The sequence below is a fragment of the Streptomyces blastmyceticus genome, from assembly GCF_039521185.1.
GTDB classification, from domain to species: Bacteria; Actinomycetota; Actinomycetes; order Streptomycetales; family Streptomycetaceae; genus Streptomyces; species Streptomyces blastmyceticus.
The window spans coordinates 1-97,861 of sequence record NZ_BAAABW010000001.1; the positions used below are offsets into that span (position 1 = coordinate 1).

The window sequence follows — 97,861 nt, forward strand, 5'->3', positions numbered from 1 at the left end:
GCCCGTCCGGCGTTTGAGGACCGGGGTCTGGGGCGGAGCCCCAGTTCGGGAAGGGGCGGGGTGGGGAAAAGGCCCGCCGCAGGCGCCACGGACCCGCACCCAGAGCCGCGCCCGCCTACGCGGCATACAGCTCGCGCAAGAGGTCCAGCCGGCCCCGTGACTCCTCATCGGCCGGTGTGTAAGTGAGAAGCTTCGCGCCCGCGTTCGGCCCCAGCCACAAGCTCGTGTAGTCGAGGCGCAGCAGCCCCACCCGCGACTGGCGAAACGCCCTCGTCCGTTCGGCGAAGCGGAGGACCTCGTGCCGGTCCCAGATCTCGCGGAACTCCGGTGATTCGTCCTGGAGCCGCTTGAGCAGGCACTTCCAGGCCGGATCCGCGAGGTTTTCGGCCATCGACGCGCGGAACTTGGCGGCCATGACCCGGACCGACTCGTCGCGGTCGACGAGGCTCGCGCGCCACTCGGGGTTCATGAAGGCGAGCCACATGCAGTTGCGCTCCTCCCGGGGGAGGGTGTCGAGGTCGCACATCAGGTGCCCGTAGGGGCGGTTGTACGCGAGGATGTCGTACCGCGCGTTCTGCACGCAGGCGGGGAACGGCTCCAGCTGATCCAGCATCAGGCGGACCGAGGACGGCACCCCGGCGCACTCCGTGTCCGGCAGGGGGTCGGTCGAGTTCGCGAGGGCGAAGAGGTGGCTGCGCTCGCCCCGGTCGAGCATGAGCGCGCGGGCGATGGCGTCGAGCACCTGCGCGGAGACCTTGATGTCGCGCGCCTGCTCCAGCCACGTGTACCAGGTGACGCCGACGGCGGCGAGGTGGGCGACCTCCTCGCGGCGCAGGCCCGGGGTGCGGCGGCGGGGTCCGCGCGGCAGGCCCGCCTGTTCGGGGGTGATGCGCTCGCGGCGGCTGCGCAGGAAGGCGGCGAGTTCGCATCGCCGTACGTCGTCCGCCGTACGCGCCGGGGCGGCGGGTCCCCGCTCGTGCACCATCGTGGTCATGGCTCCAGGATGCCGGACTCCCCAGCCGGTTGGCAGGTAGTTCTTGTACCAGGATAAGGACACTCTGGTACCCGGCTGAGCGAGTGGGCATCGTCTCCTGTGTGAGCGAAACCCGAATACCCCCGATTGCCCCGGCGGCCGTCGCCGCCACCACGGAACCGAGCCCTGCCCTCAGTCCCCTGGGACTCTTCACGGTGCTCATCGGCGCGGCCCTGCCGATGGTCGACTTCTTCATCGTCAATGTCGCCCTCCCCACCATCGACCACGATCTGCACGCGGGCCCGGCGCTGCTGGAGATGGTGGTGGGCGGCTACGGCGTCGCGTACGCCGTCCTGTTGGTGCTCGGCGGCCGGCTGGGCGACATGGTCGGCCGCAGGCGGCTGTTCCTGTGGGGTACGGCCGCCTTCGGGGTGACGTCCGTGGCGTGCGGGCTGTCCCCGGACGCCTGGACGCTGGTCGCGGCCCGGGTCGCGCAGGGCGCCGCGTCCGCGCTGATGCTGCCCCAGGTGCTGGCCACGATCCAGGCGACGACGCGCGGCGCGCGCCGTACCAAGGCGCTGAGCCTGTACAGCGGCACGGCCGGGATCGCCAGCGCGGTCGGCCAGGTGCTCGGCGGCGTGCTGGTCTCCGTCGACATCGCGGGCACCGGCTGGCGGTCGATCTTCCTGGTGAACGCGCCGGTCGCGGTGGCCGCGCTGCTGCTGGCGGTGCGTACGGTGCCGGAGACGCGCTCGGAGCACCCGACGCGGGTGGACGGGTGGGGCACCGTCCTGCTGTCGCTGACGCTGGTGTCGCTGCTGCTGCCGCTGACGGAGGGCCGGGCGGCGGGCTGGCCGGTGTGGTCGTGGGCGCTGCTGGCCGTCTTCCCGGTGGCGGCGGTGGCGTTCCTGCTGGTGGAGCGGGGTGAGGAGCGGGCCGGGCGGACACCGCTGGTACCGCCGTCGCTGCTGCGGATCCGCTCGGTGCACAGCGGGCTCGCGCTGCTCGTGCCGTTCTCGCTCGGCTGGGGCGGCTTCATGTTCGTCCTCGCGGTGGCGCTCCAGGAGGGGCTGCGGCTGGGTCCGATGGCCGCGGGGCTGGCGCTGGTGCCGATGTGCGTGACGTTCTTCGCCGGTTCGCTGCTCGGTCCGCGGCTGGCGGCGCGGTACGGGCGGCGCGCGGTGACGGCCGGGACGCTGATCCAGGCCGTGGGGCTGCTGGGCGTGGCCGCGACCTTCTACTGGGGCTGGGACGGCCTGGGCGCATGGGGCCCGGGGCCCGCGCTGGCCGTGCAGGGGCTGGGCCAGGGGCTGCTGCTGCCGCTCACGCTGCGGGTCGTGCTGAGCGAGGTGCCGGTGGCGCAGGCGGGGGTCGGCGGCGGGGTGATGGTGACCACGCAGCAGTCGTTCATGGCGCTGGGAGTGGCCACGCTGGGGTCGCTGTTCCTCTCGCTGTCCCCCTCGATGGGGATGCGGGACGCGCTGGCGGTGACGTTGGCGGTGCAACTGGTGGCGGTGGCCGTGTCGGTCCTGCTGAGCCTGCGACTGCCGCGCACGATGGCCTGAAATCGCCCCTAGGGGTCTCCAAAGCCGGGGATCGAGGGGCGGAGCCGACACATGGACTGACAGATATTGAAATCTGTCAGTCCATGTGCCACTCTTCTGGTGTCCCCCCGTACCTCCGTAAAAGGAGTCCCCCGTGCAGCACCGCACCCTCGGCACCACCGGCCCCCAGGTATCCGCTCTCGGCCTCGGCGCGATGGGCATGTCCGCCCTTTACGGCGACGCCGACCGCGCCGAGTCGATCGCCACGATCCACGCCGCCCTCGACGCGGGCGTCACCCTGATCGACACCGGCGACTTCTACGGCATGGGCCACAACGAACTGCTCATCAACGAGGCGCTGCGCACCGCCCCCGCGGGCGCCCGCGAGCGGGCCCTCACCAGCGTCAAGTTCGGTGCCCTGCGCACCGTCGAGGGCGGCTTCACCGGAGTCGACGGCAGCCCCAACGCCGTGAAGAACTTCGCCGCCTACTCGCTCCAGCGCCTCGGCACCGACCACATCGACGTCTACCGCCTCGCCCGCCTCGACCCGAACGTCCCGATCGAGGAGACCGTCGGCGCCATCGCGGAGCTGGTCGAGGCCGGGCACGTCCGGCACATCGGCCTCTCCGAGGTGAACTCCGAGACCATCCGCCGGGCCGCCGCCGTCGCCCCGATCTCCGACCTCCAGATCGAGTACTCCCTGATCTCGCGCGGCATCGAGGACGACATCCTGCCCACCGTGCGCGAACTGGGCATCGGCGTCACCGCGTACGGCGTGCTCTCGCGCGGCCTGATCAGCGGCCACTTCACCCGCGACCGGCAGCTCGCCGCGAACGACTTCCGCGGCATGAGCCCGCGCTTCCAGGGCGAGAACCTCCAGCACAACCTGGACCTCGTCGACGCGCTCCGCGCGGTCGCCGAGGCGAAGGGCGCGACCGTCGCCCAGACCGCCATCGCCTGGGTCCTCTCGCGCGGCGAGGACATCGTCCCCCTGGTCGGCGCCCGCCGCCGCGACCGCCTCACGGAGGCGCTGGGCGCGCTCGACCTCAAGCTGGAGGCGGCCGACCTCGCCGCCATCGAGCGGGCCGTCCCGGCCGGCGCGGCGGCGGGCGACCGCTACCCGACGGACCAGATGGCACACCTCGACAGCGAGAAGTGAGCGGGTACGGTCACTACGGGGGCTCCCCGCGCCCCCGTCCCTCACCGAAAGGCCGTACGCCCCGATGCCGCCCGAGACCCTGACCCCCGCCCGCATCCTCGAAACCACCGAGGACGTGCTGCGCCGCTACGGCCCGGCCAAGGCCACCGTGGTCGACGTGGCGCGGGCCCTGGGGGTCAGTCACGGCAGCGTCTACCGCCACTTCGGCAGCAAGGCCGCCCTCCGCGAGGCGGTGACCCAGCGCTGGCTCGACCAGTCGCACACCGCGCTGTCCGCCTTCGCCGACGCGGAGGGCCCCGCCGAGCCGCGCCTGCGCGAGTGGCTCGCCGGGCTCTTCGCCGCGAAGCGGCACAAGGCGGGCGACGACCCCGAGCTCTTCGCCACCTACATGGTCCTCGTCGGCGAGAACAGCTCCGTCGTCGACCGGCACATCGAGACGATGATCGAGCAGCTCGCCCGGATCGTCTCCGGCGGAGTGCGCGACGGCGACTTCCTCGCCGTCGACCCCGCGCCCACGGCCCGCGCGATCTGGGACGCGACGAATCGCTTCCACGACCCGGCGTATGCGGCGGAGTGGTTCCGCCCTGGGATCGACGCGGCGTTCGAGGCGGTCTGCGATCTGGTGCTGCGGGGGTTGCGGTCGGCTTGAACCTGCGGGCTCGTCCTCAAACGCCGGACGGGCTGAGTTCAGCCCGTGGGGGCACCTCCCAGCGGTAGCTGGGGGAGATTGAGGACAGCGCGCGAAGCGTGCTCCGGGGTCTGGGGCGGAGCCCCAGGAGTGTCACCGATGCGCACCCGCCGACGTATAGCCGCACTTCACCGCCGTGCCGAGCAACTGCCCGAGAAGCCCCGGATAGAGCGCCTCCAGATCCTCCAGGCGCAATGAGTTGAAGCAGCGGGTGCCCTCCGACCGGACGCGAAGCACCCCCGCTTCCCTGAGGATCTTCAAGTGGTGGGTCATCGTCGACTTGGCGATGTCACCGCCCAGTTCCCCCGCCGTGCGTTCGCCACCGTCCGACAGCGCCACGGCGATGCCGAGCCGAGTGGCGTCGCTCAGCGCGAACAGCACCTCGGGCAGGTGGATGTTCTCGGGCTCTGGGTGGAAGTAGCGGCGCACCCCTCCAGGATGGCACGGCCGGTCGTACGCGGATCGGCCGGATTTCCTCCCCGGGCTTGCCATGGAGACGCATTTACTGATCATGTACCTATGTACCGCGACCATCGTACATAGGAGAGCAAGTGAAACTCGTCTACCTCCTCGGGCTCGGCGCCTTCGCGCTCGGGCTCGACGCCTATGTGACGGCCGGTCTGTTGCCGGTGATCGCCGACGACTTCGGCTCGTCCGTCTCCGCGACGGGCCAGATGGTCACCACGTTCACCCTGGCCTACGCCATCGCATCCCCGGTCTTCGCCACCCTGCTCTCCGCGTCCCGCGTGCGCGTCGGGCTCCTGGGCTCCCTCGCTGTCTTCGCCCTCGCCAACGCCGGCAGCGCGCTCGCCGGGTCGCTCCCGGTGCTGCTCGTCACCCGCGCCTTCGCGGGCGTCGGCGCCGGTCTCTATCTGGCGCTCGCCGCGGCGGCCGCCGCCTCACTGGTGGACAAGGAGCGGCGGGGCCGCGCCCTCGCCGTGATCATGGGCGGCATGAGCTCGGGCACGGTCCTCGGCGTGCCCGCCGGTGTCTTCATCGCCGACCACAGCGGCTGGCGCACCACCCTGTGGCTGGTGACCGCCATCGGCCTCGTCTCCTTCGCCGGACTGGCCCTGCGGCTGCCGGCCCTGCCCGCCGCGGCGTCGGTGTCGCTGAAGCAGCGCGCCCAGGTCGTCACGGACCCGAGGGTCGCCTCCATCGTCGGCGTCTCCTTCTTCGCCGCGGTCGCGAGCCTCGGCCTGTACACCTATTTCGCACCGGTCATGGAGTCCGAGAGCATGGGCGGGGTGGAGGGCATCACCCCGTACCTGTGGGCCTGGGGCATCGGCGGCGTGGTGGGCAGCGTCCTCATCGGCACCCTCGTGGACCGGGTCCGCCGCCCCTACACCCTCGTCGTCGGCATCCTGACCCTGCTGGTCCTGGCCCTGCTCGCCGTCCGCTTCACGGCGTCGATCCACCCGCTCGTCGCGCTCGCCCCGATCGCCGTCTGGGGCGCGGTGGGCTGGGCCCTCCAAGTGCCGCAGCAGAACGACCTGTTGGAGGCCCGCGGGGAGAAGGGCGGCCCGGTGGCCGTCGCCCTCAACGAATCCGCCCTCTACCTGGGCAGCGCGGTCGGCTCCGGCCTGGGCGGCGTGGCCTTCTCCCTCGGCTGGGACGGCTCGGTGCTCCCCCTGTGGGCGGCGGGCGCGGCACTGATCGCCTTGCTGCTCCAACTGACCGCGGTCCGCGCTTCGGTGACCCGCCGCGAGAAGACGACACCTGCCATGGCCCTCACGGGCGCGAGCGACTGAGCCGCCCTGCCCCACCGGCAGGCACCACGGAAGCGCGCTCACCCGCGGTGGTCGAGCAGGGCCCGGCAGATGTGGGCGAGGCTGTCCACATGCTCGGCAGCTGACCGCAGCCCGGCGCCGGGCCCGTCGAGGAGCACGGCGCGGGCACGGGCGAGCGTGAAGCGTCGCATGGCCCAGTCCTTGGTCGTAGGACTCATGGCGGCGGTCTGCGCGTCGACGACGGGCATCAGATCGCGGATGTGCTGCCGAAGCTCCGCTTCGAGCGCTTTGAGGTCTGCGTGCGTCGGCAGTACGTCAGTTGTGACGGCTCGGTCGATGATGCGGTTGATGTGGCCGGCGTCGATGAGGTCGGGCATGGGGGTTCCTCGCCGTTGTGTGCGAACTGGTGCGACGAGGTTAGGGGCGCCGCCCCTGACGGACCCGGACTGTCAGACCGGGTTGCCCAGGAGGCCGGGCGGCAGGTCGACGCCGAGCCGCTCGGCGAGCGCATCGGTCTGTCTGCGGTAGGTAGGGCGAGCCCGACGACGAAGGTCCATCGCCATCTGGCGGGCGAGCGGGCTGTGAGTGATGTCTTCCGGTGCCAGATGCTCCAGGTCGAGCAAGTGCACGAGGACAGCAGCATCCTCCCGCCTCAAGTCGTGACAGCGCGCCAGCTCGAGCGTGAATGTGAACTGGCGCTCGATGGACGGGACTCGGGTGATGTCGACCCGGTCGGCGCACCGGAGCCCCTCTGTGGCCTCACCGGCCAGCATCTCGACGGTCATGGCGTGCAGTTCGACATTTGTGGGACCGAATACGGTCCATGCGACGTTTCCCTCACCGGCCTCCTTCGCTCGGGGAAGAGCTTTGCTTTCAAGCCGCCTGCGAGCTGCCCACCAGTCGCGGCGCCGGGCGACGGCAGTGGCAGCCACCAGTTCGAGAGCCCCCGCCAGGGCGTTCCTGGCCCGGTTCCCCGGGGTGCCGAGAAGATCTTCGGCAGCTTGAGTCGCCACCTGTTCGGCTCCCTCGGGGTCGCCGGACGCAAGGAGGACATGCCCCAGGTTCCAGTGGGCCGCAGCGATACGCAGCGGGTCATCGGCTTCTTCGGCCGCACGGAGGGCCCGGTCGGCGACCAGAAGGGAAAGGTCGACGCGTCCAGTGCGGTGGCAGTACGAGCGGAGCAGCCCGTAGAGGTCGGCCGCAATCCGAAGGATCTCCCGGCGTGCCTGCGGATCCGCACCTGCCCTATGAGCGCGGACGGCATGCTCGGCATCGGCGAGGAGGACGGGCAGGATCTGTGCCGCATCCGTGAAGCGAGTCTTGGAAGACTGCCACATGCGCCACGCGGCCTCGACGCGCTCACGGAGAACCGCTGCGGCGACGACGGGATCCCCACCGTGCACAGTGCCATAGCCCAAGAGGATGCGGGCGCTGCCGGGGGCAGTGCGGCGTGGGTGCTCCGGCTCAGCCGACGGCTGCTGATCGACAAGGGCGGCGACAGGGACACCGATCTCGCGGGCCAGAGCGACGAGAACCTCCAAGGAGGGCGCCTTGCGGCCGCGTTCGATCTGAGAGAGGTAGTCCTCGGTGATGCCGCAGAGGCCGGCGACAGCGGCTTGTGACCGGTTGCCGTTGCGGCGTCGCCAGTAGCGCACGCGCCCACCGACGGACAGTTCACCGGCCATGCCTGCTCCCTGACAACTCGTCCTTCCCACCGCGGATTTCACCGTAGCGCCGCTCATCGCCGAGTACCGGGTTCTCGGCTCCTTCGTGTGACAGCCTTGTCGGACCAACCCGCTACGGGAGGAGCCATATGGGGCCCAGCCGAATCGTGTTGTGGGACATCGACCACACGCTGATCGACACACGCGGCGTGGGCCGCGAGCTCTCCGCGATGGCGTTCGAGCGGGTCACGGGGCGGCCCATGGAGCGGCAGGCCGCGATCGACGGCATCACCGAGGCCGTCATCTTCCGCGAGACGGCGAAGCTTCACGGCCTGCGCACGGACCGCCGGGACTTCGAACGGTTCGCCCACGCCCTGACGGAGGCACACGTGCAGCGAGTGGCGGAACTCCGGGAGCGCGGGCACGCCCTGCCGGGTGCGGCGGCGGCCCTCGACGCGGTGGCTTCGCTGCCGGGTACGGAACAGACCGTCGTCAGCGGCAACGTACGAGCAGTGGCGGAGGTGAAACTCAGGACCTTCGGCCTCGACCGGCACATCCGGTGGGAGTGCGGTGGCTACGGGGAGGACGCGGACGAACGCCCGGCACTCGTACGCCTCGCCCTGGAGCGATCGGGCGTCACCGCCGCGGACGCGGTCCTTCTCGACGACACCCCGGCGGGGGTCCGGGCCGGAGTGGCCAACGGCGTACGGGTGATCGCCGTGGCGACGGGCCGCAGTAACGAGGCGGCTCTACGCGACGCCGGGGCCGGTGCGGTCCTCCCGGACCTCGTGGACACCGACCTGCTGCTGAAGCACCTGGCAGACGTGAAGGGCTGAGGGCCCGGCTCCAGTCAGTTACTGGTCACCGCCGCGCGCGCTTCGTTATGGACAGCCAGGGCCTCGTCCATCGCGGCGCGCCACAAGGGCTGGTCCCGGTCGAGGGTCTGAATGCGCTGCCACGCCCGGCGCATGCGGGCGGCGAGATCCGGGCGGCGTTCGATCTCGATAGCCGTCGCCCACTTCAGCTGGAAGCCCCTGATGGGCCCGAAAGCGCCGGTCTCGGTGGCCATCGTGAACACCGTGTCGCGGTCGGCGTGGAATTCGGGAAGGCGGTCGGGGGCGACGCGGGCGAGAGCCGCCCGCAGGGCGGGGTAGGTGAGGGCGGGTCTCGGGATGCGATCCATGTCGGCGGAGCGGGCACTCATACAGCTTTCCCTCCTACGGTCACAGAAGAAGCCCCCTACCCCACCCCCAGGAACCGCAGAACGGCCAGCACCCGCCGGTGGTCCGCGTCCGCCTTCGGGAGGTCCAGTTTTGCCAGGATCGAGTTGATGTGTTTCGCGACAGCGGACTCGCTCACGAAGAGCGCCGCCGCGATGCCCGCGTTGGAGCGGCCGCCGGCCATGAGTTCCAGGACCTCGCGTTCGCGTGGGGTGAGGCGGTCGAGGGGGTCGCTGTGGCGGCGGAGGAGGAGCTGGGAGACCACCTGGGGGTCGAGTGCCGTGCCGCCGGAGGCGACGCGGTGCAGGGCGTCGATGAACTCCTCGACGTCGGCGACGCGTTCCTTCAGGAGGTAGCCGACGCCTCGTGTATCGCCGGAGAGCAGGTCGGCGGCGTACCGCTCCTCGACGTACTGGGAGAGCAGCAGCACCGCCGTGCCGGGCCACTGGCGGCGGATGACGAGGGCGGCGCGTACGCCCTCGTCCGTGAAGCCGGGTGGCATGCGGACGTCGAGGACGACGAGGCCGGGGCGGTGCTCCTCGACGGCCGTCAACACCGCTTCCGCGTCGCCGACTTCCGCGACCACGTCGAATCCGGCCGTCTCCAGGACCCGCACCAGGCCGATCCTGAGCAGGACGGAATCCTCGGCGATCACGGCGCGCACGGCAGCTCCACAGTCACAACGGTCGGGCCCCCCGTGGGGCTGCTGATCGAGAACGTGCCGTCGACCGAGGCGACGCGCTTGGCGAGCCCGGCCAGCCCGGTGCCACCGGAAGGATCGGCTCCGCCCACGCCGTCGTCGGAGACGACCACGAGCAGTATCCCCCCGAACCGTTCGACCGTGACATCGGCCCGGGACGCCTGCGCGTGCTTGACGACGTTGGCGAGCGCTTCGGAGACCACGAAGTAGGCGACGGCCTCGATGGTCGGGGCGGGCCGGGAGGCGAGGTCGACCTTCAGCCGTACGGGCAGGGGCGCGCGCTCGGCGATGCCGGAGAGGGCGGCGTCCAGGCCGCGGTCCTCCAGGACGGCCGGGTGCAGGCCGCGCACGAGGTCGGACAGCTCGGTGATGGCCTCCTTGGCCTCGCGGTGCGCCTCGTCGATGACCTTGCGGGCGTCCTCGGGGAGGTCCTTCATCGTGGCCTTGGCGAGGCCGAGGTTGACGGCCAGGGAGACGAGGCGCTGCTGGGCGCCGTCGTGCAGGTCGCGCTCGATGCGGCGGCGTTCGGCGTCCGCCGCGTCGACGACGCCCGCGCGGCTCTCGGTGACCTCGGCGACGCGGAGCCGCAGGAGTTCCTCGCGGCTGGGGCCGAGGCGGGTGAGGGCGGCGCGGGTGTCGAGCCGGGCGAGGGCGCGGGAGAGGTACGCCGCGCCGTACAGCCCGGCGACCCCGGCGACCGTGACGTACCCCGCCTGCGTGGCGTAGCCGATGTGCTCGACGCGCACCTCCACCGGCAGGACCCAGATCCAGGCGTAGACCGTGGCGGCGACGGCGGCCACCGCCCACGCCAGCAGGGTCAGCGTGCCGGCGAGGGCGATCAGCGGGCCGACGAACAGGTGGTACTGCACCTGGCGCCAGGCGGCGGGCGAGCGCAGCCACCGCTTGACGCGCTCCGCCCGCGTCGCGCCTCCCACCTCGACGGGCCGGGGGATGTCCACGCCGAGCCGGCCGCGGAAGCGCGCGCCCTGGACCACGGTCAGCACGGGCGAGGCGAGGGCCAGCACGGCGAGCGGGACGAACACGGCGGCCAGCACGCTGAAGATCTCCGTCGGCCCGCCGGGCAGCCACGGCACGGCGAGGACGAACAGGGCGACGGCCTGCACGAGGGCGCCGACGGCCAGGAAGGCGGCGGCCCGGCCCGCGCCGTCGAACGGCTTGAGGAGGATCCGGGGCACGAGGGGGTTTCGCATGCTCTGAACGGTAAGGCCGCAGGTCAGGGGCGGGCCATGGCACTGGTGTCCGACTTGGGGGTGGAGCCAGTACCACTATCGGACGGCTGTACGGAGAAGCGGGCGCGGCTGTCAGCGGACACCGCTACGTTGAGTGGCAACCCGCTCACTCAGGTAAGGAAGGGCATCATGGCAGTCATGGTCGAGATTCCACGCGGGACGGTTCGGGAGATAAGCCCCACCCCGGACCCAGGGGGGTTCGAGGGGCTGTGCCGCGTCCTGGAGAAAATCGAGATGCACCTCCCGGATGGCTATCGATCAGAGATCGTCAGGGGGAGAATCACCGTGTCGCCATGGTCCAAGGGCAAATACCGCCCCGTCCTGGTCAACCTCGTGCGCCAATTGGAGCCGCATACGCCCGAGGGACACCTGGCAGACCGCTCCCCGCTTCTTTTCAGGTTCCCTGACCACAGCAGAAGTTACGGCCCCGACGTCCACGTCTCGGACGAAGAGCTGACCAACATCGACAGCATCCACCTTCCCGGCGAGGCGCTCTCCCTGGTCGGCGAGCTGACGTCCTCATCCACCGCCGACTTCGATCGCCTCGACAAAGTCGAGGTCTACGGCAAGGCAGGGGTGCAGGTGTACGTCCTGGTGGACGTGCTCAACTCGACCGTGACCGTCTACTCCTCTCCGTCAGAGACGGGCTATCGGAGACACACTCAGGTCAAGTTCGGCGACAAGGTCCGGGTCCCCGCACCCTTCGACTTCGAACTCGACACCTCGGAGTGGAAGGCCTGACCCCCACTCGACGGCCTCGGCCCCGCCGCGGCGGGACCGAGGCCGTCCGCCTACCCGGAAAGTCTCAGTCGGCCGACCGGTACGGCGCCGCCGCGTGCTGCGCCGCGTACATCAGGGCGGGCTTGATCTTCGGCCAGAAGTAGCTGTCCTGGCAGGAGTACGCCGGGGTGAACCCGTCGCAGCCGCGCCCGTCGCTGTCCCCGATCTCGATGGTGAAGCTGGCAAGACCGAGCTTGTCGTACGTCCAGTCGTCGGTGCCGCCGGAGGCGTCGTAGAGGATCTCGCCCGCCTGTCCGGACTGGTAGCCGGTGATCGAGCCCATGCGGCCGGCCAGGGCGCGCAGCGCGGCGTCGTTGCCGCTGTGCACGCGGTGGTCGGACTCCCAGGGGAAGAGGACCATGCTGGCGTCGCTGTGGAGGCTGATCATCATGCCGCGGGCGTCGGCGGGTGCGGGGTCGCTGTCGCCGGTGCCGGTGCGGACGGCCGGGTAGAGCTGCCGGAAGAGGCCCTCCAGCGCGGAGTTCTCCGGCTCGGAGTCGGCGGCGGGGCCGAGGTAGACCTCGTTGCAGGGCTGGGTGGAGGTGCCGAGGCCGCCCCAGTGGGAGCCCGCGTTGCGGTTGAGGTCGACGCCTATCTGACCGGTCCAACCGCAGGACGCGCCATGGGAGTCGTCGGCGTTCTTGCGCTGCCATAAGGGGTTGTCGCCGCCGCTCGCGACGATGTCGACGCCGTCGGGGTTGGCGATGGGCACGACCCACATCTCGGTGGTGTCCATGAGCTTGGTGATGTCCGGGTCCTTGCCGTACTGCCCCGTCAGCTCGTCGGTCCAGCGCCAGGACATCTCGCCGGTGGTGAGCTCGCGCGCGTGGATCTGGCTCATCAGGAAGAAGCGGGGCTTGGCCGGGTTCGGGCTGAGCGAGCAGTCGCCGGGCTTCATCTTGGTGATGCAGACGGCCTTGAGGTCGTGGCCGCCCGAACCGGCCTGCTTCAGCCAGGACTTGCCGTACGTGACGACCGTGGCCAGGTCCGGGTGCTGGGCGGCGAGCTGGTCCAGGTGCGCGTAGTGGGCGCCGACGGTGCGGTAGCCGCCGTCGTACGTGTCACCCGCGTCGTCCTTCACCGACTTCTCGGGGACCGGTCTCGGCATCGTGCGGACGGCGGTGGAGGAGAAGCCGAGGCGGCGCAGGCCGTCGCCGGTCGCCGGGTCGCCGAGGACGAAGAGGTGGTCGCCCCGGCGGCGCTCCAGGAGGTCGTACCCGGCGGCGATCAGGGTCTGCGCGTCCTGCTTGTGGTGCGTGGGGACCTCGTAGAGGACCGCGGCGTCACGGCTCTGCGAGGCACCGGCGAGGGCCGTCGTGGCCTGCGGGAGCATGGCCGCCGCGGCCATGACCGTCACTCCGACCGCCAGCCCTGCCAGGCGTTTTCGGGACATGAGGTGGGCCTTTCCGTGTGGGGACGGAACGGGACCGCTGCCGATGCGGAGGCCGACAGGCGGCCGCAGGCGAATAATGCCGTGTTCATGTCACATCCGGAAGGGCGGCGCCGCCTTTTCCGGAAAGCCGAAGGCCCCGGCCCCGCCGAAGCGGGAACCGGGGCCTTCGTACGGAGAGAGGCGTCAGCAGCCCAGCAGACGCGAGCCCAGGTAGCTCTCGATCTGGTCGAGGGAGACGCGCTCCTGCTTCATCGTGTCGCGCTCGCGCACGGTCACGGCGTTGTCGTCGAGCGTGTCGAAGTCGACGGTGACGCAGAACGGCGTGCCGATCTCGTCCTGGCGGCGGTAGCGGCGGCCGATCGCGCCCGCGTCGTCGAACTCGATGTTCCAGTGCTTGCGCAGGTCCGCCGCGAGGCCCTTGGCCTTCGGGGAGAGCTGCGGGTTGCGGGAGAGCGGCAGGACCGCGACCTTGACCGGCGCGAGGCGCGGGTCGAGGCGCATCACGACGCGCTTCTCCATGACGCCCTTGGCGTTCGGGGCCTCGTCCTCGTTGTACGCGTCGAGCATGAAGGCGAGCATGGCGCGGTTGAGGCCGGCCGCCGGCTCGATGACGTACGGGAAGTAGCGCTCACCGGCCTCCTGGTCGAAGTACGACAGGTCCTGGCCGGAGCCCGCGGAGTGCGCCTTGAGGTCGAAGTCGGTGCGGTTGGCCACACCCTCCAGCTCGGAGAACTCGGAGCCGCCGAAGTTGAAGCGGTACTCGATGTCGACGGTGCGCTTGGAGTAGTGGGAGAGCTTCTCGGCGGCGTGCTCGTACCACCGCATGTTCTCCGTGCGCATGCCGAGGCCGGTGTACCAGTCCCAGCGCTGCTGCATCCAGTACTCGTGCCACTGCTCGTCCTCGCCCGGCTTGACGAAGAACTCCATCTCCATCTGCTCGAACTCGCGGGTGCGGAAGATGAAGTTGCCCGGCGTGATCTCGTTGCGGAAGGACTTGCCGGTCTGGGCGATGCCGAACGGGGGCTTCTTGCGCGAGGTCGTCTGCACCTGGGCGAAGTTGGTGAAGATGCCCTGGGCGGTCTCGGGCCGCAGGTAGGTCACCGAGCCGGTGTCCTGGGTCGGGCCGAGGTGGGTGGCGAGCAGGCCGGAGAACTGCTTGGGCTCGGTGAACTGGCCCTTGTTGCCGCAGTTCGGGCAGTTGATGTCGGCGAGGCCGTTCGCGGGCAGCTTGCCGTGCTTGGCCTCGTACGCCTCCTCCAGGTGGTCCGCGCGGTAGCGCTTGTGGCAGGAGGTGCACTCGGTCAGCGGGTCGGAGAAGGTGGCGACGTGGCCGGACGCCTCCCAGACCTCACGGGCGAGGATCACCGACGAGTCGAGACCGACCACGTCGTCGCGCGAGGTGACCATGGAGCGCCACCACTGACGCTTGATGTTCTCCTTGAGCTCCACACCGAGGGGTCCGTAGTCCCAGGCGGCACGCTGTCCGCCGTAGATCTCACTGCACGGATAGACAAAGCCACGGCGCTTGCTCAGGCTGACGATGGTGTCGATCTTGTCGGCGGCCACGGTGCTCTCTTCATTGCGACGACGAACAGCGAATGCTTCAGGTTACCGGCGGCGCCACCCCCCTAATCAAATCGGCTCTGGCCTTGGCTTGACCCGATCGGCCGGGGGACCCGGTTGCGCCCCCTTTGCGAACATGTTGTTGACAATCGTTTCCATTTTTGTTGAAAATGACTGTCATGAACGTAAGCCGCCTCCGCTCCCCCCGAATAACCACCGCCGCCGTCGCCACGGCCGCAGCCCTGGGGCTGCTCACGCTCTCCGCGTGCTCCTCATCCGACGCGGCGGGCAAGGCGGCGGACGGCAGGCTCAAGGTGATCGCGTCGTTCTACCCCATGGAGTTCCTGGCCAAGGAGATCGGCGGCGACCACGTCAGCGTGACCAACCTGACGAAGCCCGGTGTCGAGCCGCACGACCTGGAGCTCAAGCCCAAGGAGACCGGCTCCCTCTCCGACGCGGGCGCGATCGTCTACCTCAAGGGCCTCCAGCCCGCCGTGGACGCGGCGATCAAGCAGTCCGGCAACAAGCACGTCGCCGACGCGGCCTCCCTCACCGCCCTGGAAGAGCACGGCACCGAGGTCGACGGCCACCACCACTCCACCGGCGACAACCACTCCCACTCGGAGGGCGAGGCCGGCCAGGACCCCCACATCTGGCTGGACCCGGTGAAGTACGCCGAGGTCGCCAAGGGGGTCAGCAAGACCCTCGCCGAGGCCGACCCCGACCACCGGGCCGACTTCCAGAAGAACACGGACGCGCTGGTCGAGAAGCTGGACGGGCTGAACCAGAAGTTCACGGACGGCCTGAAGAACCGCGCCTCCGACACCTTCATCACCACCCACGCCGCCTTCGGCTACCTCGCCGAGCGCTACGGCCTCACCGAGGAGGCCATCAGCGGCGTGGACCCGGAGTCCGAGCCCAGCGCCGCCCGGATGAAGGACCTGCACCAGCTGGCCAAGGACCACCACGTCGGCACGGTCTTCTTCGAGACGATCGCCAACCCGGCCACGGCCAGGACGCTGGCCAAGGACCTCGGCGTGAAGACGGACGTCCTCGACCCGCTCGAAGGGATCACCGACAAGTCCAAGGGCGACGACTACTTCGCCGTGATGGAGTCCAACCTCGCCGCCCTCCAGAAGGCGCTCGGCACCAAGTGATGGAGGCAGGCAGCATGGACGGTCAGCCCGTCATATCCCTGCTCGGGGCGACGGCCACCCTGGGCTCGCGCCCGGTGCTGCGCGGCGTCGACCTGACCGTACGGCGCGGCGAGGTCGTGGCGCTGCTCGGCGCCAACGGCTCGGGCAAGTCCACGGCCGTCCGCGCGATCGTCGGCCAGGTGCCGCTCACCGGCGGCGAGCTGGAGCTCTTCGGCACCCCGCGGCGCCGCTTCCGCGACTGGGCCCGGCTCGGCTACGTACCGCAGCGCACCACCGCCGCGGGCGGGGTGCCCGCCACCGTCGGCGAGGTCGTCTCCGCGGGCCGCCTGGCCCGCACCAAGCTCGGCATCATGCGCAAGGCGGACCGTGAGGCCGTCGTGCGCGCCCTGGAGCTCGTCGGCATGGCCGACCGCATCAAGGACTCCGTGGACGCGCTCTCCGGCGGCCAGCACCAGCGCGTGCTGATCGCCCGCGCGCTGGCCGTGGAGCCCGAACTGCTGATCATGGACGAGCCGATGGCGGGCGTCGACCTGGCCAGCCAGGAGGTCCTCGCGACCGCCCTGCGCGCCCAGGTCGAGCGCGGCGCGACGGTCCTCCTCGTCCTGCACGAGCTCGGCCCGCTGGAGCCGCTCATCGACCGCGCGGTCGTGCTCCGCGACGGCTGCGTCGTCCACGACGGCCCGCCGCCGGAGGCCGTGGGCCAGCACGCGCTGCCCGGCCACGACCATGTACACCCGCACGCCGGCCCGGCAGCGGAACCGATACGGACGGGGCTCCTGAGCTGATGGACATCCTCGACTTCGCCTTCATGCAGCGGGCCCTGCTCGCCGCCCTCGTGGTCGGCATCACCGCGCCCGCGATCGGCACCTTCCTCGTCCAGCGCCGCCAGGCGCTGATGGGCGACGGCATCGGCCACGTGGCCCTCACCGGCGTCGGCCTCGGCTTCCTGCTCAACACCAGCCCGGTGTGGATGGCCACCGCCGTCTGCGTGGTCGGCGCCGTGGTGATGGAGCTGATCCGCTCCTACGGCAAGGCGCGCGGCGACATCGCGCTCGCCATGCTCTTCTACGGCGGCATGGCCGGCGGCGTGATGCTGATGAGCCTGTCCTCCAGCGGCTCCAACGCCAACCTCACGACGTACCTCTTCGGCTCGATCACCACCGTCTCGCAGCAGGACATCGTCGCGATCTGCATCCTGGCGGCGTTTGTGATCCTGGCCACCCTGGGCCTGCGCCGACAGCTTTTCGCCATCTGCCAGGACGAGGAGTTCGCCCGCGTCACGGGCCTGCCGGTGCGGCTGCTGAACCTGCTGATCGCGATCACCGCCGCGGTGACCGTCACCGTCGCCATGCGCGTCGTCGGGCTGCTGCTCGTCAGCGCCCTGATGGTGATCCCCGTGGCCGCCTCGCAGCAGATCGCGCGCAGCTTCGCGATGACCTTCGCACTGGCCATCGCCATCGGCGTGCTGGTGACCGTCTCCGGCACCACCCTGTCGTACTACGTGGACGTCCCGTCGGGCGCCTCCATCGTGCTGCTCGCCATCGGCGTCTTCGTCACCCTGACCGTCCTCGCGACCCCCCTGGCGAGGAAGCGCGCCCGGCAGGCCGCGGCGGCGGCCGAGGACGGCTGCACGCTCACGGTGCCCGACGCCCGGCGCCCCGCCGACGACGTACGCGTCTGACGCGGGCGGGCCCCGTGACGCCGCCCCGGACGCGTACAGGTCCGGGACGCGTCTCGGGGCTTACACACCCGGTCCCGCGGGCTGGCACAATTGGCCGTGCGACACGTGCGGATGGGTGTTCAGGCGAGCTTTTGGAGGCAACTGTGGCGACCGCGGGTCCCCCGGTACGCGGCCGGTCCACCAAGCAGCGGGCAGCGGTCTCGGCCGCGCTCGACGAGGTGGACGAGTTCCGTAGCGCTCAAGAGCTCCACGACATGCTCAGACACCGCGGCGCGTCCGTGGGGCTGACCACCGTCTACCGCACGCTGCAGTCCCTCGCCGACGCCGGCGAGGTCGACGTGCTGCGCACCAGCGAGGGCGAGTCGGTCTACCGCCGCTGCTCCAGCGGGCACCACCACCACCTGGTGTGCCGGGTCTGCGGCAAGGCGGTCGAGGTCGAGGGGCCCGCCGTGGAGAAGTGGGCGGACTCCATCGCCGCCGAGCACGGCTTCGTCGACGTCGCCCACACGGTGGAGATCTTCGGCACCTGCGGGGACTGCGCCAAGAAGCAGTGACCCCGCAGGCGGCCGCGGGCCGTCAGCCCTTGTTCAGCTGGTCCTCGTTGGGGATCGCGCCGCCGAAGCGGCGGTCCCGCTGGGCGAACTCCAGGCACGCGCGCCACAGGTCGCGGCGGTCGAAGTCGGGCCAGAGCACGTCCTGGAAGACCATCTCGGCGTAAGCGCTCTGCCAGATCAGGTAGTTGGACGTGCGCTGCTCGCCGGACGGGCGCACGAAGAGGTCGACGTCCGGCATGTCCGGGTAGTAGAGGTACTTCGCGAAGGTCTTCTCCGTGACCTTCGACGGGTCGAGCCGGCCCGCGGCGATGTCCCGTCCTATGGCCGCCGCCGCGTCGGCGATCTCCGCGCGGCCGCCGTAGTTGACGCAGAAGTACATCGTCATGGCGTCGTTGTCCTTGGTCTGCTCCTGGGCGACCTGGAGCTCCTCGACCACCGACTTCCACAGCTTCGGCATCCGCCCGGTCCAGCGGACCCGGATGCCCAGCTCGTCCATCTCGTCACGGCGGCGGCGGATGACATCGCGGTTGAAGTTCATCAGGAAGCGCACCTCTTCGGGCGAGCGCTTCCAGTTCTCGGTCGAGAAGGCGTACAGGGAGAGGTTCTTGACGCCCATCTCCAGGCAGCCCTTGAGGACGTCCATCACGACGCCCTCGCCGACCTTGTGGCCCTCGGTGCGCGGCAGCCCGCGCTCCTTCGCCCAGCGGCCGTTGCCGTCCATGACGATGGCCACGTGGTTGGGGACCAGTTCACCGGGGATCTTCGGCGGCCGCGCCCCGGACGGGTGCGGCTCAGGGGTGAGGTACTCGCGTCGGGAACGGCCCAGAATCCCGCGTCGTGCCATGCGTGCCACTTCTCCTCGATGCCAGGTTCTACTTCTCTGGGTTACTTCTCTGCGTTACTTCTCTACGTAACGGAGGGAGCGGAGCCCCCGCTCCAGATGCCAGTGCAGATACGCCGCCACCAGGCCGCTGCCCTCCCGGACGTGCCGTGCCTCGCACGCGTCCGCCGTCGCCCAGTCCCCGGTCAGCAGCGCGCCGAGGAGCCCGATCGACTCCGAGGAGGGTACGACGCTTCCGGGCACCCGGCACTCCCCGCATACGACGCCGCCCGCGGCCACCGAGAAGAATCGGTTCGGTCCGGGCATACCGCACTTGGCGCAGGCGTCGAAGCTGGGCGCGTAGCCGTTGACGGCGAGGGAGCGCAGCAGAAACGCGTCGAGGATGAGGTGCGGGGCGTGCTCGCCCGCGGCGAGCGTCCGCAGGCCGCCGACGAGCAGCAGATACTGCTGCACGGCGGGCTCGCCCTCGTGGTCGGTGAACCGCTCGGCGGTCTCCAGCATGGCGGTGCCCGCGGTGTAGCGGGCGTAGTCGGTGACGATGCCGCCACCGTACGGAGCGATGGTCTCGCTCTGCGTGCACAGGGGCAGTCCACGGCCTACGAGCTCGCCGCCGCGCGCGAAGAACTGCACGTCCACGTGCGAGAAGGGCTCCAGCCGCGCCCCGAACTTCGACTTCGTCCGCCGCACGCCCCTGGCCACGGCCCGCACGCGCCCGTGCCCCCGGGTGAGCAGGGTGATGATCCGGTCCGCTTCGCCCAGTTTCTGGGTGCGCAGCACGATGCCATCGTCGCGGAACAGACTCATGGAGCCATTGTCCCGTACGGCCGGGGTGCGCTTTCCCCTCGGGGAGGGGCTGCTGTTCCGGACGGGCCTGAAGTGGTTCAAGTCGTTGGAGAATGTCGCCATGTTGATCTTCCCGTCCCTCCGGAACCCCCTCTCGACGCTCTCCGCCGGATTGCTCGGGCTCGGGCTGGCCGTCGTCGCCGCCTATCTGCTGGGGGTCACGGTGCCCGGCAAGCGGGCCGACGCCTGGGCCTTCGCGACGGCGGCCGCCTGTCTGCCGGACGAGCCCTCCACGGAGTGCCGGAAGAGCGTGCCCGCCACCGTGGAGAAGGCCGAGACCGTCTCCGAGGGCAGGACGCGGCACCACTGGCTCACGCTGGCCGAGCGCGGCGGGGGCTCGTACCGCGTGGACATGAGCCGGTCGTCCTCGGTCTTCGGGGCCGTCTCGCCCGGTGACCGGGTGACGATGACGTCGTGGCGGGGCAAGGTCCGCTATGTCGACTTCCGGAACATGCGGCAGGACGCGGCCGACCGCCCCAAGGAGGCCTACCGCCTGCCGCTGGGCATCGGGCTGGCGCTGCTGCCGCTGAGCGGGATGCTGCTCTGGTTCGCCCACGGCCTGTTCCGCCGGACCTCCGGCGCCCCCGCGTTCTCCCTCTGGCGGATCAGCGTCGCGGTCGCGTCGGGGATCTGCCTCGCGCTCATCGCCTTCTTCGCGCCCCTGGCCACGGACACGGTGTCGACGGCCCTGTTGCTCAGCGCCGTCGCCGCGTTCCCCGTGGCCCTCGGCGGGCTGTGGCTGATCAAGCGGCAGCGCCGCCGGCCCACGGGCCGGCGGCGACGGACCGGGAGACCGAGCCCGTCCGGGGCCTGAAGGGCCGTCACGACGGCGTGCGGGCCGCCGCCAGCAGGCGGTCGGTGTCCTCGGGACACAGCAGCAGCGCCCGGCCCACCGTCGTGAGGACCTCGCGCTCCGCGGGCCGGTAGGGCCCGTCCGCGAGGGCGATGCGCGCGCCCTGGAGGAGGATCGACTCCCGGCCGGCCGGGGCGAGGTGCGGGGCCAGCGGCTCCAGCGCCTCGTGGAGCTCGATGGCCAGCGCCGTGCCGCGGGGGTCGAAGCCGTCGCGGCCGCAGCCCCCGTCGCCGAGGCCGCCGCCGCTCGCGTACGTCCCGGGGAGGCGGCCCGTGTCCGCGGCGAGCGCCTCGATCAGGGTGATCAGCTGTTCCTCGCTGCAGTCGACGAAGCCCGCGGCGCGCACCGCGCCGACCGCGGCCCTGCGGACCGTGCGCGCCTCCGTGCCGCCCGCCGCGAGGACGGCGAGGGCGACCGTGTGCACGGCGTCGCGGAGCATCGCGGAGAAACGGGTGGTGGTGGGGTGGTCCAGGATGTCCGTGCTGTAACGGGCGCGGCAGGCCGTGCACTCGACGATCGGCCCCACCGGTCCGCGCGGCAGCAGCGGCACGCCGAAGGCGACGAGCCGCCGGCGGCCCGTACGGCGGCGGTAGTTGCGGTCGCCGCCGCAGCCGGGGCAGTAGAACTCGCCGTCGCCTACGGTGCGCCACACGGTGCGTACGCCCACCACACACCGGTCCGGTCCGGATCGGCCTCGCGCGTGCATCACGGCGCACCTCCATAACGCCACGGCCTCGTCGCCGCGTTGACGTGATGTTAGCCACATCGATGATGTGGCGTCAGTACCCCGTGCGCAGACTTCGGGCGGCAGTGGGGCGAACACGCCACCGAGCCACCGGATACGGTGGTTTCGGTGGCGTCCCCTTGACCGCCGCGGTGGCTCAGCCGCGGTGGGCGCGATTGACCGCGGAGACCACGGCCTTGATCGAGGCGCGGGTGGTGTTGGGGTCGGTGCCGGTGCCCCACAGCACCTTGCCGTCGATCACGCACTCGATGTACGAGGCGGCGCGGGCGCTCGCGCCCTCGCTCATGGTGTGCTCGGAGTAGTCCAGCAGGCGCGCGTCGACCCCGACCGCGGCGAGCGCGTCGAAGAAGGCGGAGATCGGGCCGTTGCCGGTGCCGGTCAGCACCGTGTCCACGCCGTCCACGACCGCCTCGACGGTGAGCGCGTCGGTGCCCTCGCTGGTGGTCGACGTCTGGTGGGAGCGCAGCGCGATCCGGCCCCAGGGGTTGTCGTCGGTGGGCAGGTACTCGTCCTGGAAGACCGCCCAGATCTCCTGCGGGGTGACCTCGCCGCCCTCGGCGTCCGTCTTCGCCTGGATGATGCGGGAGAACTCGATCTGCATCCGGCGCGGCAGGTCCAGCTTGTGGTCGTTCTTCAGGACGTACGCGATACCGCCCTTGCCGGACTGCGAGTTGACGCGGATGACCGCCTCGTACGAGCGTCCGACGTCCTTGGGGTCGATCGGCAGGTAGGGGACGGCCCACTCGATGTCGTCCACGGTCTTCCCGGCGGCGGCAGCGGTGGCCTCCATCGCCTCGAAGCCCTTCTTGATGGCGTCCTGGTGGGAGCCGGAGAAGGAGGTGTAGACCAGGTCGCCCGCGTAGGGGTGGCGCGGGTGGACCTCCATCTGGTTGCAGTACTCGGCGGTCCTGCGGACCTCGTCGATCTGCGAGAAGTCGATCTGCGGGTCGACGCCCTGGGAGAAGAGGTTCATGCCCAGGGTGACCAGGTCGACGTTGCCGGTGCGCTCGCCCTGGCCGAAGAGGCAGCCCTCGATCCGGTCCGCGCCCGCCATGATCGCCAGCTCGGCGGCGGCGACGGCCGTGCCCCGGTCGTTGTGGGGGTGGACGGACAGACAGATGTGCTCGCGCCGGGACAGGTGCCGCGACATCCATTCGAAGCGGTCGGCGTGGGTGCTCGGGGTGGACCGCTCCACCGTGGCGGGCAGATTGAGGATGATCTCCCGCCCTGCCTCGGGCTGCCAGACGTCCATGACGCCCTCGCAGACCTCCAGGGCGAAGTCCAGCTCGGTGTCGGTGAAGATCTCCGGGCTGTACTGGTAGCCGAAGGCCGTCTCGGGGCCGAGGATCTTCTCGGCGTACTCCATGACCAGCCGGGTGCCGTCGACCGCGATCTGCTTGACCTGCTCGCGCGAGCCGCGGAAGACCACCCGGCGGAAGACGGGCGCGGTGGCGTTGTAGAGGTGGACGGTCGCGCGGTGGGCGCCGCGCAGCGACTCCACGGTCCGCTCGATCAGCTCCTCGCGCGCCTGGGTGAGGACGGAGATCGTCACGTCCTCGGGGATCGCGCCCTCCTCGATGATCGACCGCACGAAGTCGAAGTCGGTGGCGCCGGAGGAGGGGAAGCCGACCTCGATCTCCTTGTAGCCCATGCGGACCAGCAGGTCGAACATCTCCCGCTTGCGGGCCGGGGACATCGGGTCGATCAGTGCCTGGTTGCCGTCGCGCAGGTCGGTGGAGAGCCAGCGGGGGGCGGCGGTGACGCGCCGGTCGGGCCAGGTGCGGTCGGGGATGTCGACGGCTTCGTACGACCCGTATTTGTGCACCGGCATCCCCGAGGGGCGCTGGGTCACGGTCGCCGCGGTGACGGGCGTGGGGGGACGTACAGAGATCTCGGGCATCTGCGTGGGGCTCCTCGTGTGTCCGCTGGGCGGCCGACGGGGGCTGGTCACCGGCGAGTGACCGCAACACCGAACTCCGCGGGGAGGGAGTCGGCCTACTGCAGACCCTCGCCGCGGCAGCTAAGGAGAAGCAGCCCGAAACGCATGATGCTCAGCACGATAACCGAGCCGGACGCGCCATGGATCCCCCGTATCAGCATGCGGGACGCGATCACTCGCGGGTCACACGGTTTCCCGGGGGCGGAAGGGGCGGGAGAGGGAATGCGGAATTGCTGTCCCCCAAATGATAGCCAACCACTCGATTTCATTAATCGTGACGCCAAGCAGTGACAAGCCGGAGGCTCGGTGCCACATTGCCGCCATGAAACCGGTGTTCTGCACGATCGTGCCTCCCCACATTCTCGACCGCCTCGCCCAGTCGGAGGATCCGGAGCTCTCCGGCAACGCCCAGCGCACCCTCGAACACGACTCCCTCCACCGCACCCGCCGCCGCGTCACCGCCCTCCGGGGCGCCGTGGCACCGGCGGGCACCCCATCCGACCAGCCCCAGCGGACGATCTACGACGCCGGCCACCAGGAGACGACGCCCGGCACGAAAGTGCACTCCGAGGGCGACGGTCCGGCCAAGGACGCGACCGTGAACCGTGCGAATTCGGCCCTGGGGGCCACATTCGACTTCTATCTGAAGGCGTATGGACGGCACTCCATCGACGACGCCGGGCTCCCTCTGGATGCCACCGTCCATTACGGCACGAATTACGACAACGCCTTCTGGGACGGCTCGCAGATGGTGTTCGGGGACGGCGACGGACAGCTCTTCGTCGACTTCACCGTCTCGGTCGATGTCATCGGCCACGAGCTCACCCACGGCGTCACCCAGCACACGGCCAATCTGGAGTACTACGGCCAGTCGGGCGCGCTCAACGAGTCCCTGTCGGACGTCTTCGGCTCGCTGATCAAGCAGTACGCGCTCGGCCAGACCGCCGACCAGGCCGACTGGCTGATCGGCCAGGGGCTGCTGGGGCCGCACATCCACGGCGTGGCACTGCGCTCCATGAAGGCGCCGGGTACCGCCTACGACGACCCGCACCTGGGCAAGGACCCGCAGCCCGCCACCATGGACGACTACGTGCGGACCTCGCGCGACAACGGCGGCGTGCACACCAATTCGGGCATCCCCAACCACGCCTTCTACCTCGTGGCGAGCGCGCTCGGCGGGCACGCGTGGGAGCGGGCCGGGAAGATCTGGTACGCCACCCTCACCGGCGGTGAGCTGGCCTCCGACGCCGATTTCGCGGAGTTCGCGCGGCTGACGGCGGCGACGGCGCGGAGCCTGTACGGCGAGGGGGACGCGATTCAGGCCGTTCTCAAGGCGTGGTCGCAGGTGGGGGTCCCCACCTCGTAGGGACGGCCGCACGGGGTAAGGATGGCGGCATGCGGATTGCCATCACCCGAACCGGCGGTTTTACCGGCATCGAGCGGCGGGCCGAGCTGGATACGTCCGGCCGGCCCGACGCGACGCACATCGAGGCCCTGGCCCACCGGGCGCTGACCCCGGGCCACGGCGCCCCGGCACGGGGCGTGCCGGACGGCTTCCACTACGAGATCAAGGTGGACGGCCGCTCGGTCCACCTGGCGGACCCCCACCTCACACACGACCAGCGCGAACTGATCCAACTGGTCCTGAAGGAGGGCGCGTAGCGTCAGAACCCGAGCTTGCGCAGCTGCTTGGGATCGCGCTGCCAGTCCTTGGCGACCTTCACATGCAGGTCGAGGTAGACCGGGGTACCGAGGAGCGCCTCGATGTGCTTGCGGGACTTCATGCCGACCTCCTTCAGCCGGGAGCCCTTGGGGCCGATGATGATCCCCTTCTGGCTGGGGCGCTCGATGTAGACGTTGGCGTGGATGTCCAGCAGCGGCTTGTTCGCCGGGCGGTCCTCGCGCGGCAGCATCTCCTCGACCACGACGGCGATGGAGTGCGGCAGCTCGTCCCGCACGCCCTCCAGCGCGGCCTCGCGGATCAGCTCGGCGACCATGATCTGCTCGGGCTCGTCGGTGAGATCGCCCTCGGGGTAGAGCGGCGGGCTCTCCGGCAGCATCGGCACGAGCAGGTCGGCGAGCAGCGACACCTGCTTGTCGCCCACCGCCGAGACCGGGATGATCTCCGCCCACTCGATGCCGAGCTCCTCGCCCAGCTGATGGATGGCGATCAGCTGCTCCGCGAGGGCCTTGGAGTCCACCAGGTCCGTCTTGGTGACGATGGCGACCTTGGGCGTCTTCTTGATCCCGGCCAGCTCGGTGGCGATGTAGCGGTCGCCGGGGCCGAGCTTCTGGTCGGCGGGCAGGCAGAAGCCGATCACGTCGACCTCGGCCCACGTGGTGCGCACGACGTCGTTGAGGCGCTCGCCGAGCAGCGTGCGCGGCTTGTGCAGGCCGGGCGTGTCCACCAGCACGAGCTGGGCGTCGGGGCGGTGCACGATGCCGCGGACGGTGTGGCGGGTGGTCTGCGGCCGGTTGGAGGTGATCGCGACCTTCGTCCCCACCAGTGCGTTGGTCAGGGTCGACTTGCCCGCGTTGGGGCGGCCGACGAAGCACGCGAAGCCCGCGCGGTGAGGGGCCTGGGACGGGGAGGAGGCTCTATCCATACTCGATATTCTCCCCGATCCCCCGGCGACCGCCGACCAGTGGTCGCCGGGGGGCGCGGAGCCGCAGCCCGCTCAGCCGGCCAGGAGCCTCGTGTGCGGCGTGCCGTCCGGGCCCGCCAGCAGGACAGGCGTGTCCGGGCCGCCCAGGTCCCGTACGGCCGCGCGGTCCGCCTCGGGGACGGTGGCCGCCTCGGAGACCACGGCCGCGGCCTCCAGCGACTTCGCGCCGCTGGCGACGGCCATCGCGACGGCGGTCCGCAGGGCGCTGAGCTTCAGCGAGTCGAGCGCGACGGTCCCGGCGACATAGGTCCGGCCGGTCTCGTCGCGCACGGCGGCGCCCTCGGGGACGGCGTTGCGGGCGCGCGCCGAGCGGGCCAGCGTGATGATCTTGCGGTCTTCGGGGTCCAGCGTCTCCGTCATACGCGCGAGCATATGCAGCACCCCTGGAGGATCAAGACCCGGACCGTACGAGGACGGCTCAGCCCGCGACCGAGTACATCCCGCGGCGGCCCTCCGGCGAGGTGAGCCACTCGACCTTCGCCGCCGTGCCCGACTCCGGCACCGGGTTGTGCATCACGATCGTCAGGTCCGGGCGGGCCGGTACGCGCAGCTGGGTGCTCTCGAAGTGCAGCGCGCCGACCAGCGGGTGCTCCATCTCCTTGACCAGCTGACCGCCCTCGCAGACGTCACCGCGCGCCCACAGTGCCACGAACTCCTCGCTCTCCTCGGCGAGTTCCGCGACGACGGCCTGGAAGCCCTCGTCGTCGGGGCGCTCGGACCAGGCGGCGCGGAACTGGGCGACGACGCAGTGGGCGTTGTCCTCCCAGTTCGCGGCGCGCGAGCGGTAGACGGGGTCGGTGAAGAACGTGACCAGGCAGTTCTGCACGGTCTCCGGGCGGAAGCCCATGACCAGGGCGGCCGACTCGTTGTAGGAGACGATGTTCCAGTACGGGTCCATGATGTGCGCCGGGTAGGGCATCCAGCCTTCGATCAGCCGGTGCAGGCCCGCGCACAGATACTCCGCGCCGTACTCCGACTCCGGCGGCGGCGGGTTCAGCCCGGCCAGGGCGTAGAGGTGGCGGCGCTCCGGGCCTGCCAGCTTCAGCACGCGCGCGACGGCGTCGAGCACCTGCGGCGAGACGGTGATGTCACGCCCCTGCTCCAGCCACTGGTACCAGGACGCGCCGACCCCGGCGAGCACGGCCACCTCCTCGCGGCGCAGCCCCGGGGTGCGGCGCCGGGCGCCGCCGTCCGGGAGGCCGACGTCGGCCGGGCTCACCCGGGCCCGACGGCTCATCAGGAACTCGCGCAGCTCCTGGCGGCGGCGCGACCCGGTGGCCCGCGCGCCGCCGGATGCGGTGTGTACTTCGGTCGGACCGGCTGTCAACGGCTCCCCCTCGCCTGGTGGTACGGCCACCACCATAAGCAGTGTCTCCCCACGGGTATTCCGCGCGGCGGAAGGTGGTGCCCATGGCGATCGACAGTTCCCCGTCCCTGACCACCTCCGCGCCACCGGCGGCGCAGCGCATGACCACCCGCGCGAAGCTGATCCTGCTGGTGCTGTGCGCGGCGCAGTTCATCATCGCGCTCGACTTCTCCATCCTGAACGTGGCACTGCCCGTCCTCGGCGACGACCTGGGCATGGGGCAGGCCGACCTCCAGTGGGCGGTCACCGCGTTCGCACTGCCGTCGGGCGGCTTCCTGCTGCTCTTCGGCCGGATCGCCGATCTCTACGGACGGCGCAGGCTGTTCCTCGCCGGGCTCGCCCTCTTCACCGTGGCCTCCGTGCTCGCCACGCTCGCCTGGAACCCGGCGGCCTTCCTCGCCGGGCGCGCGCTCCAGGGGCTGGGCGCCGCCGTCATCGTGCCGACCGGCATGTCGCTGCTGACCACGACCTTCACCGAGGGGCCGCAGCGCGAACGGGCGCTCGGCATCAGCGGCACCCTGATGTCCCTCGGCTTCACCATCGGCATGGTGCTCGGCGGAGTGCTGACCGACTCGCTGGGCTGGCGCTCCACCATGGGTCTGCTGGCCGTGGCCGGCGTCGGCATCCTGGCCGTCGCCCCCGGTCTGCTCACCGAGTCCCGGCATCCGCAGCGGCCGCGCGTCGACATACCGGGCGCGGTGACGGTGACCGGCGGCCTGCTGGCGCTGATCTACGCCCTGTCGACAGCGGCGCAGCACGGGTTCGGCGGCGTGGACGTCCTCGTCACCCTGATCGCCGGGATCGTCCTGCTCGTCGCCTTCGTGGCCGTGGAGTCGCGGGCCGCGGAGCCGCTGGTGTCGCTGCCGATGCTGCGGCGGCGGACCGTCGCCTGGGGGAACCTGGGCGGGCTGACCACCTTCTCGATGATGACCACGGTCATCTTCCTGCTCACCCTCTACCTCCAGGAGGTCCTCGACCTCTCGGCCTTCCGCACGGGCCTGGTCTTCGGCGTGCAGGGCGTCTTCGCGGCGGCCGCCGGGGTGACCGCGCCGAAGATCATCGCCCGCTTCGGCGCCCGCAACACGCTGCTCACTGGCCTGATCGTCCAGGCCGTCTTCACCGCGACACTGCTCGGCCTGGGACTCGGCTCGGGCGGCGCGTGGCTGGCGCTGGCCGGGGCCTCGCTCGCCTGCATCGGCCATCTGTGGGCGATCGTGGCCTACGGCGTCACCGCGACGTCGGGCCTGCCGGATCGTGAGCAGGGGCTGGCGACGGGTCTGGTGACCAGCTCGCAGCAGGTGGGCATCACGATCGGGATCCCGCTGCTCAGCGCGCTCTCCTCGGCACGGATCGCTTCGCTGCGGGACGGCGGCTCGGACTTCGCGTCGGCGACGCTCGGGGGTATCCGGCTGGGGTTGGGAGCCGACGCGCTTCTGGTGGGCGTGGTGGCGGTACTCGTCGCCGTGGGCTTGCGCCGCCGCCGCTCCGCGGCCTGAGGGGGTACCCCGGTCCTCAAACGCCGGACGGGCTGATTTCAGCCCGTCCGGCGTTTGGCACAAGCTCAGGCCCGTTCGTCCTCGCGCACTGGATCCACCCGCACCGTCACGATGCGGTTCCGGCGGCCCGCCGCGGACTCCGCCGTCAGCCGCAGCGCCCGGATCCCCGAGCGTTCCGACAGGCCGTACGCGGCGAGGTCGACCTCCGCCTTCGCCCCGGCGATCGGGACGCGCCCCAAAGCCTTGGCCAGGAGCCCGCCGACCGTCTCGACGTCCTCGTCGTCCAGCTCCAGACCGTAGAGCTCGCCGAGGTCGCCGATGTCGAGGCGGGCGGTGACGCGGTAGCGGCCGTCACCGAGGTCCTCGACGGGCGGCAGTTCGCGGTCGTACTCGTCGGTGATCTCGCCGACGATCTCCTCCAGGATGTCCTCGATGGTGACGATCCCGGCCGTGCCGCCGTATTCGTCGATGACGACCGCGCAGTGGTTGCGCTGCTGCTGCATCTCGCGCAGCAGGTCGCCCGCGTTCTTGGTGTCGGGTACGAACACGGCGGGCCGCATCGCCGTCGAGACCAGTTCGGACTCGGCGTCCCGGCTGATGTGCGTCTTGCGGGCGAGGTCCTTGAGGTAGACGACGCCGACGATGTCGTCCTCGCTCTCGCCGGTCACCGGTATCCGGGAGAAGCCGGAGCGCAGCGCCAGCGTGAGCGCCTGACGGATCGTCTTGCCGCGCTCGATGACGACCAGGTCGGTGCGGGGCACCATCACCTCGCGGACGAGGGTGTCGCCGAGCTCGAAGACGGAGTGCACCATGCGGCGCTCGTCGTCCTCGATGAGCGACTCCTTCTCCGCGAGGTCGACCATCGCCCGCAGCTCCGCCTCGGAGGCGAAGGGGCCCTTGCGGAAGCCCTTGCCGGGGGTGAAGGCGTTGCCGAGGAGGATCAGCAGCTGCGGCACCGGGCCCATGATCCGGGCGAGCGGCAGCAGCACGTACGCGGCGGCGGTCGCGGTGTTCAGCGGGTGCTGGATGCCGATGGTGCGCGGGGAGACCCCGACGGCCACATAGCTGACGAGCACCATCACCGCGATGGCGACGGTCAGCGCCTGCCAGGTGGCGTCGAACTCCCGCAGGCAGACATAGGTGACGAGGACGCCCGCCGCCATCTCGCAGGCGACGCGCACCAGCAGCGCCACGTTGAGATAGCGGGTGGGGTCGGCGGCGACGGCCATCAGCCGGGCGCTGCCGCGCCGCCCGGACCGTACGGCCTCCTCGGCCCGGAACCGGGTGGTCCGGGCGAGTCCGGCCTCGGCGCAGGCGGCGAGCCAGGCGATGACGAGCAGCAGGACCGCGACCGCGATCAGCCGGCCGGTCACGTGATCGTCGGCGCCGGCGAGGGCCCCTCGATCCCGCGCTCGGCGCGCCAGCCGTCGACGATGGCCGCCTGCAGGCCGAACATCTCGGCCTTCTCCTCGGGCTCCTCGTGGTCGTAGCCGAGGAGGTGCAGGACGCCGTGGACGGTGAGCAGCTGGAGCTCCTCGTCCATGGAGTGGTTGGTCGGCGCGTCCTGGCCCTGCTTCTGCGCGACCTCGGGGCAGAGCACGATGTCACCGAGCAGGCCCTGCGGGGGCTCGTCGTCGTCCTTGGCGGGCGGCCGCAGCTCGTCCATCGGGAAGGACATCACATCGGTGGGCCCGGGGAGGTCCATCCACTGGATGTGGAGCTGCTCCATGGCTTCGGCGTCGACAACGATGACCGAGAGTTCGGAGAGCGGGTGGATGCGCATCCGGGCGAGTGCGTAGCGGGCGACATCGAGGACGGCCTGCTCGTCGATGTCGGTGCCGGATTCGTTGTTGACGTCGATTGCCATGGGCTTGCGTGACTTACTTTCCGTTGCGGCTGTCGTACTGCTCGTACGCGTCGACAATACGGCCGACCAGCTTGTGCCGGACCACGTCGTTGCTGGTGAGCCGGGAGAAGTGGACGTCGTCCACGCCTTCGAGGATCTCCTGGACCTGGCGCAGACCGCTCTTGGTGCCGCCCGGGAGGTCGACCTGGGTGATGTCACCGGTGATGACGATCTTCGAGTCGAAGCCGAGCCGGGTGAGGAACATCTTCATCTGTTCGGGGCTGGTGTTCTGTGCCTCGTCCAGGATGATGAAGGCGTCGTTGAGGGTGTTGTGCGTCAGCAGGTAGTCCTGGGTGACGTACAGCGAGTCCTCGGCCGCGACCTGGATGCAGACGGCCTCCTCGCGCCCCGCGGGCTCGATGCTGTCGATGAACCGCATCGGGCGGCCGCCGCCTCCGGCCGCGTGGTACTTGTCGCGCTTGCGGGCAAGACGGAAGGGCTCGATGCCTTCGGGGAGACGGATGTCGACGGTGTGGGCGTCATGACGGTGAACGACCTCGCGGCCGTTCGCCTTCCCGGGCTTCCGTCCTTCGGCCACCCGGCGTCGGGTGTACGCGACACCACCGAGCGACTGCACCAGCGAGATCACGTCATCCCGCAGAAGGATCGACGTGGTCGTGTACTGGATGCGACACGTGCGGTTCGCCTGCGTGACCGGACCGCCGTCGGAGTCGAGCAGCCCTTGGAGGACGGCCAGACGCACCTCGGCCGAGTTCTGGAGGTAGTCGTCCGGGATGAACTTCGTGTGTGACCGGCTGCCCAACAGGTCCAGGGTGCGCAGCATTCCGGTGACCGGGTTTTCCAGGGTGACCACGTCACCCTGCGCCTTCACACGGTTCAGGGTGTAGTCGGCCCGGCCCTTCCAGCGCGCCTCGACACCGGGCAGAGCGGCTTCCAGAGCGACGGCGAGCTCCGGGTCCTCGGTGGCGAACGCCGGGGTCGTACGCCCCGTGAGGCAGCCGTCGCCCAGCAGGAGGCCCAAGGCGTACGGGTCCATGGGGACCTCACGCTCGGGGAACTCGACCGGCGCCGTGAGCAGCGGCAGCTCGTAGCGGCGAGCCTGAGCCGCGCGCAGATTGCCGATCATCTCCTTGGTCTCCAGGACCCGCCACGGCTTGTCGCGACGCTTGTCCGAGGCCGTGCGGACCGTCCACAGGTGCTCGCCGCAGCACAGGGTCCAGGCGCCGTCTTGGGCCGTGACACGGTAGATGTCCTTCTCGCCCTGCGGATAGACGCCCAGGACCGGGGTCGGCTCACCGTTCGAACCGATGACCAGGTCACCGACCTGAAGGTCGCCGATAGGGCGCCAGCCATCAGGCGTCAGCACGTTCGTGAAGATCGGCTGGGCGCGGCCGCGCATGTACGCGAGCGGCGCGACCTCGATCGTCCCCGCGGCCATCAGGCGCGGGATCGAGTCGGGGTCGAGCATGTCGTGCAGGGCGTCGTAGAGCGGCCGCAGGTAGGGGTCGATCTTCTCGTAGAGCGTGCCGGGCAGGAAGCCGAGCCGCTCGCCCGCCTCGACGGCGGGCCGGGTCAGGATGATCCGGTTGACCTGCTTGGACTGCAGGGCCTGGACCGCCTTGGCCATGGCCAGATAGGTCTTTCCGGTGCCCGCGGGGCCGATGCCGAAGACGATCGTGTGCTTGTCGATGGCGTCGACGTAGAGCTTCTGGTTGAGCGTCTTGGGGCGGATGGTGCGGCCCCGGCTGGAGAGGATGTTCTGGGTGAGGACCTCGGCGGGGGTCGCCTCCTGCCCCTCTTCGTTCCGAAGCATGGCGATCGACCGTTCCACCGCGTCCTCCGTCATCGGCGCGCCCGTGCGGAGCACCAGCATCATCTCGTCGAACAGGCGCTGCACGAGGGCGACTTCCCGTGGGTCCCCGCTGGCGCTGACCTGATTGCCCCGTACGTGTATGTCCGTGCCGGGGAAGGCCTTCTCGATCACGCGCAGGAGCGAGTCCCCGGAGCCCAGGACCGTCACCATGGGGTGCTTGGCCGGGACGGTGAACCGGGCGGTCGCCTGCGGCTGTGTGGGTGTCTGAGTCATGGGCCGGCTCTGGGGCCTGCTCATCCCTCTTTCCGTGTCCGTCTGGGTCTGTCTCGTTGTGTCTTCAGGGTACGTCGGTGCACGGACAACCCTGAGGGGATTTACGGCTGGCGGAAGCCCAGGGTGGGGACGGCCCGGCGGAGTGGCCAGGGGCGGGCCGCCGTGGGGAGGATGCCGTCGAGGAAGGCGTAGCGGCGCAGGGCCGCCGGGGGCTGGTCGTCGAAGGACCGCGCGTGCTTCCACCAGGCGGCGATCTCCACCCAGCCGGGTGCGGACAGCGACCCTCCGAATTCCTGTACGGACAGGGCGGCGGTCAGGCCCGCGAAGGCCAGCCGGTCGGCGAGCGGCCAGCCGGCGAGGGTGCCGGTGACGAAGCCCGCGACGAAGACGTCGCCCGCGCCGGTCGGGTCGAGCGCCTCGACGGCGATGGCGGGCACCTCGGCGCTCTCGCCCGTGCCGCTGTCGACCGCGTAGGCGCCCTTCTCCCCCATGGTGACGACGGCGACCGGCACCTTCTCGGCCAGTGCGCGGGCGGCGGCGCGCGGGCAGTCGGTCCGGGTGTAGCGCATGGCCTCCTCGGCGTTGGGCAGGAAGGCCTCGCAGTGCTCCAGGTCGGCGAGGTCGGCCGGGTCCCAGCGGCCGGTCTCGTCCCAGCCGACGTCGGCGAAGACCCGGCTGCCCCGGCGGGCGGCGCTCGCGATCCACTCCTCCTGCCGGCCGGGCACCAGGAGGGCGACGGCCGCCCGGGCCGGGGGCGGGCACTCGGGGGCCGGCTCCTCCGGCGGCGGCGCCTCGTGCCCGTGGGAGACCATGGTCCGCTCGCCCTCGTAGGCCATGGAGACGGTGACCGGGGAGTGCCAGCCGGGGACCGTGCGGGAGAGGCCGAGGTCGATGCCCTCGCCCCGGGAGAGCGCCTCCCAGCAGTACTCGCCGTACATGTCGTCACCGAAGGCCGCGGCGAGCGAGGTGCGCAGCCCCAGCCGGGCGAGGGCGGTGGCCATGTTGGCGATGCCGCCTGGGCTGGAGCCCATGCCACGCGCCCAGGACTCGGTGCCGCGCACGGGGGCGGTGTCCAGGCCGGTGAAGATGATGTCGAGGAAGACGGTCCCGGTCAGATAGACGTCGGTGTCCGGGTCGCCTTCGGCGCGCACTTCCGCGAGCGGGTCGAGGACGGGCACCGCCGCCCCGGCGAAGTCTTCGGCACACCCACCCCCCTGCAAGCGCTCGCCGGGGAAAGCCGACTGCGGTGCCGCATGAGGCGAAATGATCGTCATGCTCGCTCGCTGCTCCTCTCACGGGGGTGCGGGTCCGGACAGTCTGCCCGATGCTGCGATACGTTCCGTTCCATGAGGCTGACGATTCTCGGCGGTGGCGGTTTCCGAGTGCCCTTGGTGCACCGGGCCCTGTTGGACGACGCGCGGCGCGGCACTCCCGGCCGCTGCACGGAACTCGTGCTCTACGACACCGACTCCATGCGGCTGCGGGTGATCGCGTCCGTGCTGGCCGCGCAGGCCACGGATGTGCCGGACGCCCCGGCGGTCCGCATCGCCCGCAGCCTCGACGAGGCGCTGAGCGGTGCGGACTTCGTCTTCTCGGCGATCCGGGTGGGCGGCACCGCGGGGCGCGTGCGGGACGAACGGATCGCCCTCGGCGAGGGCGTGCTGGGACAGGAGACGGTGGGCGCGGGCGGTGTGCTCTACGGTCTGCGGACGATCCCCGTGGCCCTGCACATCGCCGAGCGGGTGGCGGAGGTCGCCCCCGACGCGTGGGTCATCAACTTCACCAATCCGGCGGGCATGGTCACCCAGGCGATGGCATCCGTGCTGGGCGAACGGGTCATCGGGATCTGTGATTCACCCGTGGGGCTGGTGCGGCGCGCGGCGCGGGCCGCCGGGGTCGACCCCGACCGGGTGACGTTCGACTATGTGGGCCTCAACCACCTGGGCTGGCTGAGGTCGTTGAAGATGAACGACAGGGATCTGCTGCCCGAACTCCTGGCCAACGACCGTGCGCTCGGCTCCTTCGAGGAGGGCAAGCTGTTCGGCTCGGAGCTGCTCCAGGCGCTGGGCTGTCTGCCCAACGAATATCTGCACTACTACTACTTCCGCCGCGAGACCCTGCGTTCGGTCCTGGAGGCGGTCGAGACCCGCGGCGAGTTCCTCGACCAGCAGCAGGGCGGGTTCTTCAGCGAGGCGGCCGAGTCACCCGACCAGGCGTACCGGCTGTGGGAGCGGACCCGGCTGCACCGCGAGGAGACCTATATGGCCGAGAGCCGGGCCGCGAGCGGCGGCTGGCAGCGCGACTCGTGCGACCTGGAGGGCGGCGGCTACGACCAGGTGGCGCTCGCCCTGATGCGGGCGGTCTCCCGGGACGAGCGCACGCGCCTGATCCTCAATGTGCCCAACGGCACGACCGTTCCGGCGCTGGACCCGGACGCCATCATCGAGACGGTGTGCGAGGTGGGCGCGGGCGGCGCAAGACCGCTGCCGTGCGCCCCGCTGAGCGACGACCAGCTCGGGCTGATGCTCCAGCTCAAGGCCGTCGAACGGGCCGCGATCCAGGCGGCCGTGCAGCACGACCGCACGGCCGCGCTCCGCGCGCTGGTGCTGCATCCGCTCGTCGACTCCCCGGCGGCGGCGGCCCGCATCCTGGACCGCGCGGGGGCGAACGCCGAGTCCGGTGGCTGGGGTTCCGCGGCCCGGCGGCAGGAGCCCACGGCGGTGTGAGACGGCGGGCACCGGGGCTCCCCCGGGGCCCGTTGTCCGTGCCGCGGATCTCCGCGCGTAGAAAACGCACCCCGATACCCTTGACCGAGGACCGCCAAACCTCTAGTTTCGCGCTGCACCCACCTTGCTCACCTGGAGTCCTTCGTGCAGCCCTCCCTCGCGTCCAAGCGCAAGCGCACCCGCATCGCCGCCGTCACCGCGGCCGTCGCCCTCGGCACCGGCCTCTACGCGGCGGGCGCGGCCTCCGCCGACCACTCCGCTCCGCGTTCGGACAAGGAGATCCCGAACCTCACCAAGGTCACCGACAAGATCAAGGCGTACTACGGCGACACCGTGGACAAGAAGGGCCAGCACTACGCGTCGCCGGACAGCAACTACGCCAAGCAGCTCGCGGACATCCAGAAGAAGGCCAAGGCCCAGCTGGAGCGCACGGTCAAGAACAAGCCCGGCAAGAAGGGCGCCAAGCCCGCCATCGTGCTGGACGTCGACGACACCACCCTGCTGACCTACAACTACGAGCTCCAGCAGGGCTTCAACTTCACGCCCGCCTCCCAGGACGCGTACCTGAAGTCCACGGACATGGGCCCCGTCTTCGGCATGCCGCAGCTCGTCAACTGGGCGCAGTCCAAGGGCATCACGGTCTTCTACGTCACCGGCCGCGACGAGCACCAGCGCGACTGGAGCGTCCGCAACCTCAAGAACGCGGGCTACAAGCCGGCCGCCGACCCCGCGCACTTCTTCCTGAAGAACAAGAAGACTCCCCCGGCCTACCTGCCGTGCGGCGCGTCCTGCACGACGGTCGAGTACAAGTCGGGCACGCGCAAGCACATCGAGTCCGAGGGCTACGACATCGTCGCCAACTTCGGCGACCAGTACAGCGACCTGACGGGCGGCTACGCGAACCACACGTACAAGCTGCCGAACCCGATGTACTTCCTGCCGTAACCGGGATTCCGGACGACCGGACGGGCCGGGCTTTCCGGCCCGTCCGACGTTCGAGGGAAAAACTCACACCCGCCGCGGCACCGGCACCCGCGTCAGGTCCCGGGCCACCGTCAATTCACCGGAAAAGCCCGCCGCACGGGCGTCCCGCTCGAAGAGCGAAGGGTCGTCGTACCGCTGCGAGAAGTGCGTCAGCACCAGATGCCGCACCCCCGCGGACGCGGCGACGGCTCCCGCCTGGCCCGCCGTCAGATGCCCGTGATCGGCCGCCAGCGCGGCGTCCTCGTCCAGGAACGTCGACTCGATGACGAGCATGTCGCACCCCTCGGCCAGCGCGTGCACCCCGTCGCACAGCCGGGTGTCCATCACGAACGCGAACCGCTGCCCGCGCCGCACCTCGCTCACCGCGTCCAGGGTGACCCCGCCGAGCACGCCGTCCCGCTGGAGGCGGCCCACGTCGGGCCCGGCGATGCCGTGCGCCGCCAGCAGGTGGGGCAGCATGCGCCGGCCGTCGGGCTCGGTCAGGCGGTAGCCGTAGGACTCGACGGGGTGCGAGAGGCGGCGCGCCTCCAGGACGTACGAGGGGGTCTCGGCGAGCACCGCGCCCTCGCCCGACACCGGCTCCTGGACCAGCTTCACCGTCTCGCGGTAGGCCGTGGCGTACCGCAGCCGGTCGAAGAAGCGCTGCCCGCTCTTCGGGTAGTGCGCGGTGATCGGGTGCGGCACCTGGTCGAGGTTGATGCGCTGGATCACCCCGGCGAGCCCGAGCGAGTGGTCGCCGTGGAAGTGGGTGACGCAGATCCGGTTCAGGTCGTGCGCGGCCACCCCCGCCCGCAGCATCTGCCGCTGTGTCCCCTCGCCGGGGTCGAAGAGCAGCCCCTCGCCGTCCCAGCGCAGGACGTAGCCGTTGTGGTTCCGGTGCCGGGTGGGCACCTGGCTGGCGGTGCCCAGGACGACGAGTTCGCGTACGGACAAGGGAGTTGCTCCGTTTTAGCCGGGGGGCCAGTTGAGGGAACGGCCGCCGAGTACGTGGGCGTGCGCGTGGAAGACGGTCTGCCCGGCGCCCGCGCCGGTGTTGAAGACGATCCGGAAGCCCGTCTCCTTGATCCCGGTCATCGCGGCCACCTCCTCCGCCGCGCACAGCACGTCGGCGGCGATCTGCGGCTCCGCCGCGGCCAGGGAGGCGGCGTCGGGGTAGTGCGCCTTGGGGACCACCAGGACGTGCGTGGGCGCCTGGGGGTTGATGTCCTGGAACGCGACGGTCGTGTCGGTCTCCCGGACGACGGTCGCCGGCACCTTCCCCGAGGCAATCTTGCAGAACAGGCAGTCGGCCTGCGGTTCTCCCGCCACCAGTGGCTCCTGAAGGATCTCGTCGGCTGATACCCAGCGGATCTTACCGGCGGGCTTTCCCGCCCTTCGTTCTGGTCGCGAACGCCATGCAGGCCCCGAGGCCGCCCAGGGCGCTGATGTTGAAGGCGCCGAGCAGCCACTGCGGGTCCAGGCGGACCGTCAGCAGCAGGACCGAGAACAGCGTGCACCACGCCGCGCCGACGGCGATCGCGCGGACGGGGACGCTGCGCCGGGGCAGCTGTGTCACGAAGCCGCGCAGCGGCGCCGGGATCCTGTGCCGGGCCCACAGGAGGCAGCCGGTCCAGAGCGCGGCCATCGCCGCGATCCCGGCGAGCCGGGCGACAAGGGGGATGGACGGGGGCAGGTCGCGGCCGGGCTCGGACGTGTCGCTGACGACCATCGTGAAGATGGCGACGGCGAAGCACGCGAGAGCGGGCCAGCAGGCGCGGCGCATCAGCTTGCCGGTGATGAACCGCAGGTTGTGGTGGGCGTGCGGGGAGTTGGGGTCGGCGGCGAGGGCCGCCGAGACATCGCCCAGGGCGTCGTAGAGATCGGCGTGGGGCCGCTCGGCGGCCAGGGCCGCGAGGTTGTTGCGGGCGCTGCCGTTGCCGGGGTCGAAGGTGAGCACGTGCCGCATGGCCTGCTCGCAGATGTCCTTGCGGCCCATGTCGTAGGCCACGATGTAGAGCGCGAAGTGGGCCGAGGCCAGCTCCGGGCTCAGCCGGATCGCCTCCAGGGCCGTCGCGTACGCCTCGCCGAGCCCCTCGCCGCCCGGCAGCAGCCGCAGCGCCTTCGCCAGCACCACCCGCGGGATGGGCTCCTGCGGCAGCAGCCGCACGCCCTCGCGGGCGGCGTCCACGGCGTCGTACCACATGGTGTTGGCCCGAAAGGCCTCGCTCCGGCGCAGGTGGGCGTCCGCCTCGTCCGGGTTCACCCGCAGGGATTCCTCGGCGGCCCGCCGGGCGCCGACGTAGTCCCGGGCCTCGAAGCGGCAGACGGAGAGGCGCTCCCAGGCCCGGGAGTCGTCCGGTTCCAGCGCCAGGTGATCCCTCAGGATCTTCTCGGCCTGCTCGTAGCGCTCGATCTCGATGAGGGCCATGGCACGGGCCACGGCACCGGGGGTGGTGGTGCTCAAAGCATCTTCTTCCGCTTCAGATACGCGAGCAGCTCGTCGTAGGCACCGCCTTCGTTCGCGAACTGCGCCACGTTGCGCGCCGAGGTGAACCACGGCCCGGTCGACGGCCGTATGTGGTCGAGCGCGCCGAGCAGGTCGGACATCTCGATCATGCGGGCCCGGCCGGTCCGTACGGAGTCCAGCAGCGCCCGCTCCGCCCCCGACTCGCACAGGTGCTGGAGGTCCGCGCCCGAGAACCCGTCCGTCCGCTTGGCCAGCTTGGCCAGGTCGATGCCCGCGACCGGCCGGTCCTTGAGGTGGTGGTGCAGGATGCCCTCGCGGGCCGGCTGGTCGGGCGGCAGGACGAGCAGCATCCGGTCGAAGCGGCCCGGCCGGCGCAGCGCGGTGTCGACGTCCCACGGGTGGTTGGTGGCGGCGAGCACGAAGACGCCTTCGTTGGCGCTGCCGTTGACGCCGTCGAGCTCGGTGAGGAGCTGGTTGACGGTGTTGCGCATGCCGGTGTGGCGGATCTGGCTGCGCCTGGCGCCGAGGGCGTCGATCTCGTCGAGGAAGAGTACGCACGGGGAGTTGCGCCGGGCGGTCTCGAAGAGCTGGCGCAGGTTGCGCTCGGAGCTGCCGATCCACATGTCGAGGACGTCGCTGATGCTGACCGACATGAAGCGGGCGCCGAGCTCTCCCGCCACGGCGCGCGCGATGTACGTCTTGCCGCAGCCGGGCGGCCCGTACATCAGCAGTCCGCCGCGCAGGCTCTTGCCGTACAGCTTGCGCAGCTCGGGGTTGCGCATGGGGGCGAGGAAGGCCGCCTCCAGGCGCTCCTTGACCTCGTGCATCCCGCCGACGTCCGCGAGCTTGATACTGCCGGTCTCGACCTCCCAGAGGGAGCCGTCGTCGGAGTCACCGCCGTCGGCGGCGAGCGGCGGGTGCGCGTGCGGGTGCGGCGGCGCCGCGGCCTCTTCGGACTGGACAAAGGCGGGCGGTACGACTTCGGAGAGCTCGTTCTCGGCGAGCTTCCAGTCGTACGAGGCGGGGGCGGCGGGGGGCGCGACGGCGCGGCCCATCAGCGCCTGGGCGTCGGCGTTGCCGGGCTCGCGCTGCAACGCGGCGGCGACGTGGGCGATGGCGTCCTGACCGTGTCCCGCGTCGAGCAGAAGCTGGGCGAGGTGCAGCCGCAGGGGCACGTCGTCGGGCGCGGCTTCGACCGCTGTACGCAGGCTCGTGATGAGCGGTGACTCGGACATGGCCCCAGGGTATGTCCGAGTCAGGGAGCGCCCTTCACGGGCCGGGGGCCGACGGTTTCTTCCCCAGCCCCGCCCCTTCCCGAAACTGGGGCTCCGCCCCAGACCCCGAAGCACGCTTCGCGCGCTGTCCTCAAACGCCGGACGGGCTGATTTCAGCCCGTCCGGCGTTTGAGGACGCGCCCGCAGGGCGCTCCCGCCGCAGGCGGCAACGAACCCGCAGCCGGGGGTCTGGGGCACGCGCCCCAGTTTCGGGAAGGGGCGGGGCTGGGGAAAAAGCCCGCCGCAGGCGCTACTTGCCCGGCAACAGCGACGGCGTCGGCGGAGGCGGAGGCGGAGGCGGCGTCGACACCCCCCGCCCGGAGGGCGAGCAGCTCGGTGAGACCGAGTGACCCGCCGGAGGCGACTGAGGCCCGCCACCGGACGACGCACTCGCCCGCGAGCAATCCCCCAGCACCCTCACCACGAAGACCGTCCGCCCGTCCACCTTCGCCGTCACCCGCCCCTTCACACACGCGTCGCCCGAGATCCCCGTCACCCGCCCAAAGATGATGATCTTGCCACCGCCCCCGGTCCGGCCCTGGCAGTCGACGCCGATCGCCGGGACCGGCCGCGGTGAGCCCTTGTCCGTGACGCCGCCGTCCTCCGCCTTTCCGCTGCACGACACCCAGCGCACGTCGTAGCCTTCGTGCTTGAGCTCGTCGGTGGCCCGTTTGCCGGTGGTGACGGCGACGGTGATCGTGTCGAGGCCGTCGCCGGTCGGCTCGCAGCCGGTGAGGGCCAGCAGTGCCGGGCCCATGAGCGCCGCGGCCCCCGCCGCGCACAGCATCCGTCGCACCCGGCCCCGTATGCGCCTCAATGCACCCATAGAGGGCAGCTTCCCACTCCCGCGCCCCGTACGGAAGTGGGTCCCGCGGGAAGGTGGCGGATCGTCAACTTCCTTTCACCGCCCATCAGTTCGGGGGCGCCCGTTTCACCCGTTCCGCACCTCGGCGCCGCCCGCCGCCCGTAGCCTCTCGTGCGAAGGCGAGCCATACGCGGGGGGACTTCGTTGCTCACGTCCGTTGTCGTCTGTGCCGTGTCCCTGACGCTGTTCTGGATGGCCGCGTTCACGCTGTGGTGGCAGATGCACGCCTGGCGCACGCCCGAGACGCTCGCGGCGACCCGCTTCGAGCCGCCGAGCGGTGACACCGCCCTGAGCTTCTCGCTGCTGCTGCCCGCCCGGCACGAAGAGGCCGTGCTCGAACCGACCGTCAGGCGGCTGCTGGAGTCCACGCACACCCGCTTCGAGATCCTGGTGATCGTCGGCCACGACGACCCGGAGACCGCGGCGGTCGCCGAGCGCGTCGCCGCCGCGGCGCCCCGGCACGTGCGCGTGATCGTCGACACCCACGCGAAGAAGAACAAGCCCAAGGCCCTCAACACCGCGCTCCCCCACTGCCTCGGGCAGGTCGTCGGGGTCTTCGACGCCGAGGACCAGGTGCACCCGGCGCTGCTCGCGCACGTCGACCACGCCTTCCGCGCGACGGGCGCGGACGTGGTGCAGGGCGGCGTCCAGCTGATCAACTTCCACTCCAGCTGGTACAGCCTGCGCAACTGCCTGGAGTACTTCTTCTGGTTCCGCAGCCGCCTGCACCTGCACGCGCAGAAGGGCTTCATCCCGCTGGGCGGCAACACCGTCTTCGTCCGCACGGACGTGCTGCGCGAGGCGGGCGGCTGGGACCCCGACTGCCTGGCGGAGGACTGCGACCTGGGCGTACGGCTGTCGAGCAAGGGGCGGCGCGTCGTCGTCGCGTACGACTCCGAGATGGTCACCCGCGAGGAGACCCCGGACAGCCTGCTGAGCCTGCTCAAGCAGCGCACCCGCTGGAACCAGGGCTTCCTCCAGGTCTACCGCAAGCGGGACTGGCGGCGGCTGCCCACCTTCGGGCAGCGGATGCTGGCCCGCTACACCCTGATGACGCCGTTCATGCAGGCGTTCACCGGGGTCATCATCCCGCTCAACGTCGTGGTGACCTTCCTCCTGGACGTGCCCGTCCAGGTCGCCGTGCTGACCTTCCTGCCGGCGGTCACCGCCTTCGTCACGTTCGTCTTCGAGGTCGTCGGGCTGCACGACTTCGGCGTGCAGTACGGGCTCCACGTGCGCTTCCGGCACTACCTCAAGCTGATCGCGGGCGGCCCCTGGTACCAGCTGCTGCTCGCCGGGGCCGCGATCCGCGCGGTCTGGCGGGAGCAGCGCGGCCGCAACGAGTGGGAGCTGACCCAGCACGTAGGCGCGCATCTGATCCGAGAGGACGTCACTTCGTGACCCCGCTTGCCGTGTCCGGCCCGCCCGCCACCGCCTTCCGGCCGCCGCCCGTACCGCGGCGGCCGCAGGTGGTCGTCAGACCGGTACTGCGGCTGCGCCGGTCCGCGCCGGACCTCGCGCTGTGCGGGCTGTTGCTCGCCGTGGTCGTGCTCGTGCAGGGCTGGAACATCACGGGCTACCCCTCCCTCAGCGACGACGAGGGGACGTACCTCGCCCAGGCCTGGGCCGTCCAGCACGGCAAGGGGCTCGCGCCGTACACGTACTGGTACGACCATCCGCCCCTGGGCTGGCTCCAGTTGGCGCTGCTCACCTGGGTGCCCTCGGTCGTCGCGCCGGAGCTGATGTCGGTCGCCCCGATGCGCTGCGCGATGCTGCTGGTGTCGGCGGCGAGCGCGGTGCTGGTGTACGTGCTGGGGCGGCGGCTCGGGCTGCAGCACTGGGCGGCGGGGCTCGCCATGGCCCTCTTCGGGCTGTCGCCGCTGTCCGTCGTCTTCCAGCGGCAGGTCTTCCTCGACAACATCGCCGTGATGTGGATGCTGCTGGCCTTCTGCCTGGCGGCCTCCCCCCGGCGGCATCTGTGGCACCACTTCGGGGCGGGCCTGGCCGCGGCGGTCGCCGTGCTGTCGAAGGAGACCATCCTGGTCGTGCTGCCCGCGCTGCTGCTGACGATGTGGCGCCACAGCCACCGCGACACCCGGAAGTTCGCGGTGACGGGGGCGGTGCTGGGCTGCGCGCTGACGGGCCTGTCGTATCCGCTGTTCGCGCTGCTCAACCACGAGCTGCTCCCCGGGCCCGGCCATGTGTCGCTCGTCGGCGGCGTCACCTACCAGATGAGCCGGGCGGGTTCGGGCTTCCTGCTCTCCCCCGGCTCGGCCGCCCACCGGGTGCTGGACTCGTGGCTGTACTACGACCGGGCCCTGCCGCTGGGCGGGCTACTCGCCGCGGCCGGGCTGCTGGCGGGCGTGCGCCGCTCCGTGACAGGCCGGGCGCTCGCCGGGCCCGCGGTGGCCGTGCTGCTGCTTGCGGCCGTCGCGCTGCGGCCGTCCGGCTATCTCCCCGCGATGTACGTCATCCAGGCGCTGCCCTTCCTCTCCCTGACCCTCGCCGGGGTGGCCGCGGCGATCGCGTGCGCACTGCTGCGCACGCGCCCCGGGTTCTGCCGCCGCTGGTATCCGGCGCGCTGGACGGCGGTCGTGCTGCTGGTCGCGGCGGCGGGCTTCTGCGTCGGGCCGCGCTGGTACGACGGCACGCGCGTCGCCCTCACCGCGGACGTCAACCGCCCCTACCGGGCGGCGGTTTCGTGGCTGCGGGACCCGGACAAGGTCCCCGACCCGAACCGCACCCGCGTCCTCACCGACGACGCGGTCTGGCTCGACCTCGTGCACTCGGGCTTCGCGCCCCGCACCGGCGCCGTCTGGTTCTACAAGGCCGACCTCGACCCGGCGGTGGCGAAGACCCTGCCGCACGGCTGGCGGGACGTCGACTACGTCGTCACGACCCCCACGGTCCGCCGCGACGCCCCGTCGCTGCCCACGGTCGAGGCCGCCCTCCTGCACTCCGCCCCCGTGGCCGCCTTCGGCAAGGGCCCGTCCCGTGTGGAGATCCGCCGGGTGGACCGGGTGCGCGAGCGGGCCCGCTGAGCGGCAGGGCGGGCCCGCGAGAGGCGCGCCGACGCCGAATCCCCCGTGGTCCGGCGTCGGCGGCTGGCCTCTGTATCCGAGCTTGACGAGGGCGCCCGGGCCGGGCCATAGGGAGAACTTCCTACTCACACGACGAGCCCCGAGCGCCGCGCGAGCGATACCGTGGAGACGCGGTTGTTCGTGCCGAGCTTGCGGTAGATCTTCTCCAGGTGGCGGTTGACGGTGTGCGGCGAGATGGTCAGGCGCCGGCCGATGCCGTCGGCGGTGAGACCCTCGGCGAGCAGCCCGAGGACGGTGAGTTCGCGAGGGGTCAGCCCGTGGTCCTCGACCGGGCGCGCCGTCGCGTCCGCGGCCGCCAGCGCCTCGCGCAAGCGCGTCTGCTCGCGTATGTGCCGGTCCGCGCTGACCAGCAGTGGCTGGATCCTTTCGGCGAAGGCGAGCTCGTGCGCGCTGAAGTCCCCCAGGCGACCGAGAGAGACGGCCCGCAGGACACCCGGTTCGGCCGGTGGCAGCGGGAGGCCGAGCTGCTGCGTGGTGCCGTAGTCCCGGCGCGCCTCGGAGTAGATCTGCGAGTGGCGCCACCTCTCGCAGATGTCGCTGACGATCACCGGCCCCCGCAGGTCGGCGGCCATGTAGGAGATCAGCGGGTGGTTCTGCAGCACGCGCCGCCGGATGACCTCCTCGGCCGACGCCCCGAGCGACTCGGGCGCCCACCCCTCGGCCCGCCCGGTCCGCTGCACCGGGCGCAGCTCCGCGAAGATCACCGTGTTGCAGTCGAAGGCGGCACGCAGCTGCTCGGCGATCAGCTGCCCTGACGACGCGGGGTCGTCGTTCTCGAGGACGGCGACGAGGAGGTCGAGCATGCGCTCGTAATCCCGGCTGTGGAGCTGCGACATGCTCCGAGCATGTCGCTCCGCGCAGGGAGCGCGTGAGCGGGGGGTCGGATTCCGGTCATCGCCGGCACCGATGATGATCGCGCCGCCACCGCGACCGGCCCCCTGGCCTGGCCCGTCCGCCGCCGGACCTTGCTCCGGAAAATCCGTTCACCATCGGTGTGATGGCCGAACTGCCGCCCATCCGCCTGCCACACTCGCCGAGTGCCCCGCTGGGTCCGAGGTGAGCAGGAGGACTTCGACATGCCTGTGGCAGACACCGAGACGGAGGTGTTGATCGTCGGTGGCGGGCCGGTCGGGCTCACCGCCCGGGCGCTCCTGGAACGCTGGGGCGTGCGGGTGCTGCTGGTCGAGAAACACCGGGAGCTGTCGCCGTTTCCGCGGTCCCGGCTGGTCAACGTGCGCTCGATGGAGATCTTCCGCCGGCTCGGGCTGGCGGCCGGGATCACCGCCGCCGCGTTCGCGCCGGAGTACGGCCGCATCCGCTTCCGCGACACCCTGTCCGACCGCGACTTCGCCACCGCGGCGATGGTCGGGGTCAACGCGCCCGTACAAGAGAGCCCCGTGATCGGCACGGTCACCTCGCAGGACCGGCTGGAGCCCATCCTGCTCGCCGCGGCAGACGCACAGGTGCGGTTCGGATCCGAGCTGACCGGCCTGGCCGAGGAGACCGACGGCGTCGTCGCCCTGCTCGTCGACCGCCACAGCGGTGACGAGACCCGGGTCCGTACCCGTTATGTACTCGCCGCCGACGGCGCGAACTCCACCGTCCGGGAACTGCTGGGAATCGGCACCACGGGCCCCGGGGCGCTGGGGGACGTCACCACTGTCGTGTTCGACGCCGATCTCGACCGCTGGTGCGCCCGTCGGCCCGCCGGGGTCTACTTCACCGCGCACGGCTCGTTCCTCCCGCTCTACCCGGAAGGAGGCTGGGCCTGGTTCGCCCCCACACCCGAGGACCCCGCGCACGCCGACTGGCCCGGCCTCGTCTCGCGTGCCCTCGGCCCCGGCGCCGAGGTACGGGTCGAAGTGCTGCGGGTCCAGCACTGGGTGATGAACGCGTTCGTCGCCGAGCGCTTCCGTCATGGCCGGATCCTGCTGGCCGGCGATGCCGCGCACGCGATCCCCATCATCGGCGGCCTGGGCATGAACGCCGGCGTCGCCGATGTGCACAACCTGTGCTGGAAGCTGGCGGGCGTTCTCCACGGGTGGGCCGGGCCGGGCCTGTTGGAGACGTACGGGACGGAACGGCAACCGGTCGCCCACCGGACTCTCCGCCAAGCGGTGGCCAACACTCAGCTTCTGCTCCATGTGCAGGAGCGACGCCGCGACCGGCTCCGAACCGGCGAAGCGGCGTCGGCCCGGGTCGAACTGCCGTGGTCGGAGGCGTACTTCGCCCAGCTCGGCCTCGTGCTCGGCGTCGCCTACGACTCCGACGCCGTCCTCGCCACCGACGACACCGCACCCGAGCCGTCCGACAGCGGCACGGACTACGTGCCCACCACAGAGCCGGGCCATCGCATGCCACACCTCTGGCTCACACCCGACACTTCCACGCTCGACACCTTCGGCGAATGGTTCACCCTCCTGACCCCGGACCCCGCCCACTGGGAGCGACAAGCCGCCACCACATCCTGGCCGCTGCGCATCGAGACCCTTCCGTACGAGCACATCGCCTTCTGCGGCCTGAGCCCGCACGGAGCGCTGCTCATCCGGCCCGACGGCCACATCGGCGCCCGCTGGCGCGACCGCCCGCCGAGCGACGACACCCTGCGCCACGCCCTCGGCACAATCACCCGCTCGATGCCCGAATGACGCCGGCCGTTGCCGATTCCGGGTTGCGGTTTCCGTTGCGTCAACTTCTACGGTCTTGCTGTGGGCCGGAGAGACCGGCCCGGCGATGAGAGGCGGAGCCATGGCCTGGTCGATCGCGGACGTGGCCCGGATGTCCGGGGTGACGTCCCGGACGCTGCGGCACTACGACGAGATCGGTCTGCTGCCGCCCGCGGGGATCGGGAGCAACGGGCACCGCTACTACGAGGAAGCCGGGCTGCTGCGGTTGCAGCAGATCCTGCTGATGCGGGAGCTGGGCGTGGGGCTGCGCGAGATCCGGGCGGTCCTGGACAGCCAGGTCGACCAGGTGGCCGTGCTCCGCGAGCACCACCAGCGGCTGCTTGCGGAGCGGAACCGGCTGGAGACGCTCGCCCGCACGGTCGGCCGCACCATCGCCGAACTGGAGGAAGGCAAGGACAACACCGACATGAAGAAGATCAACAGGCCGGAGAACCTGTTCGAGGGCTTCGAGCACTCCGACGAGCACGAGGCCGAGGCACGGGAGCGCTGGCCGGAGCACTGGGAGCAGTCCCAGCGGGCCGTCGCGACGATGACCGCCGAGGACACCGAGCGCTGGCAGCGCGAGGCGACGGCGCAGATGATCCGCATGGCCGAGTTCATGGTGGCCGGCACCCCGGTCGCCGATCCCGCGGTACAGGCCGAGGTCGACGTCCACTACCGGGGCGTGTGCCGGTTCTGGACCCCGAACGCGGCCGCGTACAAGGGGCTGGCCCGGACCTACGTCGACGACCCACGGTTCCGCGCGAACTTCGACAAGATCGCCGAAGGGCTGGCCGCCTACCAGTGCGACGCGATGACCGTCTACGCCGAGGCCCGCCTGAGCTGAGCCGACGGCTCACCACCCTGCCGGGGGGCTGCAGACCCCCGGCGCTCAGCAGCCCCTCTCGGGAACGGTCAGCTGCGCCACCCTCGCGGTCGTCAGCTCGGTGGCGAGCACGCTGCGCTGCAACGGCAGCAGACGGTGCGCCTTGCAGTGCTGCGTCGGCAGCGCCGCGTACTCCTCCCCGACGACCCGCGTCCAGGACGGGTCGAACCGCACCCGGACGATGAGATCCCGCACCTTGTCGGAGACGATCGACGAACCCAGGAGCCACAGACCGGGCCCGCGCCCCGTGCCCGGGGGATCGAAGGCCAGGTGCAGCAGCCCCGCCGACCGTCCCTGCGGATCGCGCAGCCGGTGCCAGACGATCCGTCCGTTCTCGTCGATCCTGCCGAACGTGCCGGTGCCCGCCTCCGCCGTGCCGAGCAGCACCACCCAGACGCCGCCGGGCCCGCTGATCAGCCCCACCGGTGTGCTGCCCCGCTCCGCCGGGACCGGAATCTGCGACGTACGCCCGCTGCGCGGGTCGATCCGCAGCAACGAACTCGCGCTGTCCTGGCTGACGTAGAACTCCCCGCTGACCGGGTGCCGGGCGGCGAAGATGGGCTGCGCCCTCGCCTCGAAGAGCCGATAGCGCTCCGGACATGTGTGGTCCAGGGCCAGCACCTGGTGGCCCTCCTTCAACGTCACCCACAGCACGTCGCCGTACTCATTGACGTAGTGCGGCCCCCGGCCGCCGCCGGGGATGTCGATCTCCCGCTCCACGCAGGGCGCGGCATCGAGCGCGTCCGCCCTCGGGTCCACCAGGAGCAACCGGTTCCCGCCCTCGTGCGTGGCCCAGATCCTCCCGGGATACCGCGCCGAGACGGCCAGCCCGTGCAGCATCGCGTCCGACGGCCCGAGAGGGAACGCCCTGATGCCCGTCACCTGCTCGGTACGCGGGTCGAGCCGCAGCTTCACCAGATGGCTATTGGACATCTGCGACACCAACGCCATCGGCCTGCCCGGCATCTTGACGATCTCGTGCGTCTCCAGGGCGAACGGCAACTCGTACTCCACCACCGCCCCCGGCCCGGCCGCCACGCCCTCCGGCGCCCCGAACAACGCCCCGGCCACGGTCAGCCCGCCCAGGGCGAGCAACCGACTCTGAAATGTGCGGCGATCCAACCCGACTCCCCCTGGTGCGCGCAGCGTCTCAGTGACGGGTCCATGGAAGCGGCATGTCCCGACGGCCAGTTGACGAATCCGTCGCCCTCACCCTTGTGGGTGAGTGGATTGAAGCCACCGATCAGGCGGGCCCGCACCGAGCTCGACCGGGACCCTGCGGCGCGCGAGCCGTGCCATGTGGTGGGCGGCCTCGCGGTCCGCCGCGTGGCGGTCGCGTGGCTTCGGGGTGACCCACAGCGGCAGGCCCGGCGGGCGCAGCGCCGCATAGTCCGCGAAGCGGCGGGTTCCGCAGCCGCCGCAGCTCGCCGCGCTTCCGCTGCGCGTCCACCCCGACCGGTGCAGGCAGCCCCTCACCACATCACCCCGTCCGGGAGGTGGACCTCGCGGAAGTGCCTGCGTACGGCGATCGTCGCCACCTCGATCGTCCGCCGGGCGGCACCCAACGCGACCGCCTTCCTGCGCGCGCCCTCCAGTTCCACGCACTCGGCGCAGCCGACCGGTGAGGCACTCGCCGCGCGCTCCGCGCGGCTCAGCTCGAACCACAGCACCTTGCCGCCCACCCGCGCGTCGACCCCGTCGCTCCCCCACGCACTCGCCCACCGCCGCACGAGCAGCAGCCCCCGCCCACCGTCGGACTCCGGGCCGCCCGACGCGTCCCCCGCCGCCCCACCGAACAGCGCAGGAATCCTCGGACAGGTGTCCCACACGCTCACCCGCAGGTGATCCCCTTCCTCCCCCTCGACGCGCACGGAGGAGGGGCCTTCCGTGTGCACGTACGCGTTCGTGACCAGCTCGGACGTCAACAGCTCGGCGGTCTCTACGAGTTCCGGCATGCCGTGCCCGTCGAGGACGGAGCGGAGGGTGGCCCTGGCGATTCCGGGTGCACGGGGGTCGCGCGGCAGTTCGAGGGTGTATGTCCAGGGCTGCGGTTTGGCTACGGTGGCCATGGAAGTCTCCTGGCGGGAGGTGGAGTTGGATCACTTCGGCGGTATGCACTGCCGAGTGGTGTGGCTCACACGCTAGCGCGTCACGTATAAGTTATTTGCAGAGTTCGGCGAATAACTCACTTCACTACCCGTACGGGCGACCTACGCGCACTGTGTACGAACGAGGAGAGACCGTAGATGCCCGTCAGAAACACCGCGACAGCACGCCAACTCCGGCTGGGCGCCGAGCTGCGCAAGCTCCGCGAACAGGCGGGTGTGTCCTCGACGGAAGCGGGCCGCCTCCTCGGCACGAGCCAGGCTCAGATCAGCAACATCGAGGCGAGCCGCGTCGGCGTCAGCGGCGACCGGGTGCGGGCGATGGCGCGCAACTACGACTGCACGGACGCCGCCTTCATCGAAGCTCTGGCCGAGATGGCGGGAGAGCGGAAGCGGGGCTGGTGGGAGGAGTACCGGGAAACGCTGCCCACGAGCCTGCTCGACCTCGCAGAGACCGAGCACCACGCCGCAGCCCTGCGCGTCGCCCAAGTCATTACCGTCCCAGGGCTTCTGCAGACCCCTGAACACGCTCGCGCGATCTTTCGCGAATTCGTCCCGCCGTTCATGCCACACGAACTGGAATACCGGGTATCGCATCGGATCAAGAGGCAGGAGGTCCTGTTCCGTGACAAACACCTGCCGTACACGGCGATCATCCACGAAGCAGCATTGAGGATGCAGTTCGGAGGGCCGGAGACCGCTCAGGCACAGCTTGCGCACCTCTTGGCCATGAGCGAACGGGAGAACATCACGATCGCGGTGATCCCGTTCGACGGAACATCGTTCCCCATCGCGGGACATGGAGTCGACTACCTCTACGGCCCAGTCGCCCAATTGGACAGCGTGCAGGTCGACACCGCGCACGGTGGAGAAGCGATCCATACAGCGGCACGGGTGGAGCGATACCGCCTGGCGCTGGACCGCATGGAGGACGTCGCCCTGCCACCTGAGCAGTCACGCGATCTCATCCACCGCATCGCACAAGCAACCTGAGAGGTACCCGTGTCCACACTCGACTGGCAGAAGTCCTCCTACAGCGAGGCGGCCTCCTCCTGCATCTACCTCGCCGCTACCACCACCGGAACGATCCACCTCCGCGAGAGCGATTTCCCCGAGGCAATCATCACCACCACTCCCGACAGACTCCTCCCTCTCATATCCCACATAAAGAGTGGAACCCTCGCCCCCTGATCAGCAGCGAATCACGCCACCTGGAAGGTGACGAGCGTGCCCAGCCGCAACTGGCAGAAGTCCTCGTACAGCGAGTACGGATCCTCCTGCGTGCACCTTGCCATCGGCCGCGACGGCGCGATCCATCTCTACGAGAGCGACGCCCCCGACACAATCCTCACCACCACCCCCAACAAACTCCGCCCCCTCATATCCCGTATAAAAGCCCACACCCTCACCCGCTGAAGCCCAGAAAGCGGATAATTGGAAGCAGCGCGCCACCACGGTGGCGACCCGGGTGACGGGACGGGCACATGGGCGGCTCTCTACCACTGGGCAAGATCTTCGGCGTACCGCTGCGGATTCACTGGAGTGCGCCCGTACTGATCGTCTTCCTCGGCATGGGGCTCGCCGGCGGGACGCTGCCCGCGTGGGTGCCGGGGCGGTCCTCGGGCGTGTACGACGCGGCCGGGCTGGCCGGTGCCGTGCTGCTGACGGCGAGCTTGCTGCTGCACGAGTCGGCGCACGCGGTGACCGCCCGGCGGGCCGGGATCCAGGTCGAGGACATCACGGTGTGGGGCCTGGGCGGGGTCACCCGGCTGGGGCGCGCGGCCACGCCACGCGTGCAACTCGCCGTGTCGGCGGCCGGGCCGCTGACCAGCCTGGTCCTGGGCGGGATCGTGCTGGCCGCGGGCTACGGCGCCGGGCACGCCCTGCACTGGGCGCTGACCTCGGCCGTCCTCGTCTGGGCGGGCTGGGCCAATCTGCTGCTGGGGGCGTTCAACCTGCTCCCGGCGACGCCCCTGGACGGCGGGCGGATCCTGCAGGCGGCGCTGTGGTGGCGCGGCGGCGACCGGTCACGGGCACAGCTCATCGCCGGGCGCTGCGGCCAGGCCGCGGGGTTCCTGCTGGTCGTGGCCGGCTGGTTCGAGGTCGTGCACGGGACGGGCGCGGGACTGTGGCTGATGCTCGTCGGCGGCTTCGTGATCATCTCGGCCGGGGCGGAGATCAGGCAGGCCGTGATCGTGGCCGCGCTGGAGGGCGTACGGGTCGCCGACGTCATGACGGCGGAGCCGCTCGCCGGGCCGGACTGGCACACCGTGGAGCAGTTCCTCACGGAGGTCATGGCGAGGACGGACCGCCGTGCGGTCCCGGTGTTCGACTTCGAGGGCCGTCCGAGCGGCCTCGCCGAACGGCTGCGGCTCTCGATGGTCCCGGCGGCGCAGCGGGGCGAGGTCCGCGTACGGGACGTGGCCGTTCCGCTCGGGCAGTGCACGGTCGCGACACCGGGGGACGACCTGGTCGGGGTGCTGGAGCGGGCGACGCCGTCGGCGCGGCTGGCGATTCTCGTCGTGGACGGCGGGCGGCTGGTGGGAACCGTCACCGGTGACGACATCGCACGCGCCGCCCGCCGCCGGGCACCCGATCCGGGCGGCCCTCTGCGGCTGGGATGACCCGTTCGCCGCCGAGGGCGCGACCGGTCCCGGGATCGCGCCTAGGCTGCCACTGCCAGGTCCATCAGCGCGAGGGACAGGTGACGAGATGGTCGGTGAGCCCGCGGAGGCGTGCCGGATCGTGGTGGGCGTGGACGCCTCGCCGCCGTCGAGGCGGGCCCTGGACTGGGCGGTCCGCCAGGCCCGGCTCACGGGAGCCGTCGTCGAGGCCGTGCTGTGCTGGGCCCATCCGGCGGTGTACGGATGGGCCATGACGAAGGCGGACCCCATGCTCGACCACGCTGCCGAGAAAGCACTGACCCAGGCGGTCGCGGAGGTCGCGGGCGACGAGCCGAAGCCGGAGATCCGGCAGAGCGTGCTGCCCGGCAACGCCGCCGAGGTGCTGCTGGAACGGGCGCGCGGCGCCGAGCTGTTGGTCGTCGGCAACCGCGGCCACGGCGGATTCACCGGCGCGCTGCTGGGCTCGGTGAGTCAGCACTGTGTGCAGCACGCGCCGTGCACGGTGGTCGTGGTGCGCGAGACCGGGTGAGCGGCGGGCTGACGAACTCCCCCGCGTCCCTCAACAAGCACAGACCATGACCCTGTGAGGTGCTTCCCCCATGACGGACCCCATTGGTCCCACGATGGCCGGCGGAATTCAGACCATGACCGCCCAGGGCTACAGCGTCAGCTTCTACCCGGACGCCAACAACTACGACCTGATCAAGGAAGGCAAGAACCCGGTCTTCTACTGGGTGCCCAGCCAACTGACCATCGCACGGCGCGACGGCGAGACCGGGGACTTCAAGTTCAGCCTGCTGCGCTTCGTGGGCGGGGTGGCGAGCGACAAGGAGAAGAAGGAGGCGTCGAAGGAGAGCGTGGGCGGTCTGCTCAGTCTCACCACCACCGGAAAGATCCCCACGGCGGCGATGACCGAGGCCCAGCAGAAGGTCGTCGAGGCGACCAAGGGCCACTCCCACGGGCTCTGGGACCACAAGGGAATCGCGCCCTTCTTCACGCCCGTGCTCCTGATGTCCAACACCACCTCGATCTCCAACACCACGCTCACGGAGGAGGGTTACAAGTACTACGAGAAGGAGAAGAGCGGCGCCCTCAAGCTGCGCGCCTCCGGGTATCTGGGGAAGAAGAACCGCAGCAAAATGGTGAAGGGCACGCCCCAGCGGGACGGCGACATCGGCAACTGGTACTGGGTACTCCAGGGCGCCGGAGCGGGCTCGATCGACCCCTCCGCCGAGCACGCCTTCTCGGCGATGGTCGGCAGCTATCCCGCGCAGATCCTCCATCAGGGGTTCAAGGGGACGACGACGAGCCCGATCTTCGCCAGTTCCGTCATGGAGCTCCAGATGTGGACGCCCAAGGTCAAGCTGGAGATCTCGGGAGAGTGGAAGAGTATCTACAAGCACTTCTCCGGGCATGCCAATGTGCATGGCCTCTGGGCCTCGGCCGACATCAAACTGCGGTTCGACGAGCTCCGGAAGTCGGGCGCCATCGAGGTCAAGATCACTCCGGTCGGCAGCTTCCCGGGGTCGGACAAGATCGAGACCTATCTCCGGGAAAAATCCGACCTGTTGCTCGATAAATTCATGCAGGAGGCGCAGCGCGTCATCTTCGAGCCGGCCCCCGTGAAGGAGTCGGCCGCGGAAGCCTCGTCCTCCGGGTCGGGGGCCAGCGCCTGGGGATTCTCCCTGGCCCTCAAGGGCGGATACGAGGAGACCACGCTCGTGCTGAGCTATCGGGAGGAGATGCAGTTCTCCCACTTCCAGAAGCACGTGATCTCCAGCTCGCTGGACGGCATGCTCCAGGAGATGGCGACCGGGGGAGCCGAGGCGGAGAAGAAGTACTTCCCCATCGTCTATCTGGACGACTGGCCGAAGAAGCTGGCCCGGGTGTGCATCCCGATCGCCGCCTGGAGCACCGGCGTCTACAACAGCCTGTCCGTGCAGATCGGCTATCCGAACGTCAAAGGTGAACTCCTCTGGGATTCCCATGTGTTCACCCGTCCGGCCCCGAACGAGACGCTGGAGCACTGGGTCTACCGCACCGTCCAGAAGTCCAAGGACGATGTCGTCAACCCTCCCGTGGGCTGGGAGCCCGACCGGAGCTTCGTCAAGCGGGTGATCCACTTCGAGGAGCCCGACCCGAACAACCAGTTCGTCATCACCCAGCTGGACAGCGGGCAGTCGGAACTCAGGATCGACCCGGGCGAGAATGGCACCCCGCTCAACCAGGACATCGAGGTCAGGGCCGAGTCCAACAAGCTGATGTCGATCACTGTCCGGTTCATGGGCAGACTCACCGAAGACCAGTTCGCCGAACTCACCGTGGAGCCGGTGGACAAGGCGGACCAGCCCGTCGGCCGGGATCCCGTGACCTTCCTCTGCGAGCCGGCGAACATTCGCACCGTGCGCAGATGGGTGGTGTGCCCGGCTCCCGCCACCGGGAAGCGGTATCGCTACAAGATCAAGGTCACCGACGTCGAAGAGGGCTCGGAGTGGGAGACCGCCTACAAGTTCACCAATACGGCGTCGCTGTCGGCCGTCATCCCCAAGAAGAACGCCCAGGGTGTGACGTTCAGATTCAAGGACCGGAAGTAGGTGCCGGAGTGGCAGGGCGGGCCGACCGAGATCGACGGCTCGCGAACGGTCGAGGCCGACGGCTACCGCTTCATCTTCTACCCCGACGTACTGAATTCGACGCGGACCTCGGGCTGCCAGGTATCCACCTTCTACTGGATGCTCGACCGGCTGTACCTGGCCCGTAAGGAAGGCACCGGATCGCGCCCGTACGACTTCGCCTTCTCCCGCTACGCCCGGGTGGGCGGCAGAGCGCAGGAGGACGTCTGCGGGATGGTGCGGTTCACTCTCGCCGCCGACGTCCCGAAGGATGTCGTCAACAGAGCCACCCACAAGCTCTACATGGACTCCACGAAATCAGACCCCTATTGGGGAACGGCGTCCTGGTGGTCGGAGGCCTACATCCCGCTGACCTTCCACTTCACCCACACCACGCTCTCCGGCACCGGGGTGAAATCCGCGCATGTCGTCCGCCGTCTGACCGGTGCCGACCCCTGGTACTGCGAGAAGCAGGGCGCCGACACCGGGCCGATCAGCGTGCGGGACCGTCGTACGTACACCACGCTGATGGGAAAGCACTACACGGAGCTGTTCCACCGGGCGGTCGTGGAGAACGCGGAACCCCTCACGGTGAACCGCACCATGGGCATTGAATTCGTCGCCCCCACGAGCAGCTTCGCACTGCGCGGGAACTGGCCCGCAGTGCGCGCGGAACTCCTCAAGGAAACCAGGGGCGCCGACCGGGACATCACTCTCGACCGGATCAAAAGCGCCCTGGACCGACTGCGTACGGCGGGAGATCTCACGGTCGACTGCGTACCCGACCACACCGTGCCGGACGACGGCAGATTTGTTCAGAATCTGCTCCGGCACACCGGCTCCACGGACGGTCGGTTCCTCGAACTCGCCCGTGCCGCCGTACTGGAGGGGGCGGGTCACGCGCCCACGGCCCTGGCCACCGACGCGGACGGACCGCCGAACCCCTGGGGCGCCAGCTGGCGGGTCGCACCGGCCGATCCGCCCGACCCGGGGCTGAACGCCGTCGCCGAAGGCGCATTCCGCTATCTCCGGCCGATCAGCGTCTCGACCCGCTTTTCCACGGAGTTCGAAGAGATACGCGCCGACTCCTCGACGTACTTCTTCACCCATTATCCCGACGACACGGCCCACACCCTGCAACGGGTATTCCGGCCGGTCATCGCCCACGACAACCCGGCCGTCGCCTCCGTCTCGGTCTGCTGCGGCTATCCGGACATCACAGGAAAGATTCTCTGGGAGGGCCGGGTGTTCCCCCGCCCGTCGGGCGCCGGCGGAGAACCCGGGTCAGGGCCATGGGTCTATCGCACCACCCAGAAGTCCAAGGACGAGATCGCCGACCCACCGCCGGACTGGACCCCGGACCGGACCTTCGTCAAACGCCGGGTGCAACTGCGGCCCGGGGCGGAGGCGAGCAGCGAACTCTGCGTCGTACAGAACGACGCCGAAGAGATCGACATCGACCCGGGCCCGAATGGCGTGCTGTTCAACGACGTCGCGATCGATGTGTCGGTCAGCATGGTGCGGCATCTCGACGTCCACCCCATCCACCTACACCGGAAGGCCGGGAAGAACGAGACGGTGCGGGTGCGCCTCGAAGCACTGGATCCGTCGGGAAAACCCGACAGCACGCGCGCAGCCGAATTCCAGTGGCAGGGCGACGAGGATCACCGGGCCCGCCGCTGGATCGTCTTCCCCGACTCCCCCGATTTCCCGGCCCGGTTCCGCTACCGGGTCACCGTACAGAACGGAGACATCAGCCGGACCGGCCCCTGGATCGCTTCCTGTGGCAGTGGTCCGCTGCACATCTTTGCACCGCCCATGGCGATGAGCCGAAGGAGAAGAACGTGAACCGGCGCAAGAAGGAAAAGCACGACCTGTCCATAAAGAAAGACTCGCGGACTCCGCCCTATCAGCCCCTCGGCGAATACGACGGCGTGCAGCTGGTGTGGCATCACGTCGTTCCGTACAACAAGTTGGCCGCATTCTGGAACGATTTGATCAAAGACCCGGCTCGCATCGCCGAAGTCAAGCGGATGGCCGACCGCATGGCCACCAGGCTTCCCGACTACCGCACGACCCTGACTGCCCGAGACCGCGAGCACCTCGTCGCACTGCTCAGCAATCTCCCCACCTACGAACACGATGCGAAGGAGCTGATTCCCGGGGAAGGGGGTTCATGGGACAACTTCACCTTGATCTACGGGACGCCCCCGGGAAACGCATTCGTCGGCCCGGAAGCGACGCACCGGAGCGACGACCCCAAGGAGAACTTCGAATCCGGCTGCGAATTGATCATCACAAAGGATCGATTCAACCGGCTGAAGGCTCTCGACACGAACATCGACACCTATCTGAGAAGCCACAGCAAGAACGACGCGATCACCGTCCTCCGGGGCCTGGAGACCGACACGATCGACAAGTACGAGATCCCTCAGTTCAAGGCCAACCAGTGGGACAGGGTCGGCGGCAAGTTCTCCATCAAGAAAAAGAAGGACGACGGCAGACAACTCCCAGGACCGGAACGGAAGAAGATCAGGGTCCGAGGGAACATCGACCTCGAAATCGAGTTCTGAGCCGCACGAACCGCTCCCCCTCCTCGGCCGGAGAGGGAGCACGCCCGACCGACGGTTATCCGAGGCCGAGCTTCGACAGAGCCGTCGTCCAGTCCGTGGCGATCGCGCTGCGCGCCGCGTCGAGCGTGACCTCGCCGCCGCAGACCGCGGTCTTGAGCCGGTTCTCCACGGAGTCCTTGCTCTGCGCCGGCTCGTCACCGTAACGCGGCTCGGGCCAGAGGTTCTTGGGGTCCCTGGGAGCACCGCCGAGTTCGAGCGGAACCAGGTGGTCCTCCTCGTAGTCCGCGGTGTTCGTGTCGCTGTAGCCGTACTCACCGATCTGACGGATCTTCAGCGGCGTGGTGTACGAGACGGGCGGCCGCACGGTCTTCGTCCAGCCCGACACGCATATCGTCGAGCCGATCGTCGCCTGCGTGACGTCGGGGTTGTAGGCACCGGGCTGACAGGTGGGGTCGGGCAGCGGCAGCCGGGACAGGCTGCACGAGGTCCCGGCGAGGTGCGGGGCGGCGTGCGGGGCGGCGTGCGCGGTGCCGGTGGTCAGGAGTCCGGTGGCGCCGAGCGCCAGGGACGCCGCGGCGGCGGCGAGTCGGTACGAGGGTCGCATGGGGGGCTCCACGTTCAGGCCCGGCCGATCCGGGCTGTAGTGGGCATGACACCACTGCGCCCGTCTATGCGGGTAGAGCCGCGAGGTGAACATGTGGTGACCAGCGATTTTCCTTACTCGCTCATGGGAGCGGCTTGCCCAAGCGCGGGGAAAGTCTTGGGAGTTGCGAATCCATTCCGCCCGGGTGATTGCGAAGGGGGACAAAAGGTGTTGGCCGTCGATCCACGAGCCGGAATAATTCGCGTGTCCAAAGGGGGGAGGAAGTATGGCCGTGTTCGCGTGCGCGCGGTGCGACGCCGTGCTGACCGCCCCCGTGTCGCAGGTCGTGCTTCCTGATCACACCCACCAGACCTGGGGAAACGGGGTACTGCTCCCCGTCCTCATGGAAGCGGGGACGTACGCCGTCGACCCGGAGCCTTCCGGACAGCCATGGCGGCTGTGGAACGAGATCGGGGCGGACGAGGCGGAGGCCCGCGGCGTGTACGCGCCGGTTCACTCCCTGTCCTTCGGGGCGCCGGGAGCGATCGTCATCGCGCCGGGTGACGCCCACGGCACCGTCCTGATCCCGGAGCAATGCGCCGGCTACTGCTGTGGGCTGGACGGAGGGGACGGCCCGAACCTGGCGTGCGCGCGATGCGGGCAGGCGGTGGCGACCCGCGTCGACGACTGCTCCCTCTGGCAAGCGGTATGGCTCGCCCCGCAAGCCGTACGCCGCCTCCCCGCCGACGACTCCACTCACCGGACGGCCGACTGGGAGACGCTGACACAGGAGCGACGGAGCACGCCACCCATCGAGCCTTCCGGGAGATGGAGCATGCGGTGGGAGGCGGCCGTCGGGGCGGCGCTGGCCCACCTGCTGGCCGTCTCGGCGGGCACACCCGTGGCCGTCCCCGATGGCCTCATCGCGGACACCTTCGGCCACGCGCTCGACGCGCTGCTCCCAGCAGGGCCGCCGACGAAGCGAGTGGCTCTGGCCGGACCGGGCCTGCCCGCCCCCGCCTCTGACATCGTCCTGGTTCCGCGCCATCCGCAGACGGGGAAGGCGTGGCAGTCGTCCGGCACCGCGGACATCGTGCCGCTGGCCACCGATGTGTGGATGCATCTGGCCTTCCCCCACGAAGGGTTGCCGCTTCCCGCGACAGGACGAATGCCCGACGGCGTCCTCCGCGACGATCCGCTGCCACTCCGCCCGAGGGGGCTGTTCCGGCCTGACTCGGAGGTCTTCCTCGACACGCTGGCACGACTGCCCGCAGTCCGGGAGCCGTGGCTGCGCGGGATCTACGACCGGGTGAAGAAGTTTCCGCGCCCACGCCCGTTCTAGTTCCGACGCGGTCATGACGGGGCGGATCCCACCCCCGGTTCGACGTAATCGCTCATTGATCACCCTTCGAGATAACTGCCTCCGCCAACCGCCCCTTGGTCCACACCCCTCACATCGATTGACTGTGCGCAGGGCGGAAACGCCGCCCGGAATCGGTGAAGGAACGGGGAAACTCATGAGCAGCGTCGAGCCCAAGGACGTCGTGCAGCGGTACTTCGAGGCGCTGGCGGCTGGGGAGTCGGATGTGGTCCGGGAGTCGTGGGCGGAGGACGGGAGTTGCTGGTACGCCGGTGATCTGCCGATCTCGGGGACCTGGCAGGGGCGGGATCAAGTGATCGACGGGTTCCTGGCGACCGCGTTCGCCCATCTCGACCCGGAGCGGGAAATAGGCGTGCGGGTCACCAACGTCTTCGGCGAGGGCGAGCAGGTCTTCGCCGAGTGGGACTCCTGGGCGACCGGGAAGACCGGCAGGGCGTACGACCAGAAGAACAGCGCCGTCTTCGTCGTACGCGACGGGAAGATCGTGACCATGCGCGAGTACGCCGACACCCAGCACTGGGAGCGCGCCCTGGTGGCGGACCCGCGCTGAGTGGCCGGCCGTCGAAGACGCCGATCTTCAGTCCAGGGAGACCACTGTCGCGCGCCCCAAGGAACCTTCCGTGGGAATGGTGCGAGTGGTCTCCTTGCGAGTGCCCACCAGCTCCTTCAAAGCGGATGGTCCGGGTTGTAATCGGCCCCGCTCAAAGAGCACGAACTGCACTTTGACGTCGGCAGGCACCTCGGCTTCCCGGTACTCGGCGTAAGTGACGGCATCGCAGCCCGAGTACCAGCCCATCTCCGGCTCGTATCCACTGACGACCAGGCACGGGCCGGGTGCGCTCAACTCCCTTGCCACAGGGACGGTTGACTCGCTCAGCAGGTGGGGGCCCCGCATCGCCCCCTGACCGACCACCTGGGCGGTGCCCAGGACCGACAACGCGGCGAAAGCGGCAACGCCTGTCAGGACGGTCGCCGACCAGCGGCCGGAGTACTCGGCCAGAGCTTGTACGCCGAGCACGGTGAGGAGCACGACGGGTACGTACACGAACCTCGGCTCACCGTGCGAGGTAAGCCCCAGGGCAACGATGATCAATACGGAGGCGGTGCCGAGGAATGCCCGCCTACGGTCTTCCGGACCGCCATGGACCTTTGGCGACCGGATCCGGGACCTGCGCCTCATCGCAACGGCAGCCGCGATGATCCCTGCCGACATGACGACGGCTCCGAGGTCACCGGCAAGTCGATAAGGAAATATCGATAAGTAGTAGACCAATCCATCCCCGAAATATGCTCGATTGGCCTGCGACGTCGCCCAGGACACCACTCCCAGCGGTGAGCCGGTGGCCCGCACGGCATAGACGAAGTGGGGCACCAAGCCGAGTGCGATCAGTGCGCCCGCGATCGCGATGTTGCGCCACTGCATGCTCCAGGCCCGTGGCCCGTAGGCCAGGAGGGCGGCCACACAGATGGCCAATAAATTCCCGGCTATCCCGTACCGGAAGTAGAAGGCAGGGACGACGACAAAGGGAATCGCGAGCAAGGCCCTGGATTCTGCTCGCTCCTGTGCGCGAGTGATGAGGAAGACGACGAGCAGGAGCAGCCCGGTGCTGCCGATGTCGTTCAGGTACTCCGGCACCCGGCGCAGAAAGCCCAGCCCGCTGAGCAGCACCAGCACCACGACAACGGCTCGTCTCGGAGTGGTCCAGCGAGCGGCGATGAAGTAGGTGACGCCCAGGGTGAAGAGGACCAGGATCAGAGCCACTGCTCTCAGCGCACCGACACTGTTGTGTGCGGTCAGCGCGACGTAGCCGACAGCGGGCAGCCCCACGGGGCGGTACACGCCCCAGCCGGCATCAGGCGCGCCACTCACCCACGAGCGGGCCTTGTTCGCATAGACCGCCTCTTCGTGGCCGATGTACGGCTCCCGAGCCTGGAGCACAGCCCACACCGCGGTAGCGATGACCATCACTCCCGCGACGCCCATCCACACAGGAATACGCCTGACGCCGGCAACAACCCTCTGGCCGGGAAGCGAGCGATCGGTCGATGCCCAGCGTGGTCCGCCGAACAGGAAGGCGGGAACCGCGGCCAAGAGGTAGGGCCATGGCTGCCAGCCCGGTAACCAGCCGCCGAATCCCGCGATGACGAGGAGCTGTTGCACTACTGCTGCCGCCGCCAGTGCGGCCGCGACGATGAGGGAAGCACGGCGCACTGGCGTCGACATGTTCAGCATGCAAAGAGCCTCTCCACCACCAGGCCACCATCACCTTCGGGCGGGCCCTGTCGTTACCGTCCGTGGCTCTATGCTTCACGCGCGCAACACAGGCCACAAGGGCGTTAGTTGAAGCTGACCGGAAGCCACTCCGAGTCAGGAGCACCTCCTTGGCCATGGAAGCCGGCATCCGCGAAGCGAAGCGGAACCGAACCAACCGGAATATTGAACGTGTTCAGCACACGGAAACGCTCCACAGTGTGAACCTGCCACCACGGCAGAAAAGTTGGGATGTCGCCCATAGGAGTAGTTCGCCTGACTGTCCCGCAGACTGGCCGGTTTGCGTCAGGCGCACACCTCGCCGTGACGGGCGTCCCGCAAGTCCTCGCAAGCGCTCTCGCCCAGCACGGGCATCCTTCACCGACCCACAAAAAACGGCCCCCGGGTCACCCCGGAGGCCGTTCCGTCGGAGAAATCAGCCGTTGAAGATGCCGATGTCGGACGCGCGCGGCGCCAGGGCGGTGATGTTGAAGCTCTCGCCGCACAGGGTGACGCTCTGCTTCTTGCCCCCGCCCTCGGCGGAGAGGAAGGGGGTGGCGATGGACGTCGTCTGGTTGGGCGGGGTCACCAGCGCCGCGGTGGCCGTGGGACAACCCGTCGGCTGCGAGACGAAGTTCGCGCCCGCGAAGGCGGTCGTGCCGGGGCGCAGGGTGATGGTGGTGACGGGTACGTACGACGTGCGGTGGGCGGTGGCGTCGCGGTGCTTGCCCTGGGCGTCGACGTAGCCGAGGCCGATGAAGCCACGCACGTTGCAGGTGTGCTTCGAGTTGTTGGTGACCATGATCAGGGCGGCGCCGCGGGTCTCGGGCCGGTCGCCGACGTTGGGCTGGAGCTGGAAGTCGGCGCCGAGGTCGGCCGTGGCGCACTGCGGTATGGAAGCGGCGGACGTGGCAGGCGTGGCGGCGTGGGCGGTGGCGCCCATGCCGACACAGGCGACGGCGGCGAGGCCGGTGGAGGCGGCGACGGTGGCGATGCGGCGCGCGGTACGGGATGCGGTACGGGACATGAGTGTGGTTCCCCTCCTGGTGTGCACGCTCCGACGGAGCGTTGGCGCCCTTGAAGATCATGGAACGTGACCGGAGGTTCCGCTGTTACATGCCTGGTACAAAGATCGCCCAACCGCCCCTGAGGTGGGTGTGGTTGGCGACCGTTTCACGGCCGTGGGCCGCCGTCGGCGGGGCGGTCGCTAGAGTCAACCGGTGACAGCTACTCCCCGGCCGCGCGCGACGGCCTCGACCCGCGCCTGGCGGCCCGCCACAGAGATCGAGCGGGCCCTGCACGAGGCGGTCATGGACGATGACCGGATCGGCTATCTGCGTGCTCTCGCGACGGCGGACCTCTTCCATTACGTCCCGAAGGAGCACAAGGACGGCGGCGGCAACGCGTACGTCCCCGCCGACGACAGCCAGGGAATCTGGTGCCTCGTCATGCGGACCGCGGGCGAACGGCTCCCCCGGCGCCCGCGGTTCGTCGTCGCCCGCACCTCGCTCGCGGAGCTGGCGGACACCTGGCCCGGGCGTCGCTACTCCTTGCATGTAAACCCGGGCACGCCGGCCTTCATGCGCCTGACCACGGGCGCACTGGACCGGCGCCGGTGGAGAAGGATCGTGCGGGAGGAGACCGCGGAGCTCCCCACCGACACCCGCCCCACCCGCCTGCTCACCACCGCGGCGGGCCCGCGCACGGGTCCGCTCGCCCACGCGCTGGCCTGTGGGGCACACCTGTCCGTCGCCAACGGCGTGCTGTGGAACGAAGTGGGCGACGTCTACGACGACTACGGCCGGGAAGTGGGCCTCCTGCGGGAGTCGTGGGGCACCGCCACCGCCCAGGACTGGCAGGAGCAGATGGACGCGCTGCTGGCCGGGCGCAACAGCCCGGTGGAACCGGAGTTCGCGCTCGACATCCGCCAGGAGCTCGCCCAGGCGAACACCGGCGCGGTCGACGCCGACCTCTGGCGTCGCGCCTGCACCGCCGTACTCACCGACATGGAGGCACCGGCCGAGGCGGACGCGGTGGTCCAGGAGCTGATCGGCCGCGTCCTGCGCTACGAGTCCCGCTTCCGCGCCGACGGGCTCCTGCCCCCGGACGGCTTCGTCCGCAGCGCCGTCGGCTACGACTACGGCCGCGCGGTCAGCTTCGCCCGCTGGGGCCTGAGCGCCCGCCTCTGCCCCGCCGGGACGGCGGAGGCGTCGATCCTGCGCGCGGGCGAATTGTGCCGGAAGGCGTACGGGTCCTGGGAGGACTTCTCCGCGGGTTACGCGCTGGGGCGCGTCCTCCGTTTCGACACCGAGGAATTCGGCCAGTGGTATGCCAAGGTGCTCGAACCGCATCGCGTGCTGACGTCGGAGCCGGGGAGTCCTTGGCGGACGATTCCTTGGCGGATGCCTTCCACGGTCTGAGGATTTGGCCGGCGCGTCGCAAACACGTGTAATGCTCGCCGAATCCGCCGGAAATTCGACCCGCACGGGGGTCTCGCTTCCTCGCACAACTAAGCTCACGGCGGAGAACTCAGTTCAGAGCTGCCCTCCACCGCCAACAGACCGATCACCGGCGGGCCTTCCCGGTACGCCCAGGTCGACTGGCGGCGGAGCAGCACCTCAAGCGCTCCGCCGGTGACCCGTTCCCCGCCCTCGTGTGCCGGCCACTCGTCGCCTTCATAGACCTGGACATAGCCGGCCTCGTCCCAGCGCCGGATGATTTCGGCGAAGACCGGCGCGGAGGCCAACCAGAGCTCTTCGTCCTCGCTGCCGGTCCAGTCGGCAAGCACCGACCAGAGAGGCGACATCTCTCTGGCATTGACAAGTACGCACTCCTCCTCTTCGGAGAGCCAGTCCATGATTCCCTTCCTCACCGCAGTGTCATGGTGATGTTTCACCCAGAGCCGGGTTTCCTTCAAGCGGAATTCTGACCGGCTTCTTGCCGATCTGATACTTCAAGTATGGTCCCTGATGGTCGAGGCGACGCATCGCGGGATCTCCGTATTCAATAAGGATGGTCGGCTGCCCTTTTCGCAGGATGTAGCCGCCCCCTGTCGCGGATGGCGACACCTCACGGATCCATCCATCCCCCTTCGCCAATTCCATGACTTCGTCGATGGAAGCGCCTCGCATTGATTCCGGGTTGAGCATGTCACGAGCGGCCGGCGCGGCCGGTATATCGCCACGGCCTCCGCCTGCCTCATCAGCTCCCGGGCACGGAGCCAGGCCCAGGGAGTCAGCCATCGCATAAGGATTTACGACATACGCATGGTGATTGGGGGAAGGGGTGAGCCCCAGCGGGTCGGCGGACGCATACCGCCCGGCCTCCGGGTCGTAGTAGCGGAAATAGTTGTAGTTCAGGCCCGATTCCGGGTCGTGGTACTGGCCCGGGAAGCGGAGAGGGCAGGTGATTTTTTCGTAGGGAGGGGTGGGGAGGTCCGTGCCCCAGAGGGTCGTGCGGTGTTGCCAGGCCAGTTCTCCCGACGGTGTCACCAGTTCCGTCGGAGCGCCCACCGCGTCCGTCACCACCGCGTGGAAGCGGGTGGCCGGCGGCGCGTCCTCGAAGTCCTCGATCAGGGACTTGCCCGCAGCGCGGATCAGGGGGCGGTGGTCCGTCTGGGTCAGGGGGCGGTGCGTGCCCGGGGCGTAGTCCCAGGTGGTGATCGTGCCGTCGGGGGAGGTCTGTTCGGCCAGTCTCGTGCCGTCCCACGAGAAGAGAGTCTCCGAATCCGAATCCCGCTGCTTCGATATTCGGCGGCCCAGCGGGTCGTACGCGTAATGCCAGCGTTCCCCCTCCGGCGTCACCATCTCCGTCAGGCGGTCTTCCGCGTTCCAGGAATACGTCCACGTGCGCGTCCGGCCGTTCAGGAGCCGGCGCGATTTGCGGATCAGGCGGCCCTGCGCGTCGTGTTCGTACGTCGTGCGGCCCGCGCGCCGGATGAGGGTGCCCTCGAATTCGCGGGCGCCGGGCGCGGAATGGGCCGGGGCCTTGGCGTAGGTGAGGTTGCCCGCCGCGTCGTAGGCGTACGTCTCCCGCCAGCCGTGCGCGTTCACCGATGTGACGCGGCCGGTCCGGGAGACGTCGAAGCGCCGTGTGCCGGAGGTCAGTTCGCGGATCTCGGTGAGGTGGCCGTCCTCGCGGTAGGCGTAGGCGCGGTGCTGGAGGAGGCGGTCGGCCGCGCCGCTGACCACCTGTGTCGTCAGGCGGTCGGCCGTGTCCCATTCCTGGGCGAGCACCGCCGCCCCGCCCAGGCCGCGCTCCGTCTCGCGTCCCGCCGCGTCGTACGCGAAGGTCAGCGTCCCGGCGTCGCCCCGCAGTTCGACGGGCCGGCCGGTCGCGTCGTACGTCCACTCGGAGGCGAGGCCGGAGGGGGTCACCCGGCGGAGAAGGCGTCCGGCGGCGTCGTACACACGGCTCGTCGTGCGGCCGTTGACCGTCTCGGAGAGCACGCGGCCGAGCGCGTCCCGCTCGTAGACGATCTCCGCGTCCGCGTTCGCCGTGCGGAGCAGACGGCCCGAAGCGTCGTACGCGAAGACCGTGCCGCTCTGCTCGGTCGTCCGCCCCAGCAGGTCGCGGGTGAAGTGCAGGGTCTCACCGGCCCCGTTCGTGCGGGAGATCAGCTCGCCCGCCGCGTCGTGCCCATACGTCAGCGTCCGGCCGTTGAAGTCCGTCTCGGACGCCAGGCGGCCCGCCTGGTCGTAGGCGTACGACCAGGTCAGCCCCTGCGGGTCGGTCACTCCGGTCAGCCGCAGCTCCGTGTCGTACGCGAAGGCGTACGTCGTCCCGTCGGGGTCCGTGCGGGACGCCGGGAGGTCGAAGTGGGTGGAGGTGTGGGTGGTGGTGTTGCCCGCGGGATCCGTGTGGGTGACGAGGTTGCCCTCGCCGTCCCAGGTCCACGTCTCGTGCGTGCCGTCCGGGTGGTCGCGGCGGCTGGGCCTGCCCTCGGTCGTCCAGGCCGTACGGGTCGTGCGGCCGAGCGGGTCGGTGACCTCGGCGACACGGCCGAAGGTGTCGCGCACGGCGGTCGTGCGGTGGCCGAGGGGGTCGGACACGGCGACCGGGAGACCGGCCGCGTCGCAGGTGATCCGGTGCGTGTGGCCGAGCGCGTCGGTGACGGCCGTCAGATGGCCGAGATCGTCGTAGGCGTAGTGGGTCTCGGCGCCGGAGGGGTCCGTGGTGGTGAGGAGGTTGCCCCGCTCGTCGTAGGCGTGCCGCCAGGTCGCGCCGCCGGGTTCCCTGACCTCGGTCGGCCGGCACAGGGGGTCGTACGCGGCGGAGCCCGTCGTGCCGTCGGGCAGGGTGACGCGGGTGAGGTTGCCCGCGTCGTCGTAGGCGTAGCGGGTCGTGCGGCCGAGGGGGTCGGTGACGGTGCGGGGCTCCTCGCCGCGCGGCTCCCACTCCGTGCGGGTCGTGTGCCCCAGCGGGTCGGTCTCCTCGATCACCCGGAAGTCGGCGTTGTGGCGGTGGACGCTCACCTGGCCGAGCGAATCGGTGACCGTGGTCGTGCGGGCCTCGTCGTCGTAGGCGAGCGTGCCGGAGAGGAAGCCGTCGCTGCCCTCCGTGCGGACGACCCGGCCGCGGGCGTCGTAGACATAGCCGTACGACGTGCCGTTGCGGTCGGTCCAGGAGGTTATCCGGCCCTCGGCGTCGTAGGTGAAACGCAGCGGTCTGCCGCTGGAGTTGACGACCTCGGTGAGGTTGCCCACCGCGTCGTAGCCGTAGCGGACGAGGACCGTGCCGCCGCCGGTGGAGGGCCGGGGCTCGTACGGCGACGGGGCCTCGTCCAGCAGGCGCAGGGCCGTGACGCGCGCACCCTCGGTGTCGACGGCGACGTAGCGGCCGCCGGAGTGGCGGATGGCGGTGGGGAGGCCGCTCGCCGTGCGCTCGAAGTCGACGCGCGCGCCGTTGCGGTCGTGCACGCTGCTCAGGGGCAGCTGGACGGCACCGGGCACGTCGGTGGCGGTGGGGCCGCTGAAGGTCCGTACGAGACCGGTCGCCGGGTCCTCGACGGTGAAGATGCCGTCCGGTCTGCCGTCCCAGGTCAGGATCCGGCGCGGGCCCTTGGCGGGGAGGACCGGCTCGCCCGGCTTCGGCACCGGGTAGACCAGGCGCATCCCGTCGGCGGCGACGAACACGACGCCCTCGGCGTCGAGTTGGATCCGCTCGTCGAGCGTCGAGGCCCAGGTCGGGCCGAAACAGCCGCCCGCCCGGTACGAGGACAGGTGGGTGCGCCCGACGACCAGGGACAGCGCGCCGGGGAGGGTGACGTCCGTCTGCGGCAGCAGCATGGTGCCGGTCGCGACGTCGATCGGGTCGCGGACGCACTTGAGGTTCTCCGTGGCGCGGGCGGCGGCGGCCTCTTCGTCGATCAGATTGGGGCGGGCGCCCCGGAGGAGGAAGTTCCGGCCGGCGTTGCCGATCTCGACGCTGTTGTGTGCCAGACCGCCGAGGCCGCCGAAGAGACCGCCGTAGAGCATGCCGTCCTTGGCGGCGGCATTGACCTCGTCCAGGCTCACGCCGTGCTGCAGCCCGGCGCTGATCTTCATGGGCTGGGCGACGGCCAGGTCGACGGTCACGGACTCCACGCCCGCGAAGGCCGCGGCGACGAGGGTGGTCGCGGCGACCTCGGCGACCACGGTGGAGATGGTGATGCCGACGGCGGTGCCGAGCTCGATGACGGCCGTGGCCGCCGCGGCCGACGCCGCCGTCGAGAGCCCGGCGGTGAGCCAGGCCAGGCCGACACCGGCCAGGATGACCCCGGCCTCGATGTAGATCTTGTTCCACAGCTTGTCGACGGCGTCCTCGATGGCGTCCGCCACCTTCTCCAGCGCCGTGGCCATCTCGCGGGCGGCCTTGGGGATGTCGCTCAGCCAGCCCTTGTCGCCCTTGCCCGCGTAGCGCGACCAGAAGATCTCGAAGGCGTCGATCGCCTCGCCCTTGTTGTTGTGGATCAGGGCTTCGGCCGAGTGGTTCACGGGCGTGCGCACCTTCTCGACACTGTCGGCGAAGGTGTGCCATGCCTTGGCGGCCTGGCGCAGCTTGTGCGGGTCGCCGTCCGGCCAGTGGAGGCCCAGCTTTTCGAGGACGTGCTTGGCCTCTTCCGCGACGCTCACTTGGCACCCTTGCCGTGGCCGGCGCTGTCCGCGACGCCCTTCTTGGTGAACATCCCGGCGATCAGCTCGTCGTTGTCGACATGTCCGTCCGACATGTCGGCCAACGCCTCGTGGATGCTGACCAGTCCGAGGACGAGGGTGCCGGTCGCGCTCTCGATCGCCTTCTGCTGGGCGGTGTAGCCGGCCTCGAACTCCTTGACCCCGTCGTCCTGGCCCCACGGCTTGCCGAGCCCGTCCAGCGTCCTGACGAGCGTGGTGAGCGCCTCGCTCAGCTTCTGGCTCTGCTCGTGGAAGACGGGTGCCGACGACTTGAGGTCCGCCGTCTTGATGTCCAGGACCTTGTCGCCGCCCGGGCTGTCGCCCATCGCACGCCTCCCCCGCCGAAGTTCCGCAATACCGCAGTCAAAACTAGCGGTAATTCGATCACGGACCGGTCAGCGGGAGGCGTGCGGCAAAGGGAAGCGAAAGGGAAAGGCCGTGCTACGACCAGCGCCCCGTCCGGCCGAGCAGCAGCGCCGTGGCCGCCGTCCCCGCCGTGGACGTGCGCAGCACGCTCGCGCCCAGGCGGTACGGCTTCGCGCCCGCTTCCGCGAACGCGGCCAGCTCCTCGGGGGAGACGCCGCCCTCGGGGCCGACCACGAGGACGATATTGCCCGTGGGGGGCAGCTCGGCCGTGGCGAGCGGCGCGCTGTGGCCCTCCTCGTGCAGGACCGCGGCGAACGACGCGTCCGCCAGCAGCTTGCAGATCTGCTTGGTCGTCAGCAGCTCGGACACCGGCGGGAAGCGCAGACGGCGGGACTGCTTGCCCGCCTCGCGGGCCGTGGCACGCCACTTGCCCAGGGCCTTCACGCCCCGCTCGCCCTTCCACTGTGTGATGCAGCGCGCGGCCGCCCAGGGGACGACGGCGTCCACGCCCGTCTCGGTCATCGTCTCGACCGCGAGCTCGCCGCGGTCGCCCTTCGGCAGCGCCTGCACGACGGTGATGTGGGGCTCCGGCAGGGGCTCGGAGCGGATCGAGGTGACGGCGACGTCGAGGCGGTCCTTGCCCTCGACGGCGGCCACGGTGCCGAACGCGCCCGTGCCCTCGCCGTCCGTCAGCACGATCTCCTCGCCGACGCGCAGCCGCCGCACCGAGACCGCGTGCCGGCCCTCGGGGCCGCCGAGCGGGAAGACCGTACCGGGGAAGACGCCCGTGAGGGCCCCCTCCTCGACCAGGAAGACCGGCGCTGTCATGACTCGCTCCCTCGCAATTCGCTTTCCCCCGGTCTGCCCCCTGCTTCCCCGCGGCCCGCCAACACGGCACGCGCCACGTCAAGTTCGGCGGCCAGCACCTCGACCAGCCGCGCGGCCGGAAGCTCACGGGCCAGCCGGTGGCCCTGGCCCGCCCACAGGTTCATGCCCTGCGGGTCGCCCGCCGCGGCGGCCGCCTTGCGCAGACCCGCCGTCAGATAGTGCACCTGGGGGTAGGCGGCGGGGGCGTACGGGCCGTGCTCCCGGAGGAAACGGTTCACCAGGCCGCGGGCCGGGCGGCCGGAGAAGGCGCGGGTGAGCTCGGTCCCGACGAACAGCGGGTCGGTCAGTGCCTGCTTGTGCACGGCGTGCGCGCCCGACTCGGGGCACACCAGGAACGCGGTGCCGAGCTGCGCGGCACTGGCGCCCGCGGCGAGTACGGCCGCTATCTGGGCGCCGCGCATCAGGCCGCCCGCGGCGATCATGGGGATCCGTACGGCCTCGCGGACCTCGGCCAGCAGCGCCAGCAGGCCGACGCCGGCGCCCGCGCCGTCCAGATGCGGGTCGTCGCGGTGGGTGCCCTGGTGGCCGCCCGCCTCGACGCCCTGGACGCACACCGCGTCCGCGCCCGCCAGCTCGGCGGCCCGCGCCTCGGCGGCGGAGGTGACGGTGACGACGGTGACCGTACCGGCCTCGGCGAGCGCCTCGAGCGCCGCGGCGGACGGGCAGCCGAAGGTGAAGGAGACCAGCGGGACCGGGTCGTCGAGGAGGATCGCGAGCTTCGCGTCGTACGCGTCGTCGCTGCCCTGGCACCAGTCGCCGAGCGGCGTCTCGTACCAGGTGGCCTCGCCCGCGAGCTGCTCGGCGTACACCTCGACGGCGGCCGGGTCGGCGGCGGGGGGCTGCGGCATGAAGAGGTTCACGCCGAAGGGCTCGGCCGTGCGCGCGCGGAGCTGCTTGATCTCCTCGTACATCGCGGCCGGGGTCTTGTAACCCGCCGCCAGCGAACCGAGGGCGCCCGTCCCGGAGACGGCCGCCGCCAGGGCCGGGGTGGAGGCGCCGCCGGCCATGGGGGCTTGCACGATGGGAAGCCGGAGCAGTTGCGTCAGCACGGCGTCACCCCGGGTGTCGATGGCCATGAACACATCGTGTCACACGCGTCGGGGACTGACTGCGGGCCGGAATCGTCCGCGCCCGCAAACGACGGACGGGCCGGATCGCTCCGGCCCGTCCGTACGTACGTCACGCGGCCTACCGGCCGTTGAACGCATCCTTCAACCGCGAGAACAGCCCCTGCTGCCCCGGCTTGAACTCGCCCATGGGGCGCTCCTCGCCGCGCAGCTTCGCCAGCTGGCGGAGGAGCTCCTCCTGCTGGGGGTCGAGCTTGTTGGGCGTGATCACCTCGACGTGGACCACGAGGTCACCACGGCCGCCGCCCCGCAGGTGCGTCACACCGCGCTGGTGCAGCGGGATCGACTGGCCGGACTGCGTGCCCGGGCGGATGTCGATCTCCTCGACGCCGTCCAGGGTCTCCAGCGGCACCTTCGTGCCGAGGGCCGCGGCCGTCATCGGGATGGTGACCGTGCAGTGCAGGTCGTCGCCGCGCCGCTGGAAGGTCGCGTGCGGGGTCTCGTGGATCTCCACATAGAGGTCGCCCGCGGGGCCGCCGCCGGGGCCGACCTCGCCCTCGCCGGCCAGCTGGATGCGGGTGCCGTTGTCGACACCGGCCGGGATCTTGACCGTGAGCGTGCGGCGCGACCGGACGCGGCCGTCGCCGGCACACTCCGGGCACGGGGTCGGCACCACGGTGCCGAAGCCCTGGCACTGCGGGCAGGGCCGCGAGGTCATGACCTGGCCGAGGAAGGACCGGGTGACCTGCGAGACCTCACCGCGGCCGCGACACATGTCACAGGTCTGCGCGGAGGTGCCGGGGGCCGCGCCCTCGCCGCTGCACGTGGTGCAGACGACGGCGGTGTCGACCTGGATCTCCTTGGTGGTGCCGAACGCGGCCTCGCTGAGGCTGACTTCGAGCCGGATCATGGCGTCCTGGCCGCGGCGCGTGCGCGAGCGCGGACCGCGCTGCGAGGCCTGGCCGAAGAAGGCGTCCATGATGTCGGAGAAATTGCCGAAGCCCGCGCCGAAGCCACCGGCCCCGCCACCGCCGCCGTTCGCGGAGAGCGGGTCGCCGCCGAGGTCGTAGACCTGCTTCTTCTGCGGGTCCGAGAGCACCTCGTAAGCGGCGTTGATCTCCTTGAACCGCTCCTGCGTCTTCGGGTCCGGGTTCACATCCGGGTGCAGCTCACGGGCGAGGCGGCGGAAGGCCTTCTTGATCTCGTCCTGCGAGGCATCACGCCGTACGCCCAGGACCGCGTAGTAGTCCGTGGCCACTTACGACTCCGCCAGGATCTGTCCGACGTAACGTGCCACTGCGCGTACCGCTCCCATCGTTCCGGGGTAGTCCATGCGGGTCGGTCCGACCACGCCGAGTTTGGCGACTGCCTCGTCGCCCGAACCGTAGCCGACGGCGACGACCGATGTGGAGTTCAGGCCCTCATGAGCATTCTCATGACCGATTCGCACCGTCATGCCCGAATCCTTGGCCTCGCCGAGCAGCTTGAGCAGCACGACCTGCTCCTCCAACGCCTCCAGCACGGGCCGGATCATCAGCGGGAAGTCGTGCCCGAAGCGGGTGAGATTGGCGGTGCCGCCGATCATCAGCCGCTCCTCGGTCTCCTCCACCAGGGTCTCCAGCAGGGTCGCGAGGACCGTCGAAACGGTTCCTCGGTCCTCCTGCTCGAAGGACTCGGTGAGGTCCTGCACCAGCTGCGGCACATCCGCGAACCGGCGCCCCACGACCCGGCTGTTGAGCCGCGCGCGGAGATCCGCCAGCGAGGTCTCGCCGATCGGCGCCGGGCAGTCGACCATGCGCTGCTCCACCCGGCCGGTGTCCGTGATCAGCACCAGCATCACCCGTGCGGGGGCCAGCGAGAGCAGCTCCACGTGCCGCACGGTCGAGCGGGTCAGCGAGGGATACTGCACCACCGCGACCTGCCGGGTCAGCTGCGCGAGCAGCCGCACCGTGCGGCCCACGACGTCGTCGAGGTCGACGGCGCCGTCGAGGAAGTTGTGGATGGCCCGCCGCTCCGGCGTCGACAGGGGCTTGACGCCCGCGAGCTTGTCGACGAAGAGGCGGTAGCCCTTGTCCGTCGGGATGCGGCCGGCGCTGGTGTGCGGCTGGGCGATGAAACCCTCGTCCTCCAGGGCGGCCATGTCGTTGCGCACGGTCGCCGGGGACACGCCGAGGCGGTGCCGCTCGGTGAGGGCCTTGGAGCCGACGGGCTCCTCGGTGCCCACATAGTCCTGGACGATGGCGCGCAACACTTCGAGCCTGCGTTCGCTCAGCACCCGCGCACCTCCAGTCCAGCCGTCTCTCGGGGTCCTTCCCTGGCACTCCATGGTCACGAGTGCCAGATCCCTTCAGCCAGTGTACGGCCGTGCACCGCGGCGAGGGCAAGAGCCGTCGTGCCGTGCGCCCGCACACACCGCCGCCGCACGCCCGTCGAGCGGGCAACCGTACCGCGCTCCGGCTAGCGTCCGGGTATGGAGAACCATGAGGGGACAGCGCGTTGGGAAGTGCTCGCGCCGGGGGTCGCGCGCCGCAGAATGCCCGTGTGGGACGCCACGATCGGGGTGATCGCGGGGCCGGACGGCGTGCTGCTCGTCGACACCGGGGCGACGGTACGGGAGGGCGCCGAGGTCCGGCGGGAGGTGCGCGAGCTCCTCGGCCGCGACGTGACGCATATCGCTCTCACTCATCCGCACTTCGACCACGTCTTCGGCACGGCCGCGTTCTCGGGGGTGCAGGTGTACGGGGCGGTGGGGCTCGCCGACACCCTGCTGCGCGAGCGCGAGGAGCTGGCGCGGGACGCCGTGCGGCACGGCGCCGATCCGACGGCCGCGGCCGAGGCCGCGGACCTGCTCGTACTGCCCCACCACCCCGTCTCCGGCGAGCTCACGCTCGGCCTGGGCGACGGGCGGCAGGCGCTGCTGGCCAACGTCGGTCCGGGCCACACCGCGCACGATCTGACCGTGCTGGTGGCGGGGGCGGGCGGGGCGCCCGAGGTCGTCTTCTGCGGCGACCTGGTCGAGGAGTCGGGCGAGCCGCAGGCGGGCCCGGACGCGCTCCCCCGCCAGTGGCCCGCGGCGCTGGACCGGCTGCTGGCGCTGGGGGGTGAGGACGCGGTGTACGTACCGGGGCACGGGGCCGTGGTGGACGCGGCGTTCGTACGCGCGCAACGTGACGCGCTGGCGGCGCGGTTCGGCGTGTCGTGAGCGTCGCGCGATCTTGATCCACAATGGCGCGCATGCGCAGCAGAGAATACGGGCCCGACCTCACCCCTCCGTGGAAGCGTCAGCAGCCCGCTCCCGAAGTGGCCGCCGAGGCGGATCTCGTGGTCGAGGAGGTCACCACCGGCTTCTGCGGGGCGGTGATCCGCTGCGAGAAGACGGCGCAGGGGCCCACCGTCACCCTGGAGGACCGCTTCGGCAAGCACCGGGTCTTCCCGATGGAACCGCGCGGGTTCCTGCTGGAGGGGCGCGTCGTCACCCTCGTACGCCCCACGGGCCCGAGCGCGCCGCGGGGCCCGGTGCGTACGGCCTCCGGCTCGATCGCCGTCCCTGGGGCGCGGGCGCGTGTCGCACGCGCCGGACGCATCTACGTGGAGGGCCGCCACGACGCGGAGCTCGTGGAGCGGGTGTGGGGCGACGACCTGCGGATCGAGGGCGTGGTCGTGGAGTACCTGGAGGGCATCGACGACCTCCCGGCCATTGTGCGGTCGTTCGCACCGGGGCCGGACGCCCGGCTGGGGGTGCTGGTCGACCACCTGGTGCCGGGCTCGAAGGAGTCACGGATCGCGGCTGAGGTGACGGGCGCGGACGTCCTGGTGGTGGGGCACCCGTACATCGACGTGTGGGAGGCGGTGAAGCCGTCGTCGGTGGGTATCGCGGGGTGGCCGCGCGTGCCGCGTGGAGAGGACTGGAAGACGGGGGTGTGCCGGGCGCTGGGGTGGCCGGTGAACACGGGGGCCGCTTGGCAGCGGATTCTGGGGTCGGTGCGCACTTTCAGGGACTTGGAGCCGGAGCTCCTCGGCCGGGTCGAGGAGCTGATCGACTTTGTGACGGTGCCGGTTTAGCGCGCGGTGCCTGGCATGGTCTGGAACTCGGACGTATCCAGGGACACACCCAACGTGCCGAGTGGTACCGGCTCCCCGAACTTGCTGGTCTGCTCAGTCCTGTAGTCGGCTTCTTCCCCGACCCCGACTGGGTTCGTGAGCAGCAAACACTTGGCAGCGAACGGGTCGACGACCAGATAGGCGGGCACTCGCCCTGCCGCGTACATTGCGCGCTTGATCCTGTAGTCGGTGTGCGCACTGTACTTGGACACGACCTCCATCAGCAGTGTGGTGGCCGCGGCCGGGATCAGCCGCCCAGGACCCTCGAACGCCCCACGTTCGATCACCACAAGGTCCGGCTGTGGCTCACTGTCCTCACCCGGAATAGCGAGATCCTGGGTCTGCATTCGATGCCAGTGATCACGGGGAATCTGGTCAACAACCGATTCAACGATCATGTTGTGAACCCGGTCGGGCCCCGCCATCATCACGATGTTCCCCCGCAGCAGCTCGATCTTGAACCCCTCGAAGATTTCCGGGTGCTCAAGGAATACGGCGTTCATTCGTTCGTACACAGCGGTCATCTCCGTGGCCCTCCACATCCACCGCGTGCATTGCCCCTCAGCCTATGAAGAAGCTGGGCCAGCACACGCCTTGTGCGCGTCAGTTCACCCGAACAGGTAATCAGTCGACCAGATCCCGCACCACCGCATCCGCCAGCAACCGCCCCCGCAGCGTCAGCACCGCGCGCCCCGCCTCGTACGGCTCGGCCTGGAGCAGTCCGTCCGCCAGTGCCTTCGCCGCCGCCTTCGCGCCGGCGGGCTTGAGCAGATCGAGCGGGCAGCCCTCCAGCAGGCGGAGCTCCAGCAGGATGCGTTCGACCCGGCGGTCCTCGTCCGGCAGGATCTCGCGGCCCGCGCCCGGGGAGCGTCCCTCGCTGAGGGCCTGCGCGTAGGCGCCCGGGTGCTTGACGTTCCACCACCGCACGCCCCCTACGTGGGAGTGCGCGCCGGGGCCCGCGCCCCACCAGTCCGCGCCGCGCCAGTAGAGCTCGTTGTGCCGGCAGCGCCCGGCCTCGCTGGTGGCCCAGTTGGAGACCTCGTACCAGCTGAAGCCCGCGGACGTGAGCATGTCCTCGGCGATCAGATAGCGGTCGGCGTGGACGTCGTCGTCCGTCATGGGGACCTCGCCGCGGCGGATCCGGCGGGCCAGCTGGGTGCCCTCCTCGACGATCAGCGCATACGCCGAGACGTGGTCGGGGCCCGCGCCGATCGCGGCGTCGAGGGAGGCGCGCCAGTCGTCGTCGGACTCCCCCGGCGTGCCGTAGATCAGGTCCAGGTTGACGTGGTCGAACCCGGCGGCCCGCGCCTCCGCGACGCATGCCTCCGGGCGGCCCGGGGTGTGCGTGCGGTCGAGGATCTTCAGCACGTGCTGCCGGGCGCTCTGCATGCCGAAGGAGATCCGGTTGAAACCGCCCTCGCGCAGCTCCGCCAGATAGCGGGGGTCCACGGACTCCGGGTTGGCCTCGGTGGTGATCTCCGCGCCCTCCGCGAAGCCGAACTCGTCGCGGATCGCGCCCAGCATCCGCACGAGGTCGGCGGCGGGCAGCAGCGTGGGCGTGCCGCCGCCGACGAAGACGGTCTCCACGGGGCGCGGGTCGTCGCCGAGCACCTTCCGCGCGAGGCGGATCTCGTGGGCGAGCGTCTCGGCGTAGTTGTCCCGGGAGGCCAGGGCCCCGCCGGAGCCGCGCAGCTCACTCGCGGTGTAGGTGTTGAAGTCGCAGTATCCGCAGCGCGTCGCGCAGTACGGCACGTGCAGATAGAAGCCGAGCGGCCGCCGTCCGGCGCCCTCCAGGGCGTGGTGGGGCAGCGCCCCGTCCTCGGGCACGGTCTCGCCGTCAGGCAGTACGGAAGGCATGGGTCCATTGTCCGGCATCGGCCGGCGGATCCGGCACCTCCGCCCGGCTCAGGCCTCCCGGGCGCCCGCGTACATCTCCTCGATCAGGTCCTTGTACTGCCGCTCCACGACGGGCCGCTTGAGCTTGAGGCTCGGGGTGAGCTCGCCGTGCTCGACGTCGAGGTCGCGCGGCAGCAGCCGGAACTTCTTGATCGTCTGCCAGCGCTGGAGGCCCTCGTTGAGCCGCTTCACATAGCCCTCGATGAGCTCCTCGGTCTCCTTGGCGGCGGCCACCTCGGCATACGACTTGCCCGCCAGGCCGTGCTCCGCGGCCCAGACCATGAGGGTGGGCTCGTCCAGGGCGATGAGCGCGGTGCAGAAATTGCGGTCGGCGCCGTGCACCAGGATGTTGGAGACGAAGGGGCAGACGGCCTTGAACTGGCCCTCGACCTCGGCGGGGGCGACGTATTTGCCGCCCGACGTCTTGATCAGGTCCTTCTTGCGGTCGGTGATGCGCAGGAAGCCGTCCGGGGACAGCTCGCCGATGTCGCCGGTGTGGAACCAGCCGTCGGACTCCAGGACCTCGGCGGTCTTCTCGGGCTGGCCGTGGTAGCCGGCCATGACGCCGGGGCCGCGCAGCAGGACCTCGCCGTCGTCGGCGATGCGGACCTCGGTGCCGGGCAGCGGCTTGCCGACGGTGCCGGTGCGGTAGGACTCGCCCGGGTTGACGAAGCTGGCGGCGCTGGTCTCCGTGAGGCCGTAGCCCTCCAGGATGTGGACGCCCGCGCCGGAGAAGAAGTAGCCGATGTCGGGGGCGAGCGCGGACGCGCCGGAGACACAGGCGCGCAGCCGCCCGCCGAACGCCTCGCGGATCTTGGTGTAGACGAGCGCGTCGGCGACCTTGTGCTTGGCGGCGAGCCCGAAGGGGACGCTTCTGCTGCCGGTGCGGCGGAAGTTGTCCTGGGAGGCCTTGGCGTACTCGCGGGAGATGTCGGCGGCCCAGTGGAAGATCTTGTACTTGGCGCCGCCGCTCTCGCGCGCCTTGGCCGCGACGCCGTTGTAGACCTTCTCGAAGATGCGCGGCACGGCGGCCATGTAGGTGGGCCGGACGACCGCGAGGTTCTCCACTATGCGGTCCACGCGCCCGTCGACGGCGGTGACATGCCCGGTGCTGATGTGGCTGACGGTGAGCACCTTGCCGAAGACGTGCGCGAGCGGCAGCCACAAGTACTGCACGTCGTCGGAGCGCACGAGGCCGGTGACCTGGATGGAGCGCGCCATGTACGCCCAGGAGTCGTGGAGCAGCCGTACGCCCTTGGGGCGGCCGGTGGTGCCAGAGGTGTAGATCAGGGTCGCGAGCTGGTCGGCCCGCAGCGCCTTGATCCGGTCCCGCACGGCGTCGGGGTCGTCCTTCAGCAGCGCGGTGCCGCGCCGCTCCAGCTCGGCGAGGGAGAGCACGAAGCCCTCCGGGTCGCCCTCGGCGGGGACGGCGTCCGCGGCGTCGATCACCACGACGTGGACGAGTCCGGGCAGGTCGGCGCGGTGCTCGCGGACCTTGGCGAGCTGGGCGGCGTCCTCGGCGATCAGCACCCGGCTCTCGGAGTCGGAGAGGATGAAGGCCGTCTCCTCGGCGTTGGTGCTGGGGTAGACCGTGGTGGTGGCGGCGCCGGAACAGAGCACTCCGAGGTCCGCGAGGATCCACTCCACCCGGGTGGACGCGGCGAGCGCCACCCGCTCCTCGGGGTGCACCCCGAGGTCGATCAGCCCGGCCGCGATGGCGAAGATCCGGTCGGCGGCCTCCCGCCAGCTGAGCGAGGCCCAGGCATCGGGTCGGCTGCCGGAGGGGGAGGGCACCGGATAGCGATAGGCCTCCGCGTCGGGGGTCGCCTCTACGCGTTCGACGAGGATCGTCGCCACGGAGGGCGGACGGTTCTCGATCAAAGCCTGTGTCTCGGTCACGGCGTCCTCCGGGGCCCGATTCGTTGCTGGTGACTCGCGAGTAACCTTCCAAGCAGTGATCAGACTAGAGCCCGTACGGCCCCTGCGTAAGGGCCTGTAGTTGCCTTGTCGAAGCTGTGACCGGCGAAATGGCCGAAGGACGCCCGCACCTGGCCCGAGCTGCGCCTTCCGGGAGCGCGAAGCGCCCGCCCCCACACGGGGGACGGGCGCTTGCGGCCGTCGGGCGGTGACTTGTCGGTCTTGGTCCGGCGGCTACTTCTTGCTCTTGTCGGCGCCGTCGGTGTCCGAGGACAGCACCGCGATGAAGGCCTCCTGGGGGACCTCCACGTTGCCGACCATCTTCATCCGCTTCTTGCCTTCCTTCTGCTTCTCCAGCAGCTTGCGCTTGCGGGAGATGTCGCCGCCGTAGCACTTGGCGAGGACGTCCTTGCGGATCGCGCGGACCGTCTCACGGGCGATGACCCGCGAGCCGATGGCGGCCTGGATCGGCACCTCGAAGTTCTGCCGCGGGATGAGCTCGCGCAGCTTGGCGACGAGCCGCACGCCGTACGCGTACGCCTTGTCCTTGTGCGTGATCGCGGAGAACGCGTCGACCTTGTCGCCGTGCAGCAGGATGTCGACCTTGACCAGGCTGGCCTGCTGCTCGCCGGTGGGCTCGTAGTCCAGGGAGGCGTAGCCGCGGGTCTTGGACTTCAGCTGGTCGAAGAAGTCGAAGACGATCTCCGCGAGCGGGAGGGTGTAGCGCAGCTCGACGCGGTCCTCGGAGAGGTAGTCCATGCCCAGCAGCGAGCCGCGGCGGGACTGGCAGAGCTCCATGATCGCGCCGACGAACTCGTTCGGCGCGAGGATCGTCGACTTGACGACGGGCTCGTGCACCTCGGAGATCTTCCCCTCGGGGAACTCGCTCGGGTTGGTGACGATGTGCTCGGCGCCGTCCTCCATCTTGACCCGGTAGACCACGTTGGGCGCGGTGGCGATCAGGTCGAGACCGAACTCGCGCTCCAGGCGCTCGCGGATCACGTCCAGGTGGAGCAGGCCGAGGAAGCCGACGCGGAAGCCGAAGCCGAGGGCGGCGGAGGTCTCCGGCTCGTAGACCAGCGCGGCGTCGTTGAGCTGGAGCTTGTCGAGCGCCTCGCGCAGCTCGGGGTAGTCCGAGCCGTCCAGCGGATAGAGGCCGGAGAACACCATCGGCTTGGGGTCCTTGTAGCCGCCCAGGGCCTCGGTGGCGCCCTTGGCGAACGATGTGATCGTGTCACCGACCTTGGACTGCCGGACGTCCTTCACACCGGTGATGATGTAGCCCACCTCGCCGACGCCCAGGCCGTCGGAGGGCGTCATCTCGGGCGAGGAGACGCCGATCTCCAGCAGCTCGTGGGTGGCGCCGGTCGACATCATCTTGATGCGCTCGCGCTTCTTCAGCTCGCCGTCCACGACCCTGACGTAGGTGACCACGCCGCGGTAGGAGTCGTAGACCGAGTCGAAGATCATCGCGCGGGCGGGGGCGTCCTTGACGCCGACCGGGGCCGGAACCTCGGCGATGACCTTGTCGAGCAGCGCGTCGACGCCGACGCCGGTCTTCGCGGAGACCTTGAGCACGTCGGAGGGGTCGCAGCCGATGAGGTGCGCCAGCTCTGCGGCGAACTTCTCGGGCTGGGCGGCCGGCAGATCGATCTTGTTGAGGACCGGGATGATCGTGAGGTCGTTCTCCATCGCCAGGTAGAGGTTGGCGAGGGTCTGGGCCTCGATGCCCTGGGCGGCGTCCACCAGGAGGATGCAGCCCTCGCACGCGGCGAGGGAGCGCGAGACCTCATAGGTGAAGTCGACGTGACCGGGGGTGTCGATCATGTTGAGGATGTGGGTGTTGCCCTTGTCCTCGGTGGGCGCCCAGGGCAGCCGGACCGCCTGCGACTTGATCGTGATGCCGCGCTCGCGCTCGATGTCCATCCGGTCGAGGTACTGCGCGCGCATCTGCCGCTGGTCGACCACGCCGGTCAGCTGAAGCATCCGGTCGGCGAGCGTCGACTTGCCATGGTCGATGTGCGCGATGATGCAGAAGTTACGGATCAGAGCCGGGTCGGTACGGCTCGGCTCGGGCACGTTGGTAGGGGTCGCGGGCACGCAGGATCCATTCGGTGACTTCGGCGTTTGAACGCCAGTCTCGGCGGGAGTCGGGTATACGACCCCTCCATGGTCCCATGAGCGGCGGGTACGGTCCGGTTTGGGAGCCCGGAGCGCCTGCTGGTAACCTGGTCCACTGTGCCTCGTGCCCTCTCACGTACGGGTGCACAACATCGAAATCCAACGAACCTGAAAAGGCTCTATTCGTGGCGAACATCAAGTCCCAGATCAAGCGGAACAAGACCAACGAGAAGGCGCGCCTGCGTAACAAGGCCGTCAAGTCCTCGGTCAAGACCGTTGTCCGCGCGGCCCGCGAGGCGATCGCCGCCGGCGACGCCGCCAAGGCCACCGCTGCCGTCGCCCTGGCCAGCAAGAAGCTCGACAAGGCCGTCAGCAAGGGTGTTCTGCACAAGAACGCCGCCGCCAACAAGAAGTCGGCGCTGGCCAAGCAGGTCGCGGCCGTCAAGGCCTGAAGCCTTTCCGGGGCGTGAGCCCCGGTTTTCTCGCCGGCACGGACCCAGCGGACCCTCTCTACCGCTCCGGACCGGCACCCCGCCGCACTCGGTCGTTCGCCACGCGGGTGCGGCTCGAGCCTGACGGCTCGCTGAACGATCCGAAGGCCCCGCGCCTCCGCCCTTCCCCGGGCGGGGTGCGGGGCCTTCGAGTTTTGTGCGGGGTGTGCGTCCGAAGCCCTGGTGGGACGCGGACCGGCGGTCTTCCCCGGCCCTGCCCCTTCCCGTGACCGTGCTACGCGCGACCGCTGCGCGCCGCGCGGGCCACTGCGACGACCGCCTTCTCCAGGGCGTACTCGGGGTCGTCTCCGCCGCCCTTCACGCCCGCGTCCGCCGCGGCGACGGCCTTCAGCGCGACGGCCACCCCGTCCGCCGACCAGCCCCGCATCTGCTGGCGCACCCGGTCGATCTTCCACGGCGGCATGCCCAGATCCCGGGCCAGGTCACCCGGGCGGGCGCCCCGCGGCGCGGAGGCGAGCTTGCCGATCGCCCGGACGCCCTGCGCGAGCGCGCTGGTGATCAGCACCGGAGCCACCCCGGTCGACATCGCCCAGCGCAACGCCTCCAGGGCCTCGGCCGCCCGGCCCTCCACGGCCCGGTCGGCGACGGTGAAGCTCGACGCCTCGGCCCGGCCGGTGTAATAGCGGGCCACGACGGCCTCGTCGATCGTGCCCTCGATGTCGGCGACGAGCTGGGTGCAGGCGCTGGCCAGCTCACGGAGGTCGCTGCCGATCGCGTCCACCAGGGCCTGGCAGGCCTCCGGGGTCGCGGAGCGGCCGGTCGCGCGAAACTCCGAGCGCACGAACGCCAGGCGGTCGGCCGGCTTGGTCATCTTGGGACAGGCGACCTCGCGGGCCCCGGCCTTGCGGGCCGCGTCCAGCAGCCCCTTGCCCTTGGCGCCGCCCGCGTGCAGCAGGACGAGGGTGATCTCCTCGACGGGCGCGCCGATATAGCCCTTCACATCCTTCACCGAGTCCGCCGAGAGGTCCTGCGCGTTGCGCACGATCACGACCTTGCGCTCGGAGAACAGCGAAGGGCTGGTCAGCTCGGCCAGCGTGCCGGGCTGGAGCTGGTCGGAGGTGAGGTCGCGTACGTCGGTGTCCGCGTCGGCGGCGCGGGCGGCGGTCACCACCTCGCGCACGGCGCGGTCCAGGAGAAGATCCTCCTGGCCCACGGCGAGCGTGAGCGGGGCGAGCGGGTCGTCGGTTGCAGTCTTCCTGGCCATTGCGTCCAGCATCCCACGCAGCGCTGACACTCCGGCCCGCACGGCCGGACGGGCGTACCGCACAATGATCGGGTGAGCAGCGTTTCCCCTTCTTCTTCCTCTTCCCCTTCCTACCCGGCCTCCTCCCCGTCGCCCGCCCTCGACGCGGCCGACCCCGTACGGCACCTGCTGGTGCTCCCCGACCGCGATGCCGCCGACGAGGTGGCGGACGAGGTCGCCCGTCGCTTCCCCCTGGACGAGCAGCCCCAGGTGGTGCGCGAGGCCCTCGCGGGCGAGGACGACGCCGAGGACGCGCAGTGGCTGGTGGTCCTGGAGGACCCCCGCGGCGCCCTCGCCCCCGACGCCCTGCGCGAGCTCGCCGAGGAGTACGAGGGCTGGCTCGAGACGGAGTGACCCCGCCGCACCGTCCCACCCCTCACTTCGCGAGGACGGCCGTGGCATCGCCGGTCACCGCCACCGGGCCGTCCCGGTCGGTGCGCAGCACCGTCGCCCCCTGGGCCTGAAGGGCCTGGACCGTGCGGGGTGACGGGTGTCCGTAACGGTTGCCCGCGCCCACGGAGACGACCGCCAGACGCGGGCGGAGTATCCGTATCAGCCGGGGGTCCTGGTGGGCGGAGCCGTGGTGGGCGACCTTGAGGACGTCCACCGGGGGCAGGTCGGGGCGGGTCTCCACCAGGGCCTGCTGGGCGGGTGGTTCGAGGTCGCCGAGCAGGAGCAGGGTCAGCCCGGCGCTCCGGACGAGCAGGGTGACGCTCGCGTCGTTGGGCCCGTCCTCCGCGGCGACGGACACCCCCGCCGGTGGCGGCCACAGCACCTCCCAGGACAGCTCCCCGAGGTGCCGCCGCTCCCCCGGCACCGCCTCCACGACCGGGACCCGAGCCCGCTCCGCCTCCCGTCGCACGAACGCGGCCCGGCCCGGCGGTTCCGCGAACGACGTCGTCTCGATCCCCCCGACCGCCCGTCCGTGCAGCACGCCGGGCAGACCGTCGACGTGATCCGCATGGAAGTGGGTGAGCAGCAGAAGCGGGACCTGCTGCACGCCCAGGGCGCGCAGGCAGCGGTCGACGGCTCGCGGCTCGGGGCCCGCGTCCACGACGAGGGCGGTGCCCTCGCCCGCGGCCAGGACCAGGGCGTCACCCTGCCCCACGTCGCACGCCGCGAACCGCCAGTCGGGCGGCGGCCAGCCGGTGACGACCCGGGTCAGGGGCACCGGGCGGACGACCGCGACGAGCAGGAGCAGCGCGCAGGCCGCGCAGGCCCAGGGCCGGTGGAGCGTCCGGCGGGCGGCGAACACGGCGGCCCCGGTCACCGCCGCCAGCAGCAGCCCGCCGGGCCAGCCGCCCGGCCAGCCGAGCTCCGCGCCGGGCAGGCCGGCTCCCGTACGGGCCACGGCCGCGGCCCAGGAGGCGGGCCAGCCGGCCAGCCATGCGAGGCCCTCGGCGGCGGGCGGCACGAGCGGCGCGGCCACGAGCGCCGCGAAGCCGAGGACCGTCGCGGGGGCGACGGCCAGTTCCGCCAGGAGATTGCACGGAATCGCCACCAGGCTCACCCGCGCCGCCATGACCGCGATCACCGGCCCGCACATGGCCTGCGCGGCGGCGGCCGCGGCCAGGGCCTCCGCGGCGCGTGGTGGAATGCCGCGCCGCCGCAGCCCGTCGCCCCAGCGGGGGGCCAGCGTGAGGAGGGCGCCGGTGGCCAGGACCGACAGCAGGAAGCCGTAGCTCAGGGCCAGCCATGGGTCCCAGAGCACGAGCAGCAGCACGGACGCCGCGAGCGCGGGCAGCAGGCTGCGGCGCCGCCCCGTGCCGATGGCCAGCAGGGTGATCAGCCCGCATCCGGCCGCGCGCAGCACACTCGGCTCGGGGCGGCACACGACCACGAACCCCAGCGCCAGCAGCGCGCCCAGCACCGCCGTCAGCCGCAGCGGCAGCCCCAACCGGGCGGCCAGCCCCCGTCTTTCGGCGCGCGCCGCGAGGTGCGGCGGGCCGATGAGCACCGCGATCAGGATCGCGAGGTTGCTTCCGGAGACGGCCAGCAGATGTGTCAGATCCGTGGCCCGGAAGGCGTCTTCGAGGTCGGGCGGGATGCGTGACGTATCGCCGACCACCAGTCCCGGAAGGAGTGCCCGGGCGTCCGGGGTCAGCCCGTCCGTGGCGTCGCGGAGGCCCGCGCGGAGCCGGGCGGCCATCCGCTGGAGGGCGTTGGGCCGCTCGGTGATGTGCGGCGGGTCCGGGCCGGTGACGCGTACGACCGCGGCGATCCGGTCGCCCCGCCGGGCCGGAGGGGCCAGGCGTCCGGTGACCCGGATCCCGGTGGAGGGCAGCAGCCCGAGCCAGGAAGGGCGGGCGATCAGCAGGACGGGCGTGCGGACGTCCGTCCCGCGCTGCCCGGTGACCAGGCGGGTCGCTTCGCCTTCCAGCACGACGGTGGGGTCGGCGCCTGTCCCGGGGCGGGAGTGGGTGGCATGCGGGTCGCCGGTGACCGTGACGTCGAGGGTGGCCTCGCGGTAGTGGGCGGCGAGGGCGGGGACGGGCCCGCCGTGTGCTTCGGCGGTGGCCAGGGCGGCGGTGGTGGCCGCTGCGGTGGCGCACAGCAGCATGGCAGCGGCTGCGGTGGCTGTCGCCTTGGCTCCGCGCGGAGTTGGGCGGCGGGCTTCTTCCTCTTCCTCGAACGCTGGAGGGGGTGATGGGTGCGGGCGCTGGTTCCCGCCCGAGGCCGGTGGGCCCGTGGCCGGTGGTGGGTGGTCGGGTCGGTCGTGGGTGTCCTTCCGTCCGAGAGCAAGCAGCAGGGCGCACGCCGCGAGCGCGCCCAGTGCCGCCGCGGCGGCGACCACCGTCGCGTCCGTCGCCAGGGCGATGGCCGCGGCCGCCCACGCGGCGGCGGCCGGCAGGACCAGACGCAGATCGCTCGGGGGCACCTCGGGCGAGGTCACGGCTGGACCAGGGGGCGGAGGTCGGTGAAGCGGCGGGCGCCGATGCCGTTGACGTGGCGGAGCTCGTCCACCGAGCGGAAGCCGCCGTGCTCGGTGCGGTAGTCGACGATGTGCTGGGCGAGGACCGGGCCGACGCCCGGCAGTGCGTCGAGCTGTTCGGCCGTCGCGGAGTTGAGGCTGACGGGCCCGGCCGGTCTGCCGCTCGCGGCGCCGGGCGGTGGCGCGGCCGCGGGTCCCGGCGACGCACCCACCACGATCTGTTCGCCGTCCATGAGCACCCGGGCCCGGTTGAGCCCCGTGGTGTCCGTGCCCGGCCGCGCGCCCCCGGCCGCGTCGAGCGCGTCGACGACCCTCGACCCGGTCGGCAGGCGCTGGATGCCGGGCCGGAGCACCTTGCCCGTCACGTCCACCACCACGCTGCCGCCGGCACGGGGCGCGGGACCCGCGCGGTCGGCCGAAGGCACCACCGTCGGCGCGACGGCGCGGTCGGCCACCACGGACGACGTCTCCCGGTCCGGCGGGCGCACGGCCCGCGGGCGGCCCGCCCAGAAGTGGTACGCGGCGAACACGCACGCCGCGACCAGCACGACCGCCAGCGCGGCCAGCGTCTTCGGCTCGATCCCGCAGCGGAGTTGCACCCACATCGGGAGCCGCTCCGCCACGGCGGTCCGCCAACCTCCTTGCGCACGGGGGACCTTGGGCACGCCCCCACCCGGTGGATCGGGGCTGCCCCGGCCGGCTTGCCGTTCCGGGAACAGCGTCGCCGCCCGCTCCCCCGGCGAGCTGCCGGGCCGGGACTGCCCGGCAGCCGAGTTCAACGGATCAAGCGTCACGGTGTTCTGGCGATCAGTCATGACACGACCGTAGGCGCGTCCGCCCGATCCCGCCGAAGCGGCCCAAATTCCGTGGATAACCGGCTAGTTGTGGATATCCGCGTCACCCGAATGACGGCTTCCGCGGCCCGCCCAGCCCGCTCAGCGCGGCGCGACCACCACGCCCAGCAGACCCGGCCCCGTGTGCGCCCCGATCACCGCGCCCACCTCGCTGACGTGCAGGTCCACCAGCCCCGGCACCCGCTCCCGCAGGCGGTCCGCGAGGAGCGTCGCGCGGTCGGGGGCGGCGAGGTGGTGGACGGCGATGTCGACGGGCGCGGCGCCGGCCCGTTCGACGGCGATCTCCTCGAGGCGGGCGATGGCCTTGGACGCCGTGCGGACCTTCTCGCGCAGCTCGATGCGGCCCTCGTCCAGCTGGAGCAGGGGCTTGACCGCGAGCGCCGACCCCAGGAGCGCCTGTGCCGCGCCGATCCTGCCGCCGCGGCGGAGGTAGTCGAGGGTGTCGACGTAGAAGAACGCCACCGTGCCCTGCGCGCGCTTCTCGGCAGCGGCGACGGCCTCGTCGAGCGTCCCGCCCGCGTCCGCCGTCTCCGCCGCGGCCAGCGCGCAGAAGCCGAGCGCCATGGCGACCATGCCGGTGTCCACGACCCGCACCGGCACGGGTGCGGCCGCCGCCGCGAGGACCGCCGCGTCGTACGTGCCGGAGATCTCGGCGGAAAGGTGGAGGGAGACGATGCTCTCCGCGCCCGCCTCGGCCGCCGCGCGGTAGGCGGCCGCGAAGACCTCGGGGCCGGGCCGTGAGGTGGTCACCGGCCTGCGCTTCTGGAGCGCCTGGGCGACGGAGCGCGCGGAGATCTCGGTGCCCTCCTCCAGCGCCTCGTCGTCCAGGACGACCGTGAGCGGCACGGCGGTGATGTCGTACCGCTCCATCGCCCGCTGTGGCAGATAGGCCGTGGAATCGGTGACGACAGCGACGTGGCGGGGCATGTTCCGGAGATTACCCTTCGGGGCGCTTCCGCGGCAGTACGGACCCCGTACGCGTGATCGTTCCGCCGTAGGGCCGGACAGGAGGCCGTACGGTCAGGTAGTGCTCTCGGGGCGGCGGCTCTTCTGCCAGGAGTAGCCGGGCTGCTGCCAGGTCTTGCGCCCGTTGATCGCGGGCCGCTCCGGCGTCTGCCCGTCGGCCGCGCGCCCGCCGGCTCCGGGCGCTCCTTCGGCGGGTGCCGTGCTGCCCGCCGGGGCCGCTCCGGGGGCGCGGGACGCCTCCGGCTCGTCCGTCGTCCAGTGCCGCAGTGCTCCCGCCTCCATCTGGATCTGGCCGCTGAGGGTCTCCAGGTCGTCCTCGGCAAAGCGGCGGGCGCGGTCCTGCGCGGCCCAGCGGAGCGAGTCGGCGGAGCCCTTGACGCGCTCGGTGCGCTCCCGCAGCTCGGGCAGGCAGGCGGCGATCCTGGCCTTGTCGGGCTCGTTCTCCAGGCGCTTGAGGTCGTCGTCGAGCTCATGGCCGTGGGCGCTGAGCCGCTCGAACAGGGCCAGCGCCTCGGACAGCGAGGCGTCCTCGGTGGCGGCGAGCCGCAGGGCCTCCTGGGTGGCGCGCATCGACGTCCGCAGGGAGAGCCGCAGCTGCGCGACCTCGCCGGGCGCGCCCGGCTGTGCGTACTGCCTGGCCTTCAGCCGGGTGTCCTCGACGGTCCGGCGGGCCTGGGTGACCGTGCGGTCCACCCCTCGCTTGACCGCGCGCACGGTCTTGACCGTGGCGATCACCCCGAGCGTGACGAGGACCGCGAAGATCAGTGCGACGATCACGGCCACGGCTTCCATGAACGCTCCTCAGCGGGCTCGGCAGGCCCCGGGGGCGGGCCCACGGGGATCGAAAGTCACGGCGCGCGCCGCGGGTCCGACGGACCCGCGCCACCCCTCCACCGTAAACGCAAAGGGCAGGCCGGGGGTTCCTGTCGAACCCCCAACCTGCCCGTAGGGAGAAACCCCGAGGGCTCCCCTCGTCCGTTACGCCGGGACGATGTTCACCAGCTTCGGCGCCCGCACGATGACCTTGCGGATGCCGGCGCCGCCCAGGGCCGCGACGACGGCCGGGTCGGCCAGGGCGGCCTTCTCCAGCTCCTCCTCGGAGATCGACGGGGCGACCTCCAGGCGCGCCTTGACCTTGCCCTTGATCTGGACGACGCAGGTCACGGCCTCGTCGACCAGATACGCCGGGTCGGCGACGGGGAAGTCCGCGTGGACGACCGAGGTGGTGCGGCCGAGCTTGCGCCACAGCTCCTCGGCGATGTGCGGGGCCAGCGGGGCGACCAGCAGCACCAGCTGCTCGGCGACGGTCCGCGGGACCTCGCTCAGCTTGGTCACGAAGTTGTTCAGCTCGGTGACCTTGGCGATGGCGGTGTTGAAGCGCAGGTTCGCCATGTCCTGGGAGACGCCGTCGATGGCCTTGTGCAGGGCGCGCAGCGTCGCCTCGTCGGGCTCGGCGGAGACCACCGTGACCTCGCCGGTGGCCTCGTCCACCACGTTGCGCCACAGGCGCTGGAGCAGGCGGTACTGGCCGATGACGGCGCGGGTGTCCCAGGGGCGGGAGACGTCCAGGGGGCCCATCGCCATCTCGTACAGGCGCAGGGTGTCCGCGCCGTACTCTGCGCAGATCTCGTCCGGCGTGACGGCGTTCTTCAGGGACTTGCCCATCTTGCCGAGCAGTCGGCCGACCTTCTCGCCCTGGTAGTAGAAGGCGCCGTCGCGCTCCTCCACCTCGGCGGCCGGCACGGCGATGCCGCGGCTGTCGCGGTAGACGTACGCCTGAATCATGCCCTGGTTGTAGAGCTTGTGGAACGGCTCGTTCGAGGAGATGTGGCCGAGGTCGAAGAGGACCTTGGACCAGAAGCGGGCGTACAGCAGGTGCAGCACGGCGTGCTCGGCGCCGCCGACGTACAGGTCGACGCCGCCGTGCGGCTGGCCGTCGCGCGGGCCCATCCAGTACTGCTCGGCGTCGGCGGAGACCAGGCGCTCGCTGTTGTGCGGGTCCAGGTAGCGCAGTTCGTACCAGCAGGAACCGGCCCAGTTGGGCATGGTGTTGGTCTCGCGGCGGTAGCGCTTGGGGCCGTCGCCGAGGTCCAGGGTGACGTCGACCCAGTCCTCGTTGCGGGAGAGCGGGGTCTCCGGGGAGGTGTCGGCGTCGTCCGGCTCGAAGGTGCGCGGGGAGTAGTCCTCGACCTCGGGCAGCTCCAGCGGCAGCATCGACTCGGGCAGCGAGTGGGCGACGCCGTGCTCGTCGTAGACGATCGGGAAGGGCTCGCCCCAGTACCGCTGGCGGCTGAACAGCCAGTCGCGCAGGCGGAAGTTGACGGTGCCCTCGCCGATGCCCTGCTCGGTGACCCAGGCGATGGCGGTGCGCTTGGCCTCGTCGACGGCCATGCCGTTGAGGTCGAGCTTGTCGTTGGCGGAGTTGATGGCCGGGCCCTGGCCGGTGTAGGCCTCGCCCTCCCAGCCCTCCGGCGGCGCGACGGTGCGCACGACGGGCAGCTCGAAGGCGGTCGCGAACTCCCAGTCGCGCTCGTCCTGGCCGGGGACGGCCATGATCGCGCCAGTGCCGTAGCCCATCAGGACGTAGTCGGCGACGAAGACGGGGACGGGCTCGCCGGTCAGCGGGTTGCGGGCGTACGCGCCGGTGAAGACGCCGGTCTTGTCCTTGCCCTCGGTCTGACGCTCCACGTCGGTCTTGGACTGCGCCTGCTTGCGGTACGCGGCGACGGCGTCGGCCGGGGTGCGGGCGCCACCGGTCCACGCGTCCTTGGTGCCCTCGGGCCACTCGGCCGGGACGACGGAGTCGACCAGCTCGTGCTCGGGGGCGAGCACCATGTACGTGGCGCCGAAGAGGGTGTCCGGGCGGGTGGTGAAGACGGTGATCTTCTCGTCGTGGCCGACGACCTCGAAGGAGACGCGGGCGCCCTCGCTGCGGCCGATCCAGTTGCGCTGCTGGAGCTTGATGGCCTCGGGCCAGTCCAGCGCCTCCAGGTCGTCGATCAGGCGGTCCGCGTAGGCGGTGATCCGCATGTTCCACTGGCGCAGCTTGGACTTGAAGACGGGGAAGTTGCCGCGCTCGGAGCGGCCGTCGGCGGTGACCTCCTCGTTGGCGAGGACGGTGCCCAGGCCCGGGCACCAGTTGACGGGGGCGTCGGAGGCGTACGCCAGGCGGTACTCGCCCAGCACCTCGGCGCGCTCGACGGCCGAAAGCTCGCTCCACGCGCGCGTTCCCGGCACCTGGCGCTCGCCGCTCTCGAAGAGCCGCACCAGCTCAGCGATCGGACGGGCCTTCCGCGCGTCCTCGTCGTACCAGGAGTTGAAGATCTGCAGGAAGATCCACTGGGTCCACTTGTAGTACTCCGGGTCGATCGTCGCGAACGACCGGCGCTTGTCGTGGCCCAGGCCCAGCCGGCGCAGCTGGGCCTTCATGTTCTCCATGTTGGCCTCGGTGGAGACCCGCGGGTGGGTGCCGGTCTGCACGGCGTACTGCTCGGCGGGCAGGCCGAAGGCGTCGAAGCCGAGGGTGTGCAGGACGTTGTGGCCCGTCATGCGGTGGTAGCGCGCGTAGACGTCGGTGGCGATGTAGCCCAGCGGGTGGCCGACGTGGAGGCCCGCACCGGAGGGGTACGGGAACATGTCCATGATGAACTTCTTGGGCCGGGAGACGACCTCGGGGTCGCCCGCCAGGTCACCGCTGGGGTTGGGCGCGTCGTAGGTGCCATTCGCGTCCCAGAGGTCCTGCCAGCGCGCCTCGATGTCAGCGGCCAGCGCGGCCGTGTAGCGGTGCGGGGCAGCCACCTCGGCGGCGGTGTTGGTCTCGCTCATCGTCCTCAAAGCTCCATCGATCGTCGTCTCTACCTGCGGCACCTGCGGAAATGAAAAATCCCCTCGCACAGGAGGGGACGCCGCGCCGATGCCGACCGGTCTACCGGTCGGTACTGATCAGCGCGGCCCGCTAAGCAGAAGGCGTACGGCACGCATGTGGCCAGGTTACCGCAGGGGCCGAAGGGCCCGCACCGAGTATCCGGCGCGGTGCGGGCCCGGCCGGTCAGCGGCGGTGACCCGGCACGTACGAGGTCACGTAGTCGTCGGCCGGTGTGCCGACGCCCGTGACGTTGTCGTAGCCGACGGTCGCCGACAGCGAGGTGTCGCCGCCGAGGCTGCGCAGGGAGGTGACCACGCCGCCCTTGGCGTCGACGCTGTTGGCGAAGTCGGAGCGCACGACCGCGAGGCCCTGGTTCTTGCCCAGCGGGTGGTCGGTGACGTCGTGGTAGGCGGAGGTGCCGTACCGGTCGTAGATGCCCGGGTTGGCGAAGCCGATCGGCACGCCGTGGCGGGCCTGCTGGGCCAGCGCCTGGATGCCCGCGATCACCGGGGCGGCGAGCGAGGTGCCGCCGATGCGGTACTCGCTGTACTTCTGCGAGCCGTCGGGGAAGGTCTGCGTCTGGCCGACGAGGAAGCCGGTGCTGGAGTCGGCGACGGCCGCGATGTCGGGCTCGACGCGCATCGGGGTGGCGCCGTTCAGCTTCGACAGCGCGTCGGGGACGACGCCGCGCTGGTAGAAGGGCTGCTGGACGAGCTTGCTGGTGCCGCCGCCGGCGCCGCCGGTGAAGGTGCCGGGGAAGCCCTCCCAGGTGTTGCCGTCCTTCGACAGCGTGGCCTTGTGGGTACCCCAGCCGGTCTCCCACAGGTACTTGTCGCCCTTGCCGACGGCGAGCGAGGTGCCGCCGACGGAGGTGACCCACTGGGAGTTCGAGGGGGTGTCGACCTGCTTCGAGCCGTGCTTGACGGTGTTGTCGCCGTCGTCACCGGAGGAGAAATAGAAGCCGATGCCCTCGACGGCGCCGGTCTGGAAGACCTGGTCGTAGGCCGCGGCCACGTCGGGGGTCTCGTTGCTCTCGATGTCGCCCCAGGAGTTGGAGACGATGTCCGCGAGGCGCCCGTCGACGACCTTGTGCAGGGAGTCGATCAGGTCGTCGTCCTGGCAGGAGGCACCGGCGACGTAGACGATGTCGGAGTCCGGGGCGACCGCGTGCACGGCCTCGATGTCGAGGGTCTCCTCGCCGTACCAGCCGGCCGCGTCGCAGCCGCCCTCGCCGGTGCCGGTGTGGGTGTAGTCCGCGGGCAGCACCTGGGAGAACTGGCCCTTGCGGTAGCCCTTGTCGCCGTTGCGCTTGGCGTACTCGGCGATGTCCTTGGCGATGGTCGGCGAGGCGTACGCGTCGGTGATGGCGACGGTGACGTTCTTGCCGGTGTAGCTCTTCGCCCCGTAGACGGAGCGCAGCTGCTTGCCGGTGTAGCCCTTGATGGCGTACGGCGCGTGGGAGCCGTAGGCCGACGGGAGGCTGTCGTTCGTCTTCGAGCCGTAGTGCGACGAGAAGGGCCCGGCGTTGACGAACGCGGCGCTCGGCGGGGGCAGGGTCTCGTCGTGCCTGGCGAGGCGCGGGGCGTTGTTCAGGCCCACGACGGTGAGGACGGCGCCGTCCACCGAGGCGGGGACCGAGGCGTTGGCCGCCGGCGCGTGGTAGGTCCGGCCGTCCTTGGTGTAGTTGTGCAGCTCCGTGCCGAAGGCCTTCTTGGCCGCGGCGGCGTCACCGGTGACGGTGACGTAGTGGTTGTTGGTGCCGGTCACCTTCAGGCCCGAGGCGGTCAGCCAGCCGGTGACCTTGGCTATCTGGGCCTTCGTCGCACCGAATCGTTCCTGCGCCTGCTTGGCGGTCAGGTACTTGCCGTACGACTTCGACTTCGGGTCGGAGACCGCCTGGGCGTAGGCGGCGAGGCCCTTGGCGTCCTGGCCGGCCAGGTAGACCCGGGCGGTGACCGTGTTGGACGCGGCGACGGTGCCGCGGTCGGCCGACGGCGTGGCCCACAGCGGCTTGGTGCCAGCGAGGGCCTGCCGGTCGTGCGGGCCCGAGTCGGCCTGGGCGGCGGGAACGCCGAGCGCGAGCGCTCCGGCGACCAGCGGCAGCGATGCCACCAGGGCCAGTCCGGCGCGCCCTCTGGAGCGGGTAGATCTCATGGAACCCCCTGCGATGCGAATGGTCGCGTACGGCCGTTGTGCTGACGCAGCACAGACGCGGCACATACGTCGCGCCACTCTTTCGATGAACTGTTCATCCATGGGGCATGTGTTCACCAAGATGAACCCAAGGAAGTGTCAGCAGTGGGTCAGGGGGGGCGCAAGTAAACCCGCGGGCCGCCCGACATTTCCGAAGTGGCCCCTGGCGGAGGGCGGCATGCGCGCGAAGTGCCGCCGAACGAACAGACGTTAGCAGCGGTACGGGCCGCCGCACCGGGGTTGCGCGAAGCGGACCCGCCGCCCCCGCGGACCTGCCTAGCGTGCTGCCGCATGAACCGCTTCCTCGACCACACCGGGGGCGTCCTCACCCTGGTCTCGCTCACCGCGACCGTCGTGTGGGGGCTCATCGCCACCGACCGGCTGCTGCTCACCCCGCGCGCCCGGCTGCTCTCACAGGCCGTCCACCGGGCGACCGCCGTCGGCGCGCTCGGCTTCCTCCTGGTGCACGTCTGCGTCAAGGTCGCGGAGGCCCACGCGTCGCCCACCGCGGCCCTGGTGCCGTTCTCCTCCGGCGTGCGGGGCGCGGGCGGCCTGATCGGGCTGGGCGCCCTCGCGGCATATCTGATGGTGCTCGCCGGCGCGACCGGAGCCCTGCGGAGCGCCTTCGCGGGCAGGGGGCGCGCCCGCCGCTGGCGCGCGCTGCACGCCTGCGCGTACCCCGCGTGGTGCGCCGCCGTGCTGCACGGCCTCAAATCCGGCCGCGCACCGGCGGGTTGGGTGACGGCGTCCTACGGACTGTGCCTCGTCGCGGTCGCGGCGGCGCTGGCCCTCCGGCTCGTACGCGCCCGCCGCACGCACCCCGACGGCGCGGAACCCCCGACAGCCGCCGCCCTCACGAGGACGGGGGCGCCCGGCAGGCACACGATGGCGGCCCCGGCGCGCACGGCCGCCGCGCACCGGACCGGCGCCCGCGTTCCGGGCGCGCGCACCGGCGTTGCCCGCACGCCCGGCGCGCACGCACTCGGCGGCCGCGCTCCCGCCGCTCTCACCGCCGACACCTCCCCGGACGCCCTCGCCGCCGAAGTCCTCGTCGACAACGGCGCGCACGGCGGCCCGGGGCGGGCCCGGTGAACGGCCCGCTCCCCGACGTGCCCGCCGTGCTCGCGCTCGGGCTGCCCCGGCTGACGGCCGGTTTCGACACGGCCGCGCGGCTGGACCGCAGGGCGCACCTCGCCGTGCACGGTTCGGCGCCCCGGCTCACGGAGGCCCAGGCGACCGACCTCGCCGAGACCGTCGTCCTGCGCGGACGGGGCGGCGCGGGCTTCCCGTTCGCGCGCAAGCTGCGGGCCGTCGGCCGGGCGGCGCGGCGGCGGGGGCTGCGTCCGGCGGTGGTGGTCAACGGGTGCGAGGGCGAGCCCGCCTGCCGCAAGGACGCCGTCCTGCTCGCGCGCGCCCCGCACCTCGTGCTCGACGGCGCCCTGCTGGCCGCCGAGGCGCTCGGGGCGGGCACGGTCGTCGTGGGTGTGACCCGGGCGACGACCGAGGCGTCCGTGCGGGAGGCACTGGCCGAGCGCGGGCTCGCCGACCGGCGCGGCCGGGCCGTGCGCGCCCGGGTGGTGCGCCTTCCCGAACGGCTGGTCTCCGGCGAGTCCTCCGCCCTGCTGCGGGCCGCCGACGGCGGGCTCCCGCTGCCGCCCGGCCGCCACGGTCGCGCCTCCGAGGAGGGGCTCGGCGGCGCCCCGACGCTGCTGTCCAACACCGAGACGTACGCCCAACTCGCCGTCGCCGCACGCCTGGGCGCCGACCGCTACGCCTCGACGGGCACGCCGGACGAGCCCGGAACGTTGCTGCTCACGATCTCCGGCGCGGTGCCCGAACCCCAGGTCGTCGAGGCGCCGAGCGGTGTGCCGCTCGCGTACGCGCTGCGGGCGTGCGGCGCCGGCCCGGCGCTCCAGGGGGTGCTGACCGGCGGCTACCACGGGGCGTGGCTGGACGCGACGGCCGCGCACGGCGCGACGGTCTCCCACGCGTCCCTCGCGGCCTGCGGCGGCGCGCTGGGCGCGGGCGCGGTGCTGCCGCTGCCCGCGGACACCTGCCCGCTGGGCGAGACCGTCAGGGTGGCGCACTGGCTGGCCGCCGAGTCGGCGGGGCAGTGCGGGCCGTGCAGGCTCGGGCTGCCGTCGGTGGCCGGGGCGCTGGCGGACGTGCTGGCCGGTGGCGGCCGCGGCGCCCTGGAGGCCGTACGGGAGGCCGCGGGCGCGGTCCGCGGGCGCGGCGCGTGCGGGCATCCGGACGGGGCGGCGCGCTTCACGCTGAGCGCGCTGTCGGCGTTCACCGACGACCTGGCCGCGCACGTCCTGGGCGGCGGCTGCGGCCGGGGCACGGTGGGGGTGCTGCCGCTCCCGCTGCCCGCCGGGGCGAGCACCGCGAGCCCGGAGGGCGCCGAGCGGCTCGCGGTGGACTGGACGCTGTGCGAAGGGCACGGGCTGTGCGCGGGCCTGCTGCCCGAGCTCGTACGGCTGGGCCCGGACGGCTATCCGGCGCTCGCGGACGCGGGGGTACCGGCGCACCTGCGCGGCCGCGCGCTCCGGGCCGTACGCCGCTGCCCCGCGCTGGCGCTGCACCTCGACAAGGGGGCCGACGGGCACTGACCGCCGGCCGCAAGCGTCGTCCGGAAACGAAAAAGCGGGCCGTCCGTTTCCGGACGACCCGCTCATTCACTGTGGAGCTAAGGAGAATTGAACTCCTGACCTCCTGCATGCCATGCAGGCGCTCTACCAACTGAGCTATAGCCCCTTGTTCTGTTTTCCGCCCGGTTTCCCTGGCGACACGGATTACATTACACGGACCTCCCCCCCATCTGCCAAATCGCTTGCCCGGCAGCGCTTGGAACGGGCGTCAACGGGGTAGCGTCGGCCTCCTGTGCCCGATTTGTCGCTCCTGGACCCCGGAGTCGCACCCCGTGACAGCCCGCCGTGCCGCACCGATCGCCGCATCGGTGTGCCTGGCGTCCTTCGTCTGTTTCTGGCTGGCCCAGCGCGCGGCCCACGTCTCGATGATCGACCTGCTCGTCTACCGGGCCGAGGGCTGGACCGTGCGCACCGGCGGCGACCTCTACGCGATGCGGGCCACCCACGCGCACCTGCCCACCACCTACCCGCCGTTCGCGGCGTTGCTGTTCACCCCGCTGACCCTGCTCGCCACGGCGCCGCTGCGCACCCTGGCCACCCTCGCCAACCTCGCGCTGCTGCTCGCCCTGGCCCATCTGTCGCTCCGGCTGACCGGCCGGCCGCCGCGCCCCGCCGTGACGCTCGTCGCGGCCGCGCTGTGCGTGTGGTGCGAACCGGTGTGGACGACGCTGCGCTACGGACAGGTCAACCTCCTCCTCGCCGTCCTGGTGCTGTGGGATCTGACCCGGGCCGCCGGGCGGGGCGGGCGCTGGGCGGGCGTGGGCATCGGCCTCGCGGCGGGCATCAAGCTCACCCCCGCGCTCTTCGCCGTCTTCCTGGCCGCGACCGGGCCGGCCCGCCGCCCCGGGGGCGAGGCGCGGCAGGCCGCCGTCGCCTGCGCCGCGTTCACCGGCACGGCGGCGGTGGGCGCGCTCGCCCTGCCGTACGACTCCTGGCGCTACTGGACCGACATGCTCTTCGCCGCCGACCGCGTGGGGCACGCCGAGGACGCCGCCGACCAGTCGCTGCGCGGCGTCCTGGCCCGGCTCCTGCACACCGGCAACCCGGGGCCCTGGTGGGCCGCCACGGCGGCCGTGGTGGCCGCGCTCGGCCTCACCGTCGCGGTCCGGGCGCGGCGGTACGGACCTGAGCCCACCGCGCACGCCTGGGGCGTGCTCTGCTGCGCGGCGACGGCCCTGCTCGTCAGCCCCGTCTCGTGGTCGCACCACTGGGTGTGGTGCGTGCCCATGGTGCTGCTCCTCGCCTCGGAGGCCACCCTGGCCACCGGCCGCCGCCGTGCCGCCTGGTGGGCGGCGACGGCGGC

The 97,861-nt window shown here is 70.9% G+C and carries 88 protein-coding genes and 1 tRNA gene; 38 read left to right on the top strand and 51 right to left on the bottom strand.

Going from position 1 to position 97,861, the window contains the following annotated elements; all coding sequences use genetic code 11:
• Nucleotides 1–115 precede the first annotated feature (115 nt).
• A complete protein-coding gene (locus tag ABD269_RS00005; protein WP_301887562.1) occupies nucleotides 116–994 on the bottom strand; it encodes a helix-turn-helix transcriptional regulator in 879 nt (292 codons plus the stop codon).
• A 218-nt stretch (nucleotides 995–1,212) separates the two neighbouring features.
• On the opposite strand from ABD269_RS00005, the gene ABD269_RS00010 reads away from it, so the two are divergent.
• The 3 genes from ABD269_RS00010 (at nucleotide 1,213) to ABD269_RS00020 (ending at nucleotide 4,325) form a co-directional block, all read left to right on the top strand.
• Nucleotides 1,213–2,538, top strand: coding sequence for an MFS transporter (locus ABD269_RS00010; RefSeq protein WP_425572806.1), 1,326 nt, complete (start codon nucleotides 1,213–1,215; stop codon nucleotides 2,536–2,538).
• Nucleotides 2,539–2,671: 133 nt separating this feature from the next.
• On the top strand, nucleotides 2,672–3,676 hold the full coding sequence (locus ABD269_RS00015; protein WP_344114756.1) for an aldo/keto reductase: 1,005 nt from the start codon (nucleotides 2,672–2,674) through the stop codon (nucleotides 3,674–3,676).
• Between the two features lie 64 nt (nucleotides 3,677–3,740).
• On the top strand, nucleotides 3,741–4,325 hold the full coding sequence (locus ABD269_RS00020) for a TetR/AcrR family transcriptional regulator (RefSeq protein ID WP_344114758.1): 585 nt from the start codon (nucleotides 3,741–3,743) through the stop codon (nucleotides 4,323–4,325).
• A gap of 132 nt (nucleotides 4,326–4,457) precedes the next feature.
• Here ABD269_RS00020 and ABD269_RS00025 read toward each other — a convergent pair whose 3' ends face one another.
• Complete coding sequence (locus ABD269_RS00025; protein ID WP_301887558.1) at nucleotides 4,458–4,793, bottom strand: ArsR/SmtB family transcription factor; 336 nt, start codon at nucleotides 4,791–4,793, stop codon at nucleotides 4,458–4,460.
• 122 nt (nucleotides 4,794–4,915) lie between these two features.
• Here ABD269_RS00025 and ABD269_RS00030 point away from each other — a divergent pair, with 122 nt between their 5' ends.
• On the top strand, nucleotides 4,916–6,115 hold the full coding sequence (locus ABD269_RS00030; RefSeq protein WP_344114761.1) for an MFS transporter: 1,200 nt from the start codon (nucleotides 4,916–4,918) through the stop codon (nucleotides 6,113–6,115).
• Nucleotides 6,116–6,153: 38 nt separating this feature from the next.
• On the opposite strand, the gene ABD269_RS00035 is transcribed toward ABD269_RS00030, so the two are convergent.
• Together ABD269_RS00035 and ABD269_RS00040 are read right to left on the bottom strand one after the other, a co-directional pair.
• The gene (locus ABD269_RS00035; RefSeq protein WP_344114763.1) at nucleotides 6,154–6,471 is read right to left on the bottom strand and encodes a DUF6415 family natural product biosynthesis protein; all 318 of its coding nucleotides are present in this window, start codon (nucleotides 6,469–6,471) and stop codon (nucleotides 6,154–6,156) included.
• Nucleotides 6,472–6,543: 72 nt separating this feature from the next.
• Nucleotides 6,544–7,779 (bottom strand): helix-turn-helix domain-containing protein, encoded by a 1,236-nt coding sequence (locus ABD269_RS00040; protein ID WP_344114765.1) that lies wholly within the window; start codon nucleotides 7,777–7,779, stop codon nucleotides 6,544–6,546.
• A 128-nt stretch (nucleotides 7,780–7,907) separates the two neighbouring features.
• Here ABD269_RS00040 and ABD269_RS00045 point away from each other — a divergent pair, with 128 nt between their 5' ends.
• The gene (locus ABD269_RS00045; RefSeq protein ID WP_344114767.1) at nucleotides 7,908–8,594 is read left to right on the top strand and encodes an HAD family hydrolase; all 687 of its coding nucleotides are present in this window, start codon (nucleotides 7,908–7,910) and stop codon (nucleotides 8,592–8,594) included.
• Between the two features lie 14 nt (nucleotides 8,595–8,608).
• Here the strand turns inward: ABD269_RS00045 and ABD269_RS00050 are convergent, their stop codons facing one another.
• From ABD269_RS00050 to ABD269_RS00060, 3 genes are read right to left on the bottom strand one after another with little or no spacing between them, the layout of a single operon-like run.
• Nucleotides 8,609–8,962: a hypothetical protein gene (locus ABD269_RS00050; protein ID WP_301887551.1), complete on the bottom strand. Its 354-nt coding sequence runs from the start codon at nucleotides 8,960–8,962 to the stop codon at nucleotides 8,609–8,611.
• A gap of 35 nt (nucleotides 8,963–8,997) precedes the next feature.
• A complete protein-coding gene (locus ABD269_RS00055) occupies nucleotides 8,998–9,642 on the bottom strand; it encodes a response regulator transcription factor (RefSeq protein WP_344114770.1) in 645 nt (214 codons plus the stop codon).
• On the bottom strand, nucleotides 9,630–10,889 hold the full coding sequence (locus ABD269_RS00060; protein WP_344114772.1) for a sensor histidine kinase: 1,260 nt from the start codon (nucleotides 10,887–10,889) through the stop codon (nucleotides 9,630–9,632). Before ABD269_RS00060 ends, ABD269_RS00055 begins: the two co-directional genes overlap by 13 nt.
• 36 nt (nucleotides 10,890–10,925) lie before the next feature.
• Between ABD269_RS00060 and ABD269_RS00065 the strand changes: the two genes are divergently transcribed.
• Nucleotides 10,926–11,669 (top strand): Uma2 family endonuclease, encoded by a 744-nt coding sequence (locus ABD269_RS00065; RefSeq protein WP_344114774.1) that lies wholly within the window; start codon nucleotides 10,926–10,928, stop codon nucleotides 11,667–11,669.
• Between the two features lie 64 nt (nucleotides 11,670–11,733).
• Here ABD269_RS00065 and ABD269_RS00070 read toward each other — a convergent pair whose 3' ends face one another.
• Both ABD269_RS00070 and ABD269_RS00075 read right to left on the bottom strand, forming a co-directional pair.
• Nucleotides 11,734–13,101, bottom strand: a complete 1,368-nt coding sequence (locus tag ABD269_RS00070; RefSeq protein WP_344114776.1) for a M14 family zinc carboxypeptidase — start codon at nucleotides 13,099–13,101, stop codon at nucleotides 11,734–11,736.
• A 183-nt stretch (nucleotides 13,102–13,284) separates the two neighbouring features.
• A complete protein-coding gene (locus tag ABD269_RS00075; RefSeq protein ID WP_116211709.1) occupies nucleotides 13,285–14,667 on the bottom strand; it encodes a glycine--tRNA ligase in 1,383 nt (460 codons plus the stop codon).
• Nucleotides 14,668–14,843: 176 nt separating this feature from the next.
• On the opposite strand from ABD269_RS00075, the gene ABD269_RS00080 reads away from it, so the two are divergent.
• The 4 genes from ABD269_RS00080 (at nucleotide 14,844) to ABD269_RS00095 (ending at nucleotide 18,056) form a co-directional block, all read left to right on the top strand.
• Nucleotides 14,844–15,821, top strand: a complete 978-nt coding sequence (locus ABD269_RS00080; RefSeq protein WP_344114780.1) for a metal ABC transporter substrate-binding protein — start codon at nucleotides 14,844–14,846, stop codon at nucleotides 15,819–15,821.
• A 14-nt stretch (nucleotides 15,822–15,835) separates the two neighbouring features.
• Nucleotides 15,836–16,606 (top strand): metal ABC transporter ATP-binding protein, encoded by a 771-nt coding sequence (locus tag ABD269_RS00085; protein ID WP_344114782.1) that lies wholly within the window; start codon nucleotides 15,836–15,838, stop codon nucleotides 16,604–16,606.
• A complete protein-coding gene (locus ABD269_RS00090) occupies nucleotides 16,606–17,502 on the top strand; it encodes a metal ABC transporter permease (RefSeq protein ID WP_301887543.1) in 897 nt (298 codons plus the stop codon). The genes ABD269_RS00085 and ABD269_RS00090 overlap by 1 nt, the downstream gene beginning before the upstream one ends.
• A gap of 143 nt (nucleotides 17,503–17,645) precedes the next feature.
• Nucleotides 17,646–18,056: a Fur family transcriptional regulator gene (locus ABD269_RS00095; RefSeq protein ID WP_301887542.1), complete on the top strand. Its 411-nt coding sequence runs from the start codon at nucleotides 17,646–17,648 to the stop codon at nucleotides 18,054–18,056.
• A 22-nt stretch (nucleotides 18,057–18,078) separates the two neighbouring features.
• Here the strand turns inward: ABD269_RS00095 and ABD269_RS00100 are convergent, their stop codons facing one another.
• Complete coding sequence (locus ABD269_RS00100; RefSeq protein ID WP_301887541.1) at nucleotides 18,079–18,900, bottom strand: isoprenyl transferase; 822 nt, start codon at nucleotides 18,898–18,900, stop codon at nucleotides 18,079–18,081.
• A gap of 54 nt (nucleotides 18,901–18,954) precedes the next feature.
• On the bottom strand, nucleotides 18,955–19,701 hold the full coding sequence (recO, locus tag ABD269_RS00105; protein WP_116211715.1) for a DNA repair protein RecO: 747 nt from the start codon (nucleotides 19,699–19,701) through the stop codon (nucleotides 18,955–18,957).
• On the opposite strand from recO, the gene ABD269_RS00110 reads away from it, so the two are divergent.
• Nucleotides 19,700–20,554: a hypothetical protein gene (locus tag ABD269_RS00110; RefSeq protein WP_344114785.1), complete on the top strand. Its 855-nt coding sequence runs from the start codon at nucleotides 19,700–19,702 to the stop codon at nucleotides 20,552–20,554. The genes recO and ABD269_RS00110 overlap by 2 nt on opposite strands.
• Before the next feature lie 7 nt (nucleotides 20,555–20,561).
• Here the strand turns inward: ABD269_RS00110 and ABD269_RS00115 are convergent, their stop codons facing one another.
• Together ABD269_RS00115 and leuA are read right to left on the bottom strand one after the other, a co-directional pair.
• On the bottom strand, nucleotides 20,562–21,299 hold the full coding sequence (locus ABD269_RS00115) for a tellurite resistance TerB family protein (protein WP_301894489.1): 738 nt from the start codon (nucleotides 21,297–21,299) through the stop codon (nucleotides 20,562–20,564).
• Between the two features lie 175 nt (nucleotides 21,300–21,474).
• Nucleotides 21,475–23,238: a 2-isopropylmalate synthase gene (gene leuA / locus ABD269_RS00120; RefSeq protein ID WP_301887539.1), complete on the bottom strand. Its 1,764-nt coding sequence runs from the start codon at nucleotides 23,236–23,238 to the stop codon at nucleotides 21,475–21,477.
• 361 nt (nucleotides 23,239–23,599) lie between these two features.
• Here leuA and ABD269_RS00125 point away from each other — a divergent pair, with 361 nt between their 5' ends.
• Complete coding sequence (locus tag ABD269_RS00125) at nucleotides 23,600–24,643, top strand: M4 family metallopeptidase (RefSeq protein ID WP_301887538.1); 1,044 nt, start codon at nucleotides 23,600–23,602, stop codon at nucleotides 24,641–24,643.
• A gap of 29 nt (nucleotides 24,644–24,672) precedes the next feature.
• Nucleotides 24,673–24,939 carry a protealysin inhibitor emfourin gene (locus ABD269_RS00130; protein ID WP_301887537.1) on the top strand — a complete coding sequence of 89 codons (267 nt, stop codon included), beginning with the start codon at nucleotides 24,673–24,675 and terminating at the stop codon, nucleotides 24,937–24,939.
• Between the two features lie 2 nt (nucleotides 24,940–24,941).
• On the opposite strand, the gene era is transcribed toward ABD269_RS00130, so the two are convergent.
• The 3 genes from era to ABD269_RS00145 all read right to left on the bottom strand — a co-directional run bounded on the left by era (nucleotide 24,942) and on the right by ABD269_RS00145 (nucleotide 27,180).
• Entirely contained in the window at nucleotides 24,942–25,883 is a 942-nt protein-coding gene (gene era / locus ABD269_RS00135) for a GTPase Era (protein ID WP_116211721.1), read from the bottom strand.
• A gap of 72 nt (nucleotides 25,884–25,955) precedes the next feature.
• Nucleotides 25,956–26,303, bottom strand: coding sequence for a cytidine deaminase (locus ABD269_RS00140; RefSeq protein WP_344114790.1), 348 nt, complete (start codon nucleotides 26,301–26,303; stop codon nucleotides 25,956–25,958).
• A 58-nt stretch (nucleotides 26,304–26,361) separates the two neighbouring features.
• On the bottom strand, nucleotides 26,362–27,180 hold the full coding sequence (locus ABD269_RS00145; protein ID WP_344115384.1) for a helix-turn-helix transcriptional regulator: 819 nt from the start codon (nucleotides 27,178–27,180) through the stop codon (nucleotides 26,362–26,364).
• 173 nt (nucleotides 27,181–27,353) lie between these two features.
• Between ABD269_RS00145 and ABD269_RS00150 the strand changes: the two genes are divergently transcribed.
• Nucleotides 27,354–28,805 carry an MFS transporter gene (locus tag ABD269_RS00150; protein ID WP_344114792.1) on the top strand — a complete coding sequence of 484 codons (1,452 nt, stop codon included), beginning with the start codon at nucleotides 27,354–27,356 and terminating at the stop codon, nucleotides 28,803–28,805.
• 65 nt (nucleotides 28,806–28,870) lie between these two features.
• Here the strand turns inward: ABD269_RS00150 and ABD269_RS00155 are convergent, their stop codons facing one another.
• From ABD269_RS00155 to ABD269_RS00170, 4 genes are all read right to left on the bottom strand, one after another.
• Nucleotides 28,871–30,178, bottom strand: a complete 1,308-nt coding sequence (locus ABD269_RS00155; RefSeq protein ID WP_344114794.1) for a hemolysin family protein — start codon at nucleotides 30,176–30,178, stop codon at nucleotides 28,871–28,873.
• Nucleotides 30,175–30,672 (bottom strand): rRNA maturation RNase YbeY, encoded by a 498-nt coding sequence (gene ybeY, locus ABD269_RS00160; protein ID WP_116211725.1) that lies wholly within the window; start codon nucleotides 30,670–30,672, stop codon nucleotides 30,175–30,177. The genes ABD269_RS00155 and ybeY overlap by 4 nt, the downstream gene beginning before the upstream one ends.
• Before the next feature lie 13 nt (nucleotides 30,673–30,685).
• Entirely contained in the window at nucleotides 30,686–32,758 is a 2,073-nt protein-coding gene (locus ABD269_RS00165) for a PhoH family protein (RefSeq protein WP_344114796.1), read from the bottom strand.
• Between the two features lie 101 nt (nucleotides 32,759–32,859).
• Nucleotides 32,860–34,032, bottom strand: coding sequence for a PfkB family carbohydrate kinase (locus ABD269_RS00170; protein WP_344114798.1), 1,173 nt, complete (start codon nucleotides 34,030–34,032; stop codon nucleotides 32,860–32,862).
• 72 nt (nucleotides 34,033–34,104) lie between these two features.
• Here ABD269_RS00170 and ABD269_RS00175 point away from each other — a divergent pair, with 72 nt between their 5' ends.
• A complete protein-coding gene (locus ABD269_RS00175; protein WP_344114800.1) occupies nucleotides 34,105–35,484 on the top strand; it encodes a 6-phospho-beta-glucosidase in 1,380 nt (459 codons plus the stop codon).
• Between the two features lie 144 nt (nucleotides 35,485–35,628).
• Complete coding sequence (locus tag ABD269_RS00180; RefSeq protein WP_344114802.1) at nucleotides 35,629–36,429, top strand: HAD family acid phosphatase; 801 nt, start codon at nucleotides 35,629–35,631, stop codon at nucleotides 36,427–36,429.
• A gap of 63 nt (nucleotides 36,430–36,492) precedes the next feature.
• Here the strand turns inward: ABD269_RS00180 and ABD269_RS00185 are convergent, their stop codons facing one another.
• The 5 genes from ABD269_RS00185 to ABD269_RS00205 form a co-directional block, all read right to left on the bottom strand.
• Complete coding sequence (locus tag ABD269_RS00185; protein WP_344114804.1) at nucleotides 36,493–37,401, bottom strand: ribonuclease Z; 909 nt, start codon at nucleotides 37,399–37,401, stop codon at nucleotides 36,493–36,495.
• Nucleotides 37,402–37,416: 15 nt separating this feature from the next.
• The gene (locus tag ABD269_RS00190) at nucleotides 37,417–37,776 is read right to left on the bottom strand and encodes a histidine triad nucleotide-binding protein (RefSeq protein ID WP_301887528.1); all 360 of its coding nucleotides are present in this window, start codon (nucleotides 37,774–37,776) and stop codon (nucleotides 37,417–37,419) included.
• Nucleotides 37,777–37,819: 43 nt separating this feature from the next.
• Nucleotides 37,820–38,911: a tetratricopeptide repeat protein gene (locus ABD269_RS00195; RefSeq protein WP_344114807.1), complete on the bottom strand. Its 1,092-nt coding sequence runs from the start codon at nucleotides 38,909–38,911 to the stop codon at nucleotides 37,820–37,822.
• The gene (locus ABD269_RS00200; protein ID WP_344114809.1) at nucleotides 38,908–40,149 is read right to left on the bottom strand and encodes an ATP-binding protein; all 1,242 of its coding nucleotides are present in this window, start codon (nucleotides 40,147–40,149) and stop codon (nucleotides 38,908–38,910) included. Before ABD269_RS00200 ends, ABD269_RS00195 begins: the two co-directional genes overlap by 4 nt.
• 289 nt (nucleotides 40,150–40,438) lie before the next feature.
• Nucleotides 40,439–41,014, bottom strand: coding sequence for a hypothetical protein (locus ABD269_RS00205; protein ID WP_344114811.1), 576 nt, complete (start codon nucleotides 41,012–41,014; stop codon nucleotides 40,439–40,441).
• Between the two features lie 183 nt (nucleotides 41,015–41,197).
• On the opposite strand from ABD269_RS00205, the gene ABD269_RS00210 reads away from it, so the two are divergent.
• A complete protein-coding gene (locus ABD269_RS00210; protein ID WP_344114813.1) occupies nucleotides 41,198–42,454 on the top strand; it encodes a glycosyltransferase in 1,257 nt (418 codons plus the stop codon).
• On the top strand, nucleotides 42,451–44,094 hold the full coding sequence (locus ABD269_RS00215) for an ArnT family glycosyltransferase (protein ID WP_425572796.1): 1,644 nt from the start codon (nucleotides 42,451–42,453) through the stop codon (nucleotides 44,092–44,094). The genes ABD269_RS00210 and ABD269_RS00215 overlap by 4 nt, the downstream gene beginning before the upstream one ends.
• Before the next feature lie 125 nt (nucleotides 44,095–44,219).
• Here ABD269_RS00215 and ABD269_RS00220 read toward each other — a convergent pair whose 3' ends face one another.
• Nucleotides 44,220–44,990 carry a helix-turn-helix transcriptional regulator gene (locus tag ABD269_RS00220; RefSeq protein WP_344114815.1) on the bottom strand — a complete coding sequence of 257 codons (771 nt, stop codon included), beginning with the start codon at nucleotides 44,988–44,990 and terminating at the stop codon, nucleotides 44,220–44,222.
• A 240-nt stretch (nucleotides 44,991–45,230) separates the two neighbouring features.
• Here ABD269_RS00220 and ABD269_RS00225 point away from each other — a divergent pair, with 240 nt between their 5' ends.
• Nucleotides 45,231–46,802: an FAD-dependent monooxygenase gene (locus tag ABD269_RS00225; RefSeq protein WP_344114817.1), complete on the top strand. Its 1,572-nt coding sequence runs from the start codon at nucleotides 45,231–45,233 to the stop codon at nucleotides 46,800–46,802.
• Nucleotides 46,803–46,902: 100 nt separating this feature from the next.
• On the top strand, nucleotides 46,903–47,667 hold the full coding sequence (locus ABD269_RS00230; protein ID WP_344114819.1) for a MerR family transcriptional regulator: 765 nt from the start codon (nucleotides 46,903–46,905) through the stop codon (nucleotides 47,665–47,667).
• 45 nt (nucleotides 47,668–47,712) lie between these two features.
• Here ABD269_RS00230 and ABD269_RS00235 read toward each other — a convergent pair whose 3' ends face one another.
• From ABD269_RS00235 to ABD269_RS00240, 3 genes are all read right to left on the bottom strand, one after another.
• On the bottom strand, nucleotides 47,713–48,801 hold the full coding sequence (locus ABD269_RS00235) for a Vgb family protein (RefSeq protein ID WP_344114821.1): 1,089 nt from the start codon (nucleotides 48,799–48,801) through the stop codon (nucleotides 47,713–47,715).
• 114 nt (nucleotides 48,802–48,915) lie between these two features.
• Complete coding sequence (locus ABD269_RS35275; RefSeq protein WP_425572797.1) at nucleotides 48,916–49,185, bottom strand: DUF6255 family natural product biosynthesis protein; 270 nt, start codon at nucleotides 49,183–49,185, stop codon at nucleotides 48,916–48,918.
• Nucleotides 49,179–49,775 (bottom strand): ATP-binding protein, encoded by a 597-nt coding sequence (locus ABD269_RS00240; protein WP_344114823.1) that lies wholly within the window; start codon nucleotides 49,773–49,775, stop codon nucleotides 49,179–49,181. The genes ABD269_RS35275 and ABD269_RS00240 overlap by 7 nt, the downstream gene beginning before the upstream one ends.
• A gap of 177 nt (nucleotides 49,776–49,952) precedes the next feature.
• Here ABD269_RS00240 and ABD269_RS00245 point away from each other — a divergent pair, with 177 nt between their 5' ends.
• From ABD269_RS00245 to ABD269_RS00280, 8 genes are all read left to right on the top strand, one after another.
• Entirely contained in the window at nucleotides 49,953–50,804 is an 852-nt protein-coding gene (locus ABD269_RS00245; RefSeq protein WP_344114825.1) for a helix-turn-helix domain-containing protein, read from the top strand.
• A 9-nt stretch (nucleotides 50,805–50,813) separates the two neighbouring features.
• On the top strand, nucleotides 50,814–51,002 hold the full coding sequence (locus tag ABD269_RS00250) for a DUF397 domain-containing protein (RefSeq protein ID WP_344114827.1): 189 nt from the start codon (nucleotides 50,814–50,816) through the stop codon (nucleotides 51,000–51,002).
• A gap of 90 nt (nucleotides 51,003–51,092) precedes the next feature.
• Nucleotides 51,093–51,227 (top strand): DUF397 domain-containing protein, encoded by a 135-nt coding sequence (locus tag ABD269_RS00255; protein WP_344115388.1) that lies wholly within the window; start codon nucleotides 51,093–51,095, stop codon nucleotides 51,225–51,227.
• A gap of 68 nt (nucleotides 51,228–51,295) precedes the next feature.
• On the top strand, nucleotides 51,296–52,435 hold the full coding sequence (locus ABD269_RS00260; RefSeq protein WP_344114829.1) for a site-2 protease family protein: 1,140 nt from the start codon (nucleotides 51,296–51,298) through the stop codon (nucleotides 52,433–52,435).
• An 88-nt stretch (nucleotides 52,436–52,523) separates the two neighbouring features.
• Nucleotides 52,524–52,964 carry a universal stress protein gene (locus ABD269_RS00265; protein WP_344114831.1) on the top strand — a complete coding sequence of 147 codons (441 nt, stop codon included), beginning with the start codon at nucleotides 52,524–52,526 and terminating at the stop codon, nucleotides 52,962–52,964.
• 70 nt (nucleotides 52,965–53,034) lie between these two features.
• Entirely contained in the window at nucleotides 53,035–55,029 is a 1,995-nt protein-coding gene (locus ABD269_RS00270; protein ID WP_344114833.1) for a hypothetical protein, read from the top strand.
• Nucleotides 55,030–56,895 carry a hypothetical protein gene (locus ABD269_RS00275; RefSeq protein WP_344114835.1) on the top strand — a complete coding sequence of 622 codons (1,866 nt, stop codon included), beginning with the start codon at nucleotides 55,030–55,032 and terminating at the stop codon, nucleotides 56,893–56,895.
• Nucleotides 56,892–57,620, top strand: coding sequence for a hypothetical protein (locus ABD269_RS00280; RefSeq protein WP_344114837.1), 729 nt, complete (start codon nucleotides 56,892–56,894; stop codon nucleotides 57,618–57,620). Before ABD269_RS00275 ends, ABD269_RS00280 begins: the two co-directional genes overlap by 4 nt.
• Before the next feature lie 55 nt (nucleotides 57,621–57,675).
• Here the strand turns inward: ABD269_RS00280 and ABD269_RS00285 are convergent, their stop codons facing one another.
• Complete coding sequence (locus ABD269_RS00285; RefSeq protein ID WP_344114839.1) at nucleotides 57,676–58,224, bottom strand: hypothetical protein; 549 nt, start codon at nucleotides 58,222–58,224, stop codon at nucleotides 57,676–57,678.
• A gap of 265 nt (nucleotides 58,225–58,489) precedes the next feature.
• On the opposite strand from ABD269_RS00285, the gene ABD269_RS00290 reads away from it, so the two are divergent.
• Nucleotides 58,490–59,545: a hypothetical protein gene (locus ABD269_RS00290; protein WP_344114841.1), complete on the top strand. Its 1,056-nt coding sequence runs from the start codon at nucleotides 58,490–58,492 to the stop codon at nucleotides 59,543–59,545.
• Nucleotides 59,546–59,720: 175 nt separating this feature from the next.
• Entirely contained in the window at nucleotides 59,721–60,134 is a 414-nt protein-coding gene (locus ABD269_RS00295; RefSeq protein ID WP_344114843.1) for a nuclear transport factor 2 family protein, read from the top strand.
• Between the two features lie 27 nt (nucleotides 60,135–60,161).
• Here ABD269_RS00295 and ABD269_RS00300 read toward each other — a convergent pair whose 3' ends face one another.
• Both ABD269_RS00300 and ABD269_RS00305 read right to left on the bottom strand, forming a co-directional pair.
• Nucleotides 60,162–61,817, bottom strand: a complete 1,656-nt coding sequence (locus ABD269_RS00300) for a glycosyltransferase (protein ID WP_344114845.1) — start codon at nucleotides 61,815–61,817, stop codon at nucleotides 60,162–60,164.
• A 454-nt stretch (nucleotides 61,818–62,271) separates the two neighbouring features.
• Nucleotides 62,272–62,862, bottom strand: a complete 591-nt coding sequence (locus ABD269_RS00305) for a DUF4232 domain-containing protein (protein WP_344114847.1) — start codon at nucleotides 62,860–62,862, stop codon at nucleotides 62,272–62,274.
• 193 nt (nucleotides 62,863–63,055) lie between these two features.
• Here ABD269_RS00305 and ABD269_RS00310 point away from each other — a divergent pair, with 193 nt between their 5' ends.
• Entirely contained in the window at nucleotides 63,056–64,255 is a 1,200-nt protein-coding gene (locus ABD269_RS00310) for a DUF1266 domain-containing protein (RefSeq protein WP_344114849.1), read from the top strand.
• 95 nt (nucleotides 64,256–64,350) lie between these two features.
• Here ABD269_RS00310 and ABD269_RS00315 read toward each other — a convergent pair whose 3' ends face one another.
• The 7 genes from ABD269_RS00315 to hrcA all read right to left on the bottom strand — a co-directional run bounded on the left by ABD269_RS00315 (nucleotide 64,351) and on the right by hrcA (nucleotide 73,582).
• Nucleotides 64,351–64,692, bottom strand: a complete 342-nt coding sequence (locus ABD269_RS00315) for a hypothetical protein (RefSeq protein ID WP_344114851.1) — start codon at nucleotides 64,690–64,692, stop codon at nucleotides 64,351–64,353.
• Nucleotides 64,693–64,714: 22 nt separating this feature from the next.
• Nucleotides 64,715–68,947 (bottom strand): DUF6531 domain-containing protein, encoded by a 4,233-nt coding sequence (locus ABD269_RS00320; RefSeq protein ID WP_344114853.1) that lies wholly within the window; start codon nucleotides 68,945–68,947, stop codon nucleotides 64,715–64,717.
• Complete coding sequence (locus tag ABD269_RS00325; protein ID WP_344114855.1) at nucleotides 68,944–69,312, bottom strand: hypothetical protein; 369 nt, start codon at nucleotides 69,310–69,312, stop codon at nucleotides 68,944–68,946. The genes ABD269_RS00320 and ABD269_RS00325 overlap by 4 nt, the downstream gene beginning before the upstream one ends.
• A gap of 115 nt (nucleotides 69,313–69,427) precedes the next feature.
• The gene (locus ABD269_RS00330) at nucleotides 69,428–70,180 is read right to left on the bottom strand and encodes a 16S rRNA (uracil(1498)-N(3))-methyltransferase (RefSeq protein WP_344114857.1); all 753 of its coding nucleotides are present in this window, start codon (nucleotides 70,178–70,180) and stop codon (nucleotides 69,428–69,430) included.
• Entirely contained in the window at nucleotides 70,177–71,316 is a 1,140-nt protein-coding gene (locus ABD269_RS00335) for a nitronate monooxygenase (protein ID WP_344114859.1), read from the bottom strand. Before ABD269_RS00335 ends, ABD269_RS00330 begins: the two co-directional genes overlap by 4 nt.
• 112 nt (nucleotides 71,317–71,428) lie before the next feature.
• Nucleotides 71,429–72,565 (bottom strand): molecular chaperone DnaJ, encoded by a 1,137-nt coding sequence (gene dnaJ, locus ABD269_RS00340; protein ID WP_301887494.1) that lies wholly within the window; start codon nucleotides 72,563–72,565, stop codon nucleotides 71,429–71,431.
• On the bottom strand, nucleotides 72,566–73,582 hold the full coding sequence (hrcA, locus tag ABD269_RS00345; protein ID WP_087928173.1) for a heat-inducible transcriptional repressor HrcA: 1,017 nt from the start codon (nucleotides 73,580–73,582) through the stop codon (nucleotides 72,566–72,568).
• A gap of 195 nt (nucleotides 73,583–73,777) precedes the next feature.
• On the opposite strand from hrcA, the gene ABD269_RS00350 reads away from it, so the two are divergent.
• The gene (locus tag ABD269_RS00350; RefSeq protein ID WP_344114863.1) at nucleotides 73,778–74,509 is read left to right on the top strand and encodes an MBL fold metallo-hydrolase; all 732 of its coding nucleotides are present in this window, start codon (nucleotides 73,778–73,780) and stop codon (nucleotides 74,507–74,509) included.
• A gap of 32 nt (nucleotides 74,510–74,541) precedes the next feature.
• On the top strand, nucleotides 74,542–75,369 hold the full coding sequence (locus ABD269_RS00355) for a DUF3097 domain-containing protein (RefSeq protein ID WP_344114865.1): 828 nt from the start codon (nucleotides 74,542–74,544) through the stop codon (nucleotides 75,367–75,369).
• Here the strand turns inward: ABD269_RS00355 and ABD269_RS00360 are convergent.
• The 4 genes from ABD269_RS00360 to lepA all read right to left on the bottom strand — a co-directional run bounded on the left by ABD269_RS00360 (nucleotide 75,366) and on the right by lepA (nucleotide 81,321).
• Complete coding sequence (locus ABD269_RS00360; protein WP_344114867.1) at nucleotides 75,366–75,932, bottom strand: Uma2 family endonuclease; 567 nt, start codon at nucleotides 75,930–75,932, stop codon at nucleotides 75,366–75,368. The two genes, ABD269_RS00355 and ABD269_RS00360, sit on opposite strands and share 4 nt — an antisense overlap.
• 100 nt (nucleotides 75,933–76,032) lie before the next feature.
• On the bottom strand, nucleotides 76,033–77,265 hold the full coding sequence (gene hemW, locus ABD269_RS00365; protein ID WP_344114869.1) for a radical SAM family heme chaperone HemW: 1,233 nt from the start codon (nucleotides 77,263–77,265) through the stop codon (nucleotides 76,033–76,035).
• A 48-nt stretch (nucleotides 77,266–77,313) separates the two neighbouring features.
• Complete coding sequence (locus tag ABD269_RS00370) at nucleotides 77,314–79,203, bottom strand: AMP-dependent synthetase/ligase (protein WP_344114871.1); 1,890 nt, start codon at nucleotides 79,201–79,203, stop codon at nucleotides 77,314–77,316.
• Between the two features lie 252 nt (nucleotides 79,204–79,455).
• Nucleotides 79,456–81,321, bottom strand: a complete 1,866-nt coding sequence (gene lepA / locus ABD269_RS00375; protein WP_116211765.1) for a translation elongation factor 4 — start codon at nucleotides 81,319–81,321, stop codon at nucleotides 79,456–79,458.
• A gap of 206 nt (nucleotides 81,322–81,527) precedes the next feature.
• Here lepA and rpsT point away from each other — a divergent pair, with 206 nt between their 5' ends.
• Nucleotides 81,528–81,794 carry a 30S ribosomal protein S20 gene (gene rpsT, locus ABD269_RS00380; RefSeq protein ID WP_301887486.1) on the top strand — a complete coding sequence of 89 codons (267 nt, stop codon included), beginning with the start codon at nucleotides 81,528–81,530 and terminating at the stop codon, nucleotides 81,792–81,794.
• A 274-nt stretch (nucleotides 81,795–82,068) separates the two neighbouring features.
• Here rpsT and holA read toward each other — a convergent pair whose 3' ends face one another.
• Nucleotides 82,069–83,058, bottom strand: coding sequence for a DNA polymerase III subunit delta (gene holA / locus ABD269_RS00385; protein ID WP_344114875.1), 990 nt, complete (start codon nucleotides 83,056–83,058; stop codon nucleotides 82,069–82,071).
• 165 nt (nucleotides 83,059–83,223) lie between these two features.
• Between holA and ABD269_RS00390 the strand changes: the two genes are divergently transcribed.
• Entirely contained in the window at nucleotides 83,224–83,451 is a 228-nt protein-coding gene (locus ABD269_RS00390) for a hypothetical protein (protein ID WP_301894486.1), read from the top strand.
• A gap of 22 nt (nucleotides 83,452–83,473) precedes the next feature.
• Here the strand turns inward: ABD269_RS00390 and ABD269_RS00395 are convergent, their stop codons facing one another.
• From ABD269_RS00395 to ABD269_RS00420, 6 genes are all read right to left on the bottom strand, one after another.
• The gene (locus ABD269_RS00395) at nucleotides 83,474–85,657 is read right to left on the bottom strand and encodes a ComEC/Rec2 family competence protein (RefSeq protein ID WP_344115392.1); all 2,184 of its coding nucleotides are present in this window, start codon (nucleotides 85,655–85,657) and stop codon (nucleotides 83,474–83,476) included.
• Between the two features lie 329 nt (nucleotides 85,658–85,986).
• The gene (locus ABD269_RS00400; protein WP_425572798.1) at nucleotides 85,987–86,844 is read right to left on the bottom strand and encodes a ComEA family DNA-binding protein; all 858 of its coding nucleotides are present in this window, start codon (nucleotides 86,842–86,844) and stop codon (nucleotides 85,987–85,989) included.
• 120 nt (nucleotides 86,845–86,964) lie between these two features.
• A complete protein-coding gene (locus ABD269_RS00405) occupies nucleotides 86,965–87,810 on the bottom strand; it encodes a DegV family protein (protein WP_344114878.1) in 846 nt (281 codons plus the stop codon).
• A 93-nt stretch (nucleotides 87,811–87,903) separates the two neighbouring features.
• Nucleotides 87,904–88,641: a hypothetical protein gene (locus ABD269_RS00410; RefSeq protein WP_344114880.1), complete on the bottom strand. Its 738-nt coding sequence runs from the start codon at nucleotides 88,639–88,641 to the stop codon at nucleotides 87,904–87,906.
• A 186-nt stretch (nucleotides 88,642–88,827) separates the two neighbouring features.
• Nucleotides 88,828–91,674 (bottom strand): leucine--tRNA ligase, encoded by a 2,847-nt coding sequence (gene leuS, locus ABD269_RS00415; RefSeq protein WP_344114882.1) that lies wholly within the window; start codon nucleotides 91,672–91,674, stop codon nucleotides 88,828–88,830.
• Between the two features lie 223 nt (nucleotides 91,675–91,897).
• On the bottom strand, nucleotides 91,898–93,868 hold the full coding sequence (locus ABD269_RS00420) for a S53 family peptidase (RefSeq protein WP_344114884.1): 1,971 nt from the start codon (nucleotides 93,866–93,868) through the stop codon (nucleotides 91,898–91,900).
• A gap of 330 nt (nucleotides 93,869–94,198) precedes the next feature.
• Between ABD269_RS00420 and ABD269_RS00425 the strand changes: the two genes are divergently transcribed.
• Nucleotides 94,199–94,999, top strand: a complete 801-nt coding sequence (locus ABD269_RS00425; RefSeq protein ID WP_344114886.1) for a hypothetical protein — start codon at nucleotides 94,199–94,201, stop codon at nucleotides 94,997–94,999.
• Nucleotides 94,996–96,519 carry an NADH-ubiquinone oxidoreductase-F iron-sulfur binding region domain-containing protein gene (locus ABD269_RS00430; RefSeq protein ID WP_344114888.1) on the top strand — a complete coding sequence of 508 codons (1,524 nt, stop codon included), beginning with the start codon at nucleotides 94,996–94,998 and terminating at the stop codon, nucleotides 96,517–96,519. Before ABD269_RS00425 ends, ABD269_RS00430 begins: the two co-directional genes overlap by 4 nt.
• A gap of 72 nt (nucleotides 96,520–96,591) precedes the next feature.
• Here ABD269_RS00430 and ABD269_RS00435 read toward each other — a convergent pair.
• A tRNA-Ala gene (locus ABD269_RS00435) sits at nucleotides 96,592–96,664 on the bottom strand.
• Nucleotides 96,665–96,830: 166 nt separating this feature from the next.
• On the opposite strand from ABD269_RS00435, the gene ABD269_RS00440 reads away from it, so the two are divergent.
• Nucleotides 96,831–97,861, top strand: a 1,031-nt coding sequence (locus tag ABD269_RS00440; protein WP_344114890.1) for a glycosyltransferase 87 family protein, incomplete at its 3' end; no start/stop codon positions are given.

What these genes read in the sequence shown, in the direction of transcription:
- ABD269_RS00005 (WP_301887562.1), bottom strand. Translation starts at nt 994, where the DNA reads ATGACCACGATGGTGCACGAGCGGGGACCCGCCGCCCCGGCGCGTACG.
- ABD269_RS00010 (WP_425572806.1), top strand. Translation starts at nt 1,213, where the DNA reads ATGGTCGACTTCTTCATCGTCAATGTCGCCCTCCCCACCATCGACCAC.
- ABD269_RS00020 (WP_344114758.1), top strand. Translation starts at nt 3,741, where the DNA reads ATGCCGCCCGAGACCCTGACCCCCGCCCGCATCCTCGAAACCACCGAG.
- ABD269_RS00035 (WP_344114763.1), bottom strand. Translation starts at nt 6,471, where the DNA reads ATGCCCGACCTCATCGACGCCGGCCACATCAACCGCATCATCGACCGA.
- ABD269_RS00040 (WP_344114765.1), bottom strand. Translation starts at nt 7,779, where the DNA reads ATGGCCGGTGAACTGTCCGTCGGTGGGCGCGTGCGCTACTGGCGACGC.
- ABD269_RS00045 (WP_344114767.1), top strand. Translation starts at nt 7,908, where the DNA reads ATGGGGCCCAGCCGAATCGTGTTGTGGGACATCGACCACACGCTGATC.
- ABD269_RS00050 (WP_301887551.1), bottom strand. Translation starts at nt 8,962, where the DNA reads ATGAGTGCCCGCTCCGCCGACATGGATCGCATCCCGAGACCCGCCCTC.
- ABD269_RS00060 (WP_344114772.1), bottom strand. Translation starts at nt 10,889, where the DNA reads ATGCGAAACCCCCTCGTGCCCCGGATCCTCCTCAAGCCGTTCGACGGC.
- ABD269_RS00065 (WP_344114774.1), top strand. Translation starts at nt 10,926, where the DNA reads ATGGCACTGGTGTCCGACTTGGGGGTGGAGCCAGTACCACTATCGGAC.
- ABD269_RS00070 (WP_344114776.1), bottom strand. Translation starts at nt 13,101, where the DNA reads ATGTCCCGAAAACGCCTGGCAGGGCTGGCGGTCGGAGTGACGGTCATG.
- ABD269_RS00080 (WP_344114780.1), top strand. Translation starts at nt 14,844, where the DNA reads ATGAACGTAAGCCGCCTCCGCTCCCCCCGAATAACCACCGCCGCCGTC.
- ABD269_RS00085 (WP_344114782.1), top strand. Translation starts at nt 15,836, where the DNA reads ATGGACGGTCAGCCCGTCATATCCCTGCTCGGGGCGACGGCCACCCTG.
- ABD269_RS00090 (WP_301887543.1), top strand. Translation starts at nt 16,606, where the DNA reads ATGGACATCCTCGACTTCGCCTTCATGCAGCGGGCCCTGCTCGCCGCC.
- ABD269_RS00100 (WP_301887541.1), bottom strand. Translation starts at nt 18,900, where the DNA reads ATGGCACGACGCGGGATTCTGGGCCGTTCCCGACGCGAGTACCTCACC.
- ABD269_RS00110 (WP_344114785.1), top strand. Translation starts at nt 19,700, where the DNA reads ATGGAGCCATTGTCCCGTACGGCCGGGGTGCGCTTTCCCCTCGGGGAG.
- recO (WP_116211715.1), bottom strand. Translation starts at nt 19,701, where the DNA reads ATGAGTCTGTTCCGCGACGATGGCATCGTGCTGCGCACCCAGAAACTG.
- ABD269_RS00115 (WP_301894489.1), bottom strand. Translation starts at nt 21,299, where the DNA reads ATGCACGCGCGAGGCCGATCCGGACCGGACCGGTGTGTGGTGGGCGTA.
- leuA (WP_301887539.1), bottom strand. Translation starts at nt 23,238, where the DNA reads ATGCCCGAGATCTCTGTACGTCCCCCCACGCCCGTCACCGCGGCGACC.
- ABD269_RS00125 (WP_301887538.1), top strand. Translation starts at nt 23,600, where the DNA reads ATGAAACCGGTGTTCTGCACGATCGTGCCTCCCCACATTCTCGACCGC.
- ABD269_RS00130 (WP_301887537.1), top strand. Translation starts at nt 24,673, where the DNA reads ATGCGGATTGCCATCACCCGAACCGGCGGTTTTACCGGCATCGAGCGG.
- era (WP_116211721.1), bottom strand. Translation starts at nt 25,883, where the DNA reads ATGGATAGAGCCTCCTCCCCGTCCCAGGCCCCTCACCGCGCGGGCTTC.
- ABD269_RS00140 (WP_344114790.1), bottom strand. Translation starts at nt 26,303, where the DNA reads ATGACGGAGACGCTGGACCCCGAAGACCGCAAGATCATCACGCTGGCC.
- ABD269_RS00145 (WP_344115384.1), bottom strand. Translation starts at nt 27,180, where the DNA reads ATGAGCCGTCGGGCCCGGGTGAGCCCGGCCGACGTCGGCCTCCCGGAC.
- ABD269_RS00150 (WP_344114792.1), top strand. Translation starts at nt 27,354, where the DNA reads ATGGCGATCGACAGTTCCCCGTCCCTGACCACCTCCGCGCCACCGGCG.
- ybeY (WP_116211725.1), bottom strand. Translation starts at nt 30,672, where the DNA reads ATGGCAATCGACGTCAACAACGAATCCGGCACCGACATCGACGAGCAG.
- ABD269_RS00165 (WP_344114796.1), bottom strand. Translation starts at nt 32,758, where the DNA reads ATGACTCAGACACCCACACAGCCGCAGGCGACCGCCCGGTTCACCGTC.
- ABD269_RS00170 (WP_344114798.1), bottom strand. Translation starts at nt 34,032, where the DNA reads ATGACGATCATTTCGCCTCATGCGGCACCGCAGTCGGCTTTCCCCGGC.
- ABD269_RS00175 (WP_344114800.1), top strand. Translation starts at nt 34,105, where the DNA reads ATGAGGCTGACGATTCTCGGCGGTGGCGGTTTCCGAGTGCCCTTGGTG.
- ABD269_RS00200 (WP_344114809.1), bottom strand. Translation starts at nt 40,149, where the DNA reads ATGTCCGAGTCACCGCTCATCACGAGCCTGCGTACAGCGGTCGAAGCC.
- ABD269_RS00205 (WP_344114811.1), bottom strand. Translation starts at nt 41,014, where the DNA reads ATGGGTGCATTGAGGCGCATACGGGGCCGGGTGCGACGGATGCTGTGC.
- ABD269_RS00220 (WP_344114815.1), bottom strand. Translation starts at nt 44,990, where the DNA reads ATGTCGCAGCTCCACAGCCGGGATTACGAGCGCATGCTCGACCTCCTC.
- ABD269_RS00225 (WP_344114817.1), top strand. Translation starts at nt 45,231, where the DNA reads ATGCCTGTGGCAGACACCGAGACGGAGGTGTTGATCGTCGGTGGCGGG.
- ABD269_RS00230 (WP_344114819.1), top strand. Translation starts at nt 46,903, where the DNA reads ATGGCCTGGTCGATCGCGGACGTGGCCCGGATGTCCGGGGTGACGTCC.
- ABD269_RS00240 (WP_344114823.1), bottom strand. Translation starts at nt 49,775, where the DNA reads ATGGCCACCGTAGCCAAACCGCAGCCCTGGACATACACCCTCGAACTG.
- ABD269_RS00245 (WP_344114825.1), top strand. Translation starts at nt 49,953, where the DNA reads ATGCCCGTCAGAAACACCGCGACAGCACGCCAACTCCGGCTGGGCGCC.
- ABD269_RS00260 (WP_344114829.1), top strand. Translation starts at nt 51,296, where the DNA reads ATGGGCGGCTCTCTACCACTGGGCAAGATCTTCGGCGTACCGCTGCGG.
- ABD269_RS00265 (WP_344114831.1), top strand. Translation starts at nt 52,524, where the DNA reads ATGGTCGGTGAGCCCGCGGAGGCGTGCCGGATCGTGGTGGGCGTGGAC.
- ABD269_RS00270 (WP_344114833.1), top strand. Translation starts at nt 53,035, where the DNA reads ATGACGGACCCCATTGGTCCCACGATGGCCGGCGGAATTCAGACCATG.
- ABD269_RS00285 (WP_344114839.1), bottom strand. Translation starts at nt 58,224, where the DNA reads ATGCGACCCTCGTACCGACTCGCCGCCGCCGCGGCGTCCCTGGCGCTC.
- ABD269_RS00290 (WP_344114841.1), top strand. Translation starts at nt 58,490, where the DNA reads ATGGCCGTGTTCGCGTGCGCGCGGTGCGACGCCGTGCTGACCGCCCCC.
- ABD269_RS00295 (WP_344114843.1), top strand. Translation starts at nt 59,721, where the DNA reads ATGAGCAGCGTCGAGCCCAAGGACGTCGTGCAGCGGTACTTCGAGGCG.
- ABD269_RS00300 (WP_344114845.1), bottom strand. Translation starts at nt 61,817, where the DNA reads ATGCTGAACATGTCGACGCCAGTGCGCCGTGCTTCCCTCATCGTCGCG.
- ABD269_RS00305 (WP_344114847.1), bottom strand. Translation starts at nt 62,862, where the DNA reads ATGTCCCGTACCGCATCCCGTACCGCGCGCCGCATCGCCACCGTCGCC.
- ABD269_RS00315 (WP_344114851.1), bottom strand. Translation starts at nt 64,692, where the DNA reads ATGGACTGGCTCTCCGAAGAGGAGGAGTGCGTACTTGTCAATGCCAGA.
- ABD269_RS00325 (WP_344114855.1), bottom strand. Translation starts at nt 69,312, where the DNA reads ATGGGCGACAGCCCGGGCGGCGACAAGGTCCTGGACATCAAGACGGCG.
- ABD269_RS00330 (WP_344114857.1), bottom strand. Translation starts at nt 70,180, where the DNA reads ATGACAGCGCCGGTCTTCCTGGTCGAGGAGGGGGCCCTCACGGGCGTC.
- ABD269_RS00335 (WP_344114859.1), bottom strand. Translation starts at nt 71,316, where the DNA reads ATGGCCATCGACACCCGGGGTGACGCCGTGCTGACGCAACTGCTCCGG.
- ABD269_RS00350 (WP_344114863.1), top strand. Translation starts at nt 73,778, where the DNA reads ATGGAGAACCATGAGGGGACAGCGCGTTGGGAAGTGCTCGCGCCGGGG.
- ABD269_RS00355 (WP_344114865.1), top strand. Translation starts at nt 74,542, where the DNA reads ATGCGCAGCAGAGAATACGGGCCCGACCTCACCCCTCCGTGGAAGCGT.
- ABD269_RS00360 (WP_344114867.1), bottom strand. Translation starts at nt 75,932, where the DNA reads ATGACCGCTGTGTACGAACGAATGAACGCCGTATTCCTTGAGCACCCG.
- hemW (WP_344114869.1), bottom strand. Translation starts at nt 77,265, where the DNA reads ATGCCTTCCGTACTGCCTGACGGCGAGACCGTGCCCGAGGACGGGGCG.
- holA (WP_344114875.1), bottom strand. Translation starts at nt 83,058, where the DNA reads ATGGCCAGGAAGACTGCAACCGACGACCCGCTCGCCCCGCTCACGCTC.
- ABD269_RS00395 (WP_344115392.1), bottom strand. Translation starts at nt 85,657, where the DNA reads ATGCTGCTGTGCGCCACCGCAGCGGCCACCACCGCCGCCCTGGCCACC.
- ABD269_RS00400 (WP_425572798.1), bottom strand. Translation starts at nt 86,844, where the DNA reads ATGACTGATCGCCAGAACACCGTGACGCTTGATCCGTTGAACTCGGCT.
- ABD269_RS00405 (WP_344114878.1), bottom strand. Translation starts at nt 87,810, where the DNA reads ATGCCCCGCCACGTCGCTGTCGTCACCGATTCCACGGCCTATCTGCCA.
- ABD269_RS00410 (WP_344114880.1), bottom strand. Translation starts at nt 88,641, where the DNA reads ATGGAAGCCGTGGCCGTGATCGTCGCACTGATCTTCGCGGTCCTCGTC.
- leuS (WP_344114882.1), bottom strand. Translation starts at nt 91,674, where the DNA reads ATGAGCGAGACCAACACCGCCGCCGAGGTGGCTGCCCCGCACCGCTAC.
- ABD269_RS00420 (WP_344114884.1), bottom strand. Translation starts at nt 93,868, where the DNA reads ATGAGATCTACCCGCTCCAGAGGGCGCGCCGGACTGGCCCTGGTGGCA.
- ABD269_RS00425 (WP_344114886.1), top strand. Translation starts at nt 94,199, where the DNA reads ATGAACCGCTTCCTCGACCACACCGGGGGCGTCCTCACCCTGGTCTCG.